Origin of the sequence: Paraburkholderia tropica (assembly GCF_914484835.1) — a bacterium.
GTDB lineage: Bacteria > Pseudomonadota > Gammaproteobacteria > Burkholderiales > Burkholderiaceae > Paraburkholderia > Paraburkholderia tropica_A.
Genome location: NZ_CAJZAR010000043.1, coordinates 108869 through 202779, shown reverse-complemented (window position 1 = coordinate 202779; position 93911 = coordinate 108869). Strand labels below are relative to the sequence as shown.

Below are 93911 nucleotides of genomic sequence, written 5' to 3'. Positions count from 1 at the left end.
ATGAGACTCCGTGCGGCCATGAAGAGCCATCCGGCTGCCGCGTTGGTCGGACGCTCAGGTGTCGGTTCATCCCATTAAACCGCCGTTCGATGGGCGAAGACGAATGCTGGCCGCGAAGCGACGTTCGCCTTTGCTGGAAATTCTCCATTCGACGGCTTCGCGGTCGAACTCCGCCGCTTGCGCATTCCGACCGAAATCTCGTGCAGCTTCTTGCCGTATTGCTTAATGCTCGTGAGAAACGGCACCTCTTTTGTCGTGCCTCAGGCCGCCGCTGCAGGGAAAAAACGGTTAGCGATCCAGATTGATGCAACGACACCGCTCTGCAAACTCTGCTGGCGCAGCCATGCACACAGCCGGGCATCCTCCCAAGCTCGGTCGCAACTGTTACCACTGGCCACTACCATCATCTGGAAACCGCTTGCGGAGCTATCGAGGTCAATTCGCTCGGTCCACACGTGCACCCCCGACGAACTGACAACTCGCCCCCCGCTCAACGAGAGGAAGTGGATATTCCGCTGGACGTCGGTTGGCTCCTCCCACGCACCATTGCCCGGCCGGCTCGTTGGGCCACACGTCTCCACTATTCTGGCTACATCCCGAAACGGGAAGCCGCTAAAAAGAAGGATGCCGATCGACATAGGCAAAGCCATCTCATCTCAGTGTATTTATTGCGGCCCACAATGATCGCCAGCTGTGGAGCGGTGCGACCACCAGGATCGTCGTGCGATTGGCTATCGCGTAGGGCGGCGGCCGGCCAGAAAGCGACATTCTAGTGCAGCAAAGTTCGGTCGCTTGTGCCGCCGCTGCACCGCTGGCAGCGGATATTGATCGCCGCAACGAGCCAACGAGAAGCGCAGTTCAGCGGCCTCACGAAATCTGCTCGCATGTTTTCACACCATCAGCGGTACCATAATGTTTCGAAATATGGACGAAAGCACGCGTAGTTGGTAATTTGTACATTGATTGCGATCCCGAGACCTCGCAATCACCAGTGCCTTGGCGCTGGCGTGTAAAACTCATCGCCGCATCGGGTAGTGCGGCAATTTATTTTGCGCGTAAGTTACGCCTAGGAAAGTAAGCGCGCACTGCATTTAACGCAAATCACGGCCAGCTTTTTCGTCGCGATCCTGATCGCCCACCTCCCCGACGTTCACCGGCGTTACCGCGTTTGGTGTTCCCTGCTATCTAGGCTCGGAGGTTCCCGCCGCAATGCGAAACCTCATTGAATTGCGATTTGTTTTATTTCTGGAAAGCCTCCTTTCATCTGGTTCCGCGTCTCTCGCAAGGGTTGCAAGCCAAGTCACTTCCTAGTTATGAAAATTGCTGACGTCGCAGACCAGCCGCACCAGGGAACAAGATGGCGACGATTTTAGTGGCAGACGACGATCCAAGACTGCTCGACGCCATCGAAGCACTTCTCGCGCTTGAAGGCCACCAGGTGCTCCGGGCAAAGGACGGCGAAGAGGCGTTGCGTTGTGCACAATCAGAGCACCCGGCATTGGTCATCACCGACTACATGATGCCCAGGATGGACGGAGGGCAGTTAATCGAAGCATTCGCTGGTGACCCTGGGCTCGCAACGGTGCCCGTGGTCCTGATCACCGCTCTGCCTTCGCTACCTGCTACTTTGAGGGTTGCTGGCTATGTGCGCAAACCGTTTGCGCCGGCGCATATGATTGAACTGGTGCGTCGGCTTACGTCACAAGGACAGACGTGAAACTGGGCGGCAGCTCAGAGTCGTCCCTTAAATGCCCGGTTGACTCCGGAACCGGTCACCGCAGTCGCGCGAATCCCAGCGGCGGATCAGGGTCGGTCTGCGACCGCTGGCAACGCGCGCACACTGGATCTCCCTTCAACTGGAAGGAGATCGTCATGGAAACGCGGAATGGTCCCACCGGCGCCCGCGTGCCGTGGAACAAGGGCAAGCTCACTGGACAGAAGCCGCCGTTGAAGCTTCCGGAAATCTGGGCAATTCGCACCAGGCTGCAGATGTCTTCGAACGTCCGCGAGCTGGCTATGTTCAATCTAGCGATAGATAGCAAACTACGCGCATGCGACCTCACGCGGCTGCTCGTGCACGAGGTCTGCCAGGGTAGTCACGTCGGATCGCGCGCAATGGTCATGCAGCAGAAGACGCAACGGCCGGTTCAGTTCGAGATCACTGAGCAAACCCGTCAGAGCATCGAAGCCTGGATAAAAGCTCGGCGGTTGAAGCCAACCGATTATCTGTTCCCGAGTCGTGTGCATGCGTCTCCGCATATCTCGACGAGGCAGTATTCGCGTATGGTGCACCGGTGGGTCGCCTCCATCGGGCTCGACGACACGGCGTATGGCACGCACACGATGCGGCGCACCAAGGTCTCGTTGATTTACCGTCGCACGAAGAACCTTCGAGCTGTGCAGTTGTTGCTCGGACACACCAAGCTAGAGAGCACGGTTCGCTACCTCGGCATATAGGTCGACGACGCCCTTGAAATGGCGGAACAAACCGAAGTTTGAAGGCGAGTTGGCCGGTGAGCGGTCGCTTGCCGGCGAAAAGCGGCCGCTCGACATCGCATTTATGATCGTCAACACCCATTAGCGGGACCGGTGTCAAGTGGGCGAACAATATCCTCGACTGCCCAAGCAACCGATTTCGATTCCTATGACCGAAAGAGGTGGCCGCGCAAATTCGGACAGTCGGATAAGTGGAACGCTCGGGGCCTGAGCCGGAGATAATGCCGGTAAAGGAAGCTTGAAGATGACGAAGAGAACCCGACGGACGCACTCAGCCGCGTTCAAAGCGAAAGTGGCGATGGCGGCGGTCAAGGGTGAGCGGACGCTAGCCGAACTGGCGCAGCAGTTCGATGTGCACCCGAACCAGATCACCGAATGGAAGCGGCAATTGCAGGAACGTGCCGCCGACGTGTTTGGCGCAGGCGGTACGGCAGCGAGCGAGCCGCAGGTCGATTTGAAGGAGCTACATGCGAAGATCGGCCAGCTCACGCTGGAGAACGATTTTTTAAGCGGCGCGCTCAACAAAGCGGGATTGCTGAGCGCAAAGAGATGATCGATCGTACGCACGCATTGCCGGTCTCGCAGCAGGCACGACTCGTTGGTATCGCAAGATCGAGCGTGTACTACCGGGCGCAACCGGTGAGCGAGGCAGACCAGTTGCTGATGCGCCGGATCGATGAACTGCACATGGAGTTTCCGTTTGCGGGAGCGCGGATGCTGGCGCGCCTGCTGCGTCGCGAGGGACATGAGATTGGCCGCAGGCGCGTGCGCACGCTGATGAAGCGCATGGGTATCGAGGCGCTGTACTGCAAGCCGAACACGAGCCGACGCAATGCGCAGCACAAGATCTGGCCGTATCTGCTGCGGGGCATGACGATCAATCGGGCAAACCAGGTCTGGGCACTGGATACGAGTTATATCCCGATGGCGCGCGGCTTTGTGTATCTGAGCGCCGTGGTGGACTGGGCCAGCCGGAAGGTACTGGCCCACCGCGTAGCGATCACGATGGAGGCGATGCACGCTGTCGAGGCGTTCGAAGAAGCGTTCGCGAAGTACGGGCAACCTGAGATCGTCAATACCGACCAAGGCAGCCAGTTCACCGCGACAGTGTTCACCGAGGCCGTACTCAGCCGGGGCATCAGCTTGTCCATGGACGGCAAAGGTGCCTGGCGAGACAACGTGTTCGTCGAGCGCGTGTGGCGAAGCGTGAAATATGAAGAGGTGTATCTGAAAGCCTATGCAGCCTTGTCTTCGTTCTCGACCATTTGTTTTCGAACCAGGTGAGAGCCTCCTTCGGGTACCTGAATATAAGGCGCAATTCGTTGGCGCCCATCCCGAGCATGTTGCCGTTGCCGCTCGCAAGGGATGAGTGGTGGCATGCGTAGCGCGGCCTGGTACTAAAAACCTCCTTTGAGCCCCCTCGATGAACGCTTCATATTTCGAAACTTTGCGACTGCAACGCTTTTTGAACGAGAAAGCATGCAGGTCGCATTATCTTGTATGACAGCGGTCAAACATTCGACTCCAAAGGCCGCGCCGCCTTATTAGCGAGAATTTCTTCCTATACTTTCGTTCACGAAAGAGATGTGTCGAATAACTAGTCTTGACAACCCCGGCGGCCATCCCGACGCCATAGGAAGGCTAACGTATCGTGACAGCGAACTCTCAAAGGAGCGCGCATGAGTACCGACTTGTGGCGATCATCGTGAATATTCCTGACCAAGTGGTTTTCGTGGTGGACGACGATGCACACATCCGCAATGCTTTCGGCCGCTTGCTGCGCTCGAATGGCTATTGCGTGGAGACGTACGAAGATGCGGGCTCATTCATGCGAAGAGCGGAGCTGAAACGGGCACCGGCCTGTCTCCTGCTGGATGTCCGGTTGCCAGATTCGAACGGAATCGAGGTGCAGCGACAGCTAGACGGCATTGTTCCGATCGTCTTTCTTTCTGCGCACGACGAATTCGACATCGCAGTAACTGCGATGAAGGAAGGCGCGATGGATTTCCTCGTGAAGCCCGTCGACGAGTCGATCCTGTTCGAGACCACTGAACGCGCGCTCGATTGCGGGCGGCGCTTATTCGAACAACGGGAGCGTCGCAAGGAAATCGAGCGACGGGTTGCCACCCTGACACCGCGCGAGCGCGAGGTCATGGAGCTTGTTGTGACAGGCCGTCGAAATAAGGTGATCGGCTATGAGCTGGGAGCGGCAGAGAAAACGATCAAGCAACATCGGGCGCGCGTGATGGAAAAGATGGGGGCTAATTCTCTGGCGATGCTCGTCCAGCTTTGCTCACAATACGAGGCTATTGCTCTGTGAGTTTCTGCTCGGGCTCTGTCAGCGGCCGGTTGAGATGTGGTGCAGCAGACGATCGCGTATCAGTTCGCGATCGGCCCGCCGGGCGCCACGGGCGCGAGCTCGGCGAGCTGGTGAACGCGGGCGATGCGCGCGACGCGGCCAGCGAAGCCGAGCGCGAGGCCGTCCGCCGTCGCTTCGACCGTCATGTATCGGCCGGTGCGCAGCTTCGCAAACATCGCAGCGCGCTTCACACGGCCCGCCTTTGCACGCAGGTTTTGCCCTGCTGCGCCTTGCGCGCAGTGCACTTCGAGCCATCCGGGTTCCGCTGAGCGCTGATGCGCGCCTGCTGGCTGCGGCGCAGATCGTGCGCCACGCCGAGCGTGATCTTGCGCCGCTCGGGCGCCGCGAGCCGCGAGAGCAGCGCACTCGCCCACTGTTCCAGCGCTTGCAGAGCGTCGCTCATGCAAAAGGCGCCGCGCTTTCGCTTCCAGTGTTCGTGGCCGCCCGCGGCGCTGCGGCGGCCGCATCGGCATGCCATTGCCACGCGACGAAGTCGGGATGTCGATGTTCATGCAGAACTGACCCGCTAGAGCCGGTGGGTTAAGACTCGGTGAAAATCAACAGCTACCTGAAGGCTCCATGACCTGGCGAACCATTCAATATACCGATGCCATACCAGGTGGTCGGTGCTTGAAGCGTCGGTGCACCCTGTAATACTGCTCGGGAAACTTAGCGACCTGCTCCTCGAGAAACGCATTCATGCGGCGTGCGTCGACCTCATCGTTCCCCGATGGGAAGTCCGCGAGCGGCTCGAAAATCGTCAACTTGTACCCTTGATAGTTCTGGAGCACCTCAGTCACGAACGGAACAACCCGCGCGCGCCCCAGTCTCGCGAGCCGCGAAACGGCCGTTAACGTGCAGGCGGGAATGCCGAAGAAAGGGACAAAAACAGAGTTGTCGACGCCCTGGTCCATGTCCGCCGCGAGCATGACCGGTTTTCCGGAACGCAACAAGCCCACAATCTTTTTGGCGCTGGTCGCGCGCTCGATCATCTCTGCCCCGAACCGGCCGCGTTGCCGCTTGGCCAGCGCGCACAGGACTTCCTATCGGATCAGTCCGGCGTGTCGTTGCTCTTGGCTCACCGCCACGCACTGCCGACCTGTATGTAGAACGCATTCTGATCCTTGCTGTGCGCGACATCGATACCAATGGACACCCCCAGCTTGCGTGCGATCAGATAACGGAACCCCGCGCCGATACTTGTTACGTTCTGTGCTTGCGAAAAACTTTCTAGCCGTCCGTACGCCTTGCCAAGGCCTGTGAAGCCGAGTAACGACCATCGGGGCGTCACGTCCCAGCGCAACTCCGCTTCTGTCGAGATGGCATTGCGGTCCTGGTATCGTCCTTTCTGCACACCCCGCAGGTCGACATACGGCTGTGCATAGAATGGGATGTCACCCGTCGAGAACCTCGTGTCGACGCGTAGGCCCACAATCAGCGCATGCGTAAGCGGAATCCATTTGAAGCCGCGAGCGGCATAAACATCGTAGTTCTGGGTTCCGCCGAAGCCGCTTCGGGCGAACTGCGCCTCAAATTCAGCGAAGCCGCCGGAGGCCGGATAAAAGATGTTGTCGCGCGAATCGTAGTCCAGGATGAGACTGCCGGCGCCAATGCGCTGGTCCCGCTCGAAGTTGGAAATGCTGGCCGGCACGTTGCCACCTGTGAAGCTGGACGTCGAGTCGAAGTAGACATATCGCACACCTCCATACCAGCGGCTGTTCCCGAACCGCACCAGGAACTGCTGAAGAAGCGCACTACCCATCAGGGTATAGGCGCGGGGCTGACTCGTAAGTCCGAAGTAGTCGAGGTGAGCATCGACCTTTGCCACCGCACCGAGGTAACGATACCGGTCGTCGTCCCAAGTGTGAAAGTGGGCGGCTGCTGCGGCCCACGTGCCGTTCTGGGTGTAGAGGCCCCCGAGCGCCGTCACATTTGGCGGAGTCCGGTTACGCTCATCGCCTGTTGAATTCGCCGCTTCCTCGGCGATCGGCCCGGAGAAGAATAGCAGGCCGAGACCAACGCCATAGCCCACGGCCGGCTCAGTGATCACGATGGGCACGGGCAGCGCCCCCTTGTGCTTGAGCAGGAAATCGCTCATGTCCAGTTGCCCGTCGGCCGGATCAATGAAGCTGAGCGGCTCTCTCTCATCCGCATGCACGACAACGCATGCCGATGCGATTATCGCAACGATCGCGGCAATCACCCTTGCGAACGCTGGACGACCGTGCATTGTCATTGCCCTCGTGCAACGGCGCAGCGTCCTGTTGGTGGCAGCGCCCGACCGGTAGTACGTTAAGGACCGTCCCCGACATATTAATGTCGCCGACGGATAGATGGTCAAACTTAGCGTGGTGCATGGCCGTTGATATCTGGAAGGCTGTCGTTGGATGCGTGATTGGACGAGGTGCTGCAGCGGGTCAACTACAGAAACTCACCGGTCGGCGGGGCCGCAATGGCCACGCACATCCGCGAACTTCGGCACGCGGCCAAAACCGGCCGTTCGACGCGACACCTCGGATCGGTGACAATCATGGGGCGTTGGCGCAAGCGATCCGACACCCTGAGTGTTTCATTACAGCTACCTTAAGGGCGCGAAATGAAAACTGATTGGCGATTGATTCGTGATGTTTTAAATGCAGCTATTGATAGTTGCGAACGTTTGGAACAAGCAGGTTATACCGAAGAACATCGCAGTCGCACTGTTCAGGTAAACGGACGGCAAGTGAGTGTGCAGGAATTTCTGGTCAGTGCATGGACGTTGCCAGAGAACGCTCGATACGAAGTAATCCGGGCCCGGCATGACGAGGCGCTCGATCTCCCTTATGTTCCAGAAGCGGCCCGGATTCTCACCGCAGTAGCTGCCGCATGTGCGGAGCTTATAGGTGCCGGGGAGACGCCACCGGCCGAGCCGTATATGCGAGGCATGATCAATTGGTATCGGGACCACTTCGATACTGGCGTGCAACGCGCAATTTCAGCGACACCCTAAGACCGTACCCGGCCGAGGCCGTATGAAAACGCGCGGATCCCGACGCTTTCTCAAAAATCGACCCTTCATATCCACGCATATCGGTCTGGCGGTGACTCGGGAGGGGTAAAGCGACACCCGAAAACCGAGCACTTTTGTGTTTTTACACGGCCTCGGCCAGTTTCAGCCCTTCGACATCGGAGGGTTGATCGTCAACAATGTGGGAATTCATGGCGCAGCAGAACGATTGCAACGGATTATGGGGCGAATATGGGACTACGGAGGTTGCTACTGAAAGGCATCGTCGTCAGTGTTGTCGGCGCAATGGGAGCACTATTCCTCCTTCACGCAGATAGCAGCGTGCATGCCGACGTGCTTATCAATCGATCACCCGCCGATGTCTGGAAAGTCGTATCGAACAGTGTCGCGTATCCTGATTGGAATCCCTTCATTACTCGCGTTGACGGTGACTTCAAGGAAGGATCAACAATCCGCATTGTGCTAGGCACAGGATCGAATTCGATGGTGTTCAGGCCGACCGTCCTGCTCGTTCGTCCAGAACAAGACCTCTGCTGGCGCGGCAGTGTATGGATTCGTGGCATCTTCGACGGTACTCATTGCATTCATCTAACGGCCATAAGCGGAGGAACCCACCTTGAGCAAACGGAGTCTTTCACTGGATTGCTCGTTGGGCGGCTGACGAAAGACGTAATCGAGGAAACTCGGCGAAACTTTCTGGCCATGAACGCCGCAGTCAAGCAGCGCGCGGAATCGAAAGCGCTCTGAGCACCCGCCCCTCGTGCGACGCCAACGGGATCGACGACAGCGGTCGCGGTCCGGCCAAGATGAGACATTTGACGCTCCTTTGCAAATCGTCGACGATCTGCTTCCGGCGCGGCCAGACACCGACGCGTCGCAGCATCCCCATCAACCCGATATCGACCCGCGAACCCCAGATGAGCGACCCTATCAGCGGTTTAATAGAGCAGCAGCGGTTGATATACGACAAGCTAGGATGCTCTCCGCAGGTTGGGTTGAGCGGCGTTGTCGGACCGAATGGTGTAACCGCCGCCAAGTTACGCGGGGAAAGTCTGTGGTCGGCAACGATCAACTTAGAAGCCTGGCGTATTGACGGCTTGACCGTCCGCTTAGACAGGCTGACGATCCGGCGCCGGGTGACCGACGAGCAACTGCGTTTGCTGAAGAAAAAGATTCGTCCAGGTCTTGTGATTGCTGGGACATTGCGACTTGCAGATGACCGTGTCGATTCTCCTCAGGGTCTCTTCGATAGGCTCGATCCTGTCGAACAGCCCGATCCCGAGTTGGAAATTCAGGCGAGGAAACTGGCCGAGTCTAGGTGTATTGAGGATGAGAACTTGGGTTCACTGGTGCTGGATCGACGGGTCGGATGGTTCAAGGGCAGTTGCAGTTGAACGGTACGATCGTCATTCTCAACGTTGTGCCGAATAAGCTAGATGCTTCAACTGAAGCCGTTAGTGCTGCCCGAGTTGTGCAAAGTGGGTTGCAAGAGTGGCATATGATCGCCAGCAGATTTGCTGCGCAACGGCTTCTACCTGTGAAGAATGAGAGCTGGCTACATGAAGCCGAGAGTGCGATGGCTGCACAGGATTTTTGTGAAAGCATTTCTCTTAAAGAGGTGACCGTTTTCAGTAACGGGAAAGTCGATTTTTGGTTTGACGACGGCAATATCTTTGCGGGCCACTCGATTCTAGTCAGAGCGACAGCAGATGGAGGCCCTTTCGATGCCGAGATATGCGGGTGAAACACCACGACGCTCCATTTTTGAGAGGCCGCGATTGGCTGTTCCGAGTGCTTCTTCCGGGGCGCACCGCGTTTGCCGCCGCGAATCCGCCGCCTCATGCGAGACGCATAAGACGGCGTTCGGCCAGTTCCGGCCGTTCGGCACGACCCAAATCAGCACACTTGATCGACCGCTTTGCACGGATTAACGGCCATATTTACGGACCGTTCAGGCCGACGGGAGGTCGTTCGGCCTAACTCCCCGCCGGCGAACGCCGAGCCTTTTTGCTGACTCCCGCAAGCGCCAGAAATGCCGCTTCGCGCACGGAAACGTCATCAGCACGAAAGACCAGCCACATAGCCGATCTCGCCTGGCTTTCACGCAACGGGCGAAATACCACTCCGCTTGCCTCGATTCGCTGGAACGATTCCGGCACCAACGCGACGCCCAATCCAGCCGCAACCAGACCGACCATCGTGGCGGCAGACAGCGCCTCCTGCACAATCTGCGGGGCAAAACCCGCATGACGGCATAGCGACATCACCTGCTCGTACGCGCCGGTTCCGCTATCGGCTGGATACATGACAAACGGCTCGTCGGTGAGCGCCTTGACGGAAAGCGGTCCGCTCGCGTTCGCGCACGGATGCATTGGCGGGAGCGCGGCGACAAACGCATCTTCGAACAAGCGCACTGCGCCAAATGCCGGCGGCAAATCCGGCGCGACTGTGCCGCGAATAAATGCGAAGTCGAGGCGACGCTCGAGCATCGCGGTCAACTGTCCCTGAGTCGTCAGTTCGTGAATGCTCAAACGTACGCCCGGCCAGTCACGACGGTAAGCCAATATCAGACGCGGTATCACGTGCGTCAGCGCCGCCGCGCTCGTGAAGCCGATGCGCAACTCGCCCAGCTCGCCCCGTTCTACGCGCGCGGCAATCGCACTGGTCTTTTCTGCTTGCGCCAGCAATGCACGCGCCTCGGGCAGCAGCGCCATCCCGGCCGCCGTCAGTTCGACGTGGCGATTGCTCCGATCGAACAGGCGCGCGCCGAGTTCTTCCTCAAGCACGCGGATCTGATGGCTGAGCGGCGGCTGCGCGATATTCAGGCGTAGCGCCGCGCGGCCGAAATGCAGGGTTTCGGCCAGAACCACGAAGTATCTGAGTCTGCGGAGATCCATGATACGAATTATGTATCAATTATCGACGAAACGATATTGGACGCGGGATGAACGGGAGCGGAGCATAACGCCTGTACCGCACCTGCGCGGCGTCCAGGCGCTCAGTAACGCGCGTCCGTCCTTTCTACGGTTGCGCCCGTGCGACCGTCAGCTTCATGATTTGAGTGTTCAGCATGCAATTCTCGACAACGTCGACGACCCAACCCGCCCCAGCAGCGCTACGCGAGCAGGCGCTCCATCACCCCAGAATCGGCACGGTGTTCACGGATCACATGGTAACGATCCAGTGGACAGCCGAAAACGGCTGGCACGATGCGCGAGTGCGTCCGCGTGAGCCGTTTTCGCTCGACCCGGCCTCCGCGGTCCTGCATTACGGCCAGGAAATCTTCGAGGGCATGAAAGCCTACGGGCAACCCGACGGCTCCGTGGCCTTGTTCCGCCCCGAAGAAAACGCGCGGCGGTTCAATGCCTCGGCAAGCCGGATGTCGATGCCGACGATTCCTGAATCCGTCTTCGTCGATGCCATCGAGCAACTGCTCCGCATGGACGGCGCCTGGGTTCCCAAAGGCGCGGGGACGAGCCTGTATCTGCGCCCATTCATGTTCGCCACCGAGTCGTTTCTCGGCGTGCGGCCAGCCACGCAGTTCACGTTCTGCGTAATTGCGAGTCCCGCTGGCGCGTATTTCAAGGGCGGCGCCAAGCCGATTGCCGTCTGGGTCTCGGAGCGTTACACGCGCGCAGCCCGGGGCGGCACGGGCGCGGCCAAATGCGGCGGGAACTATGCAGCTGGATTGACCGCTCAGGCCGAGGCCATTCGCAACGACTGCGATCAGGTCGTTTTTCTCGATGCCGCCGAAGGCCGCTGGATCGAGGAGCTTGGCGGTATGAATGTGTTCTTCGTCGTGGACGGCGTGCTGGTCACGCCTTCTCTGGGCACGATTTTGCCCGGCATCACGCGCGACTCCATCATCGGCCTCGCGAAAAGGCGCGGCGTTCGCGTCGAGGAAAAGCCGTATTCCTTCGATGAATGGCGTGAAGACGCCGCAACCGGCCGCCTGACCGAAGCCTTCGCCTGTGGAACAGCCGCGGTGATCGCCGCCATCGGCAAGGTTCGTTTTGACGGCGGCGAATTCACCATCCCGGCTGGACCGCTGACCGATGCGTTGCGAGACGAACTGGTCGGCATTCAGCGCGGCGTGGTCGCTGACGAACTCAACTGGACATGGCGCGTGAAATGAATACCACCACGGTGTTGGAGAAGCAGGCGTGCGCGGCCACGAACCCGGCTCAGGCTGAGGCCGTGGTGCAAGAGGAATTCGTGTCGACTGCGCGACGCCGCATGTGTATGGCTGCGTTGATGACGGCAGCCATTCTTGCCGCACTGGACACCACCATCGCAAACACGGCGCTACCTGAAATCGCTGTGGATCTGCACTCGACCGAGGCGACGATCATCTGGGTGACCAACGCCTACCAGATTGCAATGATTGCCGCGCTGCTGCCCTTTGCTGCACTTGGCGAGTCGATGGGGTATCGGCGGGTGTTCATCGGCGGTCTGGCGCTTTTTGGTCTCGCGTCGGCCGTCTGCGGCAGTTCGGCGACACTCGCATGGCTCGTTACCGGGCGGGCGATGCAAGGCGTGGGTGCAGCGGCGATCATGAGTGTCATCGCTGCATTCATTCGACACATCCATCCGCCCAGAATGCTGGGGCGAGGCCTGAGCACGAACGCGCTGGTGGTCGCCATCGGATTCACACTTGGCCCGGTCGTCGCATCGACCATCCTGACGTTCGCGAGCTGGCATTGGCTGTTTCGCGTCAACGTGCCAGTGGCAGCGGTGGCGATCGTACTCGCTGCCCTCTATCTTCCGGATGTCGCGGGAGGCAGACATCGATTTGAGTCCGCTTCCGCCGCCCTGTGCGCCGCATTCTTCGGGCTGCTGATGTTCGGCATCTGCATGCTGGAGAATGGTGGCCGAAGCGCTCTTGCCGTGTTCTGCATGTGCGCGTCTCTGGCGTGCGCTGTGGCGCTGATGCGAAAGCAACGCGGACATCCCGCCCCTATGCTTGCCGTCGATCTCATGGCGATTCGAGTCGTCAGGCTATCGTCACTTACCTCAGTTTGCGCGTTCGCGACACAATCGCTGGCGCTTGTCTCGCTCCCCTTCCTCCTTCAGGGCACGTTCGGCATGCCCGTAGCAAGGACGGGCTTCGTCATTGCCGCGTGGCCGCTTCTTGTCGCCTTCATGGCCGTGGTCGTCGCCCCACTCAGCGACAGATATCCATCAGGTTTGCTATGCAGCCTGGGGCTCATCATTCTCACGCTGGGAATGGCTTCGATTGCGCTGATGAATGGCAGCGCGTCGAGCGCGGGCATCGCATTTCGTCTCGCAGTCTGCGGAATCGGTTTTGGGCTGTTCCAGTCGCCAAACATGCGCGAAATCATGAGCGGCGCACCAGCGGTGCGCAGCGGTGGCGCAAGTGCCGTCGTGGCGATTTCACGTCTGATGGGGCAGACCCTCGGTGCGGGCCTCGTCGCCCAGTGTTTTCACTGGTGGCCCGCGTCAGGGTCCCGGATGGCCGTCTTTCTGGGCGGCGCTTGCGCACTGCTGGGCTGCCTCTTCAGTGCGATGCGTTTGAAAAAGCACACCGGCCGCTAATGCGTGCAGATCGGGGCGCTTGCCACGTGCAAGCAGGCAGGCGCCTAAGACGGCCACATGGCGCGGACTGAAAGCCCACGCTGGACAGTTTCAGGCAGGAATACTTTGATTCGTTTTATGGGGCATTGTGTGACGACGAAAGCAGGCAGGATCACTGGCGAGGGGATGACTCGTGAACATCTGGAGCAAATCAGGGACGACGCAGAGATCCGTATGCGCGAACTTCGCGACCTCGGCTTATGCATCGATATGTCCAGGGGCATTCCAGCCCGTGAACAGCTCAGATTGTCGGATGCGTTGCTCGATGATGCACTGATCGACCCGCCGATTTCGGCCGACGACGTTGATTGCCGAAATTATGGGGGGCAACAGGGCATCCTCGATGCCCGGCGTTTGCTTTCGCCGCTTCTCGGTGTCCCCGAAGCGCAAGTCATTGTCCACGGGAATTCCAGCCTGGCACTCATGTACGAATGCATCGCGCTAGCGTGGCGTAAGGGCGTTCCAGGCGGGACAGCGCCCTGGTCTGCAGGCGAACACGGGGCAACGTTCATTTGCGTTGTGCCGGGCTATGACCGTCACTTTGCCATGTGCGAAGATTTCGGCATCCGGATGATCCGGGTGGACATGCTCAACGACGGACCCGATGTAGACGCCGTTCGACGCCTGGTCGCTACAGACCCGAGCATCAAGGGCATGTGGTGCGTGCCCAAATATAGCAACCCAACGGGAACCGTCTACTCCGACGAGGTAGTCAAGGAGCTTGCCACGATGCCCACGCTGGCTCCGGATTTTCGCCTGTTCTGGGATAACGCGTATGCGGTCCATCCATTAGCGGACGTAGACGAAAGCCTCGCAAATCTCTACGAGGCGTGTGTCGGAGCAGGAACAACGGATCGGGCACTGATCTTCACGTCGACTTCCAAGATGACGCATCCCGGATCTGGTGTCGCCGCTATCGGTGCGTCGGAGGCCAACATTCGCTGGTGGCTCGACGCAGCGGGATTGCGCAGTGTCGGCCCTGATAAGCTGAATCAACTGCGCCAGGCGAGATTCCTGCGAAGTCCCAGCGGAGTTAAAGCGTTAATGGAACAACACCGGCTGCTGTTGAAGCCGAAGTTCGACCTCGTAAGCCATGTTTTTGAACGACACTTCGCGACAAGCGGACTGGCCCGCTGGACATCGCCCAAAGGGGGATACTTTGTCAGTCTGGAGGTCGTGCCAGGCACTGCAGCGAAAACTGTAGCGTTGGCGCAATCATTGGGCGTGAAGTTTGCGACTGCCGGTTCATGCTTCCCTTATCGCGATGATCCAGACGACGTGCACCTGCGGATCGCGCCATCCTACCCCGCCATAGAGGATCTGGCGTTAGCGTTGGAGACCATCGCTGTTTGTACGTTGAAATCTGCGGCGGATGAATTGTTACGCCAAGCGCGCCGCTAGAAGTTCGAACGGGTTGACGATGGAGCTGGAAACGACCAATAGCGCAACGAATTGCGAGTCTCCCTGGGTTTTACTCCCGGGATTCATGCTGGACGAAACGCTTTGGGATGAAGTGGTATCGCTGTGCGGGCACCGACGACAAATCGTTCGCCCACGGTTGGCTACCGTTGAGACGATCGAAGACATCGCTGACGACGTGGCTCGTCGTGCGCCGGATCGATTTGTTCTCGTCGGCTTTTCGCTCGGCGGTTATGTCGCCCGCAAACTTGCTGAACGCTATCCCGAACGCGTCGAAGCGCTTGTCCTGATCGCCTCTTCGCTCAGGGATGACACGCCAGAACAAGCACAGGCAAAACGGAACGCAGTCGCTACTCTGACCGCGGACAGCTTTCAGGGGCTTAGCCGGTCCTCGATAGCAAGATCGGTTCACCAGAATCGTCGTGGCGACGACGCCTTGATCGAGCGGATTCGGTCAATGGGGAGGAGACTCGGGTATGCCGCGCTGGCCAGCCAGTCGAATTTGAGCAGGACCATCAATAGCCAACCGGCGCTCGAATGCCCAACTCTCGTGATAGCTGCTGCCGCCGACGATCTACGCTCAGCAAGCGAGACCACAGAATTGAGCGCGGCCATTCCCGGCTCAACGCTCGTCACGATTCCGGATTCCGGACATATGCTGCCGATCGAGCAACCAGTCGCTCTTGTCGAAGCCATTGAAGATTGGCTGTGCAATCGGAAAAACGGGGTATGAGTCGCGTCCCAGCTATCGAGCCAGCGATCAATTCAACGGAGACGTCGCATTCTATCGCTGCTTTTATCGAATGCTGCATGGCTGTCTGCTTTTGGGCCGTGAACTGACGCCCCCTCGTTTCAGGCACGAGCGGCCGCAGTGGGTCGGGAGTACGCACTGTCGACTGGCTGCTCCCGGGCAGCCAAATTCACTGGCCGCTTTCCTGCGATGAGTTTGACGAGCTGACGGACGCAGCCCGACCCATTTCGGTCAGCCGGCCCTCTCCAAAGCGGTCAGTCACTCGACTCCATGTTTGCGAACTGAAGTGCCGGGAAGCGGCCGTTGGCGACCTCAGCCAAGCGACCATCATGAGCAATCCATCGGAAGACTTTCTCTGGCCGCGTGCGGAAGTTCTCAGGATGCGCATGGCCACCGTCGATAGCTACGAACGGTAGATTTCCGTAGGCGACCAAGCGGCCCCTCAGACTCTCCGAGAGCGGTCGTTGAACATCCGTGGTACGCCCGATGGCGTATGAAGCTGTGATGGGACGCCCCTGGCAGCCATTGGTGAAAAGCCGAAACGTTTCTTGAACCGAACCGAAAAACGAGATGCCGATTCATAGCCGACCTGATATGCAATTTCCGCAACCGGACGATCCGTTACCTGCAAGAGCGTAAGCGCTGTCGACATTCGCACATCAATCAGAATTTCGTTGAAAGATTGCCCCTGATCGGCAAGGCGACGCCTGAAAGTCGCTTCGCTCATGGCAAGAGATTGCGCCAGATCTCTTGAAATCCAAGGCCTTTCCGGTGCGGCTCCGACCATGAGACGCACCTTCCGTTGAAGATCGGACGGTGTGTCCGCAGTGAAGACCAGTCCGGTATGTGCGAGCCAAGCCAGCAGTTCCTGCATGCGGTGATCGGCAACGATGTCGGGAATGCGCTCAGGCGTAACAATGGCTTGTACGGAACGCTCAAATGACTGCACGAACTCGTCGCCCAGGTTCTTCAGAGCAACAGCGCTTTTTAGCCTCTTGTGGGTAGGGCGTGCGCTTTCGAATCGTGAAAGGATCATATCCGCGCAGACGACCCAGGTAGATTCAAACTCTTCGCGCTCAGTTTCGTTTTGGACATCGCAGATGGTACCCGGCGCGACGGCCACGGCATCACCAGGTAACAAAACGATCTTTTTGCCGCTCATCCTGATGATTTTTCGACCACGTCTTAGTAAGATCAGCGACGGATGATCTGTGACGAAAGTATGGACGAGTAAATCGTTTCGTTGACGAACTGACGCAGTCAACCCCACATCCTTTCTCGACCAGATCTTCCTTTGGATTCGGGTATCGGCGCTCATAACAAAACTCGAACATGGATCTAGCAGATTCGGCCAAAAGCTTGAATCACGTTGATTGGATCAGCACATCAGTTGATTGTATCGGCACATCCATCAAGAAACATCTCATTTAATCTGGCTGTTCACCTTGAACAACAAAGTCGGAGAAAATTGATGGTCCTGTACACCTCGCCACTCGCGTGCTCGAACGCAGCTCACATGGTTCTGCTTGAACTGGGCATCACGCATGAAATCGAGTTTGTCGACATCTACGCGCAACCTCATGTACTGATCACGGACGGAACGCCATTCGCTAGTGTGAACCCCAAGAATGGAGTGCCGGCGCTCAGGCTCGACTCCGGGGAACTGTTGACCGAGATCGGCGTCATCCTTCAGTACATCGCCGATCTGAAACCCGAATCCGGCTTGATTCCAGAGCCAGGCAGACTGGCACGCTATCGCGTCATGGAGTGGTTGAGCTACGTGGGCGCCGATGTCCACAAAACTATCGGACCGTTGTTCCACCCGAATATGCCCGAAGTTGCGAAAGAAATACATCGCCAGAACCTCAACCGCAGGCTGACCTACATTGAGCAACGGATGACGCATCAAATGTATCTGACGGGCAATACTTTCACCGTCGCTGATGCTTACCTTTTCGTGATGATCGGCTGGGAACCCTATTTCAAATTCGATTTGACACCCTACCCGAACCTCGCCAGGTTCCACAAACGAGTGGCATCGAGGCCGTCATTTACGCATGTTCTCCAAATCGTCAAGCCAGTGCTCGATCAGATGAATCTTCCGTCGTTTCCGGCCCGGATCGCTTCCGTAGCGTAGGCGCATAGCGTGCCTCACACATGGAACAGGACCATGGAGCCTTATGAAGGCGAGAATCAATCGATTCGTCCGTTGCCGCTGCACTTGTGCTCGATGCTATCAACTCTGGCCGTTGAGTCATCAATACGCGGTTGTTAGCGATCTCTCCGGATTCTCGACTGACTTCTTGTAGCCGGTCAGTGCCTCGTGCGATTAGCATGCGAGTCGGTGCCCGCCGGCGCGGAGGGCCTGCCGAACCGGACCCGCTTGAGCCAATCCGGGCAGCAGCGTGCAAACGGCGGCTGAAAAAAAGATGCAGCCGCCAAGTGGTATAGCACTGACCGGTCACAGATCATCCTTCGATTTTTTGCGGCCGCGCTGTGGCCATCGGTGCGCTCATATAGGGGCGGCGGAGTGACGGGCCGAAATACGCATTGGCGGCTCAGCCAGAAGTTGCAGAATCTCGTCGCGAAGCACGTCCGCGAGCGGACTGTCTTCGTGGGCCGCCCTGCCGTATTGGACTTGAATACCTCGATGTTCCACAAGACGTCGGGCTCCCCATCCTCACGAAGAATGATGAAACGATCGGAAGCCCGGACTTCTCCATGCCTGCGGCCGCCAACTCGCAGAGCTTGTCGCCTGCCCCGGGTTTCGCGGGCATCCTGATGACGTAGGCCGGTTGGTCTCGTAACGTCATAGGATGTCCTTTTTAGTCGTTGCAGGTCAGAGCTTCTTTCGGATCGATCGCGCGGAGCCCGACATGCGCGAGGTTTAGCTGATCCAGAAAATCGGCCACTTTCTCATTCGCGGACGAGGCCAGCTCGCCTTCGAGAAAATTGAAGCCGTGGATACCGCCAGGGTAGATCTGGAGTTGCGCATCGTTACCGGCCGCCCGCCAGCGCATGTTCATGAACAGGGTGTCGTCGAGAAGCGAATCCGCCGTGCCGACTGAGAAGAGCGCCGGCGGCAGCCCGCGCAGGTCGGCATAAAGAGGCGAGATCGCAGGGTCGCGTGCTTCGACGTTCGCGCGGAAGGCATCGACCATCGCCGCCACCGATGCAGAATCGACGAAGGGCGTATCCGGCGCAGCGCGCCGCAGGCTCGGCGTGAGTGAAAGATCGAAACACCCGTACATCAGGCTTGCGGCGCGATACGCATTGCCGAGTCCCTCATCGCGCAGCCTCAGCAGCGTCGCGGCAGTCAGATGTGCGCCTGCGGATTCGCCGCCGATCGCCAGCCACGACACGCCGAACTCGCTCTGCGCGTTGGCAATCAGCCAGCGCGCTGCGGCGACGCAATCGTCGACGGGCGCCGGGAACGGGTGCTCGGGCGCAAGCCGGTACTGCACGCTGACGGTAACGAGCCCTGCGCGCTGTCCGATCAGTTCAAGCTGGTCATCGCTGAGATCATTCGAACCCATCATCCAGCCGCCGCCATGGATATACAGGTAAGCGCCGCGCACGACCTTCGGAACCAGAATGCGCAGTTCGATGTCGCCCCGCGGACCGGGGATCACGCGCGTCAGAGCGCGCGTCGAGCGTGGTCCGACGGGAATGCCTAGCCGACCGCTAGCGTACGCGTCGCGCGCTGCGGCAAGATCCGCCGGCCTGGCGCTGGCGGCGAGCATCTTCTTGAGGCGCTGATTTATCGCGATGGTATCTTGCGACACCGCTTCCGGCTTGAAGTAGTCTGCTATCGAATCGAACAGCATGGAAAGGCTCCGGTTTGCATCGGTGGGAAAGGGCGCGGTCAGGCAAGATCACCGCTCGACCCGAGATATGTCACAATGACCATTCCATAATACAGACTCATGGACAATACCACAATGGTCGATGTGAAAAATAGGAGCGCGCGGGGCCGTCCGCGCGCTTTCGAGCGGGACGTCGCGTTGGAGCGCGCGATGAACGTGTTCTGGGCCGTGGGTTTCGAGGGCGCATCGATTCCGATGCTGACCGTCGCAATGGGCATTTCAGCGCAAAGCCTGTATGCGGCGTTCGAGTCCAAGGAAGCGCTGTATCGCGAAGCGATGGAACGCTATCGGGCAACGATTGGTGGCTTTGGTGCGCGGGCCCTGGAGCAGGAAGACAACGCTGTCGATGCGATGATGCGGCTCTTTCACGATGCCGCGATAGCTTTTTCCCAGAATCCAGCGACGCCCGGTTGCATGATCACCATGGCGCAGGCGGGACCAGGCGACGACGCGCTAACCGAATACGGACGCCGACTTCGCGCCGAAGGTATCGAGAGGGCGACAGCGAGACTCGAGCGGGGGAAACAGGAAGGGCAAGTCAGGACGGATGTCGATTCCGCCGCATGGGCGCGATATATAACGAGCGTCGTCCAGGGCTTGTCGATCCAGGCACGCGATGCGGTGCCGCTGGAATCGTTGTTGAGCACTGCGGAAATCGCCAGCCGGTCGCTCGAGGCGATCCGGCGATGATACTTTCGAGGGCATTGGCTGACGAATGGCACCCCGTCCGCTAATGGGTGTCAACGAGTTTGAAAATGTCGTCGATTGACCGTTCTTGGCCCGATTGGGTGAGGTCGCCAACGGCGGCTTATGGGCACTACAATTCGCAAAACCTGAATCCGGCTGACTGGCCGATTTGGAGAAAGTTATCTGACCGGAGAGGGTCGCCTTGGGACGGTCGTCGGCGATCATCCGCGGACGATCCTATGCAAAACGCATGAGTCCGTGCGCGGCCACGAAGCGACGTTCGCCTTTGCAGGAAATTCGCCATTCGACGGCTTCGCGGTCGAACTCCGCCGCTGCGCATTCCGACCGAAATCTCGTGCAGCTTCTTGCCGTATTGCTTAATGCTCGTGAGAAACGGCACCTCTTTTGTCGTGCCTCCGGCCGCCGCTGCAGGGGAAAAAACGGCTAGCGCTCCCGATTGATGCAACGACACCGCTCTGCAAACTCTGCTGGCGCAGCCATGCACACAGCCGGGCATCCTCCCAAGCTCGGTCGCAACTGTTACCACTGGCCACTACCATCATCTGGAAACCGCTTGCGGAGCTATCGAGGTCAATTCGCTCGGTCCACACGTGCACCCCCGACGAACTGACAACGCGCCCCCCGCTCAACGAGAGGAAGTGGATATTCCGCTGGACGTCGGTTGGCTCCTCCCACGCACCATTGCCTGGCCGGCTCGTTGAGCCACACGTCTCCACTATTCTGGCTACATCCCGAAACGGGAAGCCGCTGAAAAGAAGGATGCCGATCGACATAGGCAAAGCCATCTCATCTCCGTGTATTTATTGAGGCCCACAACTCGATCCATGAGGATGCAGCAAATGTTTAAATAATCAATTCCAACTCAATGACATGACAATTGTATCTAAAATTTTCGAGTTCAATTTGCGAGAAATGAGTTTGCAATTTTATAAAATAGTAATAAATATTAATAATTTATTACGGACCCATCGATTTTATGATAGAAGGTGGCCGTTTTATCTGATTTGAATTTCCCGAATCGGCGCATGGTTGGATCTTTCTATCATTGCTTGATATATTAGATAACATTCCACGTGAGGCCATCCTGATAATGCAGGGGAGTTCGCGCTCTGGCGGCGACTAACGCCTGACTTGCGATGCTGCCATAGTTTTGTCTTAAATCGATTCATCGACTATGTTTAGCTGCGCGGTTCAGCACGAAGAAGGGTTTTCCAACCAGCTATAAATTGAATGTCGGTGATGTGTTGCCTATTTCGATAAGCGAAGTTAACCGAAGACGGCGATAACTATTCGCCCTGAACGGTATGGCGCCGGAAATGGCCGCAAGGGAATTGTTATCTCGCGTTAGAACGGACAGTTTAGATAGGGATCGGGAGACGCCGCTTGCCCCTAAGAAAGTACTATTTTTAATCGGCAAAATACGGTCACGCTACAGCGTTTTTTTCGCTAGCGATCGGCAATGATGTTGTCGCAGCAGTCAGAATCACAAGAAGCCCAATGTCAGCCTGGACCAGACGTTAGTTTCCCGTGACTCGACTGGCAGTTGCGGGGCGGCTGCGGAAGCTCGCCGCACGGCTTCTGCCATACAAGCAGGCCATATCGGACGCGCCCGCATCGTCGTCGTGGAGAGCCACGAGCCCCCACAAAACAAACGCGACTAGCGCCGCCCTGCGCCTACTTCACCATGTGACAAACACGATGGTGGTGGCCATCCACGTGACAAACTTGATGGGGGTGCGCTTCCGCGAAAGTCGGAGCGAGAACAGCGCAGGCTACTGCTATGAGGGTAATAATCTTTGCGGCTTGCTTCATACATGCTCCCGATAGAGAAAACACAACCAACAATTCGGCTGCTTTACTCTTAACGCGGACGCGCAGGGTCACGTGCACGGCGGCGCCATGACAATGCGTAAGCTTTGTGACGGAGCCTTACTGCAATGTCAGATACGCATCACACGCGCCCGTATTCCGGCCGTACCTCACCGCAGGGTCGGGCGATGATGCGACGTGAACACGAGCAGCACTGCGCCCGCTGCGGTCGTGAACGGATTCTCAGTCGCCGGCAAGACCGCAACAACGTATCACTGGCGCTCGCACGGTTACGACTGTATTCCAGACCCCAGAGCCGATCCCGGCGTGACCTCTCGCTGAAAAGGACGCAAGATCGGACGTTTCAGGCCAGGATCACGCCATACTCCATTAGCCGTGTGTTGAGTGCCTTCACGCTAATGCCGAGTACCTCGGCGGCCCGAGCCTTTACTCCCCCGTGCTCCGCCATCGTTGCCTCAATCAGCTTACGATCGGCGTCTGCAAGCGTAGTACCGAACGGAATTGTTACCTTGTGGTCGATGTCGCGTCCCGCCAATGAGATTTGCACAGGCACTGTCGCTGTCAGATCGCATTCGTTGCCGGACATGATGTGTGCGCGCTGGACGTAGTTCCTCAGTTCGCGCACGTTTCCAGGCCACGGATAATCCGCAAGCATCTCGCGCACCGCAGGCGGAAACTGCTTCTTCGCGCCGTTGCGCTCGTTGAGCTCGTCGAGGAAGGCCTGCGCCAGCAGCTCGACATCCTCGCCGCGCTCGCGCAGCGGCGGCAGGTTGATCGGAAACACGTTCAGGCGGTGATACAGGTCCAGACGCAGCTTGCCCTCGGCCACGGCCTGCTCGGGATCGCGATTGGTCGCCGCGATCAGGCGCACGTCGGTCTCGATTTCCTTGGTCGTGCCCACTCGCATGAACAGACCGGTTTCGAGCACGCGCAGCAGCTTCACCTGCAGCTCGATCGGCATTTCGGTGATTTCGTCGAGGAACAGCGTGCCGCCGTTCGCGCGTTCGAAATAGCCCTTGTGCTGACGGTCCGCGCCCGTGAACGAGCCGCGCTCGTGGCCGAACATTTCCGATTCGATCAGATTCGGCGAAATCGCGCCGCAGTTCACGGCGAGGAATTCGTGCTTGCGGCGCAGGCTCAGCTGATGGATGGTCTGCGCGGCCACTTCCTTGCCGGTGCCCGATTCGCCGACCAGCATCACCGACGCGGGCGTGGGCGCGACGCGGCTGATCTGGTCGTAGACGTCCTGCATGACCGGCGAATTGCCGAGCATGAGGCCGAAGCGGCCCATGCGGCGCAGTTCGCCGCGCAGCGTGCCGATTTCGGCCTTGAGGTCGCCCGCGCGCGGCAGGCGGTTGAGAATCGCCTTCACGCGCTGGAGATTGATCGGCTTCACGAGATAGTCGATCGCGCCGCTCTTGAGCGCGTCGACGGCCGTCTCCACGGTCGCGTGACCGGTGATGACCACGAGTTCCACGCCCGAGCGCGGATCGAGGTCCTGGAACAGATCGGTGCCGCTGCCGTCGGGCAGCTTCAGATCGGTGAACACGACGTCCGGCATCTGCCGGATCAGCTGGATGCGCGCTTCGCGCAGGTCGCCGGCCTGGGCGGTGGTGAGCCCGTCTTCGCCCACCACGGCGGCGAGCGCTTCGCGGGTATCTGCGTCGTCATCGACGATCAATACATGTGGCATCGCTTCCGGTCCAACAAGAAAAATAGAGGGTGAATAGCGTAAGCAACGACGCCACGCCGATTACAACCGACGCGGCGCCGGATGCATTTCCAGTTCAAGGTTGTCCACACCCCTTGCGCAGGATCCGGCAGTTCCGGGCTGGAAAAAAACCAGCGAGTGCGTGAAGACCTTCGAAAGCGGGAAGCCGGTCAATCTGTCGTACTGATATTGGCCGCCTGTTTCCCTTTTGGGCTCGACTTCACGTCATACGTCACCTTCGGGTTTTCCTGAAGCGACCGGAATCCGTTCGACTGGATCTGCGAGAAGTGCGCGAACAGGTCCTCAATTCCATCGTCTGGCGTAATAAAACCGTAGCCTTTGGCGTCATTGAACCGCTTCACAATCCCTGTAGCCATATATTCCTCACTGACGTGGAAGCGCGCTCGGGTTAAGGGCGCCAGTAGCCATAGCGGCCTGCCACGAGCACACGAGGACGGCCGAGCATCCAAATCGCCCGTAACCGATCACCGAAAGGCAACGCGCGCCTTCGATTCAATGCACACGCATTGTGTTGTCACCCGTGTCCTTCGGCACCTTTGAATTCAACGCATCCTTGCGAACCTGGAGTTTTTTCCCGAGTTCAACCAGATCCACGCCGGATTTTTTGAGCTTTGGGAAAAGCTCGGATTCTTCTTCCTCGATATGGTGCGAGACCATCTCGCTCAACACCTTGAAGGTCGCGTCAAATCCAGGTTCACCCGCTTTCAGCGTGACAAACTTCTCGATCAGCACCTTGACCAGAAAATGTTCAACATAGGCCTCTTCGACGTCGGGGCGGTCGTCTTCGTCAAGCGCCTCTTTGGCGGCCGGATACAGCAACTCCTCTTCGATCATCGCGTGAATCGTGAGTTCTTCGCAGGCACGTCGAACGAACGTCGCCCTTGCGTCGAGGTCGTCATCTGCGGCCTGCTTGAACGATTCAAAAAACCCTTTCACCACCTGGTGGTCGCGCTTTAAAAGACTGATCGCATCGGGAGCGTCAGCGGCCCTCGCGGAACGAGACTTTGCCGCACCGGCGTGGTGGGATATTTCACGGGGCATGATTGTCTCCTTGCGACGATGTGGGGTTGCCGCCAATGCGCAATCTGCGGGCCCGGGCATGGGCTAATACCGAACCGCCGAATCACTCAGCTTGCAGAAAGCTGACCGGCAATGCGCGCCTGTGCCGCGTTGCCGTGTAGAAACGCCAGATCGTTTCCTTCACCGCTTTCGGTACCGGCGTCCCTTCCAGAAAATCGTCGATGTTGACGGGGGTGATGCCGTAGCTCTGCTCGTCGGTATTCTGCGGTGCGAGGGTGCCACACGCGCCACTCGTCTTCGTCCCTCGGCGGCTGTCTAGAAACATGATTCATAGCGCAGGCCCTTTTTGGCGTTATCTGATTTCACTGTAATGCCAGGGTTACTGCTCGTCGGATTTGTCGTCGCCGTCCATTTCGGAGCCGGAGATTTCAGCCTCGGCCTGATACCAGAACGCGTCGGTCTGATCGTCTAGCGCCCCCGCTTCTTCCCACAACTCGTACGCGCGCCGCCGGATACGCCCCTCGCGATCGTCCGGCTCTGGTGACTCGCCCTCGATCCGCGTCGCACCGCCAATCGCAGGCGGATCGCTCGCCGGAAACGTGGCCTCTACCGCGCTGTCTACACTGCGCTCCGACTTGCCGCCTGCACTGTGACTTTCCTGTCCGGATGCCATTTTCGCCTCCATCGTCCAGTTGTCAGCCATCACTCGACCCAGCCATTCAGTGCCTGATCACGACCTTGAAGCAGCCGGTCTTCCTTGTTTCGGAACGTCTTGCACATCGCCCGGTCCCGCCCCACGCGAGACTGTGTCCGTAATCCCGAAAGACGGGTCGTGTCCGTCCTGATTACGTCACAGGAGACGGCCTGTCCACCGGTTCACATGGGTCTGGCCCATGCGGAATGTCAGTCCTTTGCTCATCGCCGCGCAAAACGGAAACTTTTCGACAGGTCTCGCACTGTCTTCCGCTGTTCAGATAGAACACCACCGATTCGTCTAGTCGCGCGCTCACCGAGATTGCATGTTAATACGTAACACTAACTATTTAGACCGTCCACGCCTGCCATCCGCCTCGCGCTGGCCGCCCGCTCAACTCACAGACCGTGCGCATGGAATGTGAGATGCGTTCGCAAACCACGGCATGCCCCTTGCGCGCCTCACCCTTACTTTGCGCGTGCGATTGGCACGATTTCGAGGAGCGAATGATGAGCGCAGACCGAAGCACTGAAGTTCGCGAAGCATCCGTGGACCGAAAGGATGTACCGTTGGACACTGCCCACGAGTGGGCATATTTGTGGATCGATGCAGCCGAACGACTGTTCGATCTCACCGCAAGATCCGCGCATACGTTGATCAGCGAGCAACACGCAGTCGCTCTCGCGATGCTCGACGAACGGTCTCCGGCAGGCATCTGGCGACTACAGGCTGGCTATGCGCTTGCGGGGACGACGAAGGCGGTGGCTTACGCGCGGCACGCGTCGGAAATCGTGCTAGGCACACTCGCCGATGCGGTCGCGCACGCCGAATCCCGGACCACCCGTCAATATATTGCCGGGGGTACCATCGACGAAAGCTTCGCCGGTTTGGCTTGATCTCCCGTGGAGGCTCCCTGCCCACCATCCACGGGATTGACATCCGGTGGAGCCGGGAATTGAGATGCGTGAAGATGAGTGGCCCGTCGGTCATCGGGAAGCACCTGGCGTCACGTGGCTCGACTTACTGCTACCACCACTCATGATGGTCGAGATTGCGTAACAGATCCGCTCGCCGGCGCTCGCGGCGGTAGTGCGCGATGACGCCGGCAGCAGCAAGAGCGAGCACCACGATCCCGCCTGCAAGACCTATCCAGGACTGCTCCACGTTCTTCTCCACTCTTGCACCCAATCTGGATGGTGCCCGAATTCTTCGTCAATGCCGGGCGGCATGGGTGCGATCCCGACGGATCCGGATTTTCTCGATTGCGCTCAGTATCTCATCACCCTGCGGCGTCAGTCGCGGCGCCGTCTGACCGCCTTCCATCATCTCGACGACGACGAGGCGGCGCTCGCGCAACGCATCGAGATCCAGGCGGCCGGACTCCAGCTGCTGCGGCGCTTCGTTCACCAACATCAGGGTGGACAGTTCGTGAGGACTCAGCATGACACACCATATTGAAAAAAAATTGCAATGTGTAAAGCTGGCGCCCGATTACGCATAAGCAGACAGCCCCCTGCCAACGTGGCGCCTCAATGCCAGGACGAACGCGGGTCAGCCGGTTATGCGGATTGAATGATTTCGCGACTCAAACAGGCGACGGGAAAACCTCGAAGCTGCCGTTACCGGGCGCGTGTGCCCGGGGTGCCTGCCCGCGCCGGCCGCCGTGCCGCTGCATCAGCTGCCAGGGGAAAATTTCCGCGCATGACTTCGACCACCTGTTCGTCGGTCTGCTGGACCTTCTGGACGAGTGAATTCGCGGCGGTGATCGCGGTGTCCAATGCGGCCGCGGCGGCTTCTGCGCCGGCCGGCATCGGCCATGCCGGGCTTTTCACCAGCCCTTGCAGGCCACGACCGTACGCTACGCTCCTTGCGATCGCGAACCGCACCCATTCGAGCCGCGCGGCCAGCGCAATTTCGATCACTTCGCTCCCGTAAGCGCTCATCTTTCCCATCGCCAGTGGTGCAAGACTGTCCTGAAGAGCACTCCATTCCTGCACTTCCCTACTCGACACGGCCTTTTGCGCGCTCTCGAGCGAATCGGCCACTGCGGTTCGGGCGGCTCTCAGGTTCAATTCAGAAAGCTGCTCCACACTATCAGCCATTTTCTGGGTGAGTCCAAAAAAATCATCCAGACAGGCTTTTCCGAAGGCAGTTGCGGATTCTTGCATCAACATGACGAAACTCCCGTAGATGGATAAAAATGGGGTGACCGTCGTCGGCAGCGGATACGCGGCGGTCCATCGGCCCTTCAGGCGGGATATTCATTTCGGCTGGATGCGCCGCGGTTGCAGACTCAGCAGAAAGGCGGAGCAGACCGCCACCCCAATCGCCTGATATCGCATCCGCGGGGGCGTAAATGACCGACTTTCGCCAAAACTCCAAAAACATTTGGCGAAATATTAGCTAACTGGAATCACAATGAGCAGCCAGATAAATAACGTATTCAAGCCGGTCATTTTCAGCGTGACAATCAGGACTCCCATGTTAATCGATGTAACATGATTGGGTTTGAAGATAAATATATTCGACCGAATTTTTGATAGCCGCATCAGCCGTGGTGCAGGATCCTCCGAAGCGGTCTCCACTGCTGTCCTGTTCAGCACGTCTCACGTACGACGCGTACTAGCGCCGACGAGATCCCGCGAGAAGAGCTGGCAACGGGCGCCACTGAGACGATGGGGTATGCTGCGCGTCACGACCCGCTCTATCTCTGTGCGATGCGCGGTAAATGTTTCAATCACCGACTGTCGACGCCGCGGATTGACACCGAAATTATCTTCGAGCGCCTCGAACGAGATCTCACGCGTGACATCGCGACCATCGACCACGACGCGAAATCACAGCGTTCTGTTCACCACGCGCGGCCCGATTTCGTTCGGAAAGCTAACGATCATGAAGTGATCCTGCGAGCCAGACGATACCGGCTGCAATTCGTTAGACCTTTGCGAAAAAATGTCACGGGCGCGCAGCGCAAAAGAGTGAAAGCAAAACATACCAGAAGGGATGCCCCGGTTGAGCGTACGTATAACGCGTATTCCGCACATCAGCACTTCCCCTCGGAAGACGACAGGCAGGGGCCGGGGCCTGTCTATGGTAGTCCGACCAGCCGCCAGGTCATATCGCCTGCCAGCAGGTCTGGCCAGTGAACCTCCCAACGAGCGGCGCAGAGGGGGCATGCGAATCGTCGGGTTTCCGGCCGGCTCTCGCTGATCCCGTCGTCAACAAGATGTGTAACGTCGAAACACGGATCGAAAAAGAGGCGTGCGCAGGACAGGCAAAGGGCCCGGGTGTCTTTCATCGGTGTCTCTCAGGAATTGTTTTTTCCGGTCGCTGCTGGACGCCACGCGGGTGAGCTGTTCACGTTCAACCGGTAGGCCTGTGTGATATCGCGGCTCAAGGAGAATTGCAACGGTCTCTGAATGCGTCTGCGAATCATTGCTGAATCGTGCGACTCGCTAGGTGGCAGCGGCTGATCTGGCGCTGCGTGGGCAGCCGCACAGAACAGGAGACGGACCTTTGTCACGGCTTCGCAATGACCCGGCGAGCCTTCGTTGGCCTGAGGCGCCGACAGCGTCGCGCTGTCCCAAAACAACCGGTTTCGGACAGAAAAAAGTCTGACGTAGGAGCGCGGCCATGCGTTACTCTTCTGGCTCGCATCGCGTCGCAACTCCCGCCCGGATTTCCGGCGAAGCGTTTACATACGATTAGTCATGCATACTATTTCGCCCAACAAGAAGATCACGCGTCCGGTTTCAGGAAATTTGCGCTGCCTCGCCCGTCGCCCAATCAAGGAAAGTTCCGAGGAGACACGAAATGAGCCCGGCCGTCGACATACCACATCAGGAAGCTGCACTCTACGAACGCGTGCGGCTTTTTCTTTACGCGATCGATCTCCCGGTCCAGCGACTGAATGAAGACATCGAAAACATCGGGCAATTTCTCGACGCCAGTGGTTCATCACATATCCGACTGCTCAAGGTCATGCCGCAACTCCTTCCCGCTTCTGGCGAGATCGTCCGCGCCGTCATACGGGTCTATGGCGAGCGGCTGTTCACGGAAAGCGGCGCCGCCGCGCTTCGTGCATTGGTAAAGGCGGGGCCGCTCCCATTTGCGCGGGCAGCAGTTCTGATCGGAGATGACGGGAAGGCTGCTCCGAATATTCGTGAATTGCTCAATGAACTTGACCGCGTTTTTCAGCATTATCCGAACGCTGGATTCACATGCGCGAGGAAAGCACTCGAGGGGCTTTCGATGACGCCGCCCGGCAAGCCGACGCAGTAACGCCGGGACTTCAGGCGCCTGTTCCGCGACAACTCGTTGGCTACGCGGCGTGCCGCCATACATTCGCCTATCCGCGCATAACCTGGCTTCGCAGGGCAGGTCGCGGCCGTGGTTCTGGGATGTCGATGGTTGGTGCGGCCACGGCATAGGCAGGAATGCGTGACACGAGGGCCCTCGACGATCGTCGCGCTCAACAGTGGGACGTGAATCGTTAAGGTTTATTCGCTGTCTGCCATCGGCCGCAGGAATGTGCATGCATCCGCGCGTGTCGGCAGGCGGCGAATAAACCCGATGGAGGAAACCGCGGGGTGCCCCAGAGCAGTTGGAGGCTTCGTGACTATGGCGATTGATAGGCCGCTATGCTCTGTGGCGCAGGATGCGGCACGCTCTGGCGGGGTGCCGGACGGTCGCTAACGCGCAAGCGAAGCGGTGCAGTCGTGCATTCACGATGCTGAAGTGGGTGGGCGAAGCGCTTTTTGCGAAGCGACCCACGCAAACGTGCTCTCGTGGGCTGCGTTGCCGCAAAGCCGACCGTCGGTTCGGATATCGAGGGTCCGTGTAGTTCATGTCTGATCCCGGCGCATCGGCGGTGCGCGGATCGGGGCGCTGCGCGCAAGGATATCGATGACGATCATCGGCGCGCCGCCGTGCCTGCACGTGAAGACGGGCCGGACTTCGATGATGGCGTTGTCCGTTGGCAGGCGGATTTCGGGTACGACGTGCAGCAGATCGCGTATCCTCGCGAGCCTGGCGCAGCGCATCGGGTTCGCAAGCGGTCCGTAGTGACGGATCTGGTGGGATCCACCTGGCAGCACATGTAGCAGGAAACGGCGCATGAATTCGCTGGCCTCCAGCGTCATGGTCTTGTAGCGGGTGCATCCCTTCGCGCGGTAGTCCTTCCAGCGGAACGTCACGCCACGCTCATCGAAGGCGACCATGTGTCAGCGTCGGATAGATACTCCTCATTTTCGTCGAACTAATTTTCCACAGTTTTTGTCTGGCGGCGCCGCGTAAGCGGCGTCGCCCTCCCGATCACCGACCATATCCCGCTACGGATCCGGCGAGGGGGTGTCGGTGATCGAACTGGGAGAGGTTATGACGATTCTGGAATTGCACCGGCAGGGGCTGAGTATCTCGGCCATCGCCGCTCGACTGGTCTTTCTATTCTGCCCAATGCAACATGGCCGGAGCGGCAGCTAGAACTGTGCGTAGCATATCGGGCTCGTTTATCGGGGAAGACGCGCCGAAACAACGGCGCCGCATGCACGGCGGCACTCCGAGACGACCAGCGAACCGACGTTACCCGCGGTGGCGGACGCTCCGCGTGTGCCTTGTTACGGGCATCGTTGTTTGTAGGCATTCGCCGTGACTTTGCCGCGCGTCGATCCACGCAATAGCCCATTGTCGAGCACATCGCACAGCCTGCTCTTCAGTATCGAACCACGCGATATCGCGCTCGATGTGCATCTCAGGCTCTTCCCCCGCATCGCACGAGATGCTCGTCAGCCGTGCATGGGCGAAGAATTTTCCGACGCAGACGTCCGGTGTCGCGTCAATAATCCATCCGTTGTACTCATATCTCATGATGATTGCCTCCGCCGACGACCAGGCGTCAAGGCTCGTCTTGCGCGTACGTCCTTTGCGAGGTCCCGGTAAAACTCACTGGCGGCAGTACCAGAACCGCCATATCCACATACAGAAGCTACGAATTGGATCGTGGCTAAATCTGCGCGAGCAGCACAATCGCAAGACAGCGCAGCTTATATAATTCTTGTTGCCCAACATATATATCGGGCTCAACGGCTGAAGCGCCGTCGCATCGTTCGCGACATCGGCCAGAGCGGCGATGCGCCACCCGACGATCTCTGCTCAAGGGAGAAGATCATTATGCGAGTGAGCATATACAACGACGGCGACAATTCAATACGCGTAATTGCCGACCGCCACGCCGGCAATGAAACCACAATCGGTGCCGGCGAAGAGGTTGTGGTTGACGCTGAGAGCATGATTCATCTTATGGAACTCGACCGATCCGACGAGGAAACGGCGCCCGAAAACCACGGCGACGACGAAGATCCCGAACCGTGAACGCATCGGACATGCGAGCGTCAAGCTCCCGCGTTGCCTTCGTCCCCGTCCCCGGATTTCTGCCGGCCATCGAGCGTGCTGCGTACGGCGGTCGTCAGATCAAGCAGCGTGAATGGCTTTACCACGACCGTGACCGTTTCACGTAGACCGGCAGGAGGCATGGAGGGAACCGCGTAACCCGTAATCAAAATCCCTTTGACCCGCGCCTGGATATCGCACCCCGCCTCGATGACCTCCCTGCCTGTTATTCCGCCCGGGAGGATCATGTCGGCCATGACGAGATCAACGCTTTCCCGCTCAAGTATCGATATCGCCGCTTCTCCATTCGAGGCCTCGAGGAGGCGATATCCCACGTCGTGAAGTGCCGCGATCACGCTGGCCCGCACTTCGCCATCGTCCTCGACAACCAGTATGGTTTCTCCTCGCCCCCACGGCAACTCTTCGATCGCGCCGTCATCAACAGGCTGCGTGCCGGCTTCGTAACGAGGCAGATACATAAAAACCGTTGTCCCTTTCCCCAGCGCTGATTCCAGCTTGAGATAGCCATGGGACTGCTTCACAAAGCCATAGACCTGACTGAGTCCCAGCCCAGTTCCCTTGCCAGCGGGCTTGGTCGTAAAGAACGGCTCGACCGCCCTGCCGACGGTTCTCTGATCCATCCCGACGCCGTTGTCGATGACGCAGATCACCACATATTGCCCCGGCCGCAGTCCTGGATGCTTCGGCGAACCCGAGAGAACATCGACGTTGCAATTGAATGTCTCAATCTTCAGTACGCCGCCCGTTGGCATCGCGTCGCGAGCATTGACCGCGAGATTCAGCAGTGCGTTTTCCAGCTCATTCGGGTCAGCCTCGATAGTCCAGACATCGGGGGAAACCCGCGTCTCGAGCGTTACGGTCTCGCCCAGCACGCGCCGGAGCAGGTCTGACGCCTCCCGCACGACCAGCGCCAGGTCTAACGGTTTGGGATCTAAAGGCTGTCGACGCGCAAACGCCAGTAGCCGCTGGGTAAGCGAGCCGGCGCGTCGTGCCCCTGACATGGCATAGTCCACAGCGCGTCGAAGCCTACCATCTGGCAGGCCTCGTGAAAGTATTTCCAGGTTGGTGACGATGACCTGCAGGAGATTGTTGAAGTCATGAGCGATGCCGCCGGTCAGCTGGCCTAACGCCTCCATCTTCTGGGCTTGTCGCAATGCTTCAGCATTCCTGACAAGTTCCTCCGATCTGACTCTGACCTGTTCCTCCAGGCGGCAATTCAACTCCTGGAGTGCCGCTTCGGCACGCCGACGCTCCTCGATTTCGACCTGTGTTGCTTCGAACAGCCGGACATTGTCGATCGCGACGGCGGCTTCGCCCGCGAGTCCGGTCAAGTTGCGCTCAGAATCCTCGCGGAACATAGCCGGCTGCGAATGCCCGAAGAACAGTCCTCCCAGCACCTTTCCCGATCGTGAGACGACCGGCACCGCCAGATAGCTGCGCACTGGAAGATGGCCTGCGGGCATTCCTGCGTAGGGCGCATTGTGTCCATACCGATGATCGCAGGTAATATCGTCCGAGCGAACGATGCCCGAACCCGAGAACGTAGCCTCGAACACGGCTGTATTACGTGGCATCGGAAAACGTGAAAACGCGTCCCGCGGCACGCCCGATATCGTGAAGAGCATGTTGCTTTCACCGTCGGCATTCTCGACGTTGTAGAAAAAAGCCCCAACCTCCGCGCCGGTAAGCTCGACGCCCGCATCCGTCACTATCTGGACTACCTTTCCCAGTTCATTTTCCTGTCCCAATGCGGTACCCGCGCGATTCAGTGTCTCCAGGGCTCTCGTACGCTCCCGCAATGCCATCTCCGTCTCGCGGACCTGCGTCCTGTCGCGGAGTACCTTGACGAAACCAGCCTGAGGCTGGCCGTTCCATAGTGCCCTCACTTCGCCGATGGCCCAGAATCGATCGCCATTTTTCCGCACTCGCCAGCCCTCGGATCTACCGGTGCCCTGGCGCACTGCTTCCTCGACCTCCCGCTGAAGGACCAGATGACCGCCAACGTCCGCCGGAAAAATACAGGCCAGGGAACGCCCGAGCATTTCCTCCTCTGTCCAGCCGAGCATGCGCTGGGCCCCTTCGCTCCATCCTGTCACAACGCCACTCGCATCGAACGTCACGATCGCAGTGTCGACAGCATTGTTGAGGATTCGCCGGTAGTGCTCGATGACTGCATGCGCACCGCCGTCGCCGTCGGCAAGCTGACTCGACGCAAGGTTGCTGGCTATGGGAACAGCACCAGGAGGCAGGACGCGACGTGTCGTCATGAATGTGGCAACGGATCAGGTTCGTCGGAAGGTTCGGGCGGACGGCCAGCCACGGGGAGTGGCATCTCTTCCGTTAATGCTAGACCACGCTGCCGAGGACAAGTCGGCTTTGTACCGGGAAGCGGCATGGCCGTTGCGTACCAGTCAGCGGGCCCGCGTGGCCTGTCAGCACTGCAGTCATTCTGGTGCTCTCGTGGTTGCCGCGAAGCAACATGCTGCCAGCCTGGCATGAGCGGTCGCCTGTCGCGAATCGGTGAGGCACATGACATGTATTCTCCTTGTTGACGACGACCCAGACAGTATCCTGCCTCTTGCGCTGGAACTGGTGCATCGCGGCCACACTGTGACCATGGCGTCGAGTGCGGCCTCCGCCTTGTCGGTGATCCGCCAGATGGCCATTCAGTGCGTGATCACCGACTGCGAAATGCCCGGCATCGATGGCGTGGAGTTTTGCAGGATATTGCGAGCCCATCCGCTACTTGCAGAATTGCCAGTTGCGCTGATGTCAGCGGCGCCCGAGCCGAATGAGCCGCATCGATACTGGTCACGTTTTCTGCGTAAGCCTGTAGCGCTTGCTGAGTTGCTGACCGTGGTCGATCAGGTTTCTGCACCAAGACTGACGCAGCGCGGCGAATCGTCAGGAAGGGGAAACTGCATCGCTCCGCGGTTCCAGGCTCTTGCTGCGCAAAGATGGCATCCGTTGAAATGGACCTTCTAACCGATTGCCTATAAAGGCATACAAAATGCGCTTGGGCAGTGTCTCAACATCAAATCTGGAGTATGGAAATGACTGCCCTAGATCCCCAATCAGAACGCACTGGCGCGCGAATCATAGGTGGCGGCGTCGGCGAAGGCCCGGGTCCTGAAGTCATGGATGCGTCGACCCTCGATGGAAACAAGGTCGTTACGTCGGACGGAGAACACGTTGGCAAAATCTCCAACATCATGCTCGATGTCCGCGGTGGCCGGATTGCCTACGCGGTCCTTTCTGAAGGCGGCTTTCTCGGCATGGGTAACACGTTACACGCCATCCCGTGGAGCGCCTTGACCCTCGACACAGCCGAAAAATGCTTCCGTGTGGACATCACTGCCCAGCGTATCAAGGATGACCCCGGCTTCGACAAGGACCATTGGCCCTCGATGGCCGACGCCGCCTGGGGCACCCAGTTGCACGACTATTACGGCCGCCGCCCATACTGGTCAGCCGATCCGCTGGCTCGCCAGGATACCGGCCTGACGGGAAGCAACAATCCGGTCGATTTATAGTTCTCTGAAAATCGGACCCGTCGCTGCACCCGCTTGAGGGCGGGTCCCATCTTGACGCCCCAACCTACGCGTGTCGTTCGGCGCGCGCATAGACAATATCACGGGAGAAAATCTGACAACGACGCCCATGAAGGCGGTGCGAAACGGTATGCCCTACGAGGCTCGCGAACTCTTCACGGTGCGCATGGAAAGCGTCGACAACCGATTGCCCGGAACGCGTGTTCACGCCAAAATGGTCTTCGAGTGCCTCAAAAGAAATTTCGCATACTATATCGACGCTATCGACGAGCACATAGAAGCTAAGGACTCTTCGATTTACCTGCGGTAGGGGATCTGCCGGAAAGCTGATAAGCATTGCTGCCTCCACGTCATCTGTTGTTTTTCCAGGCCAGTGAGAGGCAAATAGTACACCCGAGAAGCAAATGGAAAAGGCTAAATCGTCGCGATAATTCTGCGAGCAGAGGTCAGATGAATGCGAGCGTGAATCCAGTTCACACGCTACCTAGCTGGTATCAAGCGCCTGCTCTTCGATGCCTTCGTCAGGCCGCTCAAGGCGCTCATACTCCGCGATCAGTTGGGCGCCAAACAACATAAGCGTCGCCAGCGCTTCGAGGCTAAACAGCACGACGATGGCAGTCGCAAGTGATCCGTAGACCACGCTCACCTGAGAAAGCGTCGCGAAATACCAGACCAATATGCGCCGCGTGATCTCCCACAATCCGCCGGCGACGAGCGCCCCCACGAATGCATGGCGTAACGTAGTTCGCGTCGACGGTATGACCAGGTATATGGCTGCCAGGACCAAAACCTCGCCTGAAAAACCACATAAATAAAGAACAACGCGAGTCGCATCCGTTAAAGGAAATGAATGACCGAACAGGACGATGCTGTCCTGCGCCACGGCGTGCAGGCTGCTCGAAACTAAAGTCACCATTAGCACGCCAATACCGAGAGACAGGCTAAAAAGATACGGCACGATCGCCGACAGGAGAAAGTGTCTGCGTCGGATCGCGACCCGGTGCACGAAGATGATCGACAACGCGTTCTCCAGTCCAGTGAACGCGAGCGAGCTGAAGAAAATCATCGTGGCAACCAGAAACCATCCAACGACATTGCGATGCAGGAGAAAATTCGCCAGCTCGGATACGATGGCTTCGGATTGCCCGGGGATCAGCCATCTGAGCAGATGCGCGAGAGTATCGAGCAGCAACTGCTCGCGAACGATATGGCTGAGCGCAATCACGGCCAGTATCAAAAGCGGCACGACCGACAACAGCGCGTAGTACGCGATTGCGCCCGCAAGTAGAAACCCCTGGTTACGCCGGAAACCCCTGCAGGTGAGTAACAGGAATCGGAGCGGATGCGCCAGAACGAAGCGGAAAGCGCGACCGCCCGCTTGATGGTAGCCGCTCAACATTGCATCCTTGCCTCCGAGCTTGCGTGGCCGGAGTCGGCAACTTCCGTTTCGACCGTCGCGCGATATATGGGGGTAAGCATACGCCGGGCCTGGATCGCAGGAAATTCGTGCATATCAAATCACCCGGCACCCGTTGGTGCGTGTGAGAGAACCAGGCGACGCGGGACGAGATTCGCCAACGCCGCGTAGACCGCCTTATTTCGTGCAAATTCGCGCTACGGACACGTATCCGTGGAGGCACGGCTAGCAGAACCCTCGTGAGTCATGAGTGGTACGCATCGCTCCACTCACGCAGCCTCTTTTAGGTTTCAGAAGGTGTTCTTCAATCACATTCCTTTGCTCAATCAGTTGGTGCACTGACGACGCGAAGGACGTGCCACCGGCTACTTATTTCGAGCTGGCTCTCGCCGACTGCAGTGGGGGAACGTTTGCAAAGGTAGGCGAAAGTATTTGAAGTTGGTACTTTGTCGGCTGATTGCAGTCCCGACACTCTCGCAATCATCGGCGCCCGGGCGCCGGCGTGTGAACTCACCGCCGCACATCGGGCAGATGGGGTGGTTTTTTTCTTACGTCTTTCGCCCGTTTGCTCTGATGCGTATTTGATTCCGCGCTTTCTCACGAGCCAACAATGGGGGCCGTTACCCAGCGGACTTCGGCATTTCGCGGACAGTGGGTCGGACCGGTCATAGTCGAGCGCCCTGCACACTTCTTGCGCAGTGGTAACCAGCAACACCACATCTTCCTGAAGTGGGGTGACGCCGAAGCGACGTCACATGTGCGGTCGCACGAGCAGATCATTGAAGCTCCGAGGCCGGCGCGCTGCAGTTTTATTTCAGGCGTCAATACCGGCCTGGACCTCCACGTTGGGCCGTCACACAGCAACCGTTCACTCAAGCGTCTTCGCGCGGGCTCGACGTGCGCTCGGTGGCCGGCCAGGACATGTGCGGACGTGGCGTGCTGGATTTCAGTTCAGGCAACCACGGTATCGCCACCATCCATGATCGTCCAGATCGAGCAGCAGAGGAGACCTGCCCATCGCAAGAGGCAGCCCGATACACAAACATGATCCGCGTGCGTAGGAGTCCGCCGCGAATAGCCGTGGTCAACGCACCCGTGCGATCGCCCTCAACAGCGCATCGCCGCGCGGTGTTACGCACGCAAAGGGCAAACCGGCAGGCGAGCCAATCTCGATCAACTGGAGATCGTGAAGCGCGCCGAGCTCGATGCGCGCCGCCTCCACGCGATCAGGGGCGTCCTTCACCAGCATCAACGTGGCAATTTCGTGGGGGCTCAGCATACTGTTTCCTCCTTGAGGAATTCCGTAACACGGAGAGATGCGCCCGCGCGCCTTTCTCACTGTCGAGCCGCAAGTGCTCCGCTTATTTATCCAGATGCGTGTAAAAAACGAGCAAACAGATTTCCCAGGTGACGTGCTACGCCCCCCCGCTCTGACCGCCGTGAATTGCTCCAGCTGGGCTCAAACAGGAATAGACAGGTTCAGCCGCGCGAGTTCCGGTGCCCATACGATCCGCGGTGGACGAAAAGCAGTTGCGGTGGCAGCAGAGTCAGCAAATTAGTGCGTTGCTCAGTCGTGCTAGTTATGAAAGCCTGCCGGGATAAGCAACGGGCACGCCGCACGCACTGATCACCCGGCTTGCGAGCGCAGACATTGCTAGCCAAGGCAGCCGATCAATTTAGAGCATACATTCTAACGTTACCAAAGCTGCGACGGGCGATCGCCTTGCTCGGGAGTTTCCCCAATATGTGAGACACTGCGCCCACGGAGGAAGCCCGTCATTTGCGGCACGGGCCACCCGGGCCGGCTTTCGAGCGGCTGAGAGCGTATATGCCGCGCTATCGGGGCAGGCTCAAACAATGGCGTCGAAGTCCTCTGAAGCAATTTCCCGCGCCTCGAATTGAGGATCGGCATTGATCGCTGTCAAAGAAGGAACCTCAAGTTTCGGTTCACTGTGATCTCTGGGGAGTGTCCGCGCCGACGGAATTTTGAGCCACCGGGCCGATTGGATTTTGAGCCGGGGTGGAGACCGGTCTATAGCCGGACCGGTTGTGGATATGTGTATGGGTTTCCGGGGTCGTCGTCCTCCTGCGCATGAGGATGCGTTGCGCTGGCAAACGACGTCAGGCTGACTCGGCAGCGCTCGCGCTGTCGCCTCTGCGCGCCGCTTCACGTGTGCGGATGCGTTTCTTTGCACTGGCGCTGCTGTGCCGGAATCGATAGCTTTCGTTGCCGGTCTCCACGATGTGGCAGTGGTGCGTCAGCCGGTCCAGCAACGCCGTCGTCATCTTCGCGTCGCCGAATACACTGGACCATTCGGCGAAGTCCAGATTCGTTGTGATGGCAACGCTCGTGTGAGCGTCCGCTTTCACGTGGATCGACTGTCTGTTGTGGGTCGACACCGGAAGTTGGCCGGCAGCGCCAGAGACTGGCCGCGGCTTCTAAGCGCCACCCCGTTGGTGCCGGGCCCGCGTATCGGACGGTCCGGCTGCGCAATTGTTGACGCGAGCGACGCCTGTCGTCCCGCCATTCGAGGGCGGCGTGTGCAACGTCTCCCCCTCGTCGCTCTAGTTCCACGCCCTGCCGGAAAACGCGTGCCACTGAACGAGAAGCGGCACAACGAATCCCGTGCTGCACGGGCCGAGCTCCACCCTTGCTTCTACTGAGAAGACTGTATATATTTACATGTATGGATATACAGGCAGGAGCAATCATGGAGCACCTGGTTCGAATCCTCAACGACAACGATCGGCAAACCCTCGCCTGGCTGCGCAGGCATGTTGGTGACGCCCGCCTGTGTGACGCTGCCCGCCGGCTGATCGCGCAGCGCGAACAGCATGGCGGTATCGGGTCCAAGCCTTACCTTTCGGCCGTATGCCGCTATCTTGGCGTGCGTCCTCCTGCTCCCCGCCGTGCACCCCAGATCGTCGCCGACAACCCGGTTGCCGAGCAGTACCTCGCCCGGATACGCGAGGTCCTTGCGCAGCATCCGGCTTCAATGCACAAGGCGGTCCGTTAACTTCCGTCCTGATCAGCCATGTTCACTTTCCCTGACGCCGACGCGCGAACCCATGACGACGAACTTGCGGCCGATACTGATCGTTCCAACGGGGCCATCCTGCGTGCCGCGCTGGACCTGCAGCGCCTCGTCAACATGCTCGCGCAACGCACGATATTCCGCCCACGAGCCATGCCGGGCTACCCTGCTCAAGCTCCGACATGGCGTGTGCTGCTCGTGATCGAGGAACAGGCCTTCGCCGATCCCGGTTTTCAGGCGCGGCATCCGGAGGCGGTGCGTGATGGCTTCGCCCGGCTTGCCGACAGCCGGTTTGCGGGCGCCGATATTGATGCGGAAGTCGACTGGCAGCGTGACGACGATCCGCTGCCAGCCGTCTACGCGATCATGCGTGGACTTCTACAGCAACGCTCTGCGGCTGCCAATAATCTGGAATCCTGATCAATCTCGAAACCGGAACATTGGTTCAGAACGAAAGTCTGCCGGTTGTCTCGTAACGCTGACACTTCCAGCGGCTTTTAGCGTGGATACCATGAGGAATTGCACATGCCCGGAACCAGTGAGCGCCGTGCTTCATCTGTCTCCGCCGGTGCCTTCCAGACATGGCCGTGATGGTATTCCCGCGCCAGCGGCCTGTCCTTGTCCACATACGCCCGCAACAGGCATGCGCCACCGCGCTTCGCGTCGATCGCGCGCATCTCGCCCGTCGTCCGTCACCGTGCCTCGCCCACACAACGCTGGCGCCATGTCCATTGAGCACATTCTGTCTTGCGTCTGCCGTTCATGGCCCACCGCAAGTCTCAATTTTACTGCTGGATCGTGGCGCCTTTCATCAGCCCCGTCGTGAACTGCGCCGCGGCCTTCTCCAGTGCAAGTGCCTGCAGCTGACGACGGATCGTATCCTTAGCCTGATCGAACGCCGGCACCTGCGTCGGCCGCTTTGCGTCAAGTTTCGCGATCGCGACCGGCCCCTTGCTGTCGCTGCCCAGTATCACAGGCTCCGACGTCACGCCACCCACCGGCAGCATGGCAATCGTCTTCGCGAGAGCAATCGGCAAACCCTGCGTGCGGCCTTCTTCAGCGGGAACCTTGAAGCTCACCCACGGCAGCTCACCACCCGCCGCTGCGCCGGGGGCTTTGCTGTACTCACGGGCGAGGGCCTCGAAAGCCTGGCCGGACTTCAGTTGTGCGAGCACGATCGTCGCAGTTGCCGCATCAGGAACCACGATGATGCGCGGTTTGTATTCCTCCTTGCCAAGCGTCGCGACAAGTTCGTCGTAGCGCGCCTTCACCTGCGCGTCGGTGACCGGCTCCGGGTGGACGTTGTCCTTCAGGTACAACTGCGCTTCTGCGTTCGCCTTCGCTGCCTCCATGGCTTGCGATACCTCTGGCTTCGTACCGTAGCCAGCCTTTTCAGCATTCTGCCGGAACAGCTCGCGCGCAATGAGCTGCTGCTTGAGCGCCAGACGCAACTGCGGCGTATCGCTCTGATGACCCAGCTCCGCAGCCAGCCTGACGGCATCGTCGAGTTGTACCTGCGTGACATTGACGCCGTTGACGACCGCGACAGCCCCTGATGGCAGCGGCCCGGCCGCCGTCGGAGAGTCTGCAGCCAGAGCTATGACCGGCACCAGCATTACTGCGGCGACGGATGCGAAAGCGGTCATGCATGCGGCACGAATCGCCGTATCGAGTTTCGACAAAGGTAACCTCCTGTGGGATATCTTTCGTGAGGAATCAGAATGCGAGATTGATCGTGCCGAGCACGAGCGTGGCGCGTGGCCCGATTTCCGCCGGACGGCAAATCTGACGCCCGACCAGGCCTTCGCCCGAGAGCTGGTGCCCGTGCCATTGCCATTGCGCACGCAAGCCGGCGCCCGTTCCAGCCAGCGCAGGGAAGCCCCCCACTGCCACCAGGCCTGCCTTGCCGGCGTCAAAAAACAGATAGGGCTCGATGCGCGCGTCGTGCCACGCCGGCACGTTCACCCACGCGAGTTCGTTGCGTGAGTACAGTCCCCGGTCGCCTGCGAGATCGCCGGACCTGAAACCGCGAATCGTGTCCATCCCGCCCAGGTAAAGCTGCGCGGTGCCGTATAAAGCCACGTTCGCGTACTGCCCGCCCACCGCACCACGCCAGGCAAACGCCTGGCCACCCAGCTTCGGTAACGGCACGGTATAGGTCGCCGTCATGTCGACTTTTGTGAACTGGGCATGCGCATCGTCACGCGAAATCCCCGCTGCGTCGTGATCGGCTTCCAGCCACGGCAACCCCTGCGAAATACCGGCATCCAGCGTCACGTTGCCCTGCGCGTCGTTAAGCAAAAACCTGTGGAGCCAGTTGCCGCCAACACGCAGCACCGCCAGGCGCTGGGGATCGAGATCAATGTCATTGACCTCACGGTCCGTGCGAAGCCACGACAGCGTGGCGTCCACGGCGGCGAGGTCGGATACCGAGCGTATGACCTGATAGTTCCAGCCGAAAATATGACTGAGCGTGCGACCATACATCAGGGCCGTCGTGCCGATCAGCTGCTGGTATTCAGAATCCGAGAGGGTATAGCTGAAGGTGTTGCGCCCCCAGGGCAGCGCGAACGAGCCGACCAGCGCGTTGCTCTCAAGGCTGTCGATGTAGTTCAGGCTCATCACCTCCTGCAGGCCGATCAGGTTGTCCATCTCCAGACCAGCGCGGTAGCGCGTTACGCCGGTCGACTGGGCGCCGTAGTTGTCAACGCCAAGCGTGCCATAAACGCGCTCGCCTGCCGGATTGCTGATCGCAATCACCGAGTCGCCCGCGGCCTGCCCCGGCAGAATCTGGACGCTGGCCTGATTGCGGCGCATGCGGTTGATCTGCGCAACCCCCTGATCGATATCGGACAGGCGCAGCGGATCGCCCGCGCCGACCGGAAATGCCGACTCGTATCCGCTGTCGGTCAGCCACCCACCTCCGGCGGAGGTCTCGTTCGTCGCGAGCCGGTGAACCGGCCTGCCGTTGACCGTGAACGCGTCAATACGCCCAACCGCGATGGTGACCTCAAGCGTGCCGGAGCTGAGATTCTGCGCTCCGAGCAGTGCCCGCGTGGTGACGTAACCCGCCGACACGTAAGCGTTCGTGAGACGTCTCAGAAGAACGTTCACGCGTCGCGAGCCCAGTTCACGCCCCGCAAATGCGGCTATGATCGACTCGAGGGTGGCGTGAGATACGGCTGTTCTGGCAACCGGCGAGCCTTTGGGTCCCGTGAGCGCGATTCGATCAATGCGAAATGTCGGTCCGGTCTCGACAATCTGGTCGACAGGCGTATCCAGCGGGATGTCCAGCGCACTCATGCTCTCAGGTGTCACCACACTGACGTCCGCAGGCGCCTGCCCGATCTGCTGCTGTCGCGCTGCGGCACGCTGCTGGTCGATCAGTTGCAGGCCCGGATCCTGAACCGGACGAACCGGAGGGGGCAAAACGGGGGCCGCTGCGGGCACAGCGCCAGGCGGCGGTGTCTGCGCATCGGCGCGGGCATTCACGAAAGCGAATATTGCTGCCGTATTCAGTAGCAAAACGAAAAACCGCTTGGCGCCGGGGGCCAGGAAATCACGCGTCATCAGTACCACCCCCAGCTCGCCAGGCCCAGATGCTGACCAATCTGCACCGGGGTGCGCGAGGGAGCCCTGAGCGTCGTGATGCCACCCGTTGCACTCGTGCCCTTGCCGCCCGAGATGTAGCCGCCATTGATGACCGCATCGCCCGTGAGTCTCACCAGGCCATCAGCCGAAAAGCCGCCGCCGACATCGGTCGCAATGATCTGCGCCCAGGTGCTTCCAAAGAATGCCTTGAAGCCATGCTCCTGGTTGATCGCTGAATAACCTGTCACGCCCGTGGCGTACGTCACAGGCGCGGTGACGTCCAGATTGCCCTGCGCATAGACGTTGCCGCCCGAGTTGATAGCGCTGGTGCCGGCAGTAATGGAGATATCGCCGCCCGACTGGATCGTCCCGCCGTAAGGCGTCACTGTGCTCGAAGCGCTACCGTGGCAGAGGATGAAGCAGCTTCGCGATTCGCTGGCCTGACCTGCAAAGACTGCGGCATTGCTGAAAGCCTGAAGCGCGGTGAGTGTGATATCGCCATCGTTCGACTGGATGATGCCGCCCGAGTTGGTGATATTCCGACCGGTGATCGTGACGTTACCTGCTGTCGACGCGATATAGGCGAGCTGGTCCGGCTCGGTCACCGTACCGTAGTCCACATCGAAGCCGCTCGAAGTATGCTGAAAGAAGAGAAACCTTCCGCCTTCGCGTGAGTAAGCGAGCGGCGCACCGCCGTTAACGCCGCCCGTGTGATCGATGACGTTGTTCACGTCACCCTGTGCGGCAAGGGTAACGTTGCCATTGGCCAGCATCCGGGCGTTATCGTTGATGATGTCGCCCTGCGCGTTCAACACCGCGGCGCCATTCGCGGCAAACAGGATGCCGAGGTTCGTGGCATCGGAACGGTTCGTGATGCTGCCGCTGGCGTTAAGCGTGAGGTCTCCACCACTTGCCACGCCTGAGCTGGCGATGAGCCCTGCCTGAAGCTGGCTGCCGACGATATTGATGTCACCGGTCGCCGTGAGCGAAAGCGCATTGTCTGCCGTAATCTTCGAAAATCCGGTTGAGTCATCGGTAATGGCCATGGCCGCGGCCGAGAGCGTGGTGCTGTTCGCAGCGCCCACTGTCATGCCCTGCGCGGCAAGCGCGCCCGCAGCCGTCAGTCCCACGTCGTTGCCCGCTAACACCTGCCCGTCGGCAAGCGACATGGCGCCACCGGACGTTATCGTGGCATCGCCACTGGCCTGCACCGTTGTCGCCTTCATTGCCATGGCACCGCCGGCGACAAGTGATGCAGCGTTCGCTGCAGTAATGGAACCCGCCGTTGTCGTGATGTCGCCATCGGCCTGCACGATCACATCGCCCGCAGTCGCATAGAGGCTGCCCGCACTGCGTACGCCTGCGCCCTGATCGGTGACAACCAGTTCCACGCGCCCCCCGGTCAATCCGCCCGCCGCTGTAATGTCGACCGCAATCCCGGAGTTCAGTGTTTTGGCAGGCGTTGTGCTCGCAAGCCAGTCGTGGCTGTCGTCCGACGGGGAATAACCCGTATCGTATGTACTGGTGCTACTGCCGATCATGGCCCGCACGCCGTCGTTCGAACTTGTAAAGCTGTTGGTGACCGGGCCATTCACGGCCAGCTGCTTCGCGATGAGGTCTAGATTCACCAGCGTGCCAGACAGCCCACCCGGGCCGATCGTTATCGTGCCGCCGCTGGTCGTGAGCACCACGTTGCGCTGGATCTGGCCGGGTGAAATCGTCGTATCGCTGAAGCTCACCTGACCGGTCGAAAGCACGACGTGCCCGGCGTTCACGAATGAGCCGCCGTCGACAGTGATACCGTTCGGGTTGGCAAGGATGACATTCGCTCGAGGCCCGAGCACCGAAATAGCGCCCTGGATCAGCGAAGGATTCGTGCTGGTAACCTGGTTGACGATCGTGCCAGCGTTCACACCGACGTTGTTCAGATCCGCGCCAGACTTCGAGACATTGAACGAAGAATAGGTGTTATTCGAAACGCCACCAATTGCAGGCGCAATCGCAACGGTCTGATGACCGTTCGCTGCCGTTGTGACACTGGTCACCGTGCCTGCGTCGGGCACGATGCCAACCGCGTGAGCATCGGCCATCGCAAACACGAGCGACACCCAGATGCACAACTGCCTCAGTCTGAAGACGCGTTCCCCGGACAACTCAACGTGGTCCTTCATATTCTTCTCTATTGTTCTCAGATTCATACCACGCACAGATTCACCAATCCATACGGTCACACTTGATCAGGATTCCATATTTCTATAAATTTCCACGATGCAGCGCCCCGAACTTCAGAAACCCATCTGCAAAACTTCCCTGACGTCTTTGCTCACAAGTAGCGTGTCGCCTTCGCAGTGAATACCTGCTGGTTCCGTACTAACCGCACACACCCTTATCTATCCACGAAATCCTCGACTCACTGATTGCTGGAACGGGAGCGAACGACACCTTTACTGCCCCGTTGTCCCGAGACGAACCACGACGCCGGGCAGTCGTCGACACAGCAGCTGCGCAATTCGATGCCCGCGTCGAACAACTGGCTACATGACGAACATCGCACTATTGCCGACGAACGGCTTCGGCGCACAATCGATGGAGTCCGGCAAATGCGGCCCAACGAGGACGCGCGCAGCAAGGTCGCAGTGAGGATTTTCTATCGGCGCTCCTCGGACCATGCTGTGCCTAGCGCCATCGCGCTCGCCGACGCCATCAAGCACGAATCAGTCATGTGACTGGGCTCGCTTTACTGATGCTGTCGGTCAGTTTCGGGCGTGCGACTATCCCGCCCGTCAATCTACTTTCATAACATCAATTGCGACGCTGCCATTTTTCAGGTCGGCACGGGCCGACATGGAGACCATCTCGACTAACAAAGACTGGCCAGTTTCCCACGAGTGAAGCGTTCATATCTCCGGTCGTCAAGAACTCAACCGACTGGTAAGGGAAGTACCATCCATCGTCGTCTTCCATGATTCGCGAATCAACGATGGAGTAAGGCACCCCACCTGGTCTGCTCTGCTGTTCCGCGAGATACTCAAGCGCCAACTTCTTCGCAGCGGCAAGATCAAGCGTCATGGCAATACTCCAAATTGAAAGTGCGAGAAGTACTGAAAATTCGCCGCGCCACCAGCACCAATTTGACCGTCGATATAATTCACTGTGCCATTTTGCACGACAGCATTCCATACGTGCCCAGTAACGCCGTCCGTTCCATACACAACTGCTCGTGTCCCATTCCCACCAGCAAGCAGTGCGGACTCGATATTTTGCTGTGTCGTCCAGCCACTAAACGTGGTGCCATACATCTGGCCGAGTTGAGTAAATGGCACAGGTGTCGCGCGAGGCAATGCGCTAGCAGGACTTCCAGTAGTAAGTAAGTTGTCGACAACTGCCACGCAGTTCGTGCAATTCTGCAACGACCCCGTAGGGTTCACATTCTTAACACTACCCGCATCCGCTGCAAGAACGCCTGCACTGTATGTGCCCAGCGCGGTTTCAAATGCCGATGCAACTGGCGCACTGAGCCCCATCGTCGCATACATCTCTCCCAGCGTGCCGAGCGTCGCATTGTTGTACTGAAAATATTGCGTGAAATCCGCCATCCCCGGCAGCGAGAAGGTCGCCAGATTCAGCGCCGTATTTCCCATCCCGGCAAGCACGTCCTGTCCGGCGGCAGAATCCATCGCAGGAACATCAGCACCCGCATTCAACGCGTTGCTGGTGTTATTGATTAGCGCGGTAATGAACTTGCCGCAGCTGTTATGCTCGCAGAAGTTGTTCAGTGTCTCGTTCTGGGCCGCTGTCACCGCACCCTGCACATTGAATCCAAGAGCACCCGCGACGCTACCGCTTACCAGCGTCTCAATTCCAGCCAATGCAGCGGGAGAGAGATCACCACTGCTGTTGATAATCGGGTTCAGGCCAGCGGAGATTGCGCCTCCCACGGCCCCCCCGGCACACCCTGTCCCCTCAGCAGCACTCGCCGCACACCCCAGTGCCGCGTGTGCTGCAACATACGCCCCTTCGTTCAGACCATCGTTCTTTGCATCTCCGATAGAGAAGGCCGCAGCCGCTGCCAGATTGGATACACCATCGTTACGCAGATCCGTGAGGAAGCTGCCGCCTTCGATTGCGCTTTGCACGCCGGCCTGAATGCCGGTAATCGCCCCGAGTGCCAGCGCAGTCTGCAATGTGGTGCCAGGCGCCGATGATGCTCCCGGCAATATGACGTTGCCAACCGCCTGAACGCCAGCCAGCGCAGCAAGGCTAGTCTTCGACGCTTCTGTCGTGAAACCCAGTGCACCATTCGCGTACGTGATCCCGTCGGTCAACCCCGCTGTCAGGAATGCAGTGGTACCCGCTTCAAGCAGACTCGCAACGCTGAAGCTGCCATTGCCAAACGCAACCTGGGAAAGGGAATTGCTGACCATCCCACCGACTGCAGCGGAAATCGCGGCATTGCCCACCCCTGCCGCAGTGCCCGCCCCGGCAGCAGCGAAGGTCGCGCCTGATCCTGCCGTCGCTCCCGCAGCAGTTCCAACAGCGAGCGACGCAGCCCCCGCCGACATGACGGCAATGGCAACGATCACCGCCATCTGGAAGATCGTATCGAACGTCGACGGCGCACCGATGAGCTCGGTGTGCAGGTTGTCGCTCGCCGTGGTCTGCGTGAACTGGTTGCCAAGCTGGCTCTTCAGGTTCGCCAGCAGCTGGGAGGTCGCCGCCGCGTTTTCGCTGCCATCCGCGTTGACCTGCGTGAGCGCCCCCCCAATCTGCGTCAGCGTATCGACGTTGAGCTGGTAGTTGGCGGCCGACATGTAGCCGCCCTGCTGCACCACGGTGCCGGTCGTCTTCGCAAGCAGACCGTCTGTTACGAGCTCATAGATGGTGCCGACGTTGGTCGAGCGTTGCTCGTTGGTCAGCGAGCCGGTGTCGACGCTCAGATTCTCTGCAGTAACAGTGCCGGTATTGAGGATGCTGTTCGCGTAATCGAGCGCGACGTTCGTGCCCGTGATCGTGCCGTCGGCGTTGACCTGTGCAAAGTTCTGCGGCAACAGCACCTCAGGCATCAGTGCCTGGACGGTCGGGCACACGCCGTTGCCCGTGGCCGTGCAGCCCGGCTCCGGCACCGTCTCCTCGACATACCAGAGCATCGGCTCGTTGACGAGCGCGAGCTGCGTCTGGCTCAGTTGCGTGCCGAGCGCGACGTTGTTCTGTTCCGCGTACTGGAGCGCAGCACCGTAGAGCGCAGCCGTGTCAAGGTTGCTGACGCTCGTCTGGCTCGTCGCGTCCGTCGTCGACGGCAGCGCATAAAAGCTGGCCTTGCCGGTCTCCTGCAGCGCTGCCTGCTCGACCTGCTGTGCCTGCGTATAGGGATCGTAGTAGAACTGTGTCGTATCCGGCTGGAGGCTCGCCGGCAACTGGCTCAGTAGCGCCGCGGGAGAGAGGTCGCTGGTCACGGCCGCTGCCGGGCTGTTCACCAGATACGAAACACTGATCGTCTGTCCGCTCACCGTCGTCACGCTCGTCGCCGCCGGCGCGGCCGTGCTGCTCACCGCGGGCGCGGTTGGACTGCCCACGGTTGTCGCGCCGATCATCGACTGCTGCGGCACGTCCGCCGTGCCCGTTACCGATACGCGCTCCCCGCTCAGGTTCGTCACCTGACCCGCCGCATTGATGGTGGTGGTCGCAGACGAGGGAACGGAAGGCGGCCCAAGGGTGATCACCTGACCGGAAACGGCGGGCGGCGGGGTATAGACATTCGGATTGGTGAGGCCATTCACCAGCGTCGAACCGGAAAGGCTGACGGTCTGCCCGATCACATTGCCCGTGTTCGTCAAGGTGGGCGAGCGAACCGCGAGCGTGTTACCCGCCTGGATCGTTCCGGGCACGAAATCCGGAAGACCGACTGACGACGGCAGGCCCGCCGGATCCTGCGCCTGGCCCGCATTCCATGCACTGCCGTACAGGCTCGCGCACAGCGCCGGATTATTCGCGCAGCCCCACGCCGTGTAACCATTCGCACCCGAACTGGAATGCCAGTACGCGCCCAGATACTGGTTGTCACTCGTGGCAGCCGCCGTCGCGCTGATGGTGACGTTGTTGAGCCCCGTGATCAGGCTGCCGGTATTCGCGAACGAGCCCGCGCTCAGGTTGACATCATGATTTGCGACGATCGTCGCTGCGCTGGCCGATTGAACGTCGACCCAGGCTTCGCAGTTGAAAGTGCAACCAGTGAAGGGCGTCGCACTGCCGTAATTCTGGTGAATCTGCACAGGCGCCGCGATCGTGTTCACGAGGCTCGCAGCGCTGATGTCGACGTCATTGCCTGCGGCAATCGCGCCGGAGGTGTTCGTCACGCCAGCTGCCTGTGTGAGATTCGTCGGCGTGCCCGAAGCGTCACCTGCGACCGTGCCAGTGCCCCCAATCACAACATTGCGACCTGCTACGAGATTGCCGTAGGTATTGTTGACGGTGTTCGCCGCGATGACGATGTCGTTGCCTGCCGTCACATTACTGTTGATCTGCTGGTAACTGTAGGTCTGCGAATTATTGTTACTTGTTGCCGCCGCGTTGCATCCTGTGTAGCCCGCTGCGCAACCGACCGTGGTCGTCACGGTGCCAGTGCTGGTTCCCTGGTTTGTAAAACTGCTCGCGGACACATTGACGTCGTTCGCGGCGGTAATCGTACCCGCGTTCACCAGATCGCCGCCCGACAGGTTCACGTTGTGACCCGCGACGATCTCACCGGTTGCCCCCTGAACCGTAATCGATGACGACGTCGAAACCGGCGTCACGGTGCCCGGCGCGTCGAGGGTGATGCCCTTCGTCGTGATACAGAAGCCGCGATCACTCGCGCACGTTGCTGACGTGCCATCGGCAGCATAGAAGCTGCCCCAGACCGAGATGGTGGACGGTGCGGCTGCGAGAAAGGCGTTGAGGGAGGCGAGGTCCACGGTGTCCGTCACCGTCGACGAATAGGTCGTCCCACTGTTGTTAAGCGACTGCACGCTCACGCTCGCGTCATGCCCGGCGCTCACCGTTCCGCTCTGGTTATTGAGTGTATTGGCCGTCAGGCTCAGATCGTTGCCTGCAGCGATGACCGAGCTTGACGACGTCCCGCCACCCGTCGTGGTGATCGTCTCTGTTGCTGTCGGAAGATCGATGGTCTTCGTTGCGATCGCATGCGCCGCATTCTCCGCAGTCTCGACAAACCAGAGGTTCTCGATATTGCCATTTGCGTCGGGCGTCGGAATCTCAACGAAGGTGATCGTGTTGCCACTGATCGCAGCAGGCTGCACATTGGCTTTGGCCCAGCTCACGTGAACGGCTGCAGTCAGCGCATCAATCGAAGTCGGGTCCGCCACGCCGGTGGGAGAAAGGGCATCGGCGAGTGTGACGGTGGGATTGTTGTAGGACCAGGTCGTGCAGCAGTAAAATCCCGCCTCTCCCGAACCGTAATAAAACGAATAGGCGACCGTGTCGCTGCCGACCGTGAGTCCCAGCGCAAGCCCCGGATTCGCGACAGTCGTCGTGGTGGTGGTTGTGCCGCCCGTTCCGGTTGCTCCGGAATTGATGACATCGTTCGCCGCAATCGTGAGGTTGTTCGTCGCCGACAGCTTGCCCCCGGCGTTGACGAGATTCCCCGTCAGGCTGATCGCCATGTTGCCGGCACCCGATGCGCTGCTGCTGTTGCCCGCGGCCGTGGTGCCGTTCGAGTTGTCGTAGGCGGTCCCGCTGATGGATATCTGGTTGACGGCCTCAACGGTACCAGCGTTTGTGCCCGAACCAGCAAGCGTGAACGCGTCGCCCGCCTGCACCGTTGCGCCTGCAGCATTTGCGAGTGCACCGTTGACCGTGACATCATGCCCGTTCAGCGTTCCAGAATTCGACACCGTCCCGTTCAGGGTCAGTGACCCCGTGCCCTGGTTGATCGTCCCGGTATTGCTGATGCCTCCCGAAGCGCTCACCGTGACGGCCGTATCCGGCAGCGTCCACGTGCCCGTATTGCTGACGGACTTTGCACTGAGACTGAGCGCGTTGCCGCCGATGACCGTCCCGAATGCGCTGGAAGACGGATCGACGCTCTGGTTGGGTAGCGCCAGCGTCACGCTGTTCTGCCCGAGAATCTGCCCGTTCACGTTGTTGTATGAGCCATTGCCACCGGTCACCGTCACGCCGGTATCGCCTGTCGCAGCAGCCGGATTCGAGGTGTCACCCGCGTAGATCAGGCTGCTGTTCGCAAGCGAACCGGTGCTCAGCGTAAGCGCATTCGTGCCGAGCAGCCCGCCCGTGTTGGTCGTCGCGCCCGACACGGTGAGATTCGAGTTCAGACCATAGATCGTTCCGGAGTTGACCAGGTTCGCAGCCGTGAGCGCCATCGTTTCCAGCGACGACAGCGCCCCCTGGTTCGTCACTGTGCTTCCCGAGACGGCGAGGTTGCCCTGCGCCATCTGCGTCCCGACGTTCGTCACCGTGCCGCCGGCGAGCGTGGCGCTGCCCATGTACGCGGCCGTCCCACCCGTCGTCAGGCTCGTGGTGCCCGTTGCACTGTACGTGCCCCCGATCACCGCGTTGGCCGTCGTCACGCTCGCCCCGGAAAGCGTGGCATTGCCGGTCACCTCCAGCGCAGGCGCGCTGGTGCTGTATGCGGCGTTCAGCTGGCCGGCGGACGTATCGACGTGATTCGTGGCAGTCGCCGTGAGATTGCCGCCCACCGCAAGACCCTGCGTCGTGATGCTGGTGCCCGTCAGCGTGGCATCCTGCGAGACCGTCGTCTGGGCATCTAGCGTCAGATTCTGTCCTGCACTGAGCGTCGCGGTGCCCGCTGTCGATACCGCGCCGGCTGCCGCGAAGTTACCACCCCGGGCACTGATCGCCAGGCTGCCAAGCGACTGCACCGTGCCCTGCGCGTTGACGTCGGTGCCCGCGGTCACATTCATGGCGCCGCCCGAGAGCGCATTGCCGAGCGTGGCGCTGCCACTGGTCGCCGTCAGCGTTTGCGTGCCGACCGTCGTCGTCGCGCCTACAGCCAGGTTCTGGCCTGCCGTGGCGGAAAGATTGTTGCCCGTCTCGATCGCACCGCTGACGCTCAGGTTGTTGCCTGCCGAAAGCGTGGTGTTGTTTGCAACGCTGATACTGCCCGTGCCGTTGAGGTTGCGCCCGGCCGTCACGGTGGCATTGCCCGTGCCGTCCACTTCGAGACCGCCGTCCAGGTTCGCATCGCGTGTGGCGGTGACGGTTGCGCTGTCACCGCTGTGTACGCTGCCTGTGACGGTCGCGTCCTGCCCGGCCGAGATCGCGATCGTACCCGGTCCCGTCAACGATCCCGCAATGGATACCGTGCCTGCGCTGGAGCCGACCTGCGCGTTACCGCCGCTGTAGACCGTGCCGCCCAGGCTCACCCCCTGCTGGCCGTTTGCCGCAAGCGTGCCCAGCGACGTTACCTGGCTGGCCGTTGTCAGCGTGCCCCCGGCCGTGAGCGCCATGTTGCCAACCGACCCGACCACGCCGTTCAGGGTGACATTGCCGCCGGCATTGACCGACAGGGCGGCGCCGCTTACGAGGTTGCCGCCGAGCGTCGCGTCCCCGCCGCCTGTGAGCGTGACCGCGCCTGGCGCCGTCACGGCACCGCTCATCGACAGCGTGGTGCCAGCGCTCGCCGTCACGTCCGTTCCAGCCTGAACATTGCCCGTCAGCCCGACGGCCTGGCCCGCGGTGAGCGATACGGCGTCCTGCGCCGAGGCCAGATCGCCACTGCCCGAGATCGAGCCCGACTGTGCGCTGAGCGTCACAGCCCCCTGCGCCTGCGTGGTGCCCCCCAGCACGATGTTCTGTCCGGCGCTCACGCTCGCGACGTCATTCGACTGGAGGTTACCGGCCACGCTTGCCGTCCCGTCCGTCGCGGTGAGACTTGCCGCCCCCACCGACGATACGGCGCCCTTTACCGTCGCATCGTTGCCGCCCGAAAGCGACACGGTACTGCCACCCTGCACCTGTGCGTTGATGGTGAGGTCAGCGCCCGCGCTCGCCGAGATCGTGCCTGGAGCCGTCAGGGCTGAGTTGACCGTGAGATCGCCAGTCGTGGCCTGCAGCGCGATCGTCGCGCCCGACACCGAACCCACCGTCATCGAGTTGACGGCATTGAGCGTGGCGCTGCCATTGGCCGCGACGGACGTCGCGTTCAGATTGCCGCCTGCGGCAAGCGAAACATTCTGGCCCGCAGACACCGGTGCAGTCGCATTGATGTCGCCGTTGGCGCTGACCGTATAGTTCTGGTTCGCCAGCGAAGTACCGGTGATGTTCGTCGCGCCCACGCTCGTGAGAGTGACGTTCTGGCTGGCAAACGTCTGCGCAACCGTCACGTCGCCGTTGGCGTTGACGACGACATTACCTGCCGTCGCAGCGAGCGGCCCCTGCATGTTCACACCCATGCCGGCCGCGGTGGAAACGATGAAGATGGTGCCGCTCGTCACCGATCCGTACTGGCTCGCGTCGATCGCAACGCTGCCGTTGCCGCTGCGGGAGCCGATGGCCGCAGCAGTATTCGTGCTGCCGCTGGAAGCCGTCGTGTAAGTGTTACCGGTGGTGGCCGAAGCGGAGGGCGTGACCAACTGGTTGCCCGCGATCACGTTCACCCGGTCATTGGCCTGGATGGGCGCGTTGAGCGAAATGGTCTGGCCGATCAGATCGATATTGCCAACTGTCCCGGCAATGCCCGCACCGGGGGTGCCGTCGTTGCCGGGCGGCCCGTTGATCGAGATGTTGCCGCCGTTCACGTTCCAGGCGAGTGCCCCCGCGTTGTCCCAGGTCGTCGGCGTGCCCCCTGCGGTCGTGATGAACTGCGGCACGCCGGTCGTGAACGTGAGGTTCGAGATGTTCGTGAGGGCGGTGCCGCCCGGAATCGAGATGCCGTTGGGATTGGCAATGATCAGGGATGCAGAATTTCCGAAAACCTCGAGCGGTCCCGCAATCACCGACGCATATTGACTGCCGGTCGATGTGACCTGGGCCAGAATTGTCGAGGCGGTGCGTCCTGCCAGATTCGGGTTTGCACTGACCTGACCGCCGTTCAGCGAGGTACCCGATACCAGGCTGTTATTGAAAATGACGCCCTGCGCGCCGACGGAGAAACTCTGGAATTGCGAGACAGAAAGGCCGTTCGCATTCGGCGCGGGAATGTTGATCACTGCCGCGCCGCCGCTGCTCTGGGTGATGGTGGGCTGGAACGGGACCGGTGCGCGAGGATCGACGATGGGGGCCGCCCGGGCGACTTCGTCACAGAGCAGCACGGCCGGCGCAAGATACATGACAACCGCCATGATTGCCGCCGTCACGCGCCGCCACAGTGCATGGCGCGCGGGCGTAAGCCGTGCGTTTTCAAACTGCAGTCTGCCTGCTGCCACCGCGCGCTGCATGGCGCGTGCGGCAAGCAGCACTTCCCCGTTTCGCATGATGGTCTTTCTATTCTGGTCTGGTCAGCGGTTGAACATCCCGCTTTTCTGTATACGAATACTGCAGGGCGAGACGGTACATCGCGATGATTTGAATACCTTCAAAAGTAACCGTTTGTTACATTTTTATTCTGGATTATTCATCGCGCATGAGGTGAGCGTCTTTTTTTCAGTTGATGCTCATTGGCGTGAATCTGCGCAACAGATGCACAACGCATGCCCGAAGACGGCAGCTTCGTGAGCGGTAAACCCAGCTCGCTAATCAAAGGTCGTTCGACATGCGAGGGATCCAGGGCAATGACGCAGAGCTGCGCCGCCCCGGGAGCGGTGCCGGTATCGCGCACAACAACCGCGCGCGATGAAAAGTCCCTGACGGGAAACGGCAGCCATTGCATGTGCTGGCTCGCCCCAGCCGATCGTGCTTCCACAAGGTAGGTGTAGAAACTGTCCAGGCACGCTGTCGTGAGGCCATGCAACGTCAGCCACTGCCCGGCTTCACGGCTCCAGGAAGCCGGCGCAATGGGCGCGTCGAGAGACAGCCAGATCGCCAGGCCCAACGGCCCATGAAATGGTTGCTGGAACAGCGATCCTGGCTGACCGACTCCCTCCCACTTGCAGCGCCACCGCAGCATCGCGTGCGCAACAGGACACCATGGCGTCGCAGCGGATGCCCTCATGGGCACGCACATCTGTTGCACAGCCAGACGCACACACCTGCGATGGGCGCGCCCGACTGTCTTCGCGATACGGCGCAGCACGGCCTTGTAGCAGCTACGCGCCTGGGCGTCGTCAGGATGACCACTGGTGCTGTCGGGGAAATCGCCAGGCGCATTCACCCCCGCCCAGACGTTCCCGGCGGATTCTGCCCGGGTCATGGCCGACGTCAGACCGAAGGTGATCCACGGCGCAGCCACCGCGTGGAGCGAATTCGCCCGGCCTCTCGCCACCTGGCCGCCCAGCGGATCGAACGTGCCCACCACGACATCCGTTTGCAGTACGAACGAAGGGGTGGGCAGCAGCGTAAGCGGCGCGCATCTCGCGGCCTGCCACCGTTGGCGACGACGCAGGCGGAGGTCATCGATGCCGCTGGCTGGCTCACACCAGGGATGCGAACAGGTCGGGCAGCTAAATGGCGTCCTGAAGAGGTCGGCACGCAGACAATAAGGAATCGCCGCGCCGCATTGCTCGCAGTACTCGCGTAACGGCACGTGGTGAAAAGGGCACTCCCCCAGCCTGTAGTACTGGAAGGCAGTCAGATGCACGCCGTCCCGCGCGCATCTGGCACACCAGCGCAGGCTCGGAGACGCAACAAGGTGCGCCTTCCCCGAGGGCATGACGAAGGCGGCCGCGACATCGACAAGGCGAAGGCGCAGCAGGTCCATCATGCGCTGCAGGTCGAAGCGTCGCGCATCACGCAGGTCGATCTTCCGTGGGACCGCCTTCATGCCGCCACGGCTCCAGGCAAAGGACTCAGCGAGCGCCTTGCAGGAGAGTGCGTTCAGACGCTGGAACTTCGCAAGCAGCGCGAAGGCTGACTCTCCCTGCACATGCCAGTCGTCACGCCAGCACCACGGATCGTGCTGCAAGGGATGGTCGTCCGGCAGCAGGATGTCGAAGCGTCGCGTCACTGCGGGCCTGCGTCATCGACGAAGACGATCCGCAACGCTTCGAGCGCGGCGACGAAATTGGACTCGCCAACGGCCTCGTCCCAGCAGGCGCGGCTCAGCTCGAAGCGTGGGCCGTCGTGCTCCATGTTGCCCGTCAATGCGATCTCGACCGAGCGCGCCACAAATTCCATAGGTAACTCGAGCGCAAAATCAAATCTGGCAAGGCGGTGCGCGGCTTCGAAGGAGTCCCAGAGGATCTGCTGCTGCGCGCCCAGCCGGAATCCGTTATCGAACGCCCGCTGCAGGAAAAAGCGTGTATAGGTCCAGCCACTTTCCTCGGGAAATACCGAGCTGTCGTAGGCGGCGAGCGACATCTTCAGGTCGGCTGGCGCGCACAGACCGGTAAAGCGCATCTCCTCAATCATGAAGCGCGAGACGATCTGCGAGGTATCGACGTTCTGCGTGAACGCGCTCCTGCGGTTCAGAAGTCCGGGCTGGCCCACCAGAAACACGAACATGCGGATGCCACGACGCCCGAGCTCGTCCTGCACATCGCGCAGCCATTCGTAATGCTCCAGTTCCAGTCGCTGCGCTTCATCGACGAACACGACAAGTGTGTTGCCCGATGCCCGTGTAACGAGCTCGCCCAGCTTGTGGTAGAGCCGCAGGCGGCGCTGCAATGCGGTGCCGCTGTCCGGGCGGGCATGCCGGGCGGCCTCGAGCAGCATGCCGAAGAACAGGGCTTCCGAGTGTGACGGATTCTGCGGCATGCCAAACGTGAGTACGACCACGCGCGGCAGTTCGTGACGCAGCAGACGCACACAGTACCGGACGGCGTATGTTTTGCCCCAGCGGGTGTGCCCGTAGATCAATGCCCCCGTCACGCCGCGCCGCAGACAGTGCCGCACGCGCGCATACATCGCCGCGATCGCCGGTGTCGGTACGATGTACGACTGGCTCGAAAGCGGATGATCGGCAGCGTCGACAGGCCGTTTCAGGGCGTCGAGCATCGCTTCAGTACGTGAAGATTTTCGTGAGCCACGGCGCAGGCTGAGCCGCGCTCATGGGCATTGCCTTGCCCGGCAGGGCCACGTTTGGGCTGCCGCCCGGTTCAACTGCCGGCTCAACAGGAACGCCCTTTGGCAAGGTGTGGGCCTTCGCGCGGTCGGCCAGCATCCGCGCGAGATCGTTCGCGTCGCGCGTATGCCGCCGGGCCTGGTCCCGCTTCCACGCAAACTACACGCCAACCGGATCGTCACCTTCACGCCAGGCGAGCTTGCGCTGGCGCATCAGGGAAAAGATCTCCTGCCTGACGCGAAGCGAATGCGGTGTGAAACACCACGGGCGAGACGCGGTCAGCACGCCCAGCTCCGCCCCGTTCATGAAGAAAGCGTGCAGGTGCCGGATGTCCTTCACGTTGAAGTAGATGCGCAACTGCTGGCCAATCATCCCGGTCATGCCCGACAGAAGGCGGCTGTCGTAGCGCACGTATTCGAAGTTGATGTGGGGCCGCACGCCGCGGGCGACGTTGCCACGAACAGTGACCATGCGCGCCTCCTGCAGCAGGCACAACGTGCTGCGCCGCGCTTCGGGCAGCGTACGCAACATGCCTTCGCCTCGTTCAAGCTGGAACTGCATCGCCTCAAGCGGCGTACGGCCACCGAGCCCTGCGTGCGGCTCACCGTTGTAATTGGCGAGCACAACGTCGATCACATCCTCAAGCTCGTCCAGTGTCATCATCAATGATGTGTCGCCCCCGATATCACTGAGTGCGCGCTCGACCGATCGGGGGTCACGTCCGGTGGAGGCTGGCAGGCGGTGAGCAAAATGCGAGGCGAGTCGATCGAAGAATCGCTCGATAAATGCGCGCTCATTCTTTTCGCCGGGCGGCCCGTTGTCAGTTGCGCAGCCGACTACCGCCGTCAGACGCTCGAGCGTCGCCTTCGCCAGGTGCGCCCTGGCCGCGTCGAAGCGCAGCGTGCGCCAGCACGCCCACGCGGTCTGCGGAATCACCGCCGACGGGAAGCCGCCCCCTGAACGAACACGCAGAGCGGCGATCGCCGGTTCGCGAGGCACATGCGGCACCAGCGCGGCCTGCAGTGCCTGCGCGACGTCGTCACTGTTGTATTCGCGCCCGTGTGAAATGGCGTATCCGATCACCGCGCGGCTTGCTACATCAAGCAGCACCAGTACCCAGATCCGGTGCAGGACCAGCAGCGTTTCGAAACCGAACGGATCATCAATGCGCAGCGTCAGCCGGACATCGAGTTTGTGACCATCGAACTCCACGACATCCCAGGGAAACGTCGCGGCCTTTCGCACATCGCCCGAATCCGCTTGCCACTGGTGCCCGATCTGCCGGGCACCGGCAGCGCGAGCCGCAGCGGCGAACTCGCGGTTCGCAAGCTTGCGCACGTGCGTCGCCAGCGAGCGTTCGCCGAGATGCTTCTGGTTGAAGGGGTACTCATGCGGCTGGATGCCATTCTCCCGGCACTGCTCCAGAAAGCCTGCGTGCAGCCGCCACAGTTGCCGCGGGACTTCCTCGAGCCTGGTCATTTTTCGGCTGCGCGCCGCAACCTTTCGCGCTATCCAGCGTTCAATCTCTGGATAGCGGCGCAGTAACTGGTCGAACGCACCGCTTGCGGCGCTCTTCGATGACCCCGCTACCCGGGCACAACGCTCATAGGGGCGCGTATGCAGCCAGGGCAAAAGCGCACGGCATCCATAAATCCGGCTGTCCTCATGAGGGGCGATGCACCGTTCGAACAGCCGGTAGAGATCGTTGATGCGCACGCCGGTCTCCCGGCCGATCTCCCGCAGGGGGACAGCCGCGTCGAGGAACAGCGTCATCGCACGAACCCGTCTCAAGAAAAGCGGGCGCGCCCGCTCGCCAAGTGCACTGTCATCGGCGCCGGGCCACTGGCTGATATCGGCGATCTCGGGCGGTATCGAGCGACGGTCAAAGCGTAGCGAGCCGAAGGTCATCGATTTCATCGCGCCACCAGATGGCTGCTGGGCCCGAGCGGCTGCGATGCGATCGTGGGACAGGCGAGCCGGTCCTGCAGGATGAGGGAGAAGGCCGTCGTTCGCACAACGGCCGGATCAATCTGGTCGAACTGTTGCTCGAGTACGGCAAGCGAAAGTCCGCTTTCGCACGCGCTCAGGATGGTGGTCCGAAATTCGGCGACTGTGGCGAGTGGGCGGGCTGCGACGTACTGCAGCATCGTCAGCCGGTTCTGGCAAAGCATCTCGCTGTCGTTGAGATCGTCCGGCGAAATGATGCGTAGCGCGATCGAGCGCGCTCTCCCCCAAGCCTCAAGCGCCGGGCAGGGGCCGGCACCCTGCCCTGCCGATTGACCCGACGGCAACCGGGCCACGAGATAAAGGTGCTCACCACCGTTCGTTTCGACCCAGAAGTCGGCAGGCCTGCTCCGCCCCGGGACCGGTATCGGTCGTTCGCAATAGGTGAGCACTTGTGGGTCGGCCTCGAGACGCAGCCATAGCTGCAACGCCTCGCGTCCGAACAGCGTCAGCCGCCGTCCGATCTTTGGACCGAACACGTCGAAGCGGTGCGAGCCATGCGGCCGCAACGGGGTCACTGCCTTGTGAAAACGTGCCGTGCGCATCGCATTACTCCTGCGGACGATGTTCACGTTGTAGTACACGAATCCCACCAGGTGAATGATTGAGAAGATCCGGCCGCCGGTCGGCCACTATTGCGCCACCGAATTACAGATCACGTAACGATCAATACACCTTAGGCCTTATCCGACTCGCGAGGAAGCATCTCGCACATTCAGGGCGGAATTTTCGGGGCGGAAACGCGCGGTTTCGTGGAACATCGCCCTTAAAAATCGCCAGATCCCCCGACAGTACTGGCTTTGGAGGGATATTCTCTTGTCTGGTCGATGTTTCACGAAATCGCCCGTTGCAGCCCAACCATGCCTCAAGAATTCAGTTTTTTACTTCTCTCAACCGAGGTTTCAAATATTCACTTCTGGCGCCGCTGAAGCGATTCTTGTTCTGGCGGGAAGTTGAAACCGCGAGTGCGGGCTGATCGATGCGCGTCGACTGGAACGAGTTTTCCTTCATCGGACGGATGACGACACGTCGCCGCATCTGCGCCTCGTGCGCGACATGCCCGCGCTCACGCCGGCCGCCAGTGCGATAGTCGCGTCGATCGTGCGGCGCTACGGCCCGGAACTCTTCTCGACGCACACGAAGGTGTTGCGCAACCTCGTTCATTTCGGACCGGTGCGTTACGCGCAGATCGTGCTCGGACTCATGGAGGACGTCGCAGCCAGGGCCGAAATCGCCGCCCTTGGCGCGGAATTCGAGCGGATCTTCGAGCGGCATCCGTCGACCGGCTATGCCGCCGCGCGCCTCGCGCTGCGGGCCATGGGGCTACCCGCCGGAGATGGCTCCCGTCCTGACAGCCCCGGTTAAGCGCCGTGAGGCGCCCGCCCTGATTAGAATTCCCTGATTGTTAGTTGCACTAATGAGATAGTCGCATGCCTGAAAAGCTTGATCTGCAGCGTCAGTACACGGCAAAAGACTTCGCCGCTCTGCGCGCGTTCGTGCAGCGCCTGCCGTCGGCGATCATCGCCCGCACCTACTTCAACGAGGACGACGACCCGCACGCGGCCACGCCCGGCGCAATGGAGCGCTACCTGCGCGACATGCTGGCCACGCTGGTCGCAATGGCGATCGAGCACGGCTCGCCGGTGCTGGCCGACCACCTAAAGGCCTCGATCAAAAAGCACGGTAGCGCACGACTCACGGCCGCGTCGCTCAAGATGGTCGAAGAGGCTGCTCGCCTCGCTGTCGCGAAGCCGGCCGCCACGCATGGGATCGGTATGTGGTTCCGGCCGATGGTCGCGCGATATCTGAAGGCGCGCGGCGTGGCGACGCTTGGCGATCTGGTGGCGTACTGCAATGCCCGAGGCGGCAGCTGGTGGCGCTCAGTGCCCCGCGTCGGCCCGGGGCGCGCGCGCGCGATCGTCGCGTGGCTGCGCCGTCATGAGGACTCGCTCGCCCTGCGTGTCGACGCCGACGTGGATCTCATCGATCCCCTCGTCGCCCCCGACCACGACATCATCGCGATTGGCGGTGCTAGCGGCGTGCTCGTTCCGCTTGAGCGCATGGCGCTGCGGGAGGTGCTGGACGGCTCGGCGGGCCTGAACCGCTCGGTGGCTTTCCCGTACATTGCCGCACGCAACGATCTGGCCGCCGTGCGGGCCTGGCTGCATCTTTACCGGGATCGCCCGAAAACGCTGCGCGCCTATACGAAGGAAGCCGAACGCTTTCTGCTGTGGGCTGTTACCGTTCGCGGCAAGGCGCTCAGTTCGTTGCTCGTCGACGACTGCGAAGCTTACAAGGACTTCCTGAAGCTCCCCGCACCGTCGTTCGTCGGGGCGCGCGCCGCCCGTTCGTCACACCGGTGGCGCCCGTTCGCAACCGAGGAGCTGAGCCCCGAATCGCAGCTGTACGCTGTTCGCGTCATGCGCGCGGCCTTCGCGTGGCTCGTCGACATGCGATATCTCGCGGGAAATCCGTGGAAAGGCGTACGCGACCCGGTGACAATCCAGCGGGAAGGCGAAATCCAGGTCGAGCGAGCCCTGGCGCCCGGACTCTGGGCAGATATCCGTGAGCACACGCGGCGGCAGAGTGCCCCCGCAGGAAACCAGCGCTGGCGTATCGTGCATGGCCTGATGCTGCTGATGGGCGACTCAGGTCTGCGGCGCGAGGAAGCCGCAGGCGCACGGCGCGAACGGCTCGAACCGTACCCGACGGATGACGGCCAGGAGGTCTGGGCACTGACGATCGTCGGCAAGCGAAACCGGGAGCGTACCGTGCCCGTGAGCACCGAGACGGTGACTGCGCTCCGCGCGCACTGGCAAGACCGTGGCGAGCAATTCGATGCGCCGAAACCGGAGGGCCCCCTGCTCTCGCCGCTCGTTATTCCCAGGACTAAGGCTGCCCAAAAAAAACACCGGTCAGGCGAACGACAGGCGTATCGACCGGACACCTTCAACGAAATCATCGACTGGCTACGCAAGCGCCTGCTCGCTGAGCTTGAGAATCTTTCGCCCGCGACACACGCGCAGCTCGAACAGATGACGCCTCATGCTTTCCGGCACACGTTCGGCACACTTGCGGCGGCCAACGACGTGCTATAGACGTTGTCCAGCGCGTGCTAGGCCACCGGTCGATCCAAACCACGTCGATCTACCTGCAGGCCGAAAAACGTCGGATGATGAATGAGGTTAGCGCGATGTTCGGGCGCCGGGACGCCAAGGAAGCGGCGTCTCGCGACGAAGGACCGACTGAGCTGCGCACTGAGGTGTCGGACCGCTGAGCCCCGATGGTGCGGCTCCCGAGTCTCGACCGAGGTCGCGTTTTCACTGCGACCGTTTCATAGACTCCGGGCTACGGTCCAATCGTCTTCCGTTGGACATCTGATCCATTTCGCTCCGGAGCTGCTCGTACTGACCGAGCATCGCTGCTGCCGCCTCAGCCTCAAGAGTCACCTCAAACATCGTAATCGCGGTTGATAGATAGTTTTCCAGCTTCCCAAGATGGGGAAGAAGCCGCCCAATCTCGGGAAGCTCAACACGCAGAGTCCGCTTGTCGCGCGACAACCGCACTTGCACTTTCGTGACTTTGCGGTTCGGCAAACGGTTTGTGATGAGAATTTCCAAGACATCGTCGACCGCGTTATAGCCTAGCGCTGAGGCATGTTTGGCACGGTCGATAATTTCTCGCTCGCCAAGATGTTCGATCGCGCTCAGCAAAAGATCGCCCGCCCGGAATGTAAGGCGATCTGGACCACCCAACGCAGCGACGATGGAGTCAGGAATACGCGCTAAGGCGATGGCCCGTGAGACATTCGAATTTGAAACCTCCAAAAAGTCGGACATGCTTTTCTGACTAGGCCAAAGACGCCGCGAAAGCATGGCGCGATAGAAATGCCCGATCTCGTAGTGAGATGCCCCTTGTGCGCGCATGCCTGAATGAACGCGTTTAGCGGTGAGGCGGTTCGGAATGGATTGGGATTCAAAGAGCGTGGGCATGTGTTTCTCGATCGAAGTAGCTGGTGTCCGATAGTGTCCGCCCGCCAACGTTGTCAAGCATGTCGGCCCGAAAATGTTGGCTGACTTCTTTTTCGACTATTTCGACGCGGTCGCGGTCGATCTGAAGGCGCCGCTGGCACGCCTTTGAATCCCCACCAAGCTGTAGGTCGGTTTTGGGCGGTCTCTCGCGCGGAAGGAAAAGTCGCGACCCGTTCGTCCTAACCTAGACTTACTAGATGCAAACTCCGGGATAATCCCGGAGTAACGAAGAGACGGAAGCAAAACTCCGGGATAATCCCGGAGTTTCGTCGCCATCCGATCCTAGCCCCGGGACAAGGCCGGACTGCAGCGTGCCCTCAAAGCGGAAAGTGTGCCTTTTAGGCACCCCCATCCCATCCCCCTACACTCCTGAAAGATCGTTCACGACAGTTCCTTTGCGATGCCAGATTCAGCCGGTCTGCGCTTCATAGAGTGTGCCTTTTAGGCACACATGCAGCCAGGCCCGGAAAGAGTCGTGGCGCATTGAGACATACGTTCTCGACCGGCGTCAAAGCCGATCAAACCCAAGTCCGGGCGAAAAAAAACCCGCTAACGCGGGCTTTTCCATGTATCTAGATTACTCTCCGTCGCCGGTGAAAAACTCACTGAGCAACTGTCGTATTCTCGACTCTTGCGCATCCGATAAAAGGCCCGCCTTGATCTTAACGGTAAACCCATGAACGTCCTTCGTGATACTCCCAGCTTGCGCTTTCCCGGAGAAAAACTTGTCAATCGTGCGGTCGGAAGCTGTAGCTCTAGAATGTCTCCGAGAGACGAGAGCCGTAACTGCGCCCGCAAATTTTGACTGATCGAGGCTTCCTCTCACCAGATCCGGCCACAATTCTTCAGCCGCTTTAACGCCTTCATCACCGTGCTTTTTAATCGCGGCAGAGATAGCATCCGACGCGTTGCTTCCCAAAAGCGACGGATTCAAATCCAAGTCACGAGTCATGAAAGCAGGCAGCATCGAAAACGACATGTACTTGTAGAGACCGCGTCGACTCAGCCCGACCGCCTCCGCTAAACGGGTCCGGTTTGGAAATTCTCGTTCCGTTGCTCGCAAGGAAAGGGATATCTCATAGTCAGTCAAATCGTCCCGACTGATGTTCTCCATAAGCGCGAGCACAGACATGTCCTGATCAGAGCACTCAACGACGAGGCCCTTGATCATCTCGCGGTTGAGCAACTTGTGCGCACGCCACCGTCGCTCGCCTGCCACGATCTGATACCCGGTTTCTGAGCGACGAACGACAATAGGCTGAAGCAACCCTGATTCGCGAATCGATTCGGCCAACTCCGTGAGCTTGTCTTCATTGAAGACACGCCGGGGCTGCCAAGGGTTGGGAACTACCGCCGAGACCGGAAGTTCAGTCGCCCCGCCTGCGGCCTCAAGCTCTTGCACACGCATTTGCGCGACCGCAAGCGCCCCAGCTAGCCCTGGGGCAGTCTCAGTGCGTGCGGCTCTGCGGCTGACGTCAGGTGTCCGCTCGGCAGTGGAGCGTACACCGCTTGTTTTCGCAAGGAGTTCTTCTCGAAGTTTGCTCATGATGCTTGTTTCCAGGTTTTAACAAACTGTTCATCCACCCAACGGCAATAGTCGACGAGAGGCTGGCGAACACGTTGCAGTGACTTCGCCTGGCTGTGATTGCTGCTAATGTCAAAGACGGTTGTGAAAGCCAGAGCGCCGGAACTCATTACCGAACTAGCGGGTACTTCAAAAGGGTCTAGCCATTGCCGATAGGCGCCCTGCGCCCAGGTCCGGACCACGGGTGCCGATGAAGTCGGCCCGTAATTCACCCTCGTCAGCAACACCGAGACAAAGTCGTATTTCTTGTCTGCCTCGAACCGGATGAATGATTTCGCGACATCAGAAAACAGCCGCCAGAACGACAGCGAACTGAAAAAATCGAGGTTCTCCGGCACCATCGGCATTACCATCGCATCCGCGGCCATCAGCGCGTTGAGGTTCAAATAGGACAGCGACGGTGACGTGTCCAGAATAATGTAGTCATAGTATCTGCGGAGCGGCTCTAGGCCATCGCGTAAAACGCGCCAAAACTTAAAACCCGGTGTCCTCATTTGCATCGCTGGCAAGTGGTACTCAGCGCCGACGAGTTCCGTGTGCGCCGGGATGATATCCAGCCCGTCCCAATAGGTCGACTGCACGCGATTCAGCAATCCCCCCTCAACGTTCTGATCGTAGATGTATGGAAGAACGGTGGACTCGGGCGACACCTCCTTCTCGGCATAAAGACCGCAAAGCTCCGATAGAGATGCTTGCGGATCCAGATCAACGACGAGAACCTTTCTTCCTCTTAGCGTCAGGCCTTGGGCAAGACACATTGCAGTCGTCGTCTTCGCGCTACCGCCTTTGAGCTGAGAGGTGATGATCACCTTCCCTTGGTAATCATCGCTCGGTCCCGCTAAAAGTGGAGTCTGGTATATGTCCGAAATGCGCTGCACCCACACCCGCGCTTCGGCCAAGGTGAAAAGTCGGCTGCGGCTCCGACCTGTGCCGGTGCTAGTACCTTCCGGAAGCACACCGTCGTTCTTCGAAATCTGGTACTGCACTTGATTGCGCGTGAGTCCGCACAACTCCGCTACCTCGCCCGTTGTGAACACCGGGGGATTTTTTCGCGGCCTTGGGGCAAGTATTCGATCACGCAGCTCCGAGGCGTAGTCAGTCACGACCTCCGCAAAGTCGCTGATTTCTTCGAGAGTGACCGTGCGGTCGATTGGAAGCGGTTGGCTGACATTTGCCATTTTCAGAGTTTCCAGAGAAAAATTGAGCTAAACGCAGGATACCGCAATCGGCAAGCTATTAGCACCCTTGCACTGTCAAATTGCCGGCGCAGTGAGCTTCACGAGTGATCGTTCCAGTAAATCAGTACCTCGATAGTAGGCAAACCGACTGTTGGCGATGTCAAAAGAGGTACAAAATCCATCACCTTTCCGAGCGCTGGGCCATCCGTAGGGTGAGAGAAAATGTGGCAATTCTTCTACCCGATCAAAGGAGTGGCTTTCCGCAGAAAGCCTAGATCCTCCGCAGCAGGGTAAAGGTGAGAGATTTTGTACGCCTTTAGGCCTGAATTGGGAGAGCGAGATCGCAAGAACGTCCGATCGGCGTGGAAGTCGTGGGAGGCAAGGGGTGACCCGCCTTCAGGAGCCGGATCCACCTTTCGTAGGTAAGTTAGTTTTTTTATTAAAAGACCGACAAACAAACATACAGGGAAAACAGAAACCACGTGAAATCAAATAGTTATCCGCTAAAGGTGATAGATTTTGTTCTGCGGGTGAGACTTATTGTTCTCGCGCGGTGAGAGACGATGTACCAAAGGTGAGACGTTATGTTCGCTTAACGTGAGAGATGGTGTACCTGCGTGGGCGCCCCCGTGAGTTCGCCGTTCGATCCCTGTGGACAACGACGATAAATCCCATAAAAACAACCATCTACGTGTCGTGTAGTGCGACGTTAGGTGAGAGATATTGGGCCTGACGGTGAGAGACTATGTACCGAAGGGAGAGTCGGTTTCAAGGTGAGATGGATCTTTGGGGTTTCTCACCGTCGCGTGCTAAAGTACTTTTGTTAGGGAGTGACCAGAGAGTAAGGAGTCGTTGATGGCAAGTTTTGAGCAGAGCGTGACACCCCTCCAGTATGCGCTCGACTTATTTGTCGAAAGCGCGCCGATACGGGCCGGTATACACGAGCTTGAAACGTCGTCAGACATCGGATACCAAAAGAACCAAGTGTTTGCGCGCATCGTAGGGCTTGGGTTGTCGGCACGTCGTTTCGTAGATGCTGCGTATTTCATCGTTGCGCAGGAACCGGAGATCAAGGACGCGTATGAGGTGACGCTGAGCTTTTTCAAGTGGCTTATGCGATATGACAGTAAAAACCGGGAGCATTTCTCAAGCGTAATCCGGAGCGTCAAATCATCGATGCTCGAAGTGACTAATGCGCCGGTTGTCTCCGTGGATCAGAAGGGGCGGCTCGTCGCAGAGGACTCTCAGCGCGGCCAAGAGTCCGATGTAGATGCTTCCGTGGTGGAATCGACAGACGTTCAAGAGGTTGGGGGGACACCCGAGGACGGGGATTGGTTAGAGCTTATCGGGCGGGTTAGCGTTCGCAACGGTCGCATAAGGTTTAGGGTTCCGATTGAGCTGCAGCGACTAATCAAAGACCCGCAGAATTCCTATTGGACCAGTCTGCTGGTGACATCGAAGTTCACGGTCATTTACGCGCGCGCGATCTATGACTATGTCCTTCCGATGCTCGCGTCGAATACGACGGTATGGCTTCCTATCGAGGTGATTCGAAACCTGCCAGGTCGCTCGTGGGCGAACCATGCAGAGTTCAAATATTTCAAGCGGGACTATCTTGAGCCCGCAGTAAAGCAAATCAACGAGCTATCGGATATTGAGCTTTCATATGAGACGAGAGCGGGCACACCTGGATCACGAAAACAAAATCAAATTCGACTGAAATTCAAACGGAAGGAGGGCGCTCTTGCTGTTAAGGCCGCGATGCTGAATTCGGTAGCGCTCTATCAGACACTGCAAGACGAGTTTGGACTTACCGAAAAGCAATTTTCACAAATTGAAAGTAATCGCGCATCTTGGACCGACGACCGCATTCAGCAGGCGATCGAATACACACGCTGGACCATTCGACAAGGTACGAAAGTCAAACGCGCGTCGGCATATTTGATGAAGGCACTCGCCGAAAATTATCGTGTGGCAGAAGCCGACAGACAGGTTGAGTCGATCCAAACAAGGTTGGCTGCCCAGTCACTCGCGGTAGAAGAAGCGAAGACATCCGCGCGTAGCGCTGCTGTGGCCAGCGTCGTCGCGGGAGATAAAGCGGCCGACGCGCGTCGTTCAGATGAAATCCTTCGAGCTCGCGAAATTTTCGCCGGACTCAACGAGAAGGAGCGTGAGGGTTTCGTAAAAAAATTCACAGCGCACAACAATATTCTTGGTATTCGTTGCATTGAACGTCAGGGCATGACCCCTGCGCAGATCAACGCGGCAAATGTATTGCAGTGGCCGGCCATCGCCGAAACGTTCTGCATTTTCATCGCTGGCGAATTGCGGAGGATGGCTTCCTCTGCGAGCTAAATCGAGAGTTCTGCGGCGAAGATCGGCACTGCCGAGAATCGCAACAGAGTATTGAGGCGCAGGTTAGATTCAGGCGAACGAGTGGTGATTTCGCCACCGGCCATATGAGGAAAATGCGTACATTTCCCCGTAGCGGAGTGTTGTTATTGTTGCGAATATTGGCTTTTAAGATATAGGGATTTGACCTGGCATGATGATTTTGTTGCGCAAATTGAATCAGAGTGACAGGCGCCTGTCGGGTGGTACACGGTTTTTTAAGCCAATATGATCCCGCAAGGTATTGATTCCAAAGTATTTGTTTGGAACGGCTGCGATAGCGGTTTCTGTGCAAAATTTGGGAAGCGAGTAACAGCCCGTACCGCCCGAATGTATCTACCCTGAATTAGCTACGACATTCGAAAAGCTACACAAAAACATCACCATTCCGCACTTACAGCGATAGGCGCCTGTCGCTCGCGCAAGTGCACGCTCCCCGCGCGCAATGGTATGCAAAATAGCTCGCCTTTTGCCCCAAAGCGTGGGGTGCCGCACTGATTCAATTGACGCGAACCAACTCGTCTTGCGCGCGCGTCATGCCTCTCTTGCGTCGTTCCAAAAAGCAGATCGCCCTGTCCACCGCTCCGGGCGGCTACTCCGAAGAAGATCCCGAAAAGATCATCTTCGATAAAGGCACGCGCCTGCGTGTCGAAGCGAACCACTGGAAGCTCTTCTGCTTTGTGCTCGCGGCCATCGCCGGCGGGGCAGTGTGGACCCGGCAGCCGCCGCCGTCCGTGGTGAAGGCATACGGCGTGTCCGCCGATGCGGGTGGACACCCGCTCGTTCGCCAGCTCGCCGCCTACAAGCCCGACGATCAGGCGCTGAGGAAGTCCGTCTCCGAGTCGGTCGAATACTGGTTCACGATCGAGCCGGTCCTCACGCCGACCATCGAGACGTCGCGTCTTGCGCGCAACATCAACGCGGTCAAGGCGCAGATGGTGGACAACGGCAAGAACCAGTTTGCCGCCTGGCTCAAGCAGGACGCGCCATTCCAGACCATCACGGCCAACCCCAAGCTCGTTCGCGAGGTGAAGGTCATCAACGTGTCCGTCCTCGACGACTCGACCGTCGTTGTCGAATTCACGACGACGACTACCCAGTTCCCGTCGGACAAACCCGTTGAAGTGCGCTACGCGCTCACGCTGCGCTACCAGATCGTTCCGGCCAGCTCTGACGACGCGATCGGCACCAACCCCTTCGGGATCTTCTTCCCATTCTGGACGCTGCAAAAAACCGCATGACGAACCCGGCATCCCGCTCCCTCGTGCCGCTTGCCGCGCTCGTCTGCGCGCTCGCGATCTCCTTCCCCGCGCACGCCGCGCGCAAGACGCAGTCCCTGCAGACGCTCTCCGGCCCGCTCGATGTCGGCTCGATCATTGGCGACCCGATGAGTCCGGTGAACCCGTACAACACGGGTGTCGATCCGGTGACGATGCCCAACGACGCGCGCATCGTGGTCTTCAACTACAGCCGCGACCAGATTTTTCGTGTAATGGCCGCGCCCGCGAAGCTCACGACGATCGAGTTCGCCCCGGGCGAGAAGCTGGTCGGCGATCCGGCATTTGGCGACACGGTGTCGTGGACCTGGGATTCGGACAACGCGAACCACCTGTACATCAAGCCGATGCGGCCGTCCCTTGTCAACACGATGCACATCACGACGAACCTGCGCGACTACGACTTTACGCTCGTCTCTTCACCGGTCGGCGGCCTCTTCTACCAGAGCGTGCGCTTCCACTATCAGCAGTCGCTGCTGGAGAAGGCGCGCGCGCGTGCTGAGGCAGATGCGGGCGGGGCAGGTGGATCAGGTCAGGGCGCCGGACTGGACGCTGGCCCGGACGCGGGGCGCAGCGGCTCGACCGACTCGGGGCCGCTCGGCGTCTCGCCCGAGAAGCTCAATTTCGAATACACGGTGTCGGGCTCCGCGCCGTTCAAGCCCGAGACGGTGTTCGACGACGGCAAGTTCGTCTGGCTGCGCCTGCCTGCCGGCGCGCCGTTCGCTGTGCCGATCGTCAAGGATCACGGTGACGACGTCGCGCCGAATTTCATCCGTCGCGGCCCGTACATCGTCGTGCAGCAGCTCGCCGACAAGATCGTGCTGCGCGCCGGGAGCGACGACGTGACGATCACGCGCGGTCGCCGCGGCATCTTCGGGTTCTGAGCATGTCGAACCAGAACCCCCAGGCGACCGACCAGGAGCGCGTCACCAAGGGCAAGTCGCCGCGCGGCGCGCTGCTCGCCGTCGGCATGCTCTTCGCGCTCGTCATCGGCGGCCTTGGCTTCTACTACCAGTCGAAGGAAGCGAGCCAGGCCGATGCGGACGCAAAGGCCGAGAAGGCCGCAAAGATGGCGGCGTCGGTCGATCACACGCATAGCGGCGAAGACATCGACAAGATCATCCAGGACCAGCAGGCCGCCGCGCGCGAAGCCGAACGCAAGGCGCGGGCGGCGGCCGGCGCATCCGCGCCCACACAGACTTCGAAGCCGACGCTTTCGGTGGACCAGTTCGCGAAGGAAACGACATCGCCCAATCTCGGCACCCAGGCGAACGTTGACGCGATCTACGCTTCGCCCATCTTCACGCCGGGCAAAAAGATCAGCGAGCAGCAGAATGCGCAGTCGACCGGCCAGGCCGGTGTTCAGGGCGTGATGACGCCCGCGCAGATGGCGATGCAGGCGGCCGCGGCGCAGCAATCGGCGACGGGCGCGGCTGAAGCCCAGGCCAGGGCGCTGAGCGCGGCCATGGGGCAGGGCAACACGGCTTCGACGACCTCGTCGGCCCAGCGCGATATCCAGTTCATCAAGGATGTGAAAGCGCAGTCGGCGTCGGGCGAAGGGTTCTCGAGTGCCGGGTTCGTGGGCCAGTCGGGCGCGTGCACGCTCTCGCCGCCGCATCACATTCCGGTGCTTGTCATGGAGGGCGAGAATTCGGACCGCCCCGGTACGGCCGCGCTGATGGTCGAACAGGACGTCTACGACAGCGTCACGGGCACGTGTCTGATGGTCCCGAAGGGCACGATGATCACTGCACCGTACCAGAGCGATATCAAGGTCGGTCAGGAGAGCATCCTCGTGGCCGCCACCGAGATGCGCCTGCCCAACGGCAAGCAGGTGCCGCTCTATGGCGCACAGGGTGCGGACCAGAATGGCTATGCGGGCTTCTCGGGTGACGTCAACAATCACTTCTGGACGATCTATGGCGCGTCGTTCCTGACCGCCATCCTGCTCAACCATTTCGACGGCAGCGATACCAGCTCGACAACGAGTGGCCCGTATGGTGTCACGCAGGTCGGCAACACGGCCGGGCAGGTGGCCGCGCAAACGTCGCAGTCGATCCTCAGCCGATACCAGAACATTCCACCCACGATCACGATCAAGCCGGGTCAGCGCTTCATGATCAAGGTGAATCGCGACATTCACCTGGAGCCGTACCGTGGCTAGGCGCGCGCTCGCATTCATGTCCCTCGCGCTCGCGATAGCTGTTAGCGCGCATGCCGCTGCGGCTCCAGGTCCGTCGATCACCCAGGTCATCAGCCCGGTGTCCCTCGTGCTCGGTTCGGGTAGCGCGCGGGAGGTCGCCACGCTGGACGGCAAACCGGTGCTTTATTGCGGGCTCACGCCGTTCGAGACGTGGGCCGCGCCGTTGCTGGGGCAGCCGGTTCGCAGCACACCCGACGCGGGCATGACGGTGTCGGTCGACGGGCGTGACGAGTCGCTCGCCGGCTTGATGGTTCGCAGTGGCTGGCTGCAACCCGCCGAACTGGATGACGACGCGCTCGCTGCGATGACCGAAGGCCGTGGCGGCTGGGCGTGCGCGAGCGTGGTCACGCCGTTCGAGCTGCTGCACACCAGTGTCGATCCGAAGGTGCTCGCAGGCATTGCGCTCAACGAGTCGGCCTATAACGGTCGCGCGTGGCCGTGGACGCTAAATGTCGCGGGCCGGGGCTTCTTCTTTCGCACGCGCGAGGACGCGTATGGCGCGATGCGCGCGCTGATCGCGGCCGGCCGTTCCGACTTCGATGTCGGAATCCTTCAGATCAACTGGCGGTACCACCACCAGCGCTTTGCGTCGCCCTGGGACGCGCTCTCGCCCGCGACGAATGTGCGCGTGGCCGAATCCATCCTCAACGAGAACTACCAGAGCACGCGCTCGGTGGCGAAGGCGATCGCGTACTACCACAGTGCGAACCCGGCACCGGGCAGCGCGTATCTCGCGCGTTTCGTGCGCCACCTCAACCAGATTAATGCAGGCCTATGAAGCAGACCGCTAACCGCCTCGCGATCCTCGGCGCGCTCCTGGCTGCGTCCTTCGCTGCGCCATTCGCGAGTGCCGCCAACACCGACCCGTTCGACTTCGACTACGAAGTCGTGGGCGGCATCGCCGAGCGGCCCGCGCTGATTTTCAACGACGGTTCGAAGACCTACATCCAGCCGCGTGCGGGGCAGGCCATCACCGTCGCAGGCAGTCATCCCGAAGGCCCCTATATCGTGGTCGATGGCACGCCTGCGTCGATCCAGTACAGCGTGTCCGGCCACACCGCAACCGCGACGTGGAACCGCGCGAACAGCTTCATCGGCGGGCACGGCATCGTGCCCGGTTCGGGCGACGACCAGCCGGTGGCGTTCGCCGGTTTCAGCGGGCGCCTGGCGCTCATCGGCGAGCACGGTGCGCTCGATCCCGTGCGCAACCTGAACGCAAACATGCCGGTGGCGGCGACGGTCAAGGCACTCGTGCCGCAGGGCTGGAGCGGAACGGCGCAAAAGGACGTAGACCTGACCGCGGCGACGCGCTTCGAGACCCAGCCCGGCGAGAACTGGCTGCACGCGCTGGACCGTCTGATGAACGCGAGCGGCCTCTACGCCGATGTCGACTTTGACACGCGCCACGTGCGCCTGCGCCGTGATGTCGAGAAGTCCGGTGCGCTCAATTACGCGGTGGCCGCGTCGTCGCAGCCGGCCGCGACCGTTGCGACAAGAACGCATGATGTGTCCGCGCCCGAGTCCCTGCTTGCGAAGTACTTCGGTGCCAACGCCATCCGCGATGGCGACGATACGCACACGCAGATCCGCTTCGCCGCGAAGCCGAAGGACCTCAAGTTCACGACGGCGGACGGCACGTCGCTGCATCCGAAATGGGATGCCGGTACGAACGTGATGACGATCGACCGGGCAGATCGCTTCGTCGTTGCCGACGCGACGAACCACGTCGAGGTCGCGCGCAATGCGGGCACGGTCTACGACTTTCCTGTGGGCAACGCCGCGCATCTCGAATCCGTGTTCGACGAGGGCGGCCAGACGTACTTCAAGTTCGCGCCCAGCGTGATCAACGTGACGGTTGCCGATGTCCATCACCTCGGTTCGGGCGAACAGAAGGGCCGCTACTTCATGTTCAACGGCACCTCCGAACAGTTCATCGTGACTGCCGACGGCCAGACCATCAGCGTGCTGCGCCGCCACGACGTGAAGTATTTCGAGCGTACGGGGGCGTCGTCGTGATGCGCCCGCTCTTTATCGCCACTGCCGCGGCTCTGGCCAGCGTCACGCCCTTCGTTGCACACGCCGACTGTCTCGACGACGCGGCGGCATTCCGCCACATCAACGTGCAGCTCGTGCGCGCGATCGCGAAACAGGAGTCGGGCATGCGCGCGGACGCCGTCAACGTGAACCGCAACGGCACCGAAGACATCGGCCTCATGCAGATCAATTCGTCATGGCTGCCAAAGCTCGCGCGCTACGGCATCCGGCGCGAGCACCTCTTCAACGCCTGTGTGAACGCCTACGTCGGCACGTGGATTCTCGCGTCCAACATCCGGCAGTTCGGTCCGACCTGGAAGGCCGTGGGCGCCTACAACTCGCCGACGAGTGCGCACCAGCTCGTCTACGCCAACTCGATCTATCGCCGCCTGCAGGGGCACTAAGCAATGAGAAAAATTCCCATCCTCGCGTCGTCCCTGCTGGCTCTCTGTTGCGCCACCGCTGCCGCCGCCGTCGAACCCGACCGGTCAAAGGTGCCCGCGCCCGCGGGCGATGGCTGGCAGGTGCTCGGCCCGGGCTCGCTCGCTGCCCCCGCGCCTGGCGGAGCATCGGCCCCGGTGCCTGCGTCGGCAGTGTCAGCTCCCGCGCCGCCCGCGGGCGTGGCCGCTGCGTCGAACGCGCCCGCCGCAATGCTCGCTTCCGCGCCGCTCGCGACGTCGACCGACGTGAAGTCTGTCGTTCTCCCTGGCGCGCCTGGCGGTGAGCCGGCCGGCACGATGACGTTCTCGATCACGCCGCAGTCGATGAACCTGCGCAATGCGCTGGATGCGTGGCTGCAAACGCTCGGCTGGCAACTCGCCTGGAAAATCGACGACGACCTGCCGGTTGAGTTCAACGCGACCTTCACCGGCGACTTCCGCTCCGTGCTCACGCAGGTGATGGAGGCCACCAACCATATGCGCACGCCCGCGCGTGTCTGCGAGCACACCAACAATGTCATCCGCGTGATCGCGCGCGCGGCGAACTGCAAGGACTGATCCGATGCGCCAACTCCGTCACCGCTCTCTCATTGCCGCCACCGTGGCTTCGGCGCTCCTGGCGACGCTTGCCGGTTGCGCTGTCACGCAGGGCGACGTGAACGACGCCTATAACCAGGCGAACCTCACGGCGTCTTCTGCCTACGGCGGCTTCGGGCAAGGCATTCCGCTCGTTGAGCTTGTGCCGAGCGCGTTCCTTGGCGATCGCCCGGTTCCGGTTGCCTACGAGGCGACGCTGCCCGCGATCTTCCGCGACAAGAAAGTCACCTTCCCGCCGAAGCTGGGCATCAGGACCATCGCGACCCTCGTGTCGAACGCGACGGGCTATCCGGTGCACGTGAGCCCGGACGTGTACATCCCGCGCGACTCGCTGATCCCGCGTCCGAGCAACGACGGCAAGACGACGCAGGCGATGGTGGGCGTGGGCCTGAAGACCACCGAAGAGCCCGTGTACGAGCAGCCTTGCGAGGGCTGCGGTGTTGGCCAGTACATGCACGACGTGACCGAAGACCTCGGTCTCGACTGGTCATTCGACGGCTCGACCATCAACGTCAGCCGCTTCGTCACGCGCATGTTCCAGATCGCAGCGATTCCGGGGAAGGTGTCGATCGAATCGAAGATGTCGAAGGGCACCGACACGTCGACCGGCAACCAGTCCACGGGCTCGACCGGCGGCTCGACCAACGACACGGGCTCGTTTTCGGCCGTGACGTCGACCGGCCGCAAGGGCGAGTTCGACCAGATCGCGAGCATCACAGCAGAACTGAATGACCTTCGCTCGCCGATGGGCAAGATCACCGTCAATCCGCAAAGTCGCCTCGTCATGGTGTACGACACGAAAGAAGCGGCCGACCGCATGGGCGCACTGCTCAAGAACGAAAACGCCATCTCGACGCGTCAGGTGGCATTGCGCGTGCGCACGATCCAGATCGCACTCAATCGTGGAACCCAGTCCGGACTGAATGCCGATGTGGTGTTCAACAGCATCCAGGGCGGCCTCGCGAAGTGGGCCGTGAGTTTTGCCTCGCCGACGTCGCTTGCCTCGGGCGGTGGCACGATGGGCTTCTCGGTGTTGCAGTCGAACGCGCCGTTCTCGGGCACGAACGCGGTCATTAACGGGTTGAACCAGTATGGCCGCACGGTCTCCGACAACACGATCACCAAGATGACATTGAACGGTCTGCCGGTGTCGGTGGCGAACTTCCAGTCGGACGACTATCTGCGCACGACATCGCCTTCGTCGGGGAGCCTCACGGGCACGTCGAGCGGCGTGGTGGGCCTCACGCCGGGCACGCTCACGACAGGCGACTTCCTGCACATCCTGCCCGCCGTGAACGATCACAACCAGATCGTACTCGCGTACTGGCGTGATTCGTCCAAGCAGAACGGACCCTTCACCACGGCGGGCGCGGGCTCGGGTCAAACCGCCCAGTCGATCCAGCTTGCGCACGTCATCGGCAACAAGGATGACCAGACGATTTCGCTCTCGGATGGCCAGACCGTCGTGCTCTACGGCGCGGTGACGGACACGGCGGACAGCACGACCAACGGCGGCCTTGCTGGTATCACGGGGACGTGGAACAAGTCGCGCACGTTCCAGATCGTGATGCTCACGGCCAGCGTTGTGCCTTCGATGTGAGCGCGACCGGCATGCATATCACTGAACCGCTACCCGGAGACAAGCGCGCGCGCCTCGCGTTCGGGCTTGAGTGGAGTGCCTATCCGGAGAAGGGGGCGAAGGAGAGCCGCGCACGCTACGCGGGCGACTTCTCCGCGACGCACTACGTCGAAATGACAGTCGGCACCGAGCTGATCGGCGGCTTCTGCGCGCCCGGTGTTTCCGCGCCCGGGGAGAAGGGCGAGCTGCGTGGCGCAAAGCTTTATTCGGGCGCCGCGCGCGTTGCCATGCTCGAGCGCGTGCGCGCGAAGCCCGCCGTACTCGTGCTCATGCAGGACGGCGCGCAGGTACATCTTGTGCACGTCGTGCGTGGCGCGGTGCGCCGTGATGAAGTGATCGCGCTCGCCGCCGCAGCGAAACGTCGTGAAGAGATCGAGCTGCAGTGTGCAAGGCTGCCCCTGGGGCTGACAGTGCTGGTCTCGGGCGACGCGCTCGAACCGGGCGATGAACGGTTCAGTCCCGCCGAGCTGCTGCAGCAGAAGAAAGCGGGGCGCATCAAGCGCGTGCCGGGCGGCATTCCGACGTCCGTTGTGCTGCTGCTCGCGCTGGCGATCGCGGGCTTCGCCGGAAAGCAGATGTGGGGCGCGCTCAACCCGCCGCCGGTCGTGAACACGGCGCCGAGCTGGGATCAGCGCTATGAGCAGGCCATGCGCCAGGTGTTCGCGGGCCACAGGCCGCTCGCATCGCAACTGGCGCCCGGCGCGCTCACGCTGCTCGACTACATCGACACGAACCGCTCGGGCTGGCAGTTCGAGAAGGCCGAATGCCCGTCGACGGGGGCATGCTCGATGACGTACCAGCGCGCGGGCGGTGCATTCGAGGACTTCTCGCGCAGTGCGCCGGCCGCAATGCAGCCGGTCACATTCGCGCCGGATGGACTGCATCTTTATGCGCGCGGACCTGAAGTACCACGCGTTGCAAATCTGTCCGTCTCGGACATGAAGGCGTGGCCCGACGAACAGCGGCTGATCGAAATGCTGCAGACGCCGCCACAGCGCATGTCCATCAAGCCGCTCAATCTCCAGAGCTTCGGTTACGAGGTCAAGCTCGAACCGAGCCGTGCACTGATCCCGGAGCCGCCGCCGCGCGACGAGCGTGGTCGGGCGCTGCTGCGCGAGGGGCGGTGGGAAATCGACGGCTACCGGTGGCAATCGCCGCTGCTTGCTGCGCTGCCGCCGAACATGACCCTCGAGTCCCTGAGCGTAAAGCTCGACACCGCCGCGCCCGAGGAACTGGGCAAGGTCGGCATCCATTTCGTTGCGAAGGGCAAATACTATGTCGTCCACTAAATCACGCCACCTGGCCGTGCCGTTTGGCATCGCGCTGCTTGCCGGTGTCGCTGCTGCCCCCCCGGCCCACGCCGCCAACGCCACAGCGCCATCTTTCGCGGCGGCCATCGCACCCGCGCCTTCATCCATGCCTGCATCGACGGGAGCTGCGCCTGTCGCGCATCCAGTGGGGCACGCCGAATCGCACCCGGTATCGCATCCCGTCGTCGCCTCATCGACGATTGCTCCTGCGGCTTCCACGGCGGTGCCGGCGTCCCGCGTGACCGACGAGGCGGCGCGCACACGCGCAATTGCCGCAAGCGCTCCGGCCGCGAGCGCTGGCGCTGCCGGGACCACGGTGGCCGACGTGACTGGCGACAGTCACCTCACGCTGCACGACATCGACGAGCTCGCGCGCAGCAAACTCACGCGCGCGCTGCGTGGAGACGGCGACACGCCTGCGAGCGGCGGGGCCGTGATGTTGAAGACGCCCGTGCCCGCTTCGCCAGCACCCGCTCCCGCGCCTGTGGTGCAGCCGTTCGTTCCGCGCGAACGCACGACGCCGGTGACGTTCGTGGGCGCCTATTCCGACGCGCTCGGCCAGCACGTTCTCTATCAGTTCAACGGGGCGGTCTATCCGGCGCGCGTGGGCGAGAAGCTGCTCAACGGCTGGGTCGCCCGTCGCGTCGATGGCCTGTCGGTTGTCGTTGCGCAGGGCAAACACACCTGGAGTGTGCCGATGAGCGGCGGCGCACAGGAGTCCACCGGTTCGACGTTTGTCGCCGGATCGGCACTCGGCGATCTGTCGTCGCCATTGCCGCCTGGCGCAAACATCGCTCAGCCGATTTCAAGCTTCGGGAGGCCGTAATGTCGCTGTTCGGAAATATGGAAGGTAACGAAAAACCCCGGGTCGGCATGATGGCGCGGCTGCGTGCATGGCGCGGTGGCTTCGTGGAGGAGTCGGAATCGACTGCGGCCACCGCTCCGGTCGAGCCGGTTCTCGGTGCGACGCGGCCAGCGCATGCCGGGCATCCCACGCGCAACGGGCACGGAGCGCCTGCCGGATCGCTCGGTGCTTACCTGCGCGATGCGGACGTTACCGACGTCGACGCCTACGAGACGGCTGACAGCGTGAACCGTCGGCAGGGGGAGCCCGTAGCGTCAACGCAGCCCGCTGAACCCGTCGACGGACGGGGGTGGTCGCATACCGGGAACACTGCGGCGGGTAATGTTGAGGCCGATGCCTCGATGTTCGCCGACGCAGCGCAGGCGGCGTCGTTCGCGGCGCAAGCGCCGCGCTATGAGAGGCCGGAGCAGGGCGAGGCCGACGCCACCGTTGCGGGCGCGCGTGATGAGATTGTCGACGAAGCGCGCGACGAAGCGCCCGATGCAGCGGCCGTGCCTGTGGACACTGCCGCGGCCGAAGCGTCGCTCGGCGAAACGCTCAGCGACGCGAGCAAAGGGTCTCGTGACGAGTTGCGCGAGGAGGCGGCTGCCGGGCGCAAAGCTGCGGGCGACAGTAAGGGCGAAGGGGGCCCGCCGCGCGCGCTGACCGTCTCTGACATCGAGTACACGCCGGTCGGGATGCCGCGCCTGAGTTCGGCGCAGGCGCTCGCGGACTTCAAGCGCGTGCTGTGCGATTCCACACCCGAGGCAACGCTGCGTATCACCGTGGAAGCCCGACGCGAGTTCGTGGCCGTGGACATGCAGGCTGGCATGGCGGTGGTAATCGCCACGCGCGAGTTTCACGAAACCGCCCTGTATGCGACCTACCTGAAGGACCTGGAGCGCGTGCATATCACCGTGCGCGAGGAGATGGTGGCGACCGCCGACGTCATCGCGGGCGTCTATGAGCGTGCGCGCATGCGGCTCTCGAAGCACGTGCCCGAAAGCTCGCGCGCGATTGCCCTGTTCCTGGACGTGATGGACGCTGCGCAGAACTACGGCGCGAGCGACGTGCACTGGGAGTCGCGCGACTACCTTTCCGACGCAGAGGTGCGCTTTCGCGTGGACGGGGATCTCTACACCTACGAGCGCATGCCGAAGGCGACGATTCTGCGCGCGCTTTCCGCTGTCTACCAGGATCTGGTGCAGAGCAACACGAACAGCGGCAACGCGTTCCAGCCGAGCGCCGCGCAGTCGGCCATGATTCCGATCGCGCTGGCGACCGCAACGTTGAACCTGCGCTGGCAGAGCGCACCACAGATGGGCGGCTTTGACGTCGCGATGCGCCTTCTGGACGGCAACTTCCGCAACTACTCGGTGCGGATGCCCGACACGATGGGGCTCGAGGCGAGCCAGCTGGCGATCGTCGAATCGCTGGGCCACGTCAGCGGTGGCGCCGTGCTGCTTTCGGGCGAAACGGGATCGGCCAAAACCACGCTGCTGCGTGCGCTCTCGTACATGGTTGAAGGCCGCGAACTGAAAAAGCAGTACGCGGTGAGCATGCCGTCCGAATATCCGATGCCGTGGCTCTCCGACCAGTCGGTGCCGCGTGGTCTGGACGAGACCGAAGAGGAGTTTCGCCGTAAGGTCGCGACGATCATCCGCACGCTCATGCGCATGGACCCGGACGATCTGACGATCGCGGAAATTCTCGATTCAACCATCGCCGGTCTTGTTGTCGAACTCGCGCTCACGGGGCACCCCGTGCGTTCAACGATCCACGCCGACAGTATCATCGGGGTCTTCATGCGTCTGATGGGCGACCGGCTCATGCTGGCCGCCGACGAGGTGGCCTCCGACAAGTTCATCAACGCCGTGGGCAACCAGAAACTCATTCCGATGCTGTGCGGCTGCAAAAAACCTGCCGCCGAGGTCATGAGTGCGGAGGCGCTCGAAGTGCTGCGCACGAAATTCGGCCTCGACACGTCGAAGATGGCGTGCCGCAACGACGACGGGTGTGAGCACTGCCGCAAGAAGGGACTCCTCACGCGCGACGGCAAGGTTGCGGCGGGCACGAAGGGACAGACGCTCGCAATGGAGCTCTACCGGCCCACTGCGGAGTTTCTCGATCACATCGTGCGGCGCGACTGGCGTGGCGCCGAGAAGGCGTGGCGTAAAGAGCGCACAGCAGGCTTCGAGTCGGCCGACATGACGGGCAAGACCATTTACGAGCACGCGCTCTACAAGGCCTCGCAGGGGCTGATCGATCCACGCTTCATTGATCGCGGAATGAAGCCGTTCAGCGTCTATCAGGTGATGCCGGGCAGCGACGGGAGGATGCCGTCATGATCGGTCGCCTGTTCTATCGCTGCTGCATGCGTCTGCCGCACGCCGAGCGCATGAAGGCCGCGAAGTGGCGCTTCCAGAAGGTTCGCGAGACGTTCTATCGCGAATCGCGTCTGGATATCGAACAGACCACGGGCCTGCGAAACCGCGAGACGCTCATCGAGCGGCTTCAGGTGCTCAAGAAGCGCGCGCGTGATCGTGGCCAGATCGTCTGGCTGGCCTACGACGAGATGGAGACGCGCATGCGCGGCGGCGATGGCCTCGCGCTCGCGATCAAGCCGTTCGTACCGCTCGACGAATACGCGCTGCTGGATCTGGCATTCGCCTCGGACAAGGAAGACGCCGCGCGCCGTGGCTTCGAGCGATGCGAGATGGCAGCGTCGGCCAAGCGCGTGCTGTCGAATACGACAGCACTGCAGATGGCCTATCCGGTGGTGCTGCTCGGCTACATGTACGCCCTGTGCATGCTCTTCGGCGGCATGGTCTATCCGCAGGTCCTTGAGGTACGCCCCCTCGACCAGTGGATGCCCGCTGGCAAGGTCCTGTACGCGATCGACACGTACTGCTACGACTATTGCCTGCTCAACGTCGCGCTGCTCGCTGCGGGTGTGACGTCCTACTACTACGGCCTCAAGCGCTGGACGGGCGCGCTGCGCAACCGCGTGGATGCGGCGCCGCTCATGTGGCGCAATCGTCGCGATCTTCGCGCCGCGCTCCTGATCGTCGCGTTGTCGGCGTTGCTCGACTCCGGCCTCACGCTTTCGGCCGCACTCAAGCGCATCGTCCGTCATGCCGATCCATGGCTGCGCTGGCATGTCTCAACGATGGAGCGACGCCTGAAGGAGCATCCCGAGCAGCCGATGCGCGCGTTTGCGACGGGCATCTTCGCCGAAGAGATGGTCGACCGGATCGCCGATGCGGAGCGACGCGACAACTTTGTGGACGCGATCAAGTCGCTCGGCCGTACCTCGCTCGACCGCGTGGTGGAGGCGGTGCGCCGCAACGCGCGGATCACCCACTACGTGCTGCTCGGCGTCGCGGCGGCTCTGTTTATCGGCCTCGGTGTCGGCTCCTACGTCGTCACCGGCGTCACCAGTTTCCAGGGCGCGCTGAGCGCGACCTCAGGCAATAACCCTTAATTCAGGCACGAAATCACATGAAAACCAATGTTACGCAACGCACCCCCGCGCAGAAGGCGCAGATGCGCCGCCTCGGCCGCCTGAAAAGGCAGACCGGCGAACTGTCGCTCATCGAAGCGGGCGCGGTGCTCGGCGCGGCCGCGCTCCTCTCGCTCGCGCTCTTTTACGGCGTGCCGTTCGTGCGCAACATGGTGCAGTCCTCGACGTTCAAAAGCGAGGTCGGCATGTTCCACACGGGCATCCAGAACGCGACCGCGAACGATGCCGACTTCTCCAGCGAAACGCTGTCGACGCTCGCGCAGAACCACGCGTTCGACGCGGCGGGCGCGCGCGTGGCGAGCGATTATTCGACGGTCACCGGCATCTTCGGCGGTCAGGTGACGGCGGAACCGGGCACGGTCACGTCGTCCAACGACGCGATCGTGACGAGCTACCCGGTGCCGAAAGCGGTGTGCTCGATGGCGCTGAGCGCGGTCGTCAACATCTTCACCGAGGTATCGGTCAACGGCACGGTGGTGTCCGGTCCGTCGACGACGTTCAGCAGCGCGACGGCGGGCAGCGCGTGCGCATCGGGTGGCGACACTGCCACCGTTGCGATGTACACGACGCGAAGCTGAGGACCAGGCATGGGCAGCATCATCGAGATGGTAGTTTTCCTTGCGGCATCGGCGATCCTGACGGTGTACTCGATTCGCGAGGACATCCAGAAGCACCGCGCCGCGCTGCTTGCGACCGAGGGGCAGAACGAGGCGGTAATCGCTGACGCGCTCGGGAGCTGGACAAACGACAACTACGCGTCGCTGCTCAGCCAGTACACCCAGTCTGGAAACTCGACGCTGACGGCGCCGACCATCGCCGATCTGAAGACAGCCGGCAATCTCAAGCAGACGTACCGCGCGGGCCCGTTCTGGGGCGGAAGCTACACGATCCAGGTCAGCATGCTGCCGGACGGCTGCACGGAGCAGGACGGCAATTGCCATGTGTCGTGGGTCTTCTATCCGTCGTTGCCTTATACGCGTGGCGGCAAGCCCGACGTGGCCGGCGCGGCCCAGATTGCGCTCGCGGCGAATTCGCAGGGGGCGCAGTTCGGCTTTTCGTCGACGCGCAATTCGGGAACGATCTCGGGCATCAGCGGCACGTGGACAGCGACCAATCCGCTGTCCGGGACGCCGGCTGCCGCTATTCTCGCGACGAACGGTGTCGGCAATGACGGCAACTCGCTGTATATCCGGCGCGACGGCAGCCTGACGTGGACGGGCAGCCAGAACGTCAACGGGGTCGATCTGCACAACGTCGGGAGCATCGACGCGACGGGCGCGATCGCGGCACCGATCGTCGCCGCATCGAACGTGGAAGTGTCTAACGCAGTGCGCTCGCCGGGGACGCTCTACGTGCAGAACGCTGCGGGCACCGACTCGGCGCCGATAGACACGGGTGCGGCCGCCGTGCACGGCAACGCAACCGTCTACGGTGCGCTCGAAATTGCGAATACGGCAACGCCGCGGGCGAGCTGCACCTCGACCACCGGCACGACGCGTATTGCGGCGAACGCGGACGGCTCCGGGCAGATCCTCTCGTGCTTATTCAACCAGTGGGTGCCGGTAAGCGGTCCGTCCCCGCGCTACCAGTATTACGCAGTGACAAACGGGACCTATGTTCCTGCGCCCACCTGTTCGTCGGGCGGCTCGCCGCAGATCCTGATCGTCCCGCAGAACTTCTATGTGGATACCACCGCGCAGGTGAATACGTACGTCACCGGAGCTGGCCCGTGGACAGTTTCGATGACCGACGGACAGGGCGCCGATATAGGAGCCCAAGGCGTGGTGGAAACCTATTGTGCTTATTAGGAGGGGAGTAGATGAAGAACAGACTGTCGCGCTGGAAGCGCGCCGTATTCGGGATCGCGCTGTTGCTCGGCATGGCCAGTGCGAACGCCGCCCCGGCGCATTGTTCTTACGGCTATCAGGATTCGAGCTGTATCACGCCGCAGTATCGGGCTCCGCAGACACCGCCTGCGGGCTGCTCGACTGCTGCCGGCTGGACCACAGTCACGGCAGCGAAGTGGATGGGGTCGGGCTATACCCAGCCCGTGTGCAGCTATCAGACCCCGCCTACGTGTCCGGATGGCTATTTGGTGGCGGCGCAGCCATCTTGGAACGGTACAAATTGGGTCGGGCTCGCGTGCCAGTTGCCGCCTGCTAGTCCAGATCCTGGGGGCTCTTGCGAGGCTTTGGTCGACCACAACACGTACCACAGCCAGTACGCGTATGTCTGGACTCGCGAGAGTAAGAGTGTCAGCTACAGCGCGACACAGAATGGGATTCCAAGCAGTGCTGTGACCTATGAGGCGATCAGGGACAGTAGCAACAACGTCGACGTAGCATGGACCGGACCGACGTACACGGATGAATCCCTGTGCGTGACCTCCAACGTGTGGCATGCGTGGTGCTATGTCAACGACTCAAGTGGCGAGTCGTACGGAGTTCTTTGGACGCATGGAGCGAGTCTGAGTTGCGGTGGCAACCACTAGCGCGAGCCATGGAAAAAGCCGGGACTAGCCCGGCTTTTCTCCATGTCTCACGGTGGTTAGCCCGTGATGCTACCGGTCGTGAACGTGAACGAGCGGGAGAAGGATGCTCCGTTGTACGTGCCCGTGAGCGATACCGTATACGTCGTGCTCGGTTGCAAGGCCGAAGCCGGATAGGCCACCGCTTCAAAAGCCGGAAGAACGTTGTTCGGGTCGTTCGAGGAATCGAGAAGCTGGAGGGTAATCACGGTCCCCGACGTATCTGTCATCGTTCCCGAAACTAGCCGGACAGTGTCGCCATTATTGCCAGTCACAGAGACCGGCGTTCCCCATTGTCCCGACGTGTTCGGCGGCGTCGGCGTTTCCCCGACTGCCGTCGCATACGGCACGCCGGTGGTGCCTTGGCAGGGGAAGGTCAGCGGGCCGGAGCTCGTCATCGTCTGGTAGTTGGCCATGCTCACCGAGCCCCATGCGACTGGGAATCCGTTCGCAGTCGTCTCTGACTCGCCGACCCCTACGGCGGAAATCGGCCACGACGCGACGGCAACGTGATAGACGCCAGCAAGCCAGGAGTTGAGAAGACGTGTCCCGTATTCAGCTTCGGTGAGAGTTGCGTTGGAATAGATTCCGCCTGCGCTCACACCCGTCGAGAAAGCCCCTTGGGGGAAGCCAGCCTTGGTCGCACGGTCGGAATAGGTCGTGCCGGTGTATCCGGCTTTGCTGCTGTCCTCAGTGTCCGACACGACATTATTCAATCCAAGGTACGCTGCGTGGGCTTGGGCGGCGGTGTCGAGATTCGTATTCTCCGCGACCGTCGGAAAACCGCATTGCTGCCGATATTGGTTCAACGAGTTGAAAATCGTCAGCTGTGCACTGTTTGCGGCGAATTGCGGCGTGCCTACGTTGCCGCTCGTCGTTGTCGTTGCACTGGACGTGTTTCCGGCGCCCGTCGACGAATTGTTCGTACCCGACGACGAATCGCTGCCACCACCACCGCCGCCGCACGCGGCGAGGGCGAGCGTTGCAGCGAAGGCGAAAGCCGTGACTGCGGAGATGTTCTGCTGTTTCATTTCGGTGGTCCTCATTTTTCGATTTATAGCCGCGCCCCATGCGCGTACCTGAAACCAGGTTACCAGGCTCACCGCAAAGTCAAGTCGGCGAGCCGGACGCGCCGCAGCAGGGGCGATCCTATAGGTAACGGAAAGATTTCGAAAGACTTTAAGCGTGTGCAGAAAAAACCCGCCGCGAGGGCGGGTTTCATGCGACTTGCATCAAATCCGGCCTTTACGCCGCTGTCGGTGGAAGATTCTCAGGCCGACGAACACCCCCACCAGCAGGCCTGCAGTCGTCTTGGGGGCGTAGCCGGCCGCATGCGGGACCGTCTGCGCACCGATCCAGACGGCGAGAAAAGCGATCAGTGCGCGCGCAACGATGGGACGGTTGAGGGCGCTCACGAGGCGCGACGGGCGCTCGCGCACCCATGCCGAATAGTCCTCGTTGAGCCGTTCGAGATCGAAGCTTTCCGGAGCGACATTTCTGGCCTCCCGGTAGAACGCCTCATAACCGGCAAAGCGGCCGTCGTCGTACCCGCGTAGCCACGCCGAAGCGCTGTCCCTGACCATCCAGGCGAGGTCTTCCATGCGGCGGGCCATCATCAGTGAATCGCGTCCGCGCACCACGGGACGGAGCCGATCGCATTCATGATGCAGCGGCCATCCTCTTCGGCGAAGTAGTCCCCCGTCTCCGGGTCTTGCCAGCCGAACTGCGCCCTGCCGTCAGTGCTCAAGACGACGAGACCGGCGGGCAATTCGATGCGGTTACCTGCCTGCTGCATTGCCATTCCTCCCGTTGCGACCGCTGCCGCGCACGCGGGGCAGCAAGCTGCCGTTGCATGCCGGGCACACGAAGCTGTGGTGCATTTCGATCTTCGACTCGTTGTTCGACACGATGTAGGGTGTCCGGCACTCCCGGCAAGGCGCAAGGGACAGGCGCGTGCCGGCGGCCATCCATCGGGTCAGCCCGCACGCGCGGTCCACCGTGAGTAACGCGGGCGCCCCCTCCGAGAAGAGGTTCGCATAGAGATCGGCCGCAGCAATCAGCGCCTGCGGCGTGTTCGCGTTCGCTTCGAGCGCCGCGCTAAAAAGCCAGATGAACACCGTCGAGTGCAGGCGGTGCTGAGGCTTGTCCACAAACCACTGCAGCGAATTCGGCAGGTTGCCGCACGGCGAACGCCTGTTGTGGATCGCCTCGTACATCTGACGCGTCTTGCTCTTCGGCAGCCCGAACAGCGTCGCTGCGGTGCTCGCGCGGCCGCCGTGAGCCATCAGGGCGGCCGCGTACATTTCATGCGTCTCGCGACCCATACGCAGGCCTGCCCAGGTCGCCGTGTGCGGCAGGTCGCCCGCGCGGAACGGCGTTGTCGACATGATGTGGTGAGCCACCTGTTCAACGTTCATATCGTGCGCTGTGAACTGGAACCAGAACGCCTCATCGCGAAAACGCCAGCGGAAAAGCGGGAGATCGCGGATGCGATCGAGGGCCAGGCGGAGCTTATAGGCCGGCAGTCCCCCGAGATAGCGCAGCAGTTCCGGGGTCATGCCAAGCAGTGGGGCGGCCAGCACGTTGAGGTTGGCGACTGACTGGACGACATCCAGAAAATGCCGGTTGTGATGCTGGATCGATTGCCGCGTGATTTCGCGGCGTTCTGCTGGCATGCTTTTGCGAAGCGCATCGACGGCCATGGTGGTTGCCGTGTCGTCCACGAAGCAACGCCAGTCTTCAACCGTCGGAAGCGAAGGCGAAACCATCAGGAACGGCGTGCCAAGCAGGCTGCGCAGCGAAGCTTCGTTGCGGTGCAGATGTTCGATTGATTCGAGATCGACGCCGTAGATTTCGCCAAAAGCCGGACTCGAAACGAGCACCTGACGGATATGCTCGACGAGGTCGTAGTTGACCATCCGGATGCGTTCCCCGAGCCAGAACGGCAGATGAAGCCGATGCAACGCCTTGTAGTCTTCGGCACTCCTGGCGTGATTATTTTTTGTCTGGTTCATTTCATTATTCACGGTGTAGTAACGACCGGCCATGTGGCGGGCCGTACGCGCCCCCGGGCGCGTTTCATTCGGCCTTGCTTGCCGCGACGATTTCGGTATGGAACTTGCCAACGATATCGGCGAGCGCATTGAACATCGGAGCGTAGCGTTGCAGCTTGCCCTCGGCGATGCACAGCAGCTGGACGCTCGTGTAGCGCTGGGCGACCTGGCCGAACTCGACGACCAGCGCGTTCACGGCTTCGTCGACCCGCTGGCTGGTTTCAAAGGCGGTCTCTGCTTCGATGACCTTCGCGGAGATCTCGGCTTCCTCGGCCTTCTGGGCCTCGATGCGCGCCTGAAGTTCGGCCGATTCCTGCAGCAGCTTCTGAAACTGGCTGTTGAGGCGGTTAAGGTCTTCCTGGGCGGCCTCGTCCTTGACTGGCGGCCGGGCCCGGGCATCGGCGAGCTCACGACGTGCAACTGCGACCTCCTTTTCGAGTTCGCTGAGCTGCTGGTGAAGGGTGTTGCGCGAATTGCCGGCGAGTGCGAGGTCATTGCGCAGACGGTCGGTCGCCTCCTGGTCCTCGGTGTGCTGAAGGCGCATCAGCTCCATCTCGCGCTGCAGTCGCTGCTCTTCCGCGCGGCTGAGATCGTAGAGCGACGTCAGGCGGGCAACCTCTTCGTTACTGGTCTCCACCTGCTCGCGCGTCGCCGTCAGCTCGTCGACCTTTTCGCGATAAGCGGCGATCAGATTTTTCACTTCACGCGTGGAGAGCTCCGGGTTGGCCTTGCGCTGCTCGATGACTGCATTGACGATCTCGTCGCCCAGATCCTTGGGCAGCAGCAACTGCATGTCGGTCTGCCGAAGAAATTCCACCGCCTCTGTATTGGCGTGGAATTTGGCGTACGAGCGCAGATGCATCTTGATCTTCGTTCTGGAGACCTGATGCAGCTTCTCGATGTAGTGGTAGGCATCGACCTGCGCGCGTTCGAACGTACGCTCGTTGTCGCCGAATTTCGCGATGTAGGCGCCGTGGATGATGCGGATGACTTCGCCGAAGCGGAATCCGAGCGCCATGTGTTCGTGCAGGATCCGGCGCACCGACTCGTTGATTTCGGCACTGCTGCGCATCAGCTCCTGCAGACGCTCTTCGGAAAGGGTGCTTCCGAACGAATTGCGCGCGGTGTGTGCGATGTCGTCGGCAGACGGCAGGTGCGTGCCGAAGAAGCCGACCGAGTCGTCGCTGGAGGGGACCACGACGCCATCTTCTGGCACAGTCGGATCGAAGTCGCTGTCGGGCGCCGGCAGTTTCTGCTGGTCCTTGCGCGGATTGGTGCGGTCGTCGCCGGACTTGCTCGAGTCGGAATTGGGATCAAACGGCGGTTTCTTTTTGTTGCTCATTTTCTGGTCTCTCTGTTGGGAGGTACGGCACGCGGAAAAGCCTCTTTGCCGGAGCAGGAGCGGCGATGCCGATTGCACTCACCGGCTAAGGGTACGCGCGCGTGTGGTTGGCAGCCCCGCGAAAGGTGATGAAAAACATGCAGCTTTTGCTTAAAAGGCGGGGCACAACATTCAAACGGCATCGTTTGCGTCATCTTTAGGGTGCGCACGCACACGTTTGCGGTGTTCCTCCAGATCAAAATCACTGATTGATGCGTTGAGCATAATTGCCTCCCATGCGACGCGAACATTGACCGGTTTCTTGCGCGCAGTGCCGAAGTCGGTGCGACGCTGGCGGAGCCAAAGCGCGAGTTCGTTGATATGGATCAAGGGAAGCGGGAGGCCGGGATGGAGCGTGCAGTCCGCGGCCGCGAACACGCCCAGGCCTTCGATCGGCCAGACGGGCGGCAACTTGCGGTTGAGGAAAGCGACCTTGGTGCGGTTCTGTGCGAGCGGCGAACGGCGTACTTCGGCCACGCCATCGACGCCGGTGCGAACCACGTCGTCAGCATTCGCCGCAGGGGCAATCTGCCCGCTCCAGTTTTTCGTCTCGATCACGAAGATGCCGAATGGCGTGACGGCGATGTGATCGATCTCCGCAGTCGGAAACGCCGTGCCCGGCGCGTGTTCCACGAGCACCGCACCGTCATGCAGGTAGAAGTCGTTGCCGCACAGACCGGCGAGCACGCGACGCAGTTCTGCGCGCACGGCCGCTTCGCCGGCTTCGCCACGGATCATCGCCCGCGTTGCGGGTGGGGCGCTGTGTCGATGCGGCGATCCGGCAGGCACACTGCGACGCCGGCGCGGCGCGCGCCGGGCGAGCCGGTATCCGAAATAGCCGATGGCGGCGACACCAAGGAGGCTGGTCATGTTCACTCCGTTCAATGAAGGTAGTGAATCCAGTCTGCCAGGCATTTTGAGAAGTCAAGTGAGCGCGCCCGACAGGCGCATGCCTGTTCAAACCCGGAAAGCTCAACAAAAAGTGAAGCTTTCCGGGTTTTGGCCGACAGGCGCCTGTCGGCACGACACCGCCCAACGCGTCTGGGCGAAAGCTCACGCGAATTCGCGAGCATAGCGATGGGCCTCCGCCTCCATATGACCTAACCTCAGGATGTCAAGGCGTCCAGCACGCATCGAAACGGCCGCACGGTTCTCGTGCCGGCATATTCCATTTATTTCCTGTCCGCGCGAGTCCGTACGCGGTGGCCTGACATCGGGCCACGGCGCACGTGCTTCGCGCACCGGTTTTCCTTGCTCGCTTCGAGCATCGAAACTACCAGGCACCGCCTGGACATTCCCTCGTGCGCTAATTTTTCTGGAGAGAAAAATGCTGAAGCTGTTTGTTGGAGACGTCATGAAATCACCGGGCAAGCTCCTCGCCCTGTGCCTTGTCGTCTATCTGGCCACGATGTCGTTCTTCGTGGGCCTGTTCCTGTTTCTTGTTGCCATTCATTGGGTTCGCAAGCAGATCATGCTGAAAGCGAAGGCGTTTGAAGCTGCCGAAGCCGAAGCCGCACGTGAGCGCGCGAACGAGGTTCGTGAGCAGGCATTGAAGGCCGACGCGAAACCAGCAGAACAGGTCGCGCCGGTTTCCGTTGCTGTTGCACAGGTCACGCCGGTCCGTCAGTACGCACGGTCCGCCGTTGTCATTCCAATGAAGAAGACGGGTACCCACGACTAGGGTCCGTCATTGCACTTCCACCGCGGCGCTCGTCGCGGTGGCCCTTACCCCCGCCGGGAATCCATTCCCGGCCAGGGGTGCGATTGCCCGGACGATCCCGGAGCAATCCCATGAAACCAGAAGTCGCTGCCTGGCAGCTCGACATCTTTGGCGGCGAGGCCACTCCGGTGCTCGTCGTTCCTCCCAAACCGGATCCCTTACCCGATCCGCAGTACTGGAGCGCATCCGTGCGCGAAGGGATGATCGACGCACTGATTACCCTCGCGCGCGACAGCCGCCGTGGCGACCGTATGCCGGAGTCCCTGATGGACTGCGCGGCGATGCTCAGCGAACGGCTGCGCAACGTGAAGCTCGATGTCGACGACTACCGCGCCACGCTCGGCTGGATCATGGGCTACTGGGACGGGGCGCTGTCGTATGAGCACGTTTGCAGTGTCAACGGGATCGATCCCGAGACGCTCCAGTCCGTGATCTTCGAGACACCACTACTCGCGCGCGATCTCGCTGAATTGCGCCGCATCTGTTTCGGCTCGTTGCTGTAGGAGTGAATATGGCCGCTCAACATTTTTTCCGCGCACTCGCTGAGTTTTTTCCCGCTGTCAAAGGGGACGTTCGCAGGGAGCACCAGGCGCGCAGTGCCACAGTGCACGTGGCCCCGCAATCGACACAAAACGCGCAACCGCGCCGTGTCGGCGAGGGCGCAGAGAATGAGACGTTCGTCACCATCGAGGACGTTCCTAATCTCTTCGTCGATGAGGGGGACTGTGTCGTGCAGTTCGTTCCGGCGTTCGATGAGGGCGCGCGCGACACGCCATTCGGCACCAAGATCCTTCCGGAGCTTTCGCCGCATTGGTCGCTTCTTCGGGAGCATGCCTTACCACTGAAAGACGCGATCGCCACGGCAATCCGCGAATGCGGCGCTCTGCAGATGTCGTCGATACCGTCCCCGTCCCCGGCGGGCCACGTGCAGTCGCCGTCACCAGCTGCCCAACACTTCCATGTTGCGCATCCAGAGAGGCTTGAACGGGCGGTGGTACACGCAGCGCAGGAGCCGCGCGCGCAACACAAGGCTGGTGGTCATCGCCGCGACATGCTTGCGGCGATACACGGCAAGGTCGTGAGCTGGGGAGAAGAGAAGTTTCCCGAGCGCAAGCCCAACGGCAAGCCGTTCTACACCTCGTTCGCAATGCGTATCCAAACCGCGATGGGAGAACAGATCCTGCAAGGCGAAGGCCTCAAGGACGCGATCGCCGATTCGCGCTGCAAGATCGGCGACACCGTGTCGGTTCGCCGCCTCGAAAAGATCAAGGTGCCAGCTTTCCGCGAAGGCGGGCAACCGGTCATGAAAGACGGGCAGCAGGTCCTCTGGGACAAGTGGCTCTGGTCCATCACACGTTAATTACAGGAGTTTCCATGGCAGCAGTCAACAAGGTCATCCTCGTCGGGAATCTCGGCGCGGAACCGGAAGTACGTTATCTGCCCAGCGGTGACGCTGTGGCCAACATCCGGCTCGCAACCACCGACCGCTACAAGGACAAGGCGTCGGGCGAATTCAAGGAAATGACCGAATGGCACCGGGTGGTGTTCTTCGGCCGTCTCGCGGAAATCGTCAGCGAGTATCTGAAGAAGGGCTCGTCGGTCTATCTCGAAGGCCGCCTGCGCACACGCAAGTGGCAGGCGCAGGACGGCACCGATCGTTACTCGACCGAGATCGTCGCGGACAATATGCAGATGCTCGGCGGCCGTAGTGGCGGCGAGCGGCGCGAGCCCGGTGACGACGATGGCTTCGAACAGGACTCGCGCGCCGCGCGAGATTCGCAGCCGCAGCGTTTGTCGCAGCCGGCAGCGGGCGGTCGTTCCGCCCGTGCGCAGCCAGCCGGGGCAGGTCGGTCAGCGCCGCCTGCGTCTTCGAATGGAGGCGGCGGTGGCTTCGGCGGCTTCGATCAGCTCGAGGACGACATCCCCTTCCGCCAGATCTACGCCCGCGCGGCGTGGGCGGCAATCTGATCCCGGAAAGACTCACCTTGACGGTTTGCTGATCCCGCAAATCCTCACCTACGTTTCGCGGCGCACCTTCGGGTGCGTCGTGCGACGCCTCCCTCTGTATCGCGCGATCGCGCGCTGACTCACTTCGACCGACACAGGAAACCTGCTGAAAAGAGCGACTCGCGCACGCGGGCGGCTCTTTTGAGCACGAGTTTTCACGCCTGTTGCTCAGGCACCGACCCCACCCACTTCCCTATGGAGAGTGACATATGAGTACGACTGGACGCGGGCTGTCACCCGAGCAGTACGAGTGGCTGCAACGCACGCTGAAGGGATTCACGCTCTCTCCGCAGGCGTGGATCTCGACCCTGATGAGTTACGGCATCCCCGCAGACTATCTCACCGGACACGCGACAGCGTGCCCGGTGTGCGGCGGCGATGACCGTTTCACGTATGACAACCGGAACGGTCGCGGCGACTGGGTATGTCGCCAGTGCAACGACGGCAATCCAATGGCTGGCGACGGCCTGCAACTGATCACCCGCGTGAGCCGCATCGGCCTCTTCAAGCTGATGCGGGAACTCACGGGAGGCGCTCCGGCGTCTACGCGCCCTGTT

At 60.8% G+C, this 93911-nt stretch carries 79 protein-coding genes and 6 pseudogenes (1 of these 85 cut by a window edge); 43 read left to right on the top strand and 42 right to left on the bottom strand.

The features are described 5' to 3' along the window. The first annotated feature begins 1357 nt into the window (after nt 1-1357). The 4 genes and pseudogenes from LDO54_RS13450 (at nt 1358) to LDO54_RS13435 (ending at nt 4816) form a co-directional block, all read left to right on the top strand. Nucleotides 1358-1717, top strand: a complete 360-nt coding sequence (locus LDO54_RS13450) for a response regulator transcription factor (RefSeq protein WP_224011000.1) — start codon at nt 1358-1360, stop codon at nt 1715-1717. 155 nt (nt 1718-1872) lie between these two features. Further along, a complete protein-coding gene (locus LDO54_RS13445; protein WP_224010998.1) occupies nt 1873-2457 on the top strand; it encodes a tyrosine-type recombinase/integrase in 585 nt (194 codons plus the stop codon). A 283-nt stretch (nt 2458-2740) separates the two neighbouring features. Next, nucleotides 2741-3747, top strand: a pseudogene (locus LDO54_RS13440) (IS3 family transposase); the annotation flags it as partial. Between the two features lie 454 nt (nt 3748-4201). Then, on the top strand, nt 4202-4816 hold the full coding sequence (locus LDO54_RS13435; RefSeq protein WP_436975566.1) for a response regulator transcription factor: 615 nt from the start codon (nt 4202-4204) through the stop codon (nt 4814-4816). A gap of 59 nt (nt 4817-4875) precedes the next feature. On the opposite strand, the gene LDO54_RS38830 is transcribed toward LDO54_RS13435, so the two are convergent. From LDO54_RS38830 to LDO54_RS13420, 4 genes and pseudogenes are all read right to left on the bottom strand, one after another. Next, nucleotides 4876-5031, bottom strand: a complete 156-nt coding sequence (locus tag LDO54_RS38830) for a phage virion morphogenesis protein (RefSeq protein WP_253074396.1) — start codon at nt 5029-5031, stop codon at nt 4876-4878. 11 nt (nt 5032-5042) lie between these two features. Next, entirely contained in the window at nt 5043-5258 is a 216-nt protein-coding gene (locus LDO54_RS38825; protein ID WP_253074395.1) for a phage virion morphogenesis protein, read from the bottom strand. A gap of 193 nt (nt 5259-5451) precedes the next feature. Next, nucleotides 5452-5892, bottom strand: a pseudogene (locus tag LDO54_RS13425) (LpxL/LpxP family acyltransferase); the annotation flags it as partial. A gap of 41 nt (nt 5893-5933) precedes the next feature. Then, nucleotides 5934-7085, bottom strand: a complete 1152-nt coding sequence (locus tag LDO54_RS13420) for a glyceraldehyde-3-phosphate dehydrogenase (protein WP_224011012.1) — start codon at nt 7083-7085, stop codon at nt 5934-5936. A 366-nt stretch (nt 7086-7451) separates the two neighbouring features. Here LDO54_RS13420 and LDO54_RS13415 point away from each other — a divergent pair, with 366 nt between their 5' ends. The 4 genes from LDO54_RS13415 (at nt 7452) to LDO54_RS13400 (ending at nt 9606) form a co-directional block, all read left to right on the top strand. Then, on the top strand, nt 7452-7844 hold the full coding sequence (locus LDO54_RS13415; RefSeq protein WP_224005309.1) for a hypothetical protein: 393 nt from the start codon (nt 7452-7454) through the stop codon (nt 7842-7844). Between the two features lie 264 nt (nt 7845-8108). Further along, the gene (locus tag LDO54_RS13410; protein ID WP_224010993.1) at nt 8109-8609 is read left to right on the top strand and encodes an SRPBCC domain-containing protein; all 501 of its coding nucleotides are present in this window, start codon (nt 8109-8111) and stop codon (nt 8607-8609) included. A gap of 170 nt (nt 8610-8779) precedes the next feature. After that, on the top strand, nt 8780-9256 hold the full coding sequence (locus tag LDO54_RS13405) for a DUF7021 domain-containing protein (RefSeq protein ID WP_224010991.1): 477 nt from the start codon (nt 8780-8782) through the stop codon (nt 9254-9256). Then, nucleotides 9253-9606 carry a DUF2262 domain-containing protein gene (locus LDO54_RS13400; RefSeq protein ID WP_224010989.1) on the top strand — a complete coding sequence of 118 codons (354 nt, stop codon included), beginning with the start codon at nt 9253-9255 and terminating at the stop codon, nt 9604-9606. The genes LDO54_RS13405 and LDO54_RS13400 overlap by 4 nt, the downstream gene beginning before the upstream one ends. A gap of 232 nt (nt 9607-9838) precedes the next feature. Here LDO54_RS13400 and LDO54_RS13395 read toward each other — a convergent pair whose 3' ends face one another. Beyond that, a complete protein-coding gene (locus LDO54_RS13395) occupies nt 9839-10759 on the bottom strand; it encodes a LysR substrate-binding domain-containing protein (RefSeq protein WP_224010987.1) in 921 nt (306 codons plus the stop codon). 173 nt (nt 10760-10932) lie between these two features. On the opposite strand from LDO54_RS13395, the gene LDO54_RS13390 reads away from it, so the two are divergent. The 4 genes from LDO54_RS13390 (at nt 10933) to LDO54_RS13375 (ending at nt 15609) form a co-directional block, all read left to right on the top strand. Beyond that, on the top strand, nt 10933-11997 hold the full coding sequence (locus LDO54_RS13390) for a branched-chain amino acid aminotransferase (protein WP_224010985.1): 1065 nt from the start codon (nt 10933-10935) through the stop codon (nt 11995-11997). After that, entirely contained in the window at nt 11994-13418 is a 1425-nt protein-coding gene (locus LDO54_RS13385) for an MFS transporter (RefSeq protein ID WP_224010983.1), read from the top strand. Before LDO54_RS13390 ends, LDO54_RS13385 begins: the two co-directional genes overlap by 4 nt. A gap of 129 nt (nt 13419-13547) precedes the next feature. Continuing rightward, a complete protein-coding gene (locus LDO54_RS13380) occupies nt 13548-14858 on the top strand; it encodes an aminotransferase class I/II-fold pyridoxal phosphate-dependent enzyme (RefSeq protein WP_224010981.1) in 1311 nt (436 codons plus the stop codon). Between the two features lie 19 nt (nt 14859-14877). Then, on the top strand, nt 14878-15609 hold the full coding sequence (locus LDO54_RS13375) for an alpha/beta fold hydrolase (RefSeq protein ID WP_224010980.1): 732 nt from the start codon (nt 14878-14880) through the stop codon (nt 15607-15609). 460 nt (nt 15610-16069) lie between these two features. Here LDO54_RS13375 and LDO54_RS13370 read toward each other — a convergent pair whose 3' ends face one another. After that, nucleotides 16070-16945: a helix-turn-helix transcriptional regulator gene (locus LDO54_RS13370; protein ID WP_224010978.1), complete on the bottom strand. Its 876-nt coding sequence runs from the start codon at nt 16943-16945 to the stop codon at nt 16070-16072. Between the two features lie 153 nt (nt 16946-17098). On the opposite strand from LDO54_RS13370, the gene LDO54_RS13365 reads away from it, so the two are divergent. Next, entirely contained in the window at nt 17099-17764 is a 666-nt protein-coding gene (locus LDO54_RS13365; protein ID WP_224010975.1) for a glutathione binding-like protein, read from the top strand. A 688-nt stretch (nt 17765-18452) separates the two neighbouring features. Here LDO54_RS13365 and LDO54_RS13360 read toward each other — a convergent pair. Next, a complete protein-coding gene (locus LDO54_RS13360; RefSeq protein WP_224010974.1) occupies nt 18453-19454 on the bottom strand; it encodes an alpha/beta hydrolase in 1002 nt (333 codons plus the stop codon). Nucleotides 19455-19553: 99 nt separating this feature from the next. Here LDO54_RS13360 and LDO54_RS13355 point away from each other — a divergent pair, with 99 nt between their 5' ends. Further along, the gene (locus LDO54_RS13355) at nt 19554-20183 is read left to right on the top strand and encodes a TetR/AcrR family transcriptional regulator (protein WP_224010972.1); all 630 of its coding nucleotides are present in this window, start codon (nt 19554-19556) and stop codon (nt 20181-20183) included. Between the two features lie 1692 nt (nt 20184-21875). Here LDO54_RS13355 and LDO54_RS38820 read toward each other — a convergent pair. The 7 genes and pseudogenes from LDO54_RS38820 to LDO54_RS13325 form a co-directional block, all read right to left on the bottom strand. Continuing rightward, on the bottom strand, nt 21876-22013 hold the full coding sequence (locus tag LDO54_RS38820) for an HHHH-motif protein (RefSeq protein ID WP_253074393.1): 138 nt from the start codon (nt 22011-22013) through the stop codon (nt 21876-21878). Between the two features lie 361 nt (nt 22014-22374). Next, entirely contained in the window at nt 22375-23724 is a 1350-nt protein-coding gene (locus LDO54_RS13350; RefSeq protein ID WP_224010971.1) for a sigma-54-dependent transcriptional regulator, read from the bottom strand. Nucleotides 23725-23912: 188 nt separating this feature from the next. Next, complete coding sequence (locus LDO54_RS13345) at nt 23913-24119, bottom strand: cold-shock protein (protein WP_224010969.1); 207 nt, start codon at nt 24117-24119, stop codon at nt 23913-23915. Between the two features lie 136 nt (nt 24120-24255). Then, on the bottom strand, nt 24256-24804 hold the full coding sequence (locus LDO54_RS13340) for a hemerythrin domain-containing protein (protein ID WP_224010967.1): 549 nt from the start codon (nt 24802-24804) through the stop codon (nt 24256-24258). Nucleotides 24805-24886: 82 nt separating this feature from the next. Continuing rightward, nucleotides 24887-25060, bottom strand: a pseudogene (locus tag LDO54_RS13335) (ammonia-dependent NAD(+) synthetase); the annotation flags it as partial. 102 nt (nt 25061-25162) lie between these two features. Continuing rightward, nucleotides 25163-25486, bottom strand: a complete 324-nt coding sequence (locus tag LDO54_RS13330; protein WP_253074392.1) for a DUF2934 domain-containing protein — start codon at nt 25484-25486, stop codon at nt 25163-25165. 16 nt (nt 25487-25502) lie between these two features. Further along, nucleotides 25503-25729 (bottom strand): annotated as a pseudogene (locus tag LDO54_RS13325) (glutathione-dependent formaldehyde dehydrogenase); the annotation flags it as partial. Between the two features lie 317 nt (nt 25730-26046). On the opposite strand from LDO54_RS13325, the gene LDO54_RS13320 reads away from it, so the two are divergent. Then, the gene (locus LDO54_RS13320) at nt 26047-26373 is read left to right on the top strand and encodes a phasin family protein (protein ID WP_224010965.1); all 327 of its coding nucleotides are present in this window, start codon (nt 26047-26049) and stop codon (nt 26371-26373) included. Nucleotides 26374-26503: 130 nt separating this feature from the next. Here the strand turns inward: LDO54_RS13320 and LDO54_RS13315 are convergent, their stop codons facing one another. The 4 genes from LDO54_RS13315 to LDO54_RS39020 all read right to left on the bottom strand — a co-directional run bounded on the left by LDO54_RS13315 (nt 26504) and on the right by LDO54_RS39020 (nt 28305). Beyond that, the gene (locus tag LDO54_RS13315; RefSeq protein ID WP_224010963.1) at nt 26504-26641 is read right to left on the bottom strand and encodes a hypothetical protein; all 138 of its coding nucleotides are present in this window, start codon (nt 26639-26641) and stop codon (nt 26504-26506) included. 48 nt (nt 26642-26689) lie between these two features. After that, entirely contained in the window at nt 26690-26920 is a 231-nt protein-coding gene (locus LDO54_RS13310; RefSeq protein WP_224010962.1) for a hypothetical protein, read from the bottom strand. A gap of 176 nt (nt 26921-27096) precedes the next feature. Next, nucleotides 27097-27651, bottom strand: a complete 555-nt coding sequence (locus tag LDO54_RS13305; protein ID WP_224010960.1) for a phasin family protein — start codon at nt 27649-27651, stop codon at nt 27097-27099. Between the two features lie 432 nt (nt 27652-28083). Next, nucleotides 28084-28305 carry a DUF1488 family protein gene (locus LDO54_RS39020; protein WP_224010958.1) on the bottom strand — a complete coding sequence of 74 codons (222 nt, stop codon included), beginning with the start codon at nt 28303-28305 and terminating at the stop codon, nt 28084-28086. 985 nt (nt 28306-29290) lie between these two features. Here LDO54_RS39020 and LDO54_RS13295 point away from each other — a divergent pair. Then, entirely contained in the window at nt 29291-29758 is a 468-nt protein-coding gene (locus tag LDO54_RS13295) for a hypothetical protein (RefSeq protein WP_224010957.1), read from the top strand. A 563-nt stretch (nt 29759-30321) separates the two neighbouring features. On the opposite strand, the pseudogene LDO54_RS13290 reads toward LDO54_RS13295, so the two are convergent. Next, a pseudogene (locus LDO54_RS13290) lies at nt 30322-30696 on the bottom strand (transposase); the annotation flags it as partial. 778 nt (nt 30697-31474) lie between these two features. On the opposite strand from LDO54_RS13290, the gene LDO54_RS13285 reads away from it, so the two are divergent. Further along, nucleotides 31475-31846 (top strand): hypothetical protein, encoded by a 372-nt coding sequence (locus LDO54_RS13285; RefSeq protein ID WP_224010955.1) that lies wholly within the window; start codon nt 31475-31477, stop codon nt 31844-31846. A gap of 20 nt (nt 31847-31866) precedes the next feature. Here the strand turns inward: LDO54_RS13285 and LDO54_RS13280 are convergent, their stop codons facing one another. Beyond that, a complete protein-coding gene (locus LDO54_RS13280) occupies nt 31867-34152 on the bottom strand; it encodes an ATP-binding protein (RefSeq protein ID WP_224010954.1) in 2286 nt (761 codons plus the stop codon). A 262-nt stretch (nt 34153-34414) separates the two neighbouring features. Here LDO54_RS13280 and LDO54_RS13275 point away from each other — a divergent pair, with 262 nt between their 5' ends. After that, nucleotides 34415-34870, top strand: a complete 456-nt coding sequence (locus tag LDO54_RS13275; RefSeq protein WP_224010953.1) for a response regulator — start codon at nt 34415-34417, stop codon at nt 34868-34870. A gap of 68 nt (nt 34871-34938) precedes the next feature. Beyond that, nucleotides 34939-35418 carry a PRC-barrel domain-containing protein gene (locus LDO54_RS13270; RefSeq protein ID WP_224010951.1) on the top strand — a complete coding sequence of 160 codons (480 nt, stop codon included), beginning with the start codon at nt 34939-34941 and terminating at the stop codon, nt 35416-35418. Nucleotides 35419-35482: 64 nt separating this feature from the next. On the opposite strand, the gene LDO54_RS39015 is transcribed toward LDO54_RS13270, so the two are convergent. From LDO54_RS39015 to LDO54_RS13250, 4 genes and pseudogenes are all read right to left on the bottom strand, one after another. Further along, the gene (locus tag LDO54_RS39015) at nt 35483-35773 is read right to left on the bottom strand and encodes a DUF1488 family protein (RefSeq protein ID WP_224010950.1); all 291 of its coding nucleotides are present in this window, start codon (nt 35771-35773) and stop codon (nt 35483-35485) included. A 147-nt stretch (nt 35774-35920) separates the two neighbouring features. After that, nucleotides 35921-36835, bottom strand: coding sequence for a YihY/virulence factor BrkB family protein (locus tag LDO54_RS13260; RefSeq protein ID WP_224010948.1), 915 nt, complete (start codon nt 36833-36835; stop codon nt 35921-35923). 1102 nt (nt 36836-37937) lie between these two features. Beyond that, nucleotides 37938-38132, bottom strand: a complete 195-nt coding sequence (locus LDO54_RS13255) for a hypothetical protein (protein ID WP_224010946.1) — start codon at nt 38130-38132, stop codon at nt 37938-37940. Nucleotides 38133-38974: 842 nt separating this feature from the next. Then, nucleotides 38975-39205, bottom strand: a pseudogene (locus LDO54_RS13250) (ATP-binding protein); the annotation flags it as partial. A 359-nt stretch (nt 39206-39564) separates the two neighbouring features. On the opposite strand from LDO54_RS13250, the gene LDO54_RS13245 reads away from it, so the two are divergent. Both LDO54_RS13245 and LDO54_RS13240 read left to right on the top strand, forming a co-directional pair. Continuing rightward, on the top strand, nt 39565-39870 hold the full coding sequence (locus tag LDO54_RS13245) for a hypothetical protein (protein ID WP_082991998.1): 306 nt from the start codon (nt 39565-39567) through the stop codon (nt 39868-39870). 18 nt (nt 39871-39888) lie between these two features. Then, nucleotides 39889-40308, top strand: a complete 420-nt coding sequence (locus LDO54_RS13240) for a DUF2471 family protein (RefSeq protein ID WP_224010944.1) — start codon at nt 39889-39891, stop codon at nt 40306-40308. Nucleotides 40309-40673: 365 nt separating this feature from the next. Here the strand turns inward: LDO54_RS13240 and LDO54_RS13235 are convergent, their stop codons facing one another. The 9 genes from LDO54_RS13235 to LDO54_RS13195 form a co-directional block, all read right to left on the bottom strand. After that, complete coding sequence (locus LDO54_RS13235) at nt 40674-41534, bottom strand: peptidyl-prolyl cis-trans isomerase (protein ID WP_436975567.1); 861 nt, start codon at nt 41532-41534, stop codon at nt 40674-40676. A gap of 70 nt (nt 41535-41604) precedes the next feature. After that, nucleotides 41605-43458 carry a ShlB/FhaC/HecB family hemolysin secretion/activation protein gene (locus tag LDO54_RS13230; RefSeq protein ID WP_224010940.1) on the bottom strand — a complete coding sequence of 618 codons (1854 nt, stop codon included), beginning with the start codon at nt 43456-43458 and terminating at the stop codon, nt 41605-41607. After that, a complete protein-coding gene (locus tag LDO54_RS13225) occupies nt 43458-45569 on the bottom strand; it encodes a two-partner secretion domain-containing protein (RefSeq protein WP_224011008.1) in 2112 nt (703 codons plus the stop codon). Before LDO54_RS13225 ends, LDO54_RS13230 begins: the two co-directional genes overlap by 1 nt. A gap of 712 nt (nt 45570-46281) precedes the next feature. Beyond that, nucleotides 46282-46548 (bottom strand): YrhB domain-containing protein, encoded by a 267-nt coding sequence (locus LDO54_RS13220; protein ID WP_224010938.1) that lies wholly within the window; start codon nt 46546-46548, stop codon nt 46282-46284. After that, nucleotides 46545-54926, bottom strand: coding sequence for a beta strand repeat-containing protein (locus tag LDO54_RS13215; RefSeq protein ID WP_224010936.1), 8382 nt, complete (start codon nt 54924-54926; stop codon nt 46545-46547). The genes LDO54_RS13220 and LDO54_RS13215 overlap by 4 nt, the downstream gene beginning before the upstream one ends. Before the next feature lie 140 nt (nt 54927-55066). Next, complete coding sequence (locus LDO54_RS13210) at nt 55067-56554, bottom strand: hypothetical protein (RefSeq protein WP_224010934.1); 1488 nt, start codon at nt 56552-56554, stop codon at nt 55067-55069. After that, the gene (locus tag LDO54_RS13205) at nt 56551-57543 is read right to left on the bottom strand and encodes an ATP-binding protein (RefSeq protein WP_224010932.1); all 993 of its coding nucleotides are present in this window, start codon (nt 57541-57543) and stop codon (nt 56551-56553) included. The genes LDO54_RS13210 and LDO54_RS13205 overlap by 4 nt, the downstream gene beginning before the upstream one ends. A 226-nt stretch (nt 57544-57769) precedes the next feature. Next, nucleotides 57770-59527 carry a transposase gene (locus tag LDO54_RS13200; RefSeq protein ID WP_224010930.1) on the bottom strand — a complete coding sequence of 586 codons (1758 nt, stop codon included), beginning with the start codon at nt 59525-59527 and terminating at the stop codon, nt 57770-57772. Continuing rightward, nucleotides 59524-60198 (bottom strand): hypothetical protein, encoded by a 675-nt coding sequence (locus tag LDO54_RS13195; RefSeq protein WP_224010929.1) that lies wholly within the window; start codon nt 60196-60198, stop codon nt 59524-59526. The genes LDO54_RS13200 and LDO54_RS13195 overlap by 4 nt, the downstream gene beginning before the upstream one ends. Nucleotides 60199-60670: 472 nt before the next feature. On the opposite strand from LDO54_RS13195, the gene LDO54_RS13190 reads away from it, so the two are divergent. Both LDO54_RS13190 and LDO54_RS13185 read left to right on the top strand, forming a co-directional pair. Further along, nucleotides 60671-60979 carry a hypothetical protein gene (locus LDO54_RS13190; RefSeq protein ID WP_224010927.1) on the top strand — a complete coding sequence of 103 codons (309 nt, stop codon included), beginning with the start codon at nt 60671-60673 and terminating at the stop codon, nt 60977-60979. 65 nt (nt 60980-61044) lie between these two features. Further along, nucleotides 61045-62712 carry a phage integrase family protein gene (locus LDO54_RS13185; protein ID WP_290371076.1) on the top strand — a complete coding sequence of 556 codons (1668 nt, stop codon included), beginning with the start codon at nt 61045-61047 and terminating at the stop codon, nt 62710-62712. Between the two features lie 222 nt (nt 62713-62934). Here LDO54_RS13185 and LDO54_RS13180 read toward each other — a convergent pair whose 3' ends face one another. From LDO54_RS13180 to LDO54_RS13170, 3 genes are all read right to left on the bottom strand, one after another. Next, complete coding sequence (locus LDO54_RS13180) at nt 62935-63606, bottom strand: hypothetical protein (protein ID WP_224010925.1); 672 nt, start codon at nt 63604-63606, stop codon at nt 62935-62937. A 616-nt stretch (nt 63607-64222) separates the two neighbouring features. Next, a complete protein-coding gene (locus LDO54_RS13175; protein ID WP_224010923.1) occupies nt 64223-65191 on the bottom strand; it encodes a ParB/RepB/Spo0J family partition protein in 969 nt (322 codons plus the stop codon). Beyond that, a complete protein-coding gene (locus tag LDO54_RS13170; protein ID WP_224010921.1) occupies nt 65188-66408 on the bottom strand; it encodes a ParA family protein in 1221 nt (406 codons plus the stop codon). Before LDO54_RS13170 ends, LDO54_RS13175 begins: the two co-directional genes overlap by 4 nt. Nucleotides 66409-67263: 855 nt before the next feature. Between LDO54_RS13170 and LDO54_RS13165 the strand changes: the two genes are divergently transcribed. From LDO54_RS13165 to LDO54_RS13095, 15 genes are all read left to right on the top strand, one after another. Continuing rightward, a complete protein-coding gene (locus LDO54_RS13165) occupies nt 67264-68763 on the top strand; it encodes a replication initiation protein (protein WP_224010919.1) in 1500 nt (499 codons plus the stop codon). A 572-nt stretch (nt 68764-69335) separates the two neighbouring features. Next, entirely contained in the window at nt 69336-70040 is a 705-nt protein-coding gene (locus tag LDO54_RS13160; RefSeq protein ID WP_124262176.1) for a type IV secretion system protein, read from the top strand. Continuing rightward, the gene (locus tag LDO54_RS13155) at nt 70037-70960 is read left to right on the top strand and encodes a TrbG/VirB9 family P-type conjugative transfer protein (RefSeq protein WP_224010917.1); all 924 of its coding nucleotides are present in this window, start codon (nt 70037-70039) and stop codon (nt 70958-70960) included. The genes LDO54_RS13160 and LDO54_RS13155 overlap by 4 nt, the downstream gene beginning before the upstream one ends. Nucleotides 70961-70962: 2 nt before the next feature. After that, the gene (locus LDO54_RS13150; RefSeq protein WP_224010916.1) at nt 70963-72240 is read left to right on the top strand and encodes a TrbI/VirB10 family protein; all 1278 of its coding nucleotides are present in this window, start codon (nt 70963-70965) and stop codon (nt 72238-72240) included. Nucleotides 72241-72256: 16 nt separating this feature from the next. Next, complete coding sequence (locus tag LDO54_RS13145) at nt 72257-73057, top strand: transglycosylase SLT domain-containing protein (RefSeq protein ID WP_224010914.1); 801 nt, start codon at nt 72257-72259, stop codon at nt 73055-73057. After that, on the top strand, nt 73054-74295 hold the full coding sequence (locus LDO54_RS13140; RefSeq protein ID WP_224010912.1) for a hypothetical protein: 1242 nt from the start codon (nt 73054-73056) through the stop codon (nt 74293-74295). The genes LDO54_RS13145 and LDO54_RS13140 overlap by 4 nt, the downstream gene beginning before the upstream one ends. Further along, nucleotides 74295-74717 (top strand): lytic transglycosylase domain-containing protein, encoded by a 423-nt coding sequence (locus LDO54_RS13135; RefSeq protein WP_224010910.1) that lies wholly within the window; start codon nt 74295-74297, stop codon nt 74715-74717. The genes LDO54_RS13140 and LDO54_RS13135 overlap by 1 nt, the downstream gene beginning before the upstream one ends. Before the next feature lie 3 nt (nt 74718-74720). Then, entirely contained in the window at nt 74721-75311 is a 591-nt protein-coding gene (locus LDO54_RS13130; RefSeq protein ID WP_224010908.1) for a toxin co-regulated pilus biosynthesis Q family protein, read from the top strand. Between the two features lie 4 nt (nt 75312-75315). Next, nucleotides 75316-76950: a type II secretory pathway protein gene (locus tag LDO54_RS13125; protein WP_224010906.1), complete on the top strand. Its 1635-nt coding sequence runs from the start codon at nt 75316-75318 to the stop codon at nt 76948-76950. An 11-nt stretch (nt 76951-76961) separates the two neighbouring features. Beyond that, the gene (locus LDO54_RS13120) at nt 76962-78278 is read left to right on the top strand and encodes a hypothetical protein (protein ID WP_224010904.1); all 1317 of its coding nucleotides are present in this window, start codon (nt 76962-76964) and stop codon (nt 78276-78278) included. A gap of 259 nt (nt 78279-78537) precedes the next feature. Next, entirely contained in the window at nt 78538-79125 is a 588-nt protein-coding gene (locus tag LDO54_RS13115; RefSeq protein ID WP_224010903.1) for a hypothetical protein, read from the top strand. Beyond that, a complete protein-coding gene (locus tag LDO54_RS13110) occupies nt 79125-81491 on the top strand; it encodes an ATPase, T2SS/T4P/T4SS family (protein ID WP_224010900.1) in 2367 nt (788 codons plus the stop codon). Before LDO54_RS13115 ends, LDO54_RS13110 begins: the two co-directional genes overlap by 1 nt. A 50-nt stretch (nt 81492-81541) precedes the next feature. Further along, entirely contained in the window at nt 81542-82627 is a 1086-nt protein-coding gene (locus LDO54_RS13105; protein ID WP_224010898.1) for a type II secretion system F family protein, read from the top strand. A gap of 17 nt (nt 82628-82644) precedes the next feature. Beyond that, a complete protein-coding gene (locus tag LDO54_RS13100) occupies nt 82645-83244 on the top strand; it encodes a type 4 pilus major pilin (RefSeq protein WP_065058068.1) in 600 nt (199 codons plus the stop codon). 9 nt (nt 83245-83253) lie between these two features. Beyond that, complete coding sequence (locus LDO54_RS13095) at nt 83254-84474, top strand: hypothetical protein (RefSeq protein ID WP_224010896.1); 1221 nt, start codon at nt 83254-83256, stop codon at nt 84472-84474. Between the two features lie 739 nt (nt 84475-85213). Here LDO54_RS13095 and LDO54_RS13090 read toward each other — a convergent pair. The 6 genes from LDO54_RS13090 to LDO54_RS13065 all read right to left on the bottom strand — a co-directional run bounded on the left by LDO54_RS13090 (nt 85214) and on the right by LDO54_RS13065 (nt 90497). Then, nucleotides 85214-86224, bottom strand: coding sequence for a CAP domain-containing protein (locus tag LDO54_RS13090; protein WP_224010894.1), 1011 nt, complete (start codon nt 86222-86224; stop codon nt 85214-85216). A 201-nt stretch (nt 86225-86425) separates the two neighbouring features. Further along, on the bottom strand, nt 86426-86794 hold the full coding sequence (locus LDO54_RS13085; protein WP_224010892.1) for a transmembrane protein 268: 369 nt from the start codon (nt 86792-86794) through the stop codon (nt 86426-86428). Nucleotides 86795-86808: 14 nt separating this feature from the next. Then, nucleotides 86809-86988, bottom strand: a complete 180-nt coding sequence (locus tag LDO54_RS13080; protein ID WP_124262151.1) for a hypothetical protein — start codon at nt 86986-86988, stop codon at nt 86809-86811. Further along, nucleotides 86972-88240 (bottom strand): FlhC family transcriptional regulator, encoded by a 1269-nt coding sequence (locus LDO54_RS13075; protein ID WP_224010889.1) that lies wholly within the window; start codon nt 88238-88240, stop codon nt 86972-86974. Before LDO54_RS13075 ends, LDO54_RS13080 begins: the two co-directional genes overlap by 17 nt. A 31-nt stretch (nt 88241-88271) precedes the next feature. Beyond that, entirely contained in the window at nt 88272-89588 is a 1317-nt protein-coding gene (locus LDO54_RS13070; protein WP_224010887.1) for a hypothetical protein, read from the bottom strand. Nucleotides 89589-89759: 171 nt separating this feature from the next. Next, nucleotides 89760-90497, bottom strand: a complete 738-nt coding sequence (locus LDO54_RS13065; RefSeq protein WP_224010885.1) for a nuclease-related domain-containing protein — start codon at nt 90495-90497, stop codon at nt 89760-89762. 457 nt (nt 90498-90954) lie between these two features. Here LDO54_RS13065 and LDO54_RS13060 point away from each other — a divergent pair, with 457 nt between their 5' ends. From LDO54_RS13060 to LDO54_RS13040, 5 genes are all read left to right on the top strand, one after another. Beyond that, nucleotides 90955-91308, top strand: a complete 354-nt coding sequence (locus tag LDO54_RS13060) for a hypothetical protein (protein WP_124262148.1) — start codon at nt 90955-90957, stop codon at nt 91306-91308. 110 nt (nt 91309-91418) lie between these two features. Beyond that, on the top strand, nt 91419-91850 hold the full coding sequence (locus tag LDO54_RS13055; RefSeq protein ID WP_124262147.1) for a hypothetical protein: 432 nt from the start codon (nt 91419-91421) through the stop codon (nt 91848-91850). An 8-nt stretch (nt 91851-91858) separates the two neighbouring features. Next, nucleotides 91859-92707, top strand: a complete 849-nt coding sequence (locus LDO54_RS13050; protein WP_224010884.1) for a hypothetical protein — start codon at nt 91859-91861, stop codon at nt 92705-92707. Between the two features lie 14 nt (nt 92708-92721). Next, nucleotides 92722-93315: a single-stranded DNA-binding protein gene (locus tag LDO54_RS13045; protein ID WP_224010882.1), complete on the top strand. Its 594-nt coding sequence runs from the start codon at nt 92722-92724 to the stop codon at nt 93313-93315. 248 nt (nt 93316-93563) lie between these two features. Further along, nucleotides 93564-93911 carry the 5' end (the start) of a primase-helicase zinc-binding domain-containing protein gene (locus LDO54_RS13040; RefSeq protein ID WP_224010880.1) on the top strand. Its footprint extends 789 nt past the window's final position, so only the first 348 of its 1137 coding nucleotides appear in the window; its start codon is at nt 93564-93566; its stop codon lies beyond the right edge, outside the window.

Excerpts from the sequence above, each read along its gene's own strand:
- LDO54_RS13150 (WP_224010916.1), top strand. The coding sequence starts at position 70,963 with ATGTCGAACCAGAACCCCCAGGCGACCGACCAGGAGCGCGTCACCAAG.
- LDO54_RS13135 (WP_224010910.1), top strand. The coding sequence starts at position 74,295 with ATGCGCCCGCTCTTTATCGCCACTGCCGCGGCTCTGGCCAGCGTCACG.
- LDO54_RS13230 (WP_224010940.1), bottom strand. The coding sequence starts at position 43,458 with ATGACGCGTGATTTCCTGGCCCCCGGCGCCAAGCGGTTTTTCGTTTTG.
- LDO54_RS13310 (WP_224010962.1), bottom strand. The coding sequence starts at position 26,920 with ATGCTGAGTCCTCACGAACTGTCCACCCTGATGTTGGTGAACGAAGCG.
- LDO54_RS13140 (WP_224010912.1), top strand. The coding sequence starts at position 73,054 with ATGAAGCAGACCGCTAACCGCCTCGCGATCCTCGGCGCGCTCCTGGCT.
- LDO54_RS13360 (WP_224010974.1), bottom strand. The coding sequence starts at position 19,454 with ATGCTGTTCGATTCGATAGCAGACTACTTCAAGCCGGAAGCGGTGTCG.
- LDO54_RS13065 (WP_224010885.1), bottom strand. The coding sequence starts at position 90,497 with ATGACCAGCCTCCTTGGTGTCGCCGCCATCGGCTATTTCGGATACCGG.
- LDO54_RS13190 (WP_224010927.1), top strand. The coding sequence starts at position 60,671 with ATGCCCGCGCTCACGCCGGCCGCCAGTGCGATAGTCGCGTCGATCGTG.
- LDO54_RS13185 (WP_290371076.1), top strand. The coding sequence starts at position 61,045 with ATGCCTGAAAAGCTTGATCTGCAGCGTCAGTACACGGCAAAAGACTTC.
- LDO54_RS13330 (WP_253074392.1), bottom strand. The coding sequence starts at position 25,486 with ATGGCTGACAACTGGACGATGGAGGCGAAAATGGCATCCGGACAGGAA.
- LDO54_RS13100 (WP_065058068.1), top strand. The coding sequence starts at position 82,645 with ATGAAAACCAATGTTACGCAACGCACCCCCGCGCAGAAGGCGCAGATG.
- LDO54_RS13070 (WP_224010887.1), bottom strand. The coding sequence starts at position 89,588 with ATGAGCAACAAAAAGAAACCGCCGTTTGATCCCAATTCCGACTCGAGC.
- LDO54_RS13235 (WP_436975567.1), bottom strand. The coding sequence starts at position 41,534 with ATGACCGCTTTCGCATCCGTCGCCGCAGTAATGCTGGTGCCGGTCATA.
- LDO54_RS13165 (WP_224010919.1), top strand. The coding sequence starts at position 67,264 with ATGGCAAGTTTTGAGCAGAGCGTGACACCCCTCCAGTATGCGCTCGAC.
- LDO54_RS13110 (WP_224010900.1), top strand. The coding sequence starts at position 79,125 with ATGTCGCTGTTCGGAAATATGGAAGGTAACGAAAAACCCCGGGTCGGC.
- LDO54_RS38830 (WP_253074396.1), bottom strand. The coding sequence starts at position 5,031 with ATGTTTGCGAAGCTGCGCACCGGCCGATACATGACGGTCGAAGCGACG.
- LDO54_RS13280 (WP_224010954.1), bottom strand. The coding sequence starts at position 34,152 with ATGACGACACGTCGCGTCCTGCCTCCTGGTGCTGTTCCCATAGCCAGC.
- LDO54_RS13260 (WP_224010948.1), bottom strand. The coding sequence starts at position 36,835 with ATGTTGAGCGGCTACCATCAAGCGGGCGGTCGCGCTTTCCGCTTCGTT.
- LDO54_RS13090 (WP_224010894.1), bottom strand. The coding sequence starts at position 86,224 with ATGAAACAGCAGAACATCTCCGCAGTCACGGCTTTCGCCTTCGCTGCA.
- LDO54_RS13405 (WP_224010991.1), top strand. The coding sequence starts at position 8,780 with ATGAGCGACCCTATCAGCGGTTTAATAGAGCAGCAGCGGTTGATATAC.
- LDO54_RS13175 (WP_224010923.1), bottom strand. The coding sequence starts at position 65,191 with ATGAGCAAACTTCGAGAAGAACTCCTTGCGAAAACAAGCGGTGTACGC.
- LDO54_RS13160 (WP_124262176.1), top strand. The coding sequence starts at position 69,336 with ATGCCTCTCTTGCGTCGTTCCAAAAAGCAGATCGCCCTGTCCACCGCT.
- LDO54_RS13205 (WP_224010932.1), bottom strand. The coding sequence starts at position 57,543 with ATGCTCGACGCCCTGAAACGGCCTGTCGACGCTGCCGATCATCCGCTT.
- LDO54_RS13350 (WP_224010971.1), bottom strand. The coding sequence starts at position 23,724 with ATGCCACATGTATTGATCGTCGATGACGACGCAGATACCCGCGAAGCG.
- LDO54_RS13450 (WP_224011000.1), top strand. The coding sequence starts at position 1,358 with ATGGCGACGATTTTAGTGGCAGACGACGATCCAAGACTGCTCGACGCC.
- LDO54_RS13415 (WP_224005309.1), top strand. The coding sequence starts at position 7,452 with ATGAAAACTGATTGGCGATTGATTCGTGATGTTTTAAATGCAGCTATT.
- LDO54_RS13180 (WP_224010925.1), bottom strand. The coding sequence starts at position 63,606 with ATGCCCACGCTCTTTGAATCCCAATCCATTCCGAACCGCCTCACCGCT.
- LDO54_RS13120 (WP_224010904.1), top strand. The coding sequence starts at position 76,962 with ATGCATATCACTGAACCGCTACCCGGAGACAAGCGCGCGCGCCTCGCG.
- LDO54_RS13240 (WP_224010944.1), top strand. The coding sequence starts at position 39,889 with ATGTTCACTTTCCCTGACGCCGACGCGCGAACCCATGACGACGAACTT.
- LDO54_RS13130 (WP_224010908.1), top strand. The coding sequence starts at position 74,721 with ATGAGAAAAATTCCCATCCTCGCGTCGTCCCTGCTGGCTCTCTGTTGC.
- LDO54_RS13340 (WP_224010967.1), bottom strand. The coding sequence starts at position 24,804 with ATGCCCCGTGAAATATCCCACCACGCCGGTGCGGCAAAGTCTCGTTCC.
- LDO54_RS13390 (WP_224010985.1), top strand. The coding sequence starts at position 10,933 with ATGCAATTCTCGACAACGTCGACGACCCAACCCGCCCCAGCAGCGCTA.
- LDO54_RS13200 (WP_224010930.1), bottom strand. The coding sequence starts at position 59,527 with ATGAAATCGATGACCTTCGGCTCGCTACGCTTTGACCGTCGCTCGATA.
- LDO54_RS13075 (WP_224010889.1), bottom strand. The coding sequence starts at position 88,240 with ATGGCCGGTCGTTACTACACCGTGAATAATGAAATGAACCAGACAAAA.
- LDO54_RS13055 (WP_124262147.1), top strand. The coding sequence starts at position 91,419 with ATGAAACCAGAAGTCGCTGCCTGGCAGCTCGACATCTTTGGCGGCGAG.
- LDO54_RS13050 (WP_224010884.1), top strand. The coding sequence starts at position 91,859 with ATGGCCGCTCAACATTTTTTCCGCGCACTCGCTGAGTTTTTTCCCGCT.
- LDO54_RS13125 (WP_224010906.1), top strand. The coding sequence starts at position 75,316 with ATGCGCCAACTCCGTCACCGCTCTCTCATTGCCGCCACCGTGGCTTCG.
- LDO54_RS13270 (WP_224010951.1), top strand. The coding sequence starts at position 34,939 with ATGACTGCCCTAGATCCCCAATCAGAACGCACTGGCGCGCGAATCATA.
- LDO54_RS13145 (WP_224010914.1), top strand. The coding sequence starts at position 72,257 with ATGTCCCTCGCGCTCGCGATAGCTGTTAGCGCGCATGCCGCTGCGGCT.
- LDO54_RS13305 (WP_224010960.1), bottom strand. The coding sequence starts at position 27,651 with ATGTTGATGCAAGAATCCGCAACTGCCTTCGGAAAAGCCTGTCTGGAT.
- LDO54_RS13060 (WP_124262148.1), top strand. The coding sequence starts at position 90,955 with ATGCTGAAGCTGTTTGTTGGAGACGTCATGAAATCACCGGGCAAGCTC.
- LDO54_RS13345 (WP_224010969.1), bottom strand. The coding sequence starts at position 24,119 with ATGGCTACAGGGATTGTGAAGCGGTTCAATGACGCCAAAGGCTACGGT.
- LDO54_RS13245 (WP_082991998.1), top strand. The coding sequence starts at position 39,565 with ATGGAGCACCTGGTTCGAATCCTCAACGACAACGATCGGCAAACCCTC.
- LDO54_RS13095 (WP_224010896.1), top strand. The coding sequence starts at position 83,254 with ATGGGCAGCATCATCGAGATGGTAGTTTTCCTTGCGGCATCGGCGATC.
- LDO54_RS13215 (WP_224010936.1), bottom strand. The coding sequence starts at position 54,926 with ATGCGAAACGGGGAAGTGCTGCTTGCCGCACGCGCCATGCAGCGCGCG.
- LDO54_RS13045 (WP_224010882.1), top strand. The coding sequence starts at position 92,722 with ATGGCAGCAGTCAACAAGGTCATCCTCGTCGGGAATCTCGGCGCGGAA.
- LDO54_RS13385 (WP_224010983.1), top strand. The coding sequence starts at position 11,994 with ATGAATACCACCACGGTGTTGGAGAAGCAGGCGTGCGCGGCCACGAAC.
- LDO54_RS13375 (WP_224010980.1), top strand. The coding sequence starts at position 14,878 with ATGGAGCTGGAAACGACCAATAGCGCAACGAATTGCGAGTCTCCCTGG.
- LDO54_RS38820 (WP_253074393.1), bottom strand. The coding sequence starts at position 22,013 with ATGAAGCAAGCCGCAAAGATTATTACCCTCATAGCAGTAGCCTGCGCT.
- LDO54_RS13365 (WP_224010975.1), top strand. The coding sequence starts at position 17,099 with ATGGTCCTGTACACCTCGCCACTCGCGTGCTCGAACGCAGCTCACATG.
- LDO54_RS13170 (WP_224010921.1), bottom strand. The coding sequence starts at position 66,408 with ATGGCAAATGTCAGCCAACCGCTTCCAATCGACCGCACGGTCACTCTC.
- LDO54_RS13370 (WP_224010978.1), bottom strand. The coding sequence starts at position 16,945 with ATGAGCGCCGATACCCGAATCCAAAGGAAGATCTGGTCGAGAAAGGAT.
- LDO54_RS13255 (WP_224010946.1), bottom strand. The coding sequence starts at position 38,132 with ATGCTGAGCCCCCACGAAATTGCCACGTTGATGCTGGTGAAGGACGCC.
- LDO54_RS13225 (WP_224011008.1), bottom strand. The coding sequence starts at position 45,569 with ATGGCCGATGCTCACGCGGTTGGCATCGTGCCCGACGCAGGCACGGTG.
- LDO54_RS13220 (WP_224010938.1), bottom strand. The coding sequence starts at position 46,548 with ATGACGCTTGATCTTGCCGCTGCGAAGAAGTTGGCGCTTGAGTATCTC.
- LDO54_RS13295 (WP_224010957.1), top strand. The coding sequence starts at position 29,291 with ATGAGCCCGGCCGTCGACATACCACATCAGGAAGCTGCACTCTACGAA.
- LDO54_RS13275 (WP_224010953.1), top strand. The coding sequence starts at position 34,415 with ATGACATGTATTCTCCTTGTTGACGACGACCCAGACAGTATCCTGCCT.
- LDO54_RS39015 (WP_224010950.1), bottom strand. The coding sequence starts at position 35,773 with ATGCTTATCAGCTTTCCGGCAGATCCCCTACCGCAGGTAAATCGAAGA.
- LDO54_RS13445 (WP_224010998.1), top strand. The coding sequence starts at position 1,873 with ATGGAAACGCGGAATGGTCCCACCGGCGCCCGCGTGCCGTGGAACAAG.
- LDO54_RS13085 (WP_224010892.1), bottom strand. The coding sequence starts at position 86,794 with ATGGAAGACCTCGCCTGGATGGTCAGGGACAGCGCTTCGGCGTGGCTA.
- LDO54_RS13420 (WP_224011012.1), bottom strand. The coding sequence starts at position 7,085 with ATGCACGGTCGTCCAGCGTTCGCAAGGGTGATTGCCGCGATCGTTGCG.
- LDO54_RS38825 (WP_253074395.1), bottom strand. The coding sequence starts at position 5,258 with ATGAGCGACGCTCTGCAAGCGCTGGAACAGTGGGCGAGTGCGCTGCTC.
- LDO54_RS13355 (WP_224010972.1), top strand. The coding sequence starts at position 19,554 with ATGGACAATACCACAATGGTCGATGTGAAAAATAGGAGCGCGCGGGGC.
- LDO54_RS13395 (WP_224010987.1), bottom strand. The coding sequence starts at position 10,759 with ATGGATCTCCGCAGACTCAGATACTTCGTGGTTCTGGCCGAAACCCTG.
- LDO54_RS13155 (WP_224010917.1), top strand. The coding sequence starts at position 70,037 with ATGACGAACCCGGCATCCCGCTCCCTCGTGCCGCTTGCCGCGCTCGTC.
- LDO54_RS13080 (WP_124262151.1), bottom strand. The coding sequence starts at position 86,988 with ATGCAGCAGGCAGGTAACCGCATCGAATTGCCCGCCGGTCTCGTCGTC.
- LDO54_RS13105 (WP_224010898.1), top strand. The coding sequence starts at position 81,542 with ATGAAGGCCGCGAAGTGGCGCTTCCAGAAGGTTCGCGAGACGTTCTAT.